This window comes from Verrucomicrobiota bacterium (assembly GCA_019247695.1).
Taxonomy (GTDB): domain Bacteria; phylum Verrucomicrobiota; class Verrucomicrobiia; order Chthoniobacterales; family JAFAMB01; genus JAFBAP01.
In genome coordinates this window covers 1-115,343 of the sequence record JAFBAP010000159.1, presented here as the reverse complement: position 1 = coordinate 115,343, position 115,343 = coordinate 1, and the positions used below count along the sequence as shown (strand labels likewise).

The window sequence follows — 115,343 nt, the reverse complement described above, 5'->3', positions numbered from 1 at the left end:
GCGCAACAGCTCATCGAAGCATCGCAATTTCGCCATACAGAGCCGGGAAGCTTTGTTGTGAAGGTCTCGTGTCCAGTCCGCGCGCTTGACGTGCAGGCGGCGCTTTTTCCGGGAGAGGTGGACGCACCGTTCGTGCGTCGAACGATGCTCACAGTGAAGCGGGCATTGCACGAGTTGGTGACGGCCATTGAAGCCGACACGCTGTCGCAACTTATCGAAAATGTGCAGAAAATGGCCACTCCCGTCATTTCCTCTAATTTGTGCGAGGCGTTGACCCGCTTCGAGGATGATGCCTTGAAGAATTCGCTGGAGGTGGACATTTCCTGGGCCATCTCAACGCCCCTGCCGGCGGGTGAGGTAATGCCGGCACGGATCCGCATTCAGTGGGATTACTTCTCGCGCATCGAGGAGGTCCGCCGAGCGTTGCGTTCCCCCGAGCAGCACCAGGAAGATACTTTTATTGGTACGGTAGAGCGTCTCGACGGCGCAATGCAGCCGGACGGCCCGTCGGGCGGGCGAGGTGATTTTGGCACTGCTGCTCAGCGATGGGGAACCGGTGCAGGCGCGAACCAGCCTTACGGCGGATCAATACGCCGCTGCAGACGATGTCCATATGACTGAGGGGGCTTATGTAAAGGTAACGGGAAAAGTTCACCCGGGGCGACAGCCACGTTCGCTAATGGACGTGGTGCACTTTGAAAAAATCCTGCCGCATTAGCGAATGCAAGCGGGCGCCGAAGGGACAACCCAAGCCATCGCGCGATGCCAAACCAAGGAATCGAGTCGCAATTTGAGCAAACGACGATCGAGCGACTGCTTGCGCTCCCCTATCGCTATGAGTATGGCGACCAGATCGAGCGCGAACTCCGCGAGGTCGTGATGACAAGCTGGCTGCGCGCTTTCCTATAAAGAAAAGCGGGCGGCCTCCCGTAACGCGGATTCGGGGTTGAAGGCTGCACGAAGGTCAACCCCTAAACCTTCCAGGAAGCGTGACCGCAATCGCCCGGTCTCGCCCGATTCCACCCGTTCGAACGCGCCGTTGGCTCCCGCATGGATTTCGACGGTTTCGGCACGCGGGTCCACCAACCAGTACTCGCGCACGCCGCTGCGGGCGTAATCATCAAATTTGACGCCCCGGTCGTTGGCCTCCGTCGAGGGCGAGAGCACCTCCACAATGAGAGCCGGCACCGGAAAAAGTCTTTGGTCCGGGCTGAACTGCGCGGATTGCTCGGCGCTGAAGCAGGCGATGTCGGGTTCGTAGTCGTTTCGCTGGAAAGCGCAAAGCGCCTTCTCATCGAGCACGGTTCCAAGCCGCCGGGGAATAATCCAGCTTCTCAGAATAACCGTGAGGTTTTGGCGGCCGATGGTATGGCGCAGCGTCGCGGGGGAATGGAATACGGCCACGCCGTTGATGAACTCGGCTTTGTCCTCCGGTTGCAGGGACTCGCGGAAGCGTTGCCGCCGCTCGGACTCGGCGCGCAACATCCCGTTAAGTTCCTCGGCGATGCGTTCCAGGTCCGCGGAGGGCATGCCGGTAAAGTACCATCTGACCCTCGGACCCTCAATGCTGCTGAACCAGCTTAAAAACGAGTATCATCTGCCCGCCGTGGCCGGCGTAGAATAAATCCCGCAAGTGAAGAACTGCCGGGTAGGGTGCGGGCATTCTTTGAGCCCGCGCGGCGGATTATCATCTTATTGGTGGATCGCTGTACCTCCGGTATCGTTGATCCGGCGCAACATGATAAAAAGGAGTTGCGCTCTTTCCGGCAGGCTGGCGGCATAGATAAACTCTTCGGCGCTGTGCAGGTTACCGCCGCGCACACCCAGGTTGTCGAGGTTAGGAACGCCTGCGGCGGCCAGGCGGTTACCGTCACAAGTGCCTCCCGTCGGCTCCGCGCTGATCTCGATCCCGAGTTCATGGCCGGCCTGCCGGGCGAGCTCGATTAGGTTCAGGGTCTCGGGAGTCAAGGCTTTCGGCGGGGCGGTAAACCGTCCTTCAAGTTCTACCCGGTAATCGGACGCGTTGTGGATGGAGGCGATAAAAGCGTGAAGCGCGTCATGCACCCAGCGCTCATCGTCGGCCGATGACGTCCGCACATTGATGCGGCACGTTGCCAGATCGGGCACCATGTTGGTGGCGATTCCCCCGGTAACTTCCGCAGGGTTGAGAAAAATGGTGTCGCGTTTCGCGTTCAACTCTTCGCAGTGCAACACGAAACGGGCCAGCGGCACCAGGGCATTCCGGCCATCCCGCGGGTTGCGGCCGCTATGGGCGGCGCGCCCGCGGAACCGGAGAAGGAAGGTCCCCGAACCGCGGCGTTGAGAAGCCAGCGCGCCGGAGGCAAGCGCCGGTTCGAAGCCGAACGCGAAATGGTGGTTACGGGCGGCTTCCAGCAGTTCGCCGGAAGAAGCAGGTGAGCCGAGCTCTTCATCCGCGTTGATGGCTACCGTCCACCCGATCCGTTTCGGTTCGACGAAACGTTCATACGCCGCGAGGCCATGCAGCATGACGACCAGACCGCCTTTCATATCGCATAAACCCGGTCCCTGAATCCGGTCTTCCCCCAGCGGGGTAACCGTCTGAAACGGGTGTTCCGGCCCGAAGACCGTGTCGAGGTGGCCGAACAGGAAGACCTGCCGGGGTGCTTCCGGGCGTTTTTGCAGGACGAGCATCGGCGTGCGGGTTTCGCCGGTTGCCGCCAGCCACCGTTTCCCGGAGAAAGCGGGTTTGAGTAATTCGGCAAAGGCGTCCAGGATCATCTCACTGAGAACGGTCAAACCCGCCAGGTTCCGGCTGCCCGAGTTCTGACTTGACCATCGGCAGGCGCATTCAATCATCCGTTCACGCTGGCTCTGGAGGTAAGCGAGTGCGGTCATGCCCATTCCCCCGTTTGTTGAAACGGGTAAATCGACCCTAATTGGAGGATCTGCGTAAGTTCGTCCAGGGCCGTCTCAATTTCGCCCGGGAATTGCGGGTCGCGCAGGTCGTCCCAGGATAACGCGATCCGATAACGTTTTTTAATCCATGACGTTAGAGCCGCATCCAATCCCTGGTCGAACAAGACCCGCCCTGACAGGCCGGCCCGTTCAACGTCGGACAGCACCACACGATTCCGCAGGCAAGCGGGCCCACCGCCGTTTCGCATACTCTCTCGCAAGTTAACGAATTGCACCTGGTTGATCGGGCATTCCGGGTCGGCGATCAACGCCCCGATGACCTCTGCGACCGGCGGAACGGCCCGGCACTCTTCCGGCGCCAGCAGCAGCATCGCGCCATCAGGCAGGGTCAGGAGCTGGGAGTTGAAGAAATAGGAACGCACGGCGTCACCCAGGCTGAACCCGGTGATCTCGCGCAGGCAGAAGGCGTCCTCGCTCACGCCGGCATAAGCCTGGGCAAGCCGTTTACTTACCTGGGACGGATCTGCGAAAGCGAGCTGGTGGTAAAGAAAAACGCGTTCATTGCCCGTGGCGATCACGTCATTGTGGAAGGCGCCGGCCTCGATGGCAGCCGGATTTTGCCGGGCATGGACGACGCGTTCCAGGGAGAGGGCGTGCATGCGCGCGACGACTTCACCCGCTTCCAGCGTCTGGCGCCGGGGGAAATGCCCCTCGGTCAGCGGCGCGAACCCTGTGCGTCCATGCACGAACAGGTGGATCCCGGGCAGCCCGTGCCGTGACGCCAGCCGGGTGTGATTGGCGGCTCCCTCATCGCTCAGGACCAGGTTGGCCGGGAGCGGGGGATGATGCGTAAAATGCTCCGGGTTAGCAAAGATGGCTTGCCAGAGCGCGGCGGTCTCGGCGGCCTCGAGTGAGCGATGGAAGTTGGTTACGAGGTTGGCGGGCGTAAAGTGAACCCGGCCGTCTTCAGCGTCGAGGCTCGGTGTGGTCGTGGCCGCATTGGCGCTCCACATGCTCGAGGCCGAGTAACAAGCGATCAGTAATTCAGGGGCAACGCGGCAGGCTTTTTCGATCACCTGAGCTCGTGTGCCGGTAAAGCCCAAACGGCGCAAGGTTCCGAGCGCCGGCCGCGCCAGTGGCGGCAGAACGGCCTGGCAAACGCCGAATCCCGCCACGACGCGCATTTTCGCCAGTCCCTGCAGGGCCGCCGCCTGGGGGTTGGAAACCGCGGCACGGCTGCGCATCGATGCGTAGTTGCCGAAGGAGAGCCCGGCATAATTGTGGGTGGGCCCGACGAGGCCGTCAAAGTTGGTTTCCTGATACACTTGCTAATGCTCCGACGGGTTAGAAGAGGCGGCGGCGGGTACTTCCGTTTGTTCCCGTTGACCGGATTTATGGAGTTGCAGGTAAATGAGGCGGCTGCCGGGCTGCGCGCGCAGGCGGGCGGCGGTCTCGGCCGTGATGGCCAGCGTTCCGTCGTCCATCAGTTCCACCGCGCCGAGGCAGGCACGAAACGAGAGTGACACGTGGGCGATCAGGTGCGGTTCGGCCGACGGTAGCCGGCGGATTTCTGAAACGATCGCGACGTGCGCATTCCTGACGGCTTTAATGTCCGGACGCTCGGCCCGCAGCAGCGGCCCCGCATCGAAGATATCCACCTCGTGCGAAAGCTGGAACCCCTGATTCAGCAGGATGCGCAGGGCCGGTTCCGCATCCCGATGCACGCGCCCGATCACGGCTTGAGCATCCGGGGGCAGCATGGCCTTATAGATCGGGTACCTGGGAATGAGGTCGCGAATGAATTCTTTCTGGCCGATGCCGCTTAAAAAATCCGCTTCCGCGAACGTTTGATGAAAGAAATGGCGTCCGAGTGCCTCCCAAAAGGGGGATAATCCCGCCTCGTTGGTAAAGCCGCGCAGTTCGGCAATGACCCGCTCATCGAATCTCTGCGGGAAAGACGCCATAAAAAGAAAACGGCTTAAGGAAAGTAGCTGGCCGAGGCCGGCTTTGCGGTATTCGGGCCGGAGGCACAAGCTGCATACCTCGGAGGGACCCTTGTGGTCCAGCTTCAAGTGGAGCACTTCCATTTCCTTATCGATCTTGAGAGGGGAATGGATAAATCGTTCCCGTCGCACTTCGTAGGTGTAGAAAGGGTCAAAGCCACCCACGCGCGCGATGATGCCGGCCGTACCTACAATCTCGCCGTTCCGCCGGTCTTCGAGCACAAACAGGTAATGGTCACCGCCTGCGGTCCTGATGCGGTGATCGAAAGAGCGTTGCGACTGATAAATCCGTTCCTCCAGCGCATCGGCCTGCGGCGGCAGCGAAGTCATCCCGCCCTTGATCGACTCCGCCAGCCGCTTCAGGCTGGGCAGGTCCGATTCCTCAATGGGACGCAAAATGAAGTCTGGAAACATAAAACGGCCAGGATCATGAAGTAAAACGCCATAGGAGGCAAAAGCTTCAGGGGTTTTAAAGGTTTTAGCGAGATTGCCCTCCGGAATCACGAATATAGATCCGGTACTTCACCGCCTCCAGGTATAAGCCATCCGGCGGCGCGCAGTGGTTAGTTTTTCGGCCGGACGGCGCCGTCAACAACCATTGCAACCACGGCAAATCTTTGCGACCGGCTGCCACCTGCAGCAGGCTGCCGGTTAACAGGCGGACCATGCGATAGAGAAAACCGTTTCCCTCAAAGTGGAGGGTGAGCAGCGAACCCGCGCGCCGGACCCGCACGCGGTAGAGGGTTCGGACGGTGCTGCTTTCGGGTTGGCCGCGGTTCGCGGCGAACGCGGCAAAATCGTGGGTGCCGGCCAGTTTTTCAGCGCCGGCCATGAGCGTCGCCAGCGTGATGGGCCAGGGAAAAAGCCAGGCGCGCCCGATTTCGAGCGGGTGCAGCGTGTCTCCCGACCAGACCCGGTAGAAGTAGCTTTTGCGTTTCACCGCATGCTGCGCATGAAAGGTGGCCGGAACAAGCCGGCAGCCCAAAATGCGGATAGTCGCCGGTAGATGGGCATTGAGCGCGCGCCGCCAGGTCTCAGGGGGATATCGTCCGGGTGGGACATCGACGTGCGCCACCTGTCCGAGGGCATGGACCCCGGCGTCCGTGCGCCCCGAACCGACCACGGTCAGGTCGAGGCTGGAAACGGCTCGCAAGGCCGCCTTCAAGTGGTCCTGCACGCCGTTGCCATTGGGCTGGCTTTGCCAACCGCTGAAAGGCCGGCCGTCGTACGCGAGCACGAGCTTGAGTCGCTGCGGTGGCGGATTCACAAGGCGCGGCGATCCGGGCCAAAGGAGAGCCGTTTACATTTGCACCTAGAGATTCCCGGACAGGGTCTGCGCATCCAGGTAATTCTGCAGCAGGATCTGCGCCGCCACCTGGTCGATTACCTTCCGGCTCCGTTTGGTGTTCCGGCCTGCGGCGTGCAGTACCCGTTGCGCCTCCATCGTGGTCAGCCGTTCGTCCCAGAGCACGACCTGCAAGGCCGGAAGCTTTGCCCGCAACCGGTCCGCAAACGCGGTGGCTTTCGCGGCAGCCGGGCCGAGGCTGCCGTCCATGTTCTTGGGCAACCCCAGCACGACGCCGCCCACGCCCTCGGCCGTCACCACTGCACAAATCTCATCAAGCACCTGTGGCGAATTCGTCAGCGTCCGTAACGGATGAGCCATCGCGCCAAGTTGATCGGAAATCGCCAACCCGATCCGGGCCTCACCCAAGTCAATGCCGAGCCAGCGTTTCACTATTGAAGTTCTTTCGGAAGGTTAGCGACCAGATGTTTTATGCCTTCAGCTTCGTGACGATTGCAGATCAGCAACGCATCACGCGTCTGGACCACCACCAGATCGTTCACCCCAAGCAGGGCAACGTGCACTCCGTCGTTGGAAAAGACAATGTTGTGAGACGAATTTTCTACTGACAACGGGCAGTTCGCGGCGTTGTGGTGGCGGAGCTGGTTGAGGTATTTGCCGAGGGCGGTCCAGCTGCCGACGTCGTCCCAGTCGAAGGTCGCCGCCTTCACGAGCACCCGGTTGGTTTTTTCCAGAATGGCGTAATCGATCGACAACTTACGCAGGGTAGGGAACCGTTCGCTGATCTCCTTTCGCAGGTCCGGCGTGTTGCGAACCACCGAGACAAACTCGCCCAGGTCGGGGGCGTGCCGGTTGAACTCCGACAGGATGCTCCGCACGGTCCACACAAAAATTCCGGCGTTCCAAAAGAAGTTGCCGCTGCGGAAGAAACTTTCGGCAAGATCGGGGTTGGGTTTTTCACGGAATCTCACCACCTCGTAAGTGTCGGGAACTTTGCCTGCGAACCGTTCACCGCGTTCGATGTAACCGAACCCCGGGCAGGCCCAGGTCGGGGTGACGCCGATTGTGACCAACTGCCCGCTTTGCTCGGCAGCGTCGGCGGCTGCCTGTAAGTCTGACTGAAAGGCCGTCCGGTCGCCGATCCTGGCGTCGGCCGGTAAAACCACCATCGTGGCATCCGGATTCCGCGCGGCAACGAGCCCTACCCCCAGGGCGATGGCTGCGGCGGTATCCCGCTTCTCCGGCTCGCTGAAAATGTTTTCGGCGGGATGGCCCGGAAGTGCCGCCCGGACCGAGGCGACCTGTTCATCATTGGTCAGAACCAGGATGTTTTCCGCCGGGATCAATCCCTCGAGACGCCTGACGGTTTCCTCCAGAAGCGTTTGTCCGCCGAAGAGACGCAGCAGCTGTTTTGGGGTGGCGCGACGGCTTAAGGGCCAAAAACGCATTCCGCTGCCGCCGGCGAGCACGAGAGCATGCAAGGTGTTCGACATGTTCTGAATCCGAGTTAAACGAATGGATCGAATAGAGCAGGTTTCGGTTTACTATCGCGTACTCGGTCGACAAGTCACGGGGCATTGCGCAAAACGCCTCGCGATCCTCGCCGGTCACAAACGCGACAAATCAAGCGCACTCTCACCAAGGATTGACGGACTGAAGGAGGGCTGAGACAATATTCCGGGGCTGCTACAATCAATTATGACGTCTGACTCTCAAAAACCGGTCGCGCTGTCGATCACTTCGGCTGCGCTGCTGACGGTGTCACAAGGAGCCGTCGGCTGCGGGCTCGGACTGCTGTTGGCCGGAAAAATCAATGAACGCAAGCGCAACGTCGCTGCGATCGGCCTGTTATCCCTGGCCTTGGGGGCGACGATCACGGCAGGTGCAGGCCTGTTGACGAACCTGGTGAGCGGGCCCCGGTCGCGCCTGGGCGTACGCCGCCGGCTGCGTTCGATCCGCGAAGGGGCCGGGTGGCACGTCGACGATGAAGTCTTTTAAGGGGGGCAGCCCGCTTCAGATCTCGTAATCGAAGTATCCCGGCGAGGTGCTCCCGTTCGGTCCTGAGCCCCTTTCGGGGCGTGACGGACGGTTCTTTTTTGACACGATTTTTACCTGGGACCGCTCGTTGGTCACCAGGGAATCCGGCGGGACGCTTTCCATCAGGAACACGTTGCCGCCGATCGTTGAGCGGGCGCCGATTACGGTTTCTCCGCCGAGAATGGTGGAGTTCGGGTAAATGGTCACCCAATCTTCCACGTCGGGGTGCCGCTTGCCGCCCTTCTTGATCTTCCCATGTTCATCCTTTTGGAAGCTGCGCGCGCCCAGGGTAACGCCGTGGTAAAGCTTGACGTGGCTGCCGATCCGGCAAGTTTCGCCGATGACCACGCCGGTGCCGTGGTCAATAAAGAAATAGGCGCCCACCTCAGCGCCGGGATGGATGTCGATTCCAGTCCGGCTATGCGCCCATTCGGTCATGATGCGCGGCAGCAACGGAACTTCCTGGCGGTACAAAGTATGGGCGAGCCGCTGGATGGAGACGGCTTCGACGGACGGGTAACTGACGATAATTTCCTCGAAACTCGTGCTGGCCGGGTCGCCTTCGTACGCCGCCTCGACGTCGGTGCGCAGTAATGCCCGGATGCGCGGCACATCTTCCATAAAAGTCTGCGTGATCAAACCGGCCAGCTGCGCCGGGCAGGTTGGCTTCCTCGTCCGCAGGCTCTTGAAAATTTCTTCGCGCAGCCGCTCAGAGACCTCCGCCAGCCGCGTAGAGGTTAACTCGCTCACATGCGCCTTGGCGATCGGTCCCTCGTCGTGGAAGCCGGGAAACAGTACTTCCAGCAGATCCTCGCAGATTTCGGCCACCGCTCGCTTTGAGGGGAGGTTCGAACCATCAATGTTATTGATCCCGCCGTCGTCACGGTAGGATTCGAGGACAGCCATCACGGACGGAATCAAGTTTCTCTCCATAACCAGGACCGGCGACAATAAAGCAAGACGCCGCGGCGTTCCAGCAAGATGATCGATCGCCCGCCGTCCACGCGGGAGCGCGCCTGATGCGCCCGCATGCCGCGAGACCCCGGGGGCGCGCCGGAGAAAAGTCCTGAATCCTACTGATGATGGTGTGATCGACGCGCTGATGATCAGCGGCCGCCCCGCTCACCATGGGAGGGGTCGCCGGATGTTGCCGGAGGGCCGGCAATTCGGCGCGGGTACCCGGCCCGGCATCCGGCAGGAAACGGCGTCTCGGGGAAGGCTGACTGACGAGAAAGGTTAGTTGGACTGCGAATGTTGCAAAGTCGAGAAAGTTTACCTTTCTCCGGCGGTGCCGCAGGCGGGCGCCGCCGCAGGTGCGACGAAGCGGCCCCGCGATCGCCCAAATTTGTTAGCCTTATCATGATCATGATAAGCCCGGCGGGTAAGTCTCAGCAGAGGCAGAACCACCTGGCGGGTGAGGGCGTCTTCTTGTCTTCTTCGGAAAGGCCCGGTGCAAAAAGTGTTTCAGGTTCGCCTGGAGACGTCGTGTGAGGAACGGATATCCACCTGACGGAAACGCAGGTCTTGCAAGAGCCTCCGCACCGGTGAGCCGGCACGGCAGCCGCCTGACGGACCCAGGGCCCGGGGGCGAGTGCAACTAACCTATAACTAATCACCTTGAAATGTGCAAATCCAGGCATAGTTTGCGCTCGTGAAACTATCTTCTTCCGTATTAAGGAAAGCCGCTGAGGTTCAGGAACAGATCGAGCAACTCGAGTCGGAACTGCACGGCCTGTTAGAAACGGGTAATTCCACGGACTCGGGTTCGCCGGCAGGATCTGCGGCGCAAGACCGGGGTTCGAAGGAAGGCGAGCAGTCGGGCGCGCGGAGCCGCCGTGCGGGCCGTCCTGCACCTGTCGCCGCCGCTGGGACCGCTTCGGCCAACGGGCGTAGTCGCGGCCGGCGTTCCACTTCTCCCAGCGGTCCCCTCGCTCCCGCGGTGGTTAAGGTTTTGAGGGCCAAAAGCAACCCGATGAGCGTGGCCGAAATCCTCGATGGTTTGAACGCGAGCGGTTATAAATTCACGTCTCCCGAACCGAAAAAGAATCTTTTTGCCCGGATTTATCGTCTGAAAGGCGTCCGTCAGGTCGGTCCTGGCAGATTCACCGCCGAATAGAAATCTGATCCAGGGGGCTGGAACGGTTTTACCGCGCCTGTAACCGCCTGACGGGGTTTTCTCAGAAGTGAGGGGCTAACCCGGCCAGTCGTCGGGCGTGTTGGACGGTGTCGATTTCGCGGATGGTCTTATCAGTCCGGATCGCCTTGATCCGTGGAAACCTCAATGCCAGCCCGCTGGTGTGCCGCTCGCTTGGCTGGATGGCATCGAAGGCGACCTCCAGAACGACCTCAGGAATCACTTCGCGCATTCGCCCGTGAGCTTTTATTGTGGTCTTGAGAAAATGCTCGGTTAGCTCCTCAATTTCGCCGTCCGTGAGGCCGGAATAGGCTTTGCCGATGGTAAGCAAACGTTCGGACTCTTCGTCACGGACGGCGAAGGTGTAATCACTCAATACATGGTTTCGCTTACCATGCCCTTGTTCGGCGGCCACCACCACGACATCCAGGGTAGCGAACTCCTTTTTGAGCTTGATCCAACTGCCGCCGCGCCGTCCCGGGGTGTAAAAGCTCTCCGGATCTTTCAGGATCAGGCCTTCGTGGTTTGCACGCCGGGCCGCAAGGAAGGCCTCCTCTATTTCCGGTCCGGTTCTGATCAGGCGAAGCGGCGAGACCTGCACGCCCTCAGGGAAGGCCAGGCTCTCGAGGATCCGTCGACGTTCCGTCAGCGGCACCTTCAGCAGGCTCCGGCCGTCCAGCCACAGCAGATCAAACGCCATGAGCATGACCGGTACATCCTCGCTCGTAAACAGGTCATCCGTGCGTTTGCGCCCGAGGCGCTTTTGCAGGTCGAAAAAGGTTAGCCGCCGGTCTTCAGCGTGGGCCAGGATTTCGCCATCCAGGATCAGGGGAGCGGTAAACTGAAGGCGTTGAAGTTCCGGGAACTCAGGGGTGATGGGGCGCAAGTCACGACTGTAAAGGGCTACCTTGCCACCGGCAAAATGGAGTTGGACCCGGATTCCATCGTACTTTTGTTCAGCCAGGGCATACTGCGAGGGAAAGGTGCGTCTGATCCGGTCCGCCACGGAGTCGCCGTCCGGTTCGGAAATGGCCAGCATCGATTTCACCGGCCGGAACACGGTGATGCTCGCGCGTTCAAGTTGTCCCTGCCTGGCCAGCACGGCGGTCTGGCCGGGGTCGCCGGTAAGCATGTGCGCTTCCCTAACTGCGTCGACGTCCATCCCAAATGCTGCCGCGATGGCTTCCTCGACCAACCCTTCCCGCAGCCCGATCCGCAGGTCGCCCGTCAGAATCCTGACCACGTAACTGCCCGTTTGCGCCGAGCAGTTGCTTAGCCATCCGGCCAGCGCCTCCGCTTTAGCGATGGGCCCCGCCGCGTTCTGTACGCGCACAAAATTTTCGCGGATCTGCCCGATGGAGAACCCCTGCGGCGACGTGCGACCGATTAACGCCTGGTAAGCGGCGCGCCCCGCGTCCCCGAAGTTGCCTGCCGCCCGCCGGAAATCAGCTTCCTGCAAATGCGTTGCCTGCATCAGCGCGCGCTTGATCACCGCCCAACCGACCTGCAGGGCCTGACCTTCCGGCCGGGAGAACGCGTGCCCGGTCAGGTAAACGGCGATTTCGGGCAGATCTTCCAGCGGGAGAGTGGATAGATAGTCGGACAGCAGGTCGACTTTCTTCAGCTTACCGGTAGTCCGGCCGATTTCTTCACACACGGAAGTGAACCGTCCGAAGGATGATTCAGCATCTTCATTGCCGCCGGCTGGAACCGCCTCCTCCACAATGACCGTTTCCGGGATGAGCAGTTCGAGTTGGTTGTCTTCGCCCAGCGCCCATGCTTCCACACCCCGCCGCCGCAAGTCGGCGGCAAACTCGCGGGCAAACCCGTGGACGGTAAGGACGCGTTTGGGTTGCACCAGTTCCACGTAACGCAGCAACTCCGGGTAGTCGGCGTGGTCGGAGAGCGGGAAAGCAGCATCGCATTGGTAGCGATGAACGGCTCCGGGATTCAGTGCCCACCCAGTCAGTACCGCCGTACGGCGATTCCTGATTTTCTGAACCAGGCGGGTTCGGTTTGCGCCGGGTGGGCAGATAACGACCCCGGGCTGCGAATCGCTTTCCGAGTACAAAACGAATTCCGGCAGACGATGGTTTAGTTCTTCATACAGCGCGGTCATCCGGTAAACCGCCGGGTGTAGCTTTACCCGTAAACCGGAGCCATGCAGAGATGCGAGAATCTCTTGCGCTTTACCGAGAGAATAACCAAAGAGGACCGGGACCATGTCATCCTCCAGGCTTTCCAGGCAGAAGCGCAGCAACTCCTCAATAACCTGTGCCGTCGGCGGAAATACGTACTGCGGCAAGCCGTACGTGGTTTCCATAATGAGCGATTCGGCCGGCGTCCATTCGATTCCTTCAGCGGACCGGCCGGGCCTGAGCTTGAAATCGCCGGTGTACAACAGGGAGGAACTGTCCAATTGCACGTGCAACTGGGCCGAACCAAGAATGTGACCGGCCGGATAGAGGGTAAGTTGCGCGTTGCGGAACCTGAACGGAACGCGGAAAGGTTGACGATGCTCGCGGCGGCTGCCAGGCAGGCGCGCAGCCATGAGCCGGGCGGTGGTTTCGGAAAGGATAACTTGCCGGTGATTCCCCACGTGATCGCTATGGGCATGGGAGACAAACGCGGTTTCACGTTGATCCCAAGGATCTAACCAGAGGTCAAGCTGCGGCAGGTAAATCCCTCGTTCGTAGTGAACCTGTAGCATCGTCAGTTTATCCGTTTGGCGAAAAGTGGGTTCCGAAATAGAGGGTTGTACTCCCCGGGGTAAGCCCCGCCGATTTCGGAACGCACGTTTGGAACGTGCATCATAAATAGTACGGCATAGAACGGCACCCGGCCGCATCTAGCCAGGCGCGTTAAGGGTCTGGGGCCGGTCGTTCCGGCAACTCCCCGACGCAACGCGCCGGCAGGGGCATCCCTTTTTTAACATCCTGCCTGGCCACGCCGTGCAGGCGCCTGCGTTGCGGGAGCCGGCCGCTGTTTTTGACATTCTTTCAGCAGGCTGTGCTCGGAAGGCGTCGGATCCCGCAAATGCCGGGTCCGGGAGGCTTGGCCGCCGGCGCCGCAGCCTCCGGGCCGGGTGCACACCCGGCCCCTTTGATCGCGTCAGATTAGCCTATGGATAGCAGGCCCACCCGGCCCCGGCTGAGTCGCGTGCGCGCGTCCGGCCTCACGCGACGTGCTAAAGGAAACGCACGCACGCCCGGACCGCGCAGACGAGCTCGGCCGCCCGTTTGCGCGCAGCGAGCAATCGGATTGACATAGTCGGCTGCCGCCTTTTTCATGCGCCCATGAAGCGTTTGATGTGCGGGTTGGCCGTCCTTCTGGCGGTTGGCGCCACCGTGTGGATCGTCCGGGCCGATGATCCTTTGCCCATCCCGAAAGCAAATGTGCTGCCGCTGGCGCTCAGCGACGACTTCCAGTTTCGCAAGTTTACGATCTTCCGCAACGCCCTGGTCAAGCCGGGGGCCACGCCGCTCCCCACGCGTGAACTGATGATCACGATGGAGAGAAACCGGCACGTCTGGGGCGCCACCACTTACGCTGACGTGCAGGCGCGCACCGGCCAGTATTTTACCTTTTTCTGGCGCGCCAAGCGGCCCGCGGATCTGACCTTGCGGCTCGAATATCGCCAGGCCAACCTCAAAAACTACGTCGAAGCGCGCGAAATTTACTATCCCCGCGCCCGGGGTAGTTACACCTCGGAGTTCGCCGTGGTCGGTTCGGAATATTCCATGGACGGACCGATCACGATGTGGCGTGCGATCCTAATCGAGAACCAACGGATTGTTGCCTTGCTTCAGTCGCGTACCTGGGAGTAAGTTAGGGTGTCGGCTTGAAGGCTGGCTTTATTTGACACCCAAAAGGCCGACACGATATTGCTACGTTTAGAGTGAGTTCACCAGCATCCATACTGGTCGGGGTCGCCGGGAAAACCGTCCACGTCAAGGTTCAGGGAAAGGGTTCTTTTCAGAATAGCCCGGCTCTGAAGGAGTTCTCTCGGCAGATGCTGGATCGGGGTTACCGGGTGTTCATCATTGATCTGGCGGATTGTCCGGTGATGGATTCGACTTTTATGGGGACCCTGGCCGGGATCGCCTTGCGCCTGCGCGAAGCCGAAGGAGGGTTGTTGCGGGTCCGGAACGTAAATGAGCGCAACCACGATCTGCTCCGGAACCTTGGCCTCGACAACCTGTTCCAGATCGAGGCGAATGAGGACCGGGAGACCGTTTCGGCGCCGGCCATGCTTCCAAACCGGCCGGCCCTGTCGAAGAGCGAACATGCTGAATGCATGATTGAAGCGCACGAAGCCTTGGTGGATGCGGATCCGGAAAATCTCGCCCGTTTCAAAGACGTCCTTGAGTACCTGCGGCACGATCTTCGCACTGGAGCTACGAAATAGCCGTCCTCGATGCGGTCCTTTTTCTTCTTAGGACTACTCGTTGCTGCAACTTTAGTCTTTTTGTTCCTCTTGAGGCGGCAACGTCGCAGCATCGAGAACCTCAAGAGGTCCCGCGAAGAACTTCAGGTCGAAGAGAACCGGGTATTCGACTTCCTGCACGGCTTGGGGGAAGCGTTCTCCGGAGACCTGCGCTCGTCGGACCTTCACCGGTTGATCGTGGAAGGGGCGATGCGCATCCTGGACGCGCACGGGGGCGCGCTCTACCTGGCTGATCGCGGGGGCAAGCTCCTCATGCCGAGCTACTTGTCGAAGAACTGCCCGCCGCTGGTGGAGATTCCGCGCCACCTCCTGCAGCAAAGCCAGGCCTCCATCGCGGCACTGGACAGCTTTCTGCACCTGCACACCGTGAAGAGCGGCGAGGGCCTCCTCGGCAAGGTCTGGGAGAAGCGTGAACCCCTTTTCCTGTCAAGCCGGGATTCCGATCCGCACCTGGAGAGCTTGAAGGAAGCGGTGCTGCACCTGGATTCGGTCATGATCGCGCCTTTGATTTACCGCGCACAGCCCCTGGGGGTGCTGGCGGTCGCCAACGGGCCGATGAGCACGCCGTTTTCGCCGTCGGATTTCGTGGTGTTCCAGTCAATCGTCGAACAATCGGCCTTTGCCCTGTACAGCGCCAGCGTCTATTCGGAGGCCAGCGAGAAGCGGCGCATTGATCGCGACCTGGACGTGGCACGGGACATCCAACGCATCCTGCTGCCGAACGGTTCGCCCGCGATCGAAGGTTACGAGATTGCCGGGATCAACATCCCGGCCAGCCACGTAAGCGGGGACTACTACGATTACGTTACGGTTGACGACCGGCGTCTCGGCATCGTGATCGCCGACGTTTCCGGCAAGGGGGTGCCGGCCTCTCTGATCATGGCCATGTGCCGCAGCGTCTTGCGGTCGCTGGCCCAAAATTGCGATTCCGCCGCAGCCGTGTTGCGCAAGGTCAACCGCCAGCTCTACCCGGATATCAGGGAGGACATGTTTATCAGTATGGCTTACCTGATCGTCGAGCAGGGCACCGATGAGGTCGTTCTGGCTCGGGCCGGTCACGATGCGCCCTTGCTGTGCCGGGCAGCGGATCAGTCCATTTCAAGGATCAACCCGCCGGGTATGGCCCTGGGAATTGACAGTGGAAGCGTTTTCGATAGGGTGACGGGCGATCTCCGCATCCGCCTGGAGAAAGGCGATTGCTTCGTCTTTTACACTGATGGCGTGACGGAAGCGTTGGATGTTAACGGCATAGAGTTTGGGATTAAACGATTAATGGACGTGGTGCAGGCCAGTGCTGCGGCCGGTGCGTCGGCCGTGGTTGATCGGGTGACTGCAGCGGTCAAAGAATTTGTGGGCACGTTTCCGCAGACCGACGACATCACGCTGATCGCCCTACGGAAATTATGAGTACTTCAGAAGAGGATTCTATCAAGGCAAGCCAAACCGAGCATGCGGCCACGGCTTCGGAATTTGCCAGCCAGCCCGCGTCCGCCAGTGACGAGGACGCGCCGCCGGTGATGGAACCGGGCTTCGAAAACAACCATTTTGACCCTGCAACGGCTGAGGTCGAAGGGGAAGCCGAAGCGGAGCGAGCCCAATTGCGCAAGCTGGTGGAAGATCTCCGGACCGAGCTTGATAAATACAAGGATATGGCGCTCCGGGCGGTTGCCGACCTGGATAACTACCGCAAACGCGTGGCCCGGGAAAAGGAGGATGCCATCCGCTATGCCAATGCAGGGTTCCTGGAGCGGCTGATTCCCGTGCTCGACAACTTCGAGCTTGGGTTACAGGCGGCCAAAGCAGGCGGCGGCGGCTCGGCGGTGCTTGAAGGCATGAGCATGGTCCACAAACAGTTGCAGGATTTTCTGGCCGGTTGCGGGGTGGAAACCATCGAGGCGAAAGGGCAGAAATTCGATCCGAACCTGCATGAAGCCATCGCTCAAGAGGAAACCCCGGAAGCAGAGGAAGGCACCGTGTTGCGCCAGGTTCGCAGAGGCTTCCGTCTGCGGGATCGACTCCTGCGTCCGGCTAACGTCGTGGTTGCCAAAGCCGTTTCCGCTGCGCCGGTCTCCGAAGCAAGAGCGGGTACGGAGCAGAGCTAGGCATGGCCACGAAGCGAGATTATTACGAGGTGCTGGGCGTCGAGCGCGGCGCCTCAACGGATGATATCAAAAAGGCCTATCGTAAGCTGGCCGTGAGGTATCATCCGGACAAAAACCCGGGGGACGCTGTTGCCGAGGAGAAATTCAAGGAACTGGGCGAAGCGTACGAGGTCCTTATCGATGAACAAAAGCGGGCGGCCTACGACCGGTACGGGCACGCGGCGTTCGCGGCCGGGGCGGGTGCACCCGGCGGCCGGGGGCCGGGTGATTTTGGCGGCGGATTTCACGATCCGTTCGACATTTTCCGCGAAGTGTTCGGCGCCGCCACGGAAGGTGGCGGAGGCGGCATTTTTGATCAGATTTTCGGAACGGGTGCGGGGACGCGTGACCGCAGCGGCCGGCAACGGGGTGCCGATTTGCGCTACGACCTGCAGATCACCCTTGAAGAAGCGGCTTTTGGTTCCGAAAAGGAGATTGAGCTTCTCAAGCACGATGTCTGCAACCGCTGCCACGGCTCAGGGGCCGAGGCCGGATCGCGTGCAACGACTTGCCCGACGTGCCACGGCCGGGGGCAGGTGATCTCATCCCGTGGATTTTTCCAGGTCTCTCAGACGTGCCCGCGCTGTCGTGGCACCGGGCAGGTGATCGAACGTCCCTGCCGCGATTGCAACGGCGAGGGCCGGATCGAAAAGCGTTCTCGGATCAAGATCAAGATTCCCGCCGGGATTGACGATGGCTCACGTCTGCGTTCCTCGCGGAACGGCGAAGCCGGTTTGCGGGGGGGGCCTCCGGGTGACCTTTACGTGGTGATCCACGTCCGCGAGCACGAAGTTTTTGCGCGCGAGGACGACGATCTCTACTGCGAAGTGCCGATTTCTTTCGCGACGGCGGCGCTGGGGGGCGAGGTTAAAGTGCCGACCCTCCAGGGTCAGGCGGTCCTGAAAGTTCCGGCCGGCACCCAAAGCGGAACGCAATTTCGTTTGCGGGGCCACGGGATCGCCAACATCGAAACGAAAGCGCGGGGCGACCTGCGGGTTCGCGTGATGGTGGAGGTGCCCACGCGGCTGAACTCCGAGCAACGTCGCAAGCTGGAGGAGTTCGCCGAATCGTGCGGCGAGGAGAATAGTCCCCTTCACCGGAGCTTTTTCGACAAGGCAAAAGATTTTTTCCGTTAAGCGGATGTGAGTAATCACCGCTTTTACATTCCACCGGCCGCCTGGTCGACCACGGACCCTGTCCTGGAAGGAGGCGAAGCCCACCATTGCAGCGACGTGCTGCGGCTCAGGCCCGGCTCCCGAGTAACGGTCTTCAACGGCCAGGGATCCGAGATGACCTGCGAAATTGCCGGCGGGGCTAAGGACCAGGTGCGGCTCAAACCGCTCCTTTTCGGATCCAGCCCCCAACTGCGTTGCGCGATCACGCTGGCGCAAGCCATCCCGAAAGGGAAGAACATGGATCTGATCATTCAGAAGGCAACGGAGTTGGGGGTGGCGAAAATCGTGCCTTTGCTCTCCGAACGCACCGTGGTGAACCTCGAAGGCGGCGACACCCAGAAGCGCACCGAGAGATGGCGTACGGTCATCATCGAGGCCGCCAAACAATGCGGCCAGAACTGGCTGCCTGAAATTGCGGTCCCGGTTACGCCTAAACAGTTTTTTTCGGAATTCGACCGGTACGAGGCCCCGCTGATCGCCTCGCTGCAACGCGATGCGCGCGGCTTCAAACAAGTGCTGCGCGAGTTCCGTGACCAGCATGGCCGCCGGCCGGAAACGGCCCTCATGCTCATCGGGCCGGAAGGGGATTTCACTCCGGCGGAGGCGGCTGCGGCGAAAAGCGCCGGTTGCGCCCCGGTGACGCTCGGCCCGATCGTGTTACGTACGGAAACGGCTGCGCTCTACAGCCTGAGCGTGCTGGCCTACGAACTGCAGGGCGAAGACGGCCGATAGGTAGCTGCAGGGGCCGTTGAATCTGCTTGCTTCTTCCATGTGCCCGGCGCAACCTGTGCGCACTTTATTTATGCGAGGGTGGTCGGCAATTCTCGCCGCGGTTTTTCTGGCGGCTTCGCACGTCGGCGCCTTCGACTGGACGGTGATAAAATTCGAGGGGCGCGATTATGTGCCGTTGCAGGACGTTGCCCGTTTTTACAATTTTATCCAGGCCGACTACTCGTATGACCACCTGCAACTGTCGAACACCGTGTTGCGGATGCAGGGAAGCGTCAACTCTCGCGAGCTTTACCTGAACGGGCTCAAGTTCATCCTGAGCTTTCCCATTATCGGTATAGATAATCGGCCGGCCATTTCGCGGATCGACCTGAGTAAGCTGGTCGAACCGGTGCTGAGGCCCGCCCGGATCCAGACCGCTCCGGCTCGAACCATCGTCCTGGATGCCGGCCATGGCGGGTTCGATCAGGGCGCACGCAGCGTTCGCGGCAACGAGAAGGATTTCACCCTGGATGTAGTGCTGCGTGCCCGCGACCTGTTGCAAGCCGCCGGGTACAACGTGCGCCTCACCCGGTCGGCTGACGTTTTCATCCCGCTCGAACTGCGGGCCGCATTCGCCAGTTACCAGAGCAACGCATTGTTCATCAGCGTGCATTTCAATTCCGGAATGCGCGCGGACGCTGAAGGAATTGAAACCTACTGCCTGGCGCCGCGCGGGGTGCCGTCGTCCAATGACATCACCCTGACCTTTTCGGACTTTCGGCCTTGTCTCGGCAACGTGCGCGATCCGGAAAACATCGCCCTGGCGACCGCCATCCATACCGCCCTGATCACGCGGCTGGGCGTTGGCGACCGCGGCATAAAGCGCGCGCGGTTCGTCGTGCTTCGCGATAATACGGTGCCGGGAGTTCTGATCGAAGGCGGGTTCCTTACCAATGCCGTCGACGATATGCGCGTCGCGAATCCCGCTTTCCGGCAGAACATGGCTCAGGCCATCGTTCAGGGAATCGAGGCTTACAACCGTGCCGTCGAACGCGGCACCGCCGGTTCGGCCGGCGCCATCGCCAAGGGCAACACTGCCCCCCCGCTGAGCAGCAGCATCAACACCAACAGCGCCGCCGCCGCCACGCCCGGCAGTATTTGGACGCCGTTTTCCAACGACGTTTATGCACTTCCCGAAGCCGCAAAATAGTGATCCGGCCAGTCAGCCGATCGGGGTCTTTGATTCCGGCATCGGCGGCCTCACGGTGGTTCGCGCCCTTCGCGAACTGCTGCCGGAGGAAGATATTTTCTACCTCGGCGACACCGCCCGGTTGCCGTATGGGGGCAAAGACCGGGCCACGATCGAGCGTTACAGCCTGGAAATTGCCGGGCTGCTCCTGGCCGAAAATGCCAAGATGATCGTGGTGGCGTGCAACACCGCCTCCGCCCTGGCTTTACCGCGCCTGCAGCAGACCCTGCGCACCCCGGTCTCGGGGGTGATCGTCCCAGGCGCCCGCGCCGCCGTCCAGCAGACCCGGAACGGCAAAATCGGCGTTTTGGCGACCCGCGCCACCGTGGCGAGCGCGGCTTACGACCAGGCGATCGATGCCGCTGCCGCAGGGGTCGAGGTCATAAGCCAGGCTTGCCCTTTGCTGGTACCATTGATCGAAGAAGCCTGGCTTGAAGACCCCGTGACGCGGGAAGTGCTGGAACGTTATTTGAACCCGTTGCTCGCAGCCGGTGTCGATACGCTGGTCCTCGGTTGTACCCACTACCCCTTATTGGAACCGTTAATTGCGGAGGTCGCCGGCCCGGACGTTGCCCTGATCGATTCGGCGTTCAACTGCGCTGCCGCGGTGCGCCAGGTGCTCGAAGAGAAAGGGTTGCGCAACACCCGTGCTACCCCCGGCAATCTTCAGGTCGCCCTGACCGACAGCTTCAACCCCTTTTTGAAGACCGTCGAGGCCGTGCTGCGCCTCCGGATCGATCAACTCGAGCGCCGGGTGGTTCAGGGCGTCACGATTCTGCCACCGCTATCGGTCACGGTATAATACCGTGTAGACAATTATCCGGGTGGAATTCCGGCGGAGAGGACGCTGCCGGACTGCCATTTAGTTAAGGATACAAGGCCGGGTACTGCTTTGGTCCCGGAGGGACGGCTGAGGTTAGGCAGGTAGCTTTAGTGCCTGTGCTGTGCGGGCGTTCCCCAGGGGTTGCGTCCCGTCGGGACGCCTGAAGGCGTGCGCCAAGCCAAGCGGGCGTCAACGGTTGGGGGGACGTCCGGGTTTTTGGCGCCGAGGGCCGCGCCGGGTTTGGCCGGCCGCTTGGGAGCCGGCACCCTGCGGGGCAGCGTTTCAGGCGTCCCGACGGGACGCGCTCCCGCTTAAATGCCCCGTCCAGGGACTGAAGTCCCTGGCTAACCTCAGCCGTCCCTCCGGGACGAAAGCATCCCCCTCGCCCTTAACGAAATGGCAGTGGGGTGGAACCCTGGGCTAAGGTCTCCCGGCCCGTTGGGCCTGGACCGTTTATACGGTCTGATAGGTGTAGAGCCGATATTCTACCGTCTACCGGAATAACTGTTTGAATCGTCTCAGTGACCCGCGAGCGTGCTCGCCAGCGCCTGGTTCTTGCGACAGTTCGAAGTGCGGATCGCCACGAGCATTTCAGACGTCGCCTGCTCGGCTTCAGCCGGCGACGGCTTTCTCGAAAAACGCCGGCCGGCCAGGTATCCGGAGATCCGCTTCCAAGGCTCCGGCGGCTCGATCGCCTCGATCACAGGAAGAGCGTCCCCGAAATCGATGCGCTTCCAGGGCCAGACTGCCCAGCCGATGCCGTTGGCCTTAAGCAGGCTGACGACTTGAGCCTGCCAAGCGAAGGAGCTTTCCCCAAACTCGCCCAGCCATACCGGCTTTCCCGTCGCTTCACGCAGCTGGAGCAGTTGTGCCAGCGAGGCAACAGTCGGCGAGCGCCATTGGGGATTGAACATCCGGTACTCGTGGAACTCGTACATGACGTTCGGATCGGCGACGGATCGGATCATCGAGAAATCGCGCGCGTATTTGTCGCCTTCGAGCACGATCATGTGGTCGCGATCGACCGACCTTATGGCCTCGATAACTGCGTTGTAGAGTGCCGCCAGCTCGGCCGGAGCCACGCCGGGCGGCAGGGCCGGCTCGTTGAGCAGATCGTAGCCGCCTACAGAGCGCGCCCCGGCATAGCGCGATGCGAGCGCGCGCCAGAGTGCAATCGTCTTCCTCCGGTTTTCCGCCGCAGTCGGCCCTTGCCACAGCCGGGGCGTATGATCGAACGAGGGCACGTCGGACACGGTTGAGAACGGTCCCTGACCGCCAGGGGCATCATGCAGGTCGAGGATGACGTAAACGCCGGTTTCGGCACCCCAGGAGACAGCCTGATCGACCGGCGCAATCCCCGCTGCGTCGAAGACAACGCCGCCGGGCTCGATCCGGCTCGTGATGAACCTCGCGTTCAAGGGAAGGCGGACGCAGTTGAACCCGTCAGCGCGCAGGTTCCGGAAGTCGTTTGCGTCAACGAATGCGGCCGTCCAATCCCGCCAGAACGCCGCCGCCTTTTCCGGGCCGACGACATCCACGAGCCGTTGCCTGATCTCGGACGGAGACGTCGCGAGGGCGGCAAAGCTGCCTTGCGCCATCAAATACCCCTCCGGCACGAGCCAGGGACTGAGGTTGACGGAGCGCAGCAGCACCGGCTGGCCGGTTTGATCGAGCACTGCGCCACCGGCCGCATGCAGCATCGCCGGAGACGTGACTGGAGCCGTTGCGGCGCGTGACGAGCCGAGCAACGGCAACGCCGCAAGCAGCAGGCCTATTTTCCGGGCCAGATCGATTACCGCCGCGCCATCGAATAACGAACTCTGCATTTTACCCGCCACCCGCCACCCGTTACCCGTTACCCGTTACCCGTTACCCGTTACCCGTTACCCGTTATGCCATTCTCCGGTGGCGCGTGAACCGGACGAGGTTGGTCACGCCGGCTTGGTTCAAAACCTTTTCAAGCCGGTTGAAGCCCGCGGCCAGTTGAGCCGGCGCGTGCGCGTCGGAGGCGGTGGTGACCGGCAGATTGCGGTCGCGCGCCAGTTCGAGAATGGCGGTGTGCGGGTATTGTTCGCCCACCGTTTTGCGCCAACCGGCCGTACTCGCTTCGATGGCCAATCCGGCCGCCTGGATCATTTCAAGGACCGGCCTGAACCAGGTGCCCGGTTCGTAGCCGTCCGGGTAAAGGTGATGGATCTTAATCAGGTCAAGGTGCGCAAGACAGTCAACGAACCCGCGCCGCACGATTTTCTCCAGTTCCGCACGATATAGATCAAAAGCCTTTTCCAGCCCGTACCGGTCCGTTAACTGCCCGCTCTGGTCGGCACGATCGAACATCTCCGTCGCGCCGGGGAGGTAATGGACCGATCCGAGCACGAAGTCGAGTTCGTCCCAGTGTTGTTCCACCCAACGCGTACCGCGCTCGGAGGTTACCGGGTCATTGTCGAGTTCGATTCCGATCAGGATCTCTACGTCCGGGTGCTGCTCCCTGAGGCGATCGACGACGTCGAAATCGACTCCTTCATGGTAGCGGTCGTGGTCGGTAAACGCCAGGCTCCGGATGCCGGTTTGGCGTGCCCGGGAAATCCAGGGTAGAAGCAAATCGAGGGTGTATGGCTGCAGCAGATGAGCTTGCGGATGGTTGTGGTAATCGCACGGCAACGGCATGGCGACGGAAGATAGCAAATGCAGGCAGACCCATCACCGTTTGTTTACCTCTGCCAGCAGTTGTGGCCGAAAGCCCCGAGGCGCATCCGTGATACCAGTGCTGGTGTGATTGACCGGCGACAAGGCTGGACAACCTCGCCGCGTTGGGGCATTACTGTGCGGTCTTTCGCGCACGGCTGCGGCTCCCAGTTCGATGCCATGAACGATGTCCTGCATAAATGCACGGTTCTGGTTCTGAATCGGAACTGGCAGGCGATCAACGTAAGGTCGCCGGCACAAGCCTTTTGCATGATGGCTAACGGCAACGCGACCGCCCTCGACATTCAGGAGGCCGGGGATATGCGACCGGTAAAATGGTCCGAATGGCTGGAATTACCGGTTCGTGGAGAGGACAACGCGGTCAGCACGATCCGCGGTCTGGTTCGGGTCCCCACGGTTTTGGTTCTGACCCGTTATGGCCGCGTTCCGAGGCGCCGGCCGAAGTTGTCGCCCAAAGGGATTTGGGAACGGGACGGGGGACTCTGCCAATACACCGGGCGCAAGCTGGCGCCGCACGAAGGCAACATCGACCACGTCGTGCCGCGTTCCCGCGGGGGACAAACCACCTGGGAAAATTGTGTGCTGGCCGACCGTCGCGTGAACAGCCTGAAGGGCAGCCGCCTGCCTGAAGAAGTTGGTTTAGAGCTGCGCAAGAGGCCGGAAGCACCCCGGGAATTGCCCACCACGTGTTTCATCCGCAACGCTCACAACATCACCGATTGGAAACATTTTCTGGTGCCGCTTGACTTGAGCAGCCAAGGTTGAGGCAATCGCAACCGACGCCGAGATCACTGCCTGAATGGTCTTACCCGCCGCAGGCCGGCCGTTCAAGCGGGTTGGCCCGGCGGCTGAGAAAATCATAGACGTGAGTAACGGCGCCAAACGCAATACGCCGTTCAAACCCCGGGCGTTGAGACGGCGTAAAAAACCGGGTTACGGCGGGCAGTTTGCATGGGTCGCAGGAGCGGTTGGTGTTCCAGCCCAGCATCAGCAAGCCCCCCGGCTTCAGCACGCGGGCAAGTCCCTCAACCGCTTCATTTTGTCCCTCAACGGAGTTAACGCCCCAGCCGAACACCCCGTTAACCAGAGCGACGTCGAACTGTTCCGGCAGGTACAGGGCTGCAACCTTTTGCAAATCTCCCACCGTGTGCCTCTTGGGGTGGCCCCAGCGTCGGGCGGCCGGGTCGATCTCAAGGGTGTAACAAAGGGCACCCCGCCTTTCAATCATGCCCGGATAGCGGCGAGTGTAAGGCCGGCAGCCCACCCAGAGCATGGTAACCCCCGGCTCAGCGAGTCCGGGCAGGATCTTATTAACCAGCACCACACGGTCCGGAAACAGTGAGACAGGCCAATCCTGAAAGTCCGGCAGAAGAAAGTTCACCATTCGCCCCAGCAAGCTCTAAAGCAATTTTCACGTTTGCGAAGCGAATTTTTCAAGAAATTCCATGGAACATCCGCAGAACACGCAGACAACGCAGAAACGGATCCCGAAACCCCGGGCTTGACACCGGCAGCCGGCACCCATGATGCCGCCCCGAACCCCGAACCCCGAACCCCGAACCCCTTCCCCCTCTTCCCGCCGTGGTCCGCCGTGTTCGCCGTGTGAACTCTGACGCCGTGCCCGCCAGACCCGCCGTGCCCGCCGTGTAACGAAAAGCGCTCCGGAGATCTTCCGGAGCGCTTTGCGCGATGGCCAACGCCAGTTAAAGGCAGGAAAAGTCCTTAATGCTTTTCGACGGTCACCGGGCCAACCTTGATGAACTCATGATGGTGGTGATGACTCCGCCAATACCCCCGCTCACCGTGCCAGTAGCCGTAGTGGCTATGATGCCAGTACGGGTCGTTCCAATCACGATCCCGGCGATCTTCGTCGGCCCTTGCAATCAGCGAGGTACTGAAAACGGAACTGAGGACTAAGAGAGTAAGAAGTGCGTTCTTCACGCCAGCTCAGACGCGCAACCAACCTGAATTATTCGGCCCCCGCTTTCGGTTTTACGGTCAACGTGAGACCGTGCACGGCCGTAACCTCGGCGAGCCGGCCCGTTTCGATCGGTGCATCGCTCACGGCCCGCCAATACTCGCCCTCAATAAAAACCTGGCCGCCCTCTGCGTCGATCGGGGTCAAGGCAGTCGCCGTTTTGCCCACCATCGTTCCGACCCCGGTCTTCGGCGGCAACCGCTGGGCACGCAAACCCTTGCCGACGACAAACATAAAGAACGCCGCCGTCACCAGGGTTGCCGCGATGATATAGCTGAGGGACAAGCGAAACAGCGGATCGGAACGATTGAAGAGCATGAGCGAGCCGAGCACAAAGGAGATGATGCCGCCGGCCGTCAGCACACCGTGGGTGGGCGCGAAGGCGTCGATGGCAAATAATCCCACCGCCAGGATGACCAGCGCGAAGCCGGTGACGTTGACGGGTAAAACGGCCGCCAGGTAGAGCGCCAGAATCAACGCGATTGCGCCGGCGACGCCCGGAAGGATCGCACCGGGTGCGGTTAGCTCACCGATGATTCCATAGACGGCGATCAGCATCAGGATGAACATTACCTCGGGCCGGAAAATCACCTGGGAAACGCGTTCGCCGACCGACATCTTGATCTTTGCCACGGTCGCGCCGGCGGTTTTGAGCGTTCTGCCGTCGATTTCGCGTCCGTTCAGCTGGTTCAACAAGTCCGCCAGATCGGCGGCGATCAGGTCGATGACCTTCAGTTCGAGCGCCTTTTCCGAGGTGACCGACGCACTGTCCCGCACGGCGGATTTGGCCCACTCGGCATTATGGTGACGCCGGCCGGCGATGGCTTCGATGTAGCTGACCGAGAAGTTCTCGAGCTTTTGCTTCATCGTCGGGTCAAGTTGCTGTTCCCCGCCACCAGGTGCGCCTCCCAGGACGACGGGATGCGCCGCACCGATGGTCGTGGCCGGAGCCATGGCGGCGACGTTTGCCGCCATGGTGATGAAGCAGCCCGCGCTGGTGGCAGTTGCCCCCAGGGGCGCCACGTAAACCACCACAGGCACCGGTGACGCCAGAAATGTTTGCACGATCTTCTGGGTGGAATCCAGCAAACCGCCCGGGGTGTTAAGCTGAATGACCAGGCATTGCGCGCGGCGGGCCCGCGCGGCGTCAATGCTTCGCGAAACGTAACCCGCCGTGGCCGGGCCAATCACGCCGTTCACATGGATCAAACAAACCGTTTCAGCCGGTACGGCGACCGGGACGAGTGCTGCCCAGCAAGCCATGCATGCCAGGACGCGCCTCATGCCGACGAAAGGGCTCCTTCCCGGCTTGCACTTTGTTTACCGGCGAGATGAATGATCAGGTCCGTCTTCGAAATGCTGCCGATGAGCCGCTGCGAGAGGAGATTATCGACTACCGGTAAGCGCTCGGCGTGTGTGGCTGAAAACTTCTCCAGGGCCTCGCCGATTCCCTCCGGCTGCGAGATGCGCGGGAAATTGTCGTCTATGATATCGGTCGCAACGATCACGGTCTCGAGTTCAGGCTGGTTGAGGAATTCTTTGATGGTGTGGAGTGAAATCGCGCCGAGGAACCGGTCATCCTTATCGACCACGTAGATATGCTGGAACTGGTTGTTCACGAACGCGCGCGCGATCTCCGCCAGGGTTGCGTTCTTGGGGAGCGTCAGGGGGTTGCGCCGGATCAGGTCGCCCAGGTTTGCCTCGGCCAGTTGCTGGTTGAAGAAGGCGGCGCCTTTGCGCTCGAGGGATTCCCCGTACATGAATCGCCGCTCGAAGAGGCTGCTGCAGTAGTAGGCGACGACGCAATTCACCATGAGCAGCGGTGCAATCTGGTAATCCAGGGTGAGCTCGAATCCCAGTAGAATGGACATCAACGGCGCCCCGGTCGCTGCGGAAATGAAGGAGCCCATGCCGACGATGCCGTACGCCAACGGGTCCGGTTGCAAAAACGGCGCGAGGTGAAGAACGGCCCGGCCGTACACCATGCCGATCGACGCGCCGATGAACAGCGTCGGCGTAAAAACACCGCCCACGGCCCCTGAACCGAAGATGGCGGCGGTCGCGATCAGCTTAAGCAAAAGGATGGCGAGAATCTCGTCCCAGAACCAATTCTGGTGAAAGAGGGAAACCAGCAGCCCCTGGCCGTTCCCGCACACTTCGGGACTGAGAATTGACAGGGCGCCCACGATCAGACCGCCGAGCGCAACTTTCGCCGGTACCGGGACGTGAACCTTGGAGAACATCCGCTCGGTAATTCGCAAAAACTTCAGGTAAGCCGGCGCCAGGAAGCCCGAGACGACGCCGACGACCGACAACGGGATGAGTTCCCACTGGCTGTGCAGGGTCAGGCCCGGCGACTTGTAGATGGGTCCGCCGCCGTGCAGGAGCTGAGAAGTGAAAGTCGAGACCACCGCCGCCAGGATCAACGGTCCCAGCGCCTCGACCACCACCGTCCCCAGAATAATCTCAGCGACAAAAAACGAAGCGGCGATCGGCGCGTTGTAAGCGCTGGCCAGGCCGGCGGCCGCGCCGCACGCGACCAGTTGGCGCCGCTGCGGCACCGGAAAATTCCGGGCCTGGCCGATTAATGAAGCGACCAGGGAGGAGATCTGCACCAGCGGTCCTTCCCGGCCGATGGATGCCCCGGTGCTGATGGAAAACAACGCCGACAACGTCTTTACGAAGCTGGCCGGAAGCGAAAGTATACCGTTTCCGACCACGATCGCCTCCAGGTAATCAGTCGTCGATTTTTGGCGGACGCCCGCGAGAAGACGGTTCCCGAGCCAGAGGGTGGACCCCGCCAGCAGTCCACCGATCGTGGGTACGGCGAGTCTTTGCCACCACGACAGCCGGGAAAAAGACGAAATGATTTCCAGATTGCTGTCGGTCGCCAGGAAATGCACGAAGTCGCTGACCCTCCGAAAACTCTCGTCGGCGGTGCAGCCCAGAACGCCGATCACCACAGCCCAGATGAGCATCGCCTGCCGCTCCCGGATCCGCAGGTGTTCGACCAGCCAAACCTTCAGCTTCAGCAGTGAAAGCGTCGACGCGGAGACGCGCCTTGGGTCGCTCTGTTCTCGGCTGGTGTCCATACGCTTGCTCAGGGGAACGAACGCGTCGGCAAGACTCGACAGATCGGGGCCCGACGAGCCAATCTGTTATCCTGACCGCTTCTCAGGTTCCGGGCCAGATCTTTTCGAAGGAATCGCTGTGGAATGGTTCGCGCACCGCGGGAAAATTGTACCCGGACCAGACCTAAAACCACGTTCCATGACCGCGCGTATGATAAAATCTAAAATCGTTTTCCGGCTCGCCTGTGCGGTGAGCTTGCTCATCCCGTTCTCAGGCGTTGCGCAGGTCAGGCCGAGGATCGTCGCCGTCACCCACGGCCAGGCAGCCGATTCGTTCTGGCTCGTCGTAAGAAACGGCTTGGAAGCCGCCGCCAAGGAGACCGGCAGCGACCTCGATTATCGTGCACCCGAGACGTTCGACATGGCGGCAATGGCGCAGATGATCGATGCGGCCGTGGCGTCCAAGCCGGACGGTCTGATCGTGGCGATTCCGGACGCCGCCGCCTTGGCTAAATCGATCCGGGCAGCAGCGGCGGCAAAAATTCCGGTGATCGCGATCAACTCGGGTTGGGACTCGTACAAAAAGGTCGGGTGCCTCATGTACATCGGGCAACAAGAGGAGAACGCCGGGAAAAAAGCCGGGGAACGCATGAAGGACATGGGGATGAAGAAGGTCCTCATCCTTAACCAGGAAGCGGGCAACGCAGCTTTGGAACAGCGGATCAAAGGCTTCAAAGACGGTTTCGAAGGCCCATTCCACCACGTGAGCATGCTCGCGGTGCCGCTGGATTACATGGAATGCGAGGAAGCGGTCACCGCCTACCTGCACGACCACGATGAGGTCGACGGGATTCTGGCCCTCGGACCGGTGGCGGCCGAACCCGCGATGCAGTCACTCGATGAAGTCGGCAGAACCGGCAAGATCAAGCTTTGCACCTTCGACATCTCACCTACCGTCGTCGATGCGCTTGTGAGCAAACGGATCGATTTCGCCGTCGACCAGCAACAATGGCTCCAAGGGTATCTCCCGGTTGTGTTCCTGGCAAATTACGTGAAGTACGGCTTGCTGGTGCAGGACGACCTGGTTCTGACCGGGCCGATTTTCGTGACGCAGGAAGACGCCGGGCGGGTGGTGGACCTGACCACGCTGGGAATTCGGTAACGGCGGAAAATGCCCCGAGGCGGAGAATGCCACAAATGGAAGAGGGTGGCGGGTAACGGGTAACGGGTGACGGGTGCCGGTCACACAGCGGGCACAGCGGGTCTGGCGGGCACAACGACAGAGTTCACACGGCGAACACGGCGGGCCACGGCGACCACGGCGACCACGGCGGGGAAAGGGTTCGGAGTTCGGGGTTCGGGGTTCGGAGCGGCAGAGAATGCCACAAATGATACCGGGTGCCGGGTGTGATCGTGGGGAGAGTTCGCGAATGTCAAGCTTCGGAGTTTGCAATTGATCTTCTCGCCGCATTTGCCCGTTATGGAACCTCGATGGCGAGCGTATCGGCTGCGAACGGCGAGCTGCACTCGACACCCGACACTCGACGCTCGCCACTCGGCACCTTGTCCGCAAGTAGGCCCGCCCAGGTGCGCAGGTACGCCACCACGTCATCCCGCTGGTTGCGCTGCAGGTAACGCCGGCCGCCCGGCAACCGGGCCAGGATTTCCGGGTCCGTCAGATCCTCCAGATGCCGCAGGTCGGTGTTGGTCAGCCCCAGTTCAAACAAGGCATCGATCACCCGATCAATCAGGACGCCGGTCTGCGGACAGAAATCGTCGGGAATTTCGCTCCACTCGCTCAGTTTGCGGTGCGCGGTGCGGTGGATGTCCCGGGCGGAAATGCGGGTTGCGGTTTGGGCGAGGTGCCCGCAATTGCATTTGCCGAAGTGGCTCCATTGGTACTCGGCACCGCCGGCCAGGCGGTTCGCGGTCTCGCGCAAGATCTGAACGAGGGCAAAGCTGGGAGTCGCCATTCCACATTCTAATGGCAGCTGCAGCAGGATCAATGACGGACATCGGCCGTGGGCTCGCGACCGGTGACCGGCCGGCGTTCGGTGCGGCGCAAATCGGGCCGGGTGCCGGCGCGGCGACGCCCGGGACCCGTAAGTTTCCCTAGGCGGCCGTTCAAGCCTGCGGTATGGTGATCGACTCCGGTTTCAGTACCTTCGATGTCCCAGCACCTTGAAAAGATCCTCGCCCACGCCGAGCGGCAATTGGTTTCCCAAGGCAAAGGTCAACTTCGTGACCGGCTGGATCTGTACAAGAAGTTCCTGAAGATCGAGGAACACCGCCTGCGCCTGAAGCACTACTCCGGCGGCGGCGGCCTGGAGATTGCGCGGGACCGGGCCGGCCTGCTCGACGTGGTTCTCCGTCATTTGTTCGAGGGCGCCGTGCAAGGGTCCCAGTATGCGGGTGCGACGCCGCCTTTTACCCTGCTGGCGATCGGCGGGTACGGCCGGGGTGAACTGAACCCGTACAGCGACGTCGATATCCTGTTTGTGCACGATTCCGGCCGGGTCAGCCCGGAAGGGGCGTCGATCGTCGAACAGATTCTCTACATGCTTTGGGATGTCGGATTCAAGGTCGGCCACGCCACGCGGTCCATCGGTGAAGCGATCCGCCTGGCCAACGCCGATACCCTGACCAAGACTTCGTTACTGGAATCGCGCTACCTGGCCGGAGACCGGCGGCTGCACTCCAAGTTCCGGCGCGATTTTTTCGAACATTGCGTGCGCGGTCAGGTCGACACCTACCTCAAATGGCGCCTGGAAAACCAGGAGGAACGCCACCGCAAGTACGGCGGCTCGGTGTTCATGCAGGAGCCCAACATCAAGAACGGGTGCGGGGGCCTGCGTGACTACCAGAACATGCAGTGGATCTGCTATTTCCGCGACGGGGTGATGAGCACCGCCAAGCTCGTCGAACGCAAATACATCAACGAGAGCGATCGCCGTACCATCGACCGGGCCTACGACTTTCTCCTCCGGGTCCGGACCGAACTGCATTACCTTTCAAAGCGGCCGGCCGACGTTCTGACCCTGTTTTTCCAGGGCCAGATCGCCAACAAGTTTAATTACCCGCAAAAGAACATCTTGCGGCGCAGCGAAGCGTTTATGCGGGATTATTACCAGCACGCCCGCGCGATTTATCTCACCGCCAAAGGTGTGACCGAACGTTTTCTGCTTCCGCTCACCGTCGAAAAGGAAGAGCGGCCCATCTTCGGTTTTCTGGCGAAAAGGAAACTCAAGACCGAGCATTTTGACGGCTTTTACAGCCATGGCGGCCTGATTTACGCTGAAACCCGGGAAGTGTTTCACGAGGATCCGTTTCGCCTGATGCGCGTCTTTTTACACGCGCAGCATCGGGAGCTCGAACTCAGCCCGGAATTGCAGCAGCTGATCCGGCGCCGGACGCGGCTGGTGAACCGCACGTTCCAATACGCGCGCGCCGCCCGTGAAACCTTTCAGGCCATCCTTTCGCGAAAAGGGCAGGTGGGGCGCATCCTGCGGATGATGCACGAGGTGGACTTTCTCGGGCGCTACATGCCCGAGTTCGGTGAACTGACGTGTCTGGTGCAACACGAGTTCTTTCACCAGTACACGGCCGACGAACACACCCTGGTTTGCATCGAAAAGCTGGATGAGACCGTCGGCACGAAGAATCCGAAGCTGCAGGAATACCAGGAACTCTTTCTCAAATTCGAAGACGCGTACGTGCTCTACCTGGCCCTGCTGCTGCACGACACCGGCAAGGCCTCCGGGGCCAGGCACCATGCGGAGGCGAGCGCCCTCAACGCCCAGAAGGTCGCGGCCCGCCTCCAGTTGTCTCCCGAGCGCCGCCGGCGGTTGATCATGCTGGTCGACCATCACCTGAGCCTGTCGGAAATCGCGCAGCGCCGTAACGTGGAGGATCCGACGACGGTGGCGGAGTTTGCGGAGATTGTCCGGACCCAGGAAAACCTCGACGCGCTCATGTTGCTGACGCTGGCCGACGGGCAGGGGACCAGCGGGCACAATTGGTCCGATTGGAAAGAGTCACTGGTCTGGCAGCTTTACCGCGGCGCGCAGAGCTATCTGCAGGATGCGGAACAATTTTTCAGGCAGCGCCGCATCGAGCGCGAGGATTTGCGGCAGTCGATTGCCAAGCGCATGGCGCGCGATTTCGGAGAGGAGATCGAGGTGCATTTCAACTCGATGCCCGACCGCTATTTCCAGAGCCATAACGTGAACGAGATCATCGGGCACCTGCGGCTCTTCCGGTCCTTTCTGGAAACGAGGTTCCGGGAGCCGGACCAGGCGCTGAGCGCGGTGATCCGCTGGCACAGCAAACCTGACCAGGGCCATAGCGAGGTCTGGATTTGTACCTGGGACCGGGCCGCCTTGATGGCCAAGATCGCGGGCTCGTTTGCCACTGCGTGGATTAACATTTTGAGCGCTGACGCCTACACCCGGGTCGATAGTCTGATGCTCGGCATTTTCCGGGTGTGCGATACCAACTTCCAATCCGTGACCGAGCCGCGCGAACAGCAGCAGGTGGAATCGGTGCTGAGGGCGGCGCTGCAGGTCCAGGATTTTGATTTCACCCCGTTGCTGGAACGGGTCCGCCGCCGGTTCGGGTTTCATGCTCCGCCGGAATTGGAATTTCCGACCAAGCTCATCATCTCAAACCAGATCCATCCGAGCTACACCGTCATCGACCTGCAAACGCCGGACCGGCTCGGTTTGCTTTACGATGTGCTCAAATGCCTGTCCGAACCGGGAGTTAACATCGTCCATTCCCGGATCGCGACGGAGAAGGGGGCGGCCTTTGACACGTTTTACGCGACCGACCTTGAGGGCCGGAAGTTAAGCGAGGATCTGATCGGTTCACACCTGCAAGGTGCGCTGCTGTCGGCTGCAACCGGAGACAGCTCTCGGAAGTATTACGATTGAGAAGGCGTGTGGGAAGGAGGTGTGTGAGGGCAGGAACGATCCCGTGGAACCACCGGCATCCTCACACACCTCCTTCCCACACGCCTTCCAGTGAGATTATTTTACCAGCACGTCATCCGGTATGCGCTGCAGCATAAATTGCTCGCGGCCGTGAACATCCTCAGCGTGGCGTTGGGCGCCGCGGTCTTTCTGGCGGTGCAGATTGTCAATCATAGCGCGACCCGGGCGTTCGAGGCCGGCATTGACGTGGTGGCAGGACGCGCCCATCTGGAGGCTCGCGGCGCGATCCCCGTTCAGCTCTGGCCCCGGTTAAGGAATGTTCCCGGTTGCACGGCGGCAACCCCGCTCGTGGAAGGTATGCTGGCCTTACCGGATTATGATCGCGAATACCTGCACCTGCTGGGCGTGGATCCGCTGACTAATGGTCCGTTTCAGGCTTTCAAGCTGCAACGCGCCCCGGATAAGGGCTTTGACGCTGACGCCTGGTTCGGTGATCCCGCGGCGGTGGCGATCAGCCGGCAGTTTGCTGACCGGCACCATCTTCGGTTAGGCGATCCGCTGCGCGTCCAGGCCGGCGAGCGCGAGGTTACTTTGCGGGTTTCATTTTATCTCGAGACCGGGGACGCCGACCCCCGTTTTGCCGTCATGGACATCGGCTGGGCTCAGGAGTTGCTCGCCCGGCCTGGCCACCTTACCGCTGTGCTTTTCCGCCTCCAGACGCCTCAACACCCTGAAAGCGTCGTCGCGACGCTCCGCCGCCTTTTGCCGAAAGATGTGGTGATACGTTCGCCGGAAGAGCGCAGCGCTCAGGTGGCTTACCTGCTGGCCGGGTTTCAACTTAACCTGACGGCCTTAAGCCTGGTCTCGCTGCTGGTCGGCGTTTTCCTGATCTACAACACCATCACCGCATCCGCCGTGCGCCGGCGTGCCGAGATCGGAATCCTGCGGTCCGTGGGAGGTTCCCGGTCCCTTGTCCGCTGGCTTTTTCTGGGAGAAGCGGCCCTGTATGGAACCGCCGGGTCTGCTCTGGGATGTTTTCTCGGCGTGCTCCTGGCCCGGGGCCTCGTGCGTACGGTCGCCCAGACCATCTCGAACCTGTACGTGCTGACCTCGATCGAGCGCCTTTATCTTCCTGTTTGGGAGATCCCGCTGGTGCTGAGCCTGGGAATCGGTTCGGCCCTGGTGGGAGCGTGGGTGCCGGCGCGGGCCGCCGCGGGGTTGCCCCCGCTCAAGGCCCTTAACCTGCAGGTCGTGGCTGACGACCAACCGCGCCCGCGCCTCGCATGGCTTGCGGTCAGCGCGCTGTTATTCAGCCTGGGGATCCTGAGCAGCTGGCTGGCGTTTGCCTATAACCATCTCGCCGGCTTTGGCGCCGCCTTTTTTACCCTGGCCGGTTTTTGCGCGCTCTCGCCTCTGGTGACTTACACCAGCGGCCGCCGGCTGAGCCGGTGGCTGCGTTCATCCCACGTCTGGCGGCTGGCAGCCCAAAACCTCGTACGCTCCGTTCACCACCACGCGGTTACCGTCGCCGCCCTGGCTTCCGCAGTGGCCATGCTCGCGAGCGTCTCAGTCATGATTTTCTCGTTCCGCGTAACGGTTAATCGGTGGGTTCAGCGGCGGCTGGTTGCCGATCTTTTCGTCACGCCGGCCCAGAACGAGATCACCAGGTTCCAGACCAACGTCGCGCCGGATTTCCTCGAACGTCTGCGGCGTCTGCCGGAGGTGGCGTCGATCGACACTTACCGCGATGAGACCGTGACGGCGGCAGGGAAGCGCGTGTCGCTCGGAGTCGTGATCGGGTCAGCCCGCAGCGTGCCGGAGTTTGTCGGGGGACATGACCGGGAGAAGTTCGCCGATTTCCTCGGCCGCGACACCGTGATCATTTCCGAGCCGCTCGCCCGCCGGTTGCACTTGCGGGACGGCGACCCGTTGGGCATCGTGTCTCCCGATGGTGAACGCCCCTTCCGCGTCGCCGGCATTTATTATGATTACACCAAAGATGCCGGCGTGATTCTTATGCAGCGGGATAATTTTTTGCGCTACTGGCACCGGGAAGGCGTTCATTCGGTCGCGCTTTATCTGCAGCCGGGCGCCACCGCCCCAGCGGTGATAGACCGGGTCCGGCAAGGAGATCCCAGCGCCCGCTTTTATTCCCTGCGGTCGAACGCGAGCCTGCGGCAGTTGGTGAACAAGATTTTCGAGCAGACGTTTGCCGTTACTTACGCTCTGCGGCTGGTCGCGGTGCTGGTGGCCGTTATCGGCATCGTGTTGAACCTGACGGTCCTGGTGAAGGAACGCGGCCGTGAACTGGCCGTCATCCGGTCGCTGGGGGCGCGGCGCCGGCAAGTCCTGGGCATGGTGCTGGCAGAAGCCGCCCTGCTCGGCCTGGTTGCGGTCATGCTCGGCCTCGGAACAGGGTGCGCGCTGGCGGTGGTCCTGACCGAGGTAATCAACAAAGCTTTTTTCGGCTGGACCATCCCCCTGCAACTCCCCTGGGATCAATTGGCGCTGATCCCCATATCGCTTGTACCCGTGTCGGCGCTGGGCGGGCTCTGGCCCGCGTGGCGCGCCGCCAACGCCCCGATCATCAGCGCCATACGCGGATAGAGGTGGAGTTCGGTCACACGGTCACACGGCGGGCATAGCGGGAGAAAGCGGGCACAACGACAGAGTTCACACGGCGAACACGGCGACCACGGCGGGAAGACAAAATTACCCGGCACCCGATGCTCGACCCTTGATTCCCTGGCAAGGATTACGCCGTCTTTGGCCCGGGGGCGGCGGCGGGATTAGTGGTCACTAAAGTCCCCGGTTACCGCCAACCGCCGCCCCGGGGCCAAAGACGGCATAGGTTCCCGGCGTGCCTAACCAGCGGCCCTCATTTGTGGCATTTGCCTTCCCGCCGTGGTCGCCGTGTGAACTCTTACGTTGTGCCCGCCACACCCGCTGCGGCCGCCATGTTCCGCCGAAAGAATGGACCCGGTTACAGGACGGCTCCGAACCCCGAACCCCGAACTCCGAACTCTTACCGTTGTCCGATGGCCATGAAAATTGCTAGAGGTCCCTATGCTCCAACGGTACTTCACCCTTTCTGAACACGGCACGACGGTTTCCCGCGAGGTTGTTGCCGGCCTGACAACGTTCGCGGCGATGGCGTACATCCTTGCGGTTAATCCGCTGATTCTCTCGACGACCGGCATGGATAAAGGGGCATTAATCACGGCGACAGGAATCGCGTCGGCCGTGATGACCATCATCATGGCGCTGGCAACCAATTACCCGATCGCACTCGCGCCCGGCATGGGCTTGAACGCGTTTTTCGCCTTCACCATCTGCGGGGCCAAGCACGTGCCCTGGCAGGCTGCCCTCGGCCTGGTGTTTTACGGCGGCTTGATATTTTTGTTGCTGTCCCTCAGCGGTTTGCGCCGTCGGATCGTCGCCGCCATCCCGTTCGAGCTGAAGCTGGCCATCAGCGCCGGGATCGGTTTCTTCATCGCGTTTATCGGGTTAAAGAACGGCGGGGTCATCGTCGCGAACCCGGCCACGTTCGTTTCTCTCGGGGACCTGTCCCGTCCCGGCCCGGTACTGGTCATTCTCGGGATCATCCTGACGGCGGTTCTTGTCATCCGGCGGGTGCCGGGCGCAATCGTGCTGGTGGTGCTGCTCCTGACGGTGCTCGGCCTTTTTATACCGAGCGGGACTGCCGACTCGATGATCACCGCCCGGCCGAACGGCATTGTCAGTTTACCCGCTTCACTCTCCCCGACGCTGTTGAAATTGGATCTGGGATACTTCTGGCGCAACCTCGACCTCGCGTTTCCGTTGGTGCTGGCACTGTTGTTCGTCGACCTTTTCGACAACATGGGCACCCTTATCGGTGTCGCCAAACGTGCCGGCCTGCTCGATGCCCATGGGCATCTTCCCAAGGTAGGCCAGGCCTTCATGGCCGACGCGTGCGCCGCGATGTTCGGTTCCGTGCTCGGAACCTCTACGGTCACCAGCTACATTGAGAGCGCTGCCGGGGTGGAAGCCGGTGGCCGTACCGGGCTGAGCGTAATTGTCACGGCCCTCTGTTTCGTCGCGGCACTGCTGCTGGCCCCCGTTATTCTCATCATTCCCCCGGTGGCGACGGCCCCGGCGCTGGTGATTGTCGGTGCCTTCATGATGCAGGGTCTCGCCGAACTTGATCTCCGGAATTTTGAGACCACCGTGCCGGCCTTTATTACCGTGCTCGTGATGCCGCTCGCGTTCAGCATCAGCGAAGGCTTGGCGATGGGTATTCTAACCTACGTGATTATCAAGCTGGGGACCGGCCAGGCAAGGCAGATTGGCGTGGTCACCTACGTGCTGGCCGGCCTGTTTCTGTTGCATTTCCTGTTTGGACGGTGATCCGAGACGGCAAAGGGGGGGTGGCGGGCGCAGCGACAGGGTTCACACGGCACCGGTACCGTCCCTTGGTATCCCGGCGGCGCTTGGGTGCGTATATTCAAGGTGATGTGGCCGTGGTTTTTCGGAAGTGCCCGTTGGATGTTTATCGCCATCGGTGTTTTTCTCCTGGCGGGAGAACTCAAGGGGCAAAGCGTAAATGCGGATGGATGGCAAATCGCCGAGCCGGGCTATGTTTTTCATTTTCCGGCTGACCACGGCCCTCACCCGGGTTTCCGCACGGAATGGTGGTATTTTACCGGTAACCTGGCGGCCGGGGACGGACGTGAGTTCGGGTTCGAACTAACCTTTTTCCGTCATGGCTACCGGCCGCCGGACCCCGTTCACCCTCCGCAGTCCCCGTTTGCGACCGGGGAAGTGAAATTCGCGCACTTCACGGTCACCGACGTCGCGGACCACCATTTCCATGCCTATGAAAAAATCAGCCGCGGCGCCTTGGGTGATGCTGGTTACGGCCGCGACGGGACGCTTGTCTGGATTGAGGATTGGCAGGTCGATTACGACGGGAATTTCCGTCTGCGGGCGGCGGCCGGCCAATGCGCCATCGACCTTAAACTCGAACCGCAGATGGCTCCGGTATTGCAGGGCGTCGACGGCTTCAGCCGGAAAGCCGGCGGACCGGGGCGAGCCTCGTATTATTATTCTATTCCGATCCTGAAAACCCAGGGGACCGTTCGTCTCGGCGCAAACGCCTGGACCGTTGCCGGGAGTTCGTGGTTCGATCGTGAATGGGCCACCAACCAGCTCGAACCGCAGCAGGCCGGTTGGAACTGGTTTGCAATCCAGCTAAATGACGGTTCCAGCCTCATGCTCTACCAGATGCGCCTGAAGGATGGCGGGATCGATCCTTATTCCAGCGGAAAATACGTGAGTCGTGAGGGTCAGGTCACCCCGCTTGCCCGGGATGACTTCCAGCTCATTCCCAACCGGTTCTGGCAGCGTGACCGGTCGGCACCCCGCTATCCGATCGGATGGCAGGCAAGCATCCCGAAATTAGGTTTGGAGTTGGCGATCGTGACTCCGGTTGACGATCAGGAACTCAGGCTTTCCTCACGCTACTGGGAGGGATGTATCCGGCTTTCAGGCGCCAAGGCCGGCCAGCCGGTCCAGGGAAACGGTTACATGGAATTAACGGGTTATGGCGGCGCCGTATCCGGGCTGACCTCTCCCTGAAAATGCCACAAATGAAGAGGGTGGCGGGCACGACGAAAGAGTTCACACGGTCACACGGCGGGCGCAACGTAAGAGTTCACACGGCGAACACGGCGGACCACGGCGACCACGGCGGAAAGACAGAATCAACCGCAGAACACGCAGAGAACGCAGAAAAAAGATTACCAGACCCGGCGCCTCTTCATTTGTGGCATTCTCTGCCGCTCCGAACCCCGAGCCCCGAACTCCGAACTCTTTCCCCCTCTTCCCGCCGTGGTCGCCGTGTTCCGCCGTGGCGCCGTGTGATTCTTCTCCGCTGTGTCCGCCGTGCGACCGTGTGACCGTAATCTGTGTCAATCTGTGTAATCTGTGGATGTTTCCTCTTTTCTCAGTCCAATTCCACGACGGCCTGCTGCGGGGTGCTGTCCTGCGTGTAGAAGCGCCAGGTTGCCGTGCCGGCGCCGGTGTCGAGAAGAATCACGTTGGGCGCCGGGGGGCGGATACCGGCCGTTGGGTATTGGCGGCAGTTGAAGCAATGCGCCTTGCCGATACGCTCATGGAAAGCGTTATGGCCCGATTCGCTGAAATGGGCGTGGCCGCTTAAAACGTATTTCGGCGGTGTTTTTCGGACGAATTCGGCCAGGGCCTGGTTGCCCGTATTCGGTCCTGCCAGGGTCGTGCCCCCGGGCGGTTCATGGTGCAGCAGGAGCCAGGGGGGCGGGAAATGTTCACGGAACAAAAACTGGCCGTCGGCGCGGTAAGGCGCGCAGCTTACCATGAGGCTCTCCCCGGAATTGGTGCGAATGATGCGATGGTCCTGGTCGACGGTGATCTGGTGATCGCGGCGCAAGGCCTGCAACCAATGTTCATGCTTCGCAAACCCCTCGAGGAGCGCGACGCGTTCTTTATCGATACCCTGGTGCGGCACGACCATCGGCGCGGTCGAAGGCAGGTCGTGGTTACCGGAGCAGACCGCCAGAACCGCCCCTCGCTTGAGCATCGTCCGTACCCAACCGTGAAGGTAAATAAGCTGCGGCACCACCCCTCCGGGGTAATGCATTTCCATCAAATCTCCGGCGATGGCCACGAGGTCGTACTGGGGCCCGTGATCTAAAAGCCAGTCGTACCATGGCCGGTGAAAGTGAAAATCTGAGGTCAAAAGGAGTTTCACATCGCAAGCCCCAGGTGCGTGAGCATAAGCTTCGGAGTCCGGAGGGCAAGCTTTGACGCATCAAAACGCGGAACTCCGGCGGCCCCGGTGCCCGGGGTCGCAATGCAACCGGCTGCATTTACGAGGTGAGCCCTTTAGGTTCTTACAAAAATGCCAGCAACGGGAATTCCCGGCCAAGCACCTTTTGGGCAGGCGCCTGCATCCATCGTTCAAGGATCGTGGCGTAAACCGAACGAAAATCGACGTTGAAAATTAGGTCGCCCGCATCCAGTTGCTCGAGGCTGGGCTGGCGCCCGTAGAGCCCGGGCCGGATTGCACCGCCCATTACAAAAAGCGGGGCGGCGGTCCCGTGGTCAGTCCCTTTGCTGGCGTTCTCGGCGACGCGTCGCCCGAACTCGCTGAACGTCATCAGCGTCACGCGGTCGAGCAACCCCTTGCTACGCAGGTCATGGCAGAAAGCATCGGTGGCACCGGCGAGTTCACCCAGGAGCCTTTGATGAGCCTCGCCTTGATTGTTGTGCGTATCAAAACCGCCGTGGCTGAGATAATACACCCGCGTGGTGAGGCCGCCCGCAATCAATCGAGCAATCGAGCTCAACGAACGCCCGAGCTGCGTGTTCGGATAGTTTGCTTCGTCTCTGGTCCGCTTCAGGATCGCGCTGATCCGGTCGGCGCCCACCTGCGCATCGAGCGCAACCCGTTGAAGGTAATCCAGGGGCGAGAGGTTGGAATGCAGGGAGCCATTCAAGCCGGCGATGGAACCTCCGGCATTGCCGGCATCGAGTTCGTGGTCCAGGCCGTTGAGTTGTTCGAAGGCAGCCCTTTCGAAGGCGTCACCCACTTTCGGCAGGCCGAGGTGATCCGGCCGTTCAATCGCCATACCGACCGGTTGCTGCGCATTGAATGCCTGCGGCAGTTGTTGGCCCAAGCTGACGCCGACGGTCGGGTCCCCGCCCGAGCAACAATTGTCGAAGTACCGTCCGATCCAGCCTTTGGTTGAAACCCGGTTTGCATCGGAAGCCGTCTGCCAGATTTCGGTGGACCGAAAATGCGACCGGTTAGGGTTGGGGTAACCGACCCCTTGCAGGATTGCCAGCGCTCCTTCGTGGTAAAGATCCGCCAGCGGGGCCAGCGCCGGGTGCAGGCCGATGCGGTCGCTCAGGGGCAAAACCCGGGTTTTGGGAATGCCCAGCGTGGGCCGGGCGCGGTAATAAGCGTCGTCCTCGTACGGGATCAGGGTGTTCAGCCCATCGTTCCCGCCCGCCAATTGCAGGACGACGAGGATGGGATGATCTCGTCCCGTGGGCACTTGCAGGGAGGACGCAGACTCGGCCGCGGCGGCATTCAGGGTCGAGAAAGTGCGTTCAATGAACAGCGGAACCGTCCAGCTGAGCGCCGCGCCCAGCACGGACGTGCGCAGAAAACGACGCCGGGTAAGAACTTCGGGCTGATGTGGCATAAGGAAGGAGGAAGGGTCAACAGAGTTGGAAATTCGGGGTGGCAACCATCAGCGCGACGAGTTCACGGATGGCTTGATCATTTAAAGGCAGGCGCTTGCCGGCAATCAGACCCAGGCATTGTTCCTCAAGGGACGCCGGCAGCCGGCCCGGGCAGAGCCGGTGGCATAGATCTTTGACCAACGCGACGGGTTCATCGCGCTCCCGGCCGGTTACGAGCATTGCCACGTCCAGCGGTGCGATCGGCCTCGCGCCCGGTGGTCTCGGCTGGTTGGGAGCGACGGCCTCCACGGCCGGCTGCCCACCCTGGTTGCTGACCATCGGCGGCGGCTGCATCGTGAACTCGGGCGGCTTTGGTGCGGGCCGGCCCAGGATCAGCTGGCGGCCGATGGCGTAGCGAAACGCCAGGGTCGCCGTGTTGATCCAGGCTGTGCCGCCTTCCCAGCCCTTCACATTGGGAGGGTAGAAGGGAAGCTGGCCCAATTGACGGAGGACATTCGATAACACCTCAGCGCTCGGCACTTCGACCGGCAGCGTCCGGCAGGTCTGCGCAATCCATTGCACCGGGCCTTTGATCTGGCCGTTTCTGCAGGCGTCCGCGTAGAACTCCGTGCTGCGGAAAATGACCCGCAGGAGGGGGTGCAGCTCGAAATTGTTGCGGCGCAATTCGCCGGCCAGATGGTCGACCAGCTCCGGGGCGGCGTTATCGTTGACGAAAAAACGCCAGAGTTTGGTCACCAGAAAGCGTGCGCACGCCGGCTGGCTCAGGATAATGTCGATCACTTGATCGCCGTCCCAAGGTCCCGTCCGGCCTAGAAAGGTTTTTGGCGTTCCGTCGAACTGGCCGGGCATGAACCGGAAAGACTGGTCGACCGGATTGATGCGGTAGCCGGTAAAGGCGCGGGCGGCCTCTTTGACGTCCTGTTCGGAGTAATGCCCTTCGCCGAGGGTGAAAAGCTCCATGAGTTCGCGGGCAAAGTTCTCATTCGGCTTTTCTTTCCGCGATCCGTTCAGATCCAGCCAGACCAGCATGGCGGGGTCGCGCGAGACGGCCTTGGTCAGGTCCCGGAAGCTGCCCAGGGCATAACGCCGGAACGTCCGGTTCTGACTCCACATTTTATAAGGCGACTGCACCTTTTCCATGCTGGTGGCGAAGTGCCCATGCCAGAAGAAGGCCATTTTCTCCACCAGGGGCGAAGGGGTTTGGACCATGCGCTCGATCCACCAGCGGGTGAGTTCCTGCATCTGGCGGTGTGCCTCCTGCCGTTTTTGCTTCTGCAGTTCCCGCTTCTCGAGCAGGTCGGTGGAGTTTCGGATTTGGGCCTCCAGAGCCGAGAAGTGGTCCGGAGTAAGGTCGGGCGACGGGGGTGGCGGGTCCTGGTCCGCCGCCGCAACGGACAAAAACGTTTCCACGGCGCGTTCGGGGCCGAGGCTGGCCAGCTTCTCGAGTTCTTCGACCGATTTCGGTCCGAAACCGGCACGCAGGGCGAGGTGGGCGGCGGCATCCTGGTCCCAGGCTGAAGCAGCGAGTGGAGTCAACATGTTCCTTGAGTTAAACCGATTTTCTGGGACTTTGTTGCGTAGCTGCAAAGCATTGAGGACGTTGAGGAAAGCTTGGCTTAGCCAATCTGACGAGCGGTCAAGGTTGGTCCCGATTCTTCAGACCTGAAGACGCGAAGGGGCGCAAAAGGTTTCAGCGATACTGGTGTCTGGCGGTAGAACATGCGTTTCACAAATCTGACCAAAGAGATCGAGATCGGGGCTAACTCCTATCACATCCAATTGGACGGCGCCGAACTGGTGCTCGATGCGGGCCTGCATCCCCGAAATGAGGGCGAGGCGGCGCTTCCCAATTACCGGTTCATTCCGGACCACGAGCTGGATGCGATCCTGATCACGCATGCCCATCAGGATCACATCGGGTCCCTGCCGGTACTGATGCGGCGCCAACCTCAGGCGCCGGTGTACATGACGGGGCCGACGGCCGCCCTCAGCGAGGCGATGCTGCACAACTCGGTCAACGTCATGTCACGCCAGCGAGAGGAGCTCGGCCTGGGCGTTTACCCTTTATTTACCCACCGTGAGACCGATCTATTCGCCCAGGCCTGGCAGAGCGTAGGGTTGCGCCAGCGCTGGAACCTGCAGGGCGAAAGGGTAACGGGCGACAATGGCGAGCTGACCTTCGAAATGTACCATGCCGGGCACATCCTCGGTTCTGCGGGCGTCATGCTCCGGTCGCAGGGCCGAAAGATCTTTTACACGGGCGACGTGAATTTTGCCGATCAAACGCTGATGCGAAAGGCGGAGTTTCCCGAGGAGCCGCTGGACGTTTTGATCGTCGAAACCACGCGCGGCGACCGCGCTCTGCCGCCGGCGTTCAATCGTCCGGCTGAGGAGGAACGGTTTCTGCAGGCGATCCTTGAGGCTTTTGAGCGCGGCGGGTCGGTGCTGGTGCCGGTCTTCGCTTTAGGTAAAACCCAGGAAGTGCTCACGATGCTGTTCGAGTTCCGGAATCGCGGGCTCCTTAAGCGCACACCGATCTACATCGGCGGGTTGAGCACGAAAATCACCGTCATCCACGACCAGTTGGCCAGCGTTGCCACCCGCCAGCACGTCGGCGTGCAACTGCTCGACACCCTCGCGCCTTACGTCCTGAGCGGACGGGAAGTCGGGACCACGCAGCTCGAACGCCAGCACATTTACGCGCTCTCCAGCGGGATGATGTCCGAAAAAACGCTTTCCAACCAGCTCGCCGCCAGGATTCTGTCCGACCCGAAGCAGTCCATCTTCTTCGTCGGCTACGCGGACCCGGAGTCACCCGGCGGCCGGTTGAAGGCGGGACAGCCGGAAGAACCGATCCGGCTCGACAACGAATTACCGGAACAACCGTTGATCTGTCGCGTGGAGGAATTTGATTTCAGCGCCCACTCTCCGCGGGAACAAATCCTGAATTATATCTGCCAGACCCGCCCGCAAACGGTGGTCCTGGTGCACGGCGGACCGGCGTCAATGTCATGGTTTGAAGCAGCGATCGCCGAAGCCTTACCCGGTACCCGCGTCGTGATCCCCGTCCCGGGGGAAACGTACGAGCTTTGAGGAAAATGGAAGAGAGGGGCGGGTAACGGGTAACGCGTAACGAATAGCGGGTGGAAGACCGCAAGCCGACGTTGTACCCGGTGGAGAGCGCCGCGCGTCAGCCCAGGAAGAACTGCTTCACCGCCGGTATGGAATCAACGCCATGCGCACGAGCCGTCGAAGTCACCCCTGAGCGGCATTTACTCGACCCGCCACCCGTTACCCGTTACTCGTTACGCGTTACCGCTTCTAGGAGGGGATGCTGACCTTGGCGTGTTTGGCGATGGCTTTCTTCGCAAACCGGGGTAAGACCACGATGACCGCCACGGTGGCGGCCACGCTGAGTCCCAGCAGCACGATCTGGCCCGCGTGATGGCCGGACTGACCGGAGGCAACCGCCTCGAGCCCGGCCTTGCTGGCGGCGCCGAGGTGGCAGAAAAGCAGGGTCGAAGGCAGGCCGCCGGCCAGCGTGGTTAACAGGTAAGCCTGGTACGGGATCCCCGTCAGCCCGTAAAGGTAATTGGCTAATCCGAAAGGGATCGGGCAGAGCCGGAGGAGGATAATGATCTTCCACCCTTCGCGCTCAATCGCGAGGTCGATGCTTTCGAACGTGGGGTGTTTTCGGAGTTGAGCGGCAACATCTTTTCTCAACAACCAGCGCGACAGAAAAAAACCGAGCGACGCCCCGAGCGCAATCCCGGACAGCCCGGCCGTTAGCCCGAGTCCGAACCCAAACACGGCCGAAGCGGCGATGATGAAAGGGCTGGCTGGAAGCATGCAGACGGAACCGACGGCAAGGAGCAAGGCAAAGCAGACAACCCCGGCCGCCCCCATTCGGCCCACGTGGTCACAAAAACCTTTCAGGACCGGGATAACTGGAAAATGGGCAGCCGCAACCACTAGTCCGGCTGCGACAATCGCGGCGATGGCGATCTTGACGCGGAAACTAGGCACAACCTGCAACCCTTGACCGAAAACAACGCCAGGTAAACTGCTTTTTACAGCTGCCGCGGCTGCTCCGAATACAAAGGAGGGCCGCTATTTCACCAGGTGCCCGTTCACCAGGCGAGTGAGCTCAAACATGTCCACCTGCTTTTTACCATTAAATACCGCTTCCAGCGCGGCATCAGCTTTGATGGTCTTTTTATCCTGAAGATTATTTTTCTTAATGTACTCCCAAAGTTTTTTGGTGAGTTCAGTTCGAGGCAAAGGATCTGATCCGACGATTTTGGCCAAAGCAGCGTCCGGCTGGACCGGTTTCATGAACGCGCTGTTCGCTTTACTTTCGTTAGGCATAGGCGCATTTAAGGTGCCCCGCGCGGGTAAAATCAACCCTAAATTCAGGCGACGCGCTCCCGGAAGGTTTCCCGCAATTGGGCCACGGTCTTGTGCAGGTCGAAATGCTGCTCAGCCAGACGGCGCGAATTTGTGCCGAAGGAAACTCTCCGGGCGGGATCTTCCGCCAGCAGCTGAATCGCCTGGGCCAGCCGGCTCGGGTTACGTTCCTCGACGAGCAGGCCGTTCCGGTCCGGCACCACCATTTCCGGGATGCCGGCCACCCAGGTGCTGACGACGGGCAAGCCGCTGGCCATCGCCTCGGCGATCACGGTCGGCAGGTTGTCGGAATCACGGTCGCGGTCGTGGACGGCCGGAAAGACGAAAATGCTGGCTTCGGCGAGCAGATCGGCGATTTCTCCTTGCGTCCGGGCGCCAACCAGTTGGACTCGCGGGCTAAGGCGTTCCCGTTCGATGTATTGGGCGAGGTGGTCGTGTTCGGGCCCTTCGCCGACGATCCGGCAGGAGAACGGTAAACCCGCCCGGTTGAGATCGCGGCAGGCTTGCAGCAGATAAATGAATCCCTTTTTTTCAATGAGCCGCCCGATGGCCAGTAGCCGGATGGGCGTCGCCTCCGGCCGGGCCGCGCGGAACCGCGACAGGTCCAGCCCGTTATAGATCCGCAGGATGCGGCCGGCGGCCTCCGGGACGCGGGCACGGAGGTAATCCGCCCCATAATTGCTGACGCTGACCACGAAGGCGGCGTCACGGATCAGAACCTCCATGGGCACGCGCTGGTCCGGTTTGGGCCGGAAAATGTCTTTCGCATGGGCGGTAAGGCTGTAAGGGATGCCGTGCAGCCGTTTGATCCACCAGGCGGTACGCGCGGCCAGGCTGGCAAAATGGACGTGGAGGTGGCCGATGCCGTGCCGGCGGAGGCGGCGGCCCAGGTAGAGGGCTTCGCGGTACCGGTTTTTGTCACGGGTGTCCCCCTCGGCATCCCAGTGCTGATGGTATTGGGGCGACAGAAGCCTGGCCTCGAGTTTGAACCTGAGCCGGTTGGTATCGGGCAGGTAACGCACGTCAAGATCCTGGAGCGGTAAATCACTGGGCGGCGGTTCCACCGGCCGCCGGATCGAATAAATCGGCACGGCCAACCCCTGGCGGGACAGTTCGAGCACTTCGCGGGCGCAAAATGTCTGCGTAAACGCTGGGAAACGTTCAAAAAGGTAGGCCAGAGACGGATTGCGTCCCGGCGCAGGGTCCGCGCCGGGCTGAACTTTCAGGTGAGGGCTGCGGGTAGGCATAAACGTCGAACGGCGTACCGGATCAAGGTGCCCGGGCCGGTACATACATAATATTATAAATAGGCATCAGGCCAGGGAAGCCGGTCTTGCCGTCCTTGAACGGGATAGGGCCTCCGGGAAGGGTGCGTTTGATTCCGACGCCGGCCGAGGCGCCGCAAAGTTTCGGCAGGCTTTCCACTTGCGTTGGAAAAACCTTGGAAAAAAATCGCAAAACGACTTGCCAGTAAGGTAGTCGATTGCTTTTATTCCCGAGTTCACCCTCTGGTCCGCCCTGCGCTAATTAAGCCCCAGGTGTCGTGTCGATACGTCTGGAGGGCAACTAAACTATGGGGATGGGAATATACTTTCTTGCGGAGCAGATCTCGGTAAACGCGACGCCGTTTTTTCCCAATCACGTCTGGTTTACCAATTCTTTGCTGGTCACGGTGATCGTCGCCGGGCTGCTGTTGGTCTGGGCACGATCCGCCACCGCCAGGATGGAATTGGTGCCGAGCGGCCATCAGAACGTTTTTGAAACCGTGGTCGAAGCGCTCTACACCACCTTCGAGGGGATCGTCGGGCGCCACATGATCGCGAAAACCTTTCCGCTGATCGCGACCCTGTTCGTTTTCATTCTCGCCGCGAACTGGTTCGGGCTGGTGCCCGGGGTCGGCACGATCGGTTTCGGTCCGCCTGCGCACGGGCCGCTTGCCCTGGAGGAGGTGCAGCGCCCCCTGTTGCGGCCCTCCAATGCGGACCTGAACATGACGCTGGGGATGGCGCTCTTCTTCATGATCTGGTGGGTCATTTGGACTATCAGCGAAGTGGGCGTGGTCGGTTTCCTGAAGGAGAACTTTGCCCCGAAGGGCGGCATGAAAGGCGCCATGTGGTTCGTGCTGCTGCCGCTCTTTATCTTCACGGGGATTATCGAGATCATCTCCATCATTTTCCGGCCGGTCTCGCTTTCCCTCCGGCTTTTCGGCAACATCTATGCGGGGGAGACGCTGCTTCATACGATGTCGGAGCTGGGCTCGGGCCTGCCCATCCCGTTGAACTGGATCACCAGCGTGCTTTTTCCGTTGCCTTTCTACTTTCTTGAGCTTCTGGTCGGAATTCTGCAGGCATTCGTTTTTGCGCTGCTCTGCGCGGTGTACATCCGGCTCTCCACCACCCATCCGGAGGGAGAAGGAGAAGGCGCGGGCGCGCACGGCCACTGAAAATTTCTCGCCGGGACCATCCGATGAGCGTGGGCGGCGAGAAGCAAAAAGAGACATCCTATGGTAGACATCCTCCATCCTATCTTGGCGGCTGCTGCAGATGCGGCTGCCGCCGGAGCCGGTGCGGCTCCTGGCCTTACGGGTAACCTTGGGGCAACCTTCCCGCTGGCCTTTGCCGGGGCCGGGGCCGGTATCGGCGTCGGTTTGGTCGGCCAGGGGGCGGCGCAGGCCGTCGGACGCAACCCGGGTGCCTTTAACAGCATCCTGGTGATCGCGATTATCGGTATGGCGCTCTCAGAGGCGATCGCGATTTACGCACTGATTATTGCGTTTACGAAGTAATGAACGAACGTTCAGTCTGGCTGCGGGGATCTGACCCCGCAGCCGGGCCTCGTTCATCGGTCGTCTGAGAGACAAGGGGAGAGCAGCAGAAGATGAATCCCGCTGAGAACATTGCCCAGATCTTTGGGATTTACTGGCCCAACCTCATTGCGCAGGTGGTTCTGTTTATACTCGTCTACCTCATCCTGCGCAGGTACGCCTTCAAGCCGATCGTGGATATGTTTGAAGAGCGCCGGCGACGCATTGAAGAGGGCCAGTTGAACGCTGAAAAGATCAAGCAGCAGCTGGCGGCGGCGCAGCAGCGCTATGAAGAAATTCTGGCCAAAGCCAGCGCAGAAGCGCAACGGTTGCTGGAGGATGTCCGCGTGAGCAGTGAACGGTTGGCCGAGCAAAAGCGCCAGGAAGCGATTGCCGAAGCGGAGCGGATCAACCAGAAGGCGCAGGAATCCATTCAATTGGAACGTGAACGGGTCATGGCGGAGGTCAGGCATGAGATCGGCCGTCTGGTCGTGGAAACAACCGAGAAAGTGACGGGCAAGGTGCTTACCCCGTCCGACCAGCAACGTTTAAACGAGGAAACCGCGCGCCAGTTGGCGGCCGTTTAAAGGCATGAGAGGCACCCGAGAGGCCCGCCGGCTTTCCCGGCACTTGCTTCGGCAAAGTTTTTCCGACGGAAAATTAGATAAGCAGAAAGTAACGCAAATGGTGCAAACCGTTATTAACGAGAAGCCACGCCAATACCTTGAAGTCCTCAAGGACTACCAGCGCCTGATTCGGCTGGAGGTCGAGAAACGCCACGCCGTGATCGAGAGCGCGACTCCGTTAAACCGTTCCCTGGGTGACCAGATCGTCAACACCTTACGTGCTCGTTACGGCGACGACGTAACCACGGAGTTCCGGACAAATCCTGAGTTGCTGGGCGGACTCCGCATCAAGATCGGAAACAACGTTTTGGATGGTTCGGTTCGTAACCGGCTCAACCGTTTGCAAGAGAAGTTCTAACCTTAAAGGCTTAAAGGAAAGAGACCAGATCATGAGCGCGTTTCTGGAGGAGTTGGAATCCACGATTGCGGGGCTGCAGACGGAGACGACCCGGACGAACGTCGGGACCGTGCGTGAGGTAGGGGATGGGGTCGCCAAAATCGAGGGGCTGAGCGATGTCATGCTCAACGAGATGCTTGAGTTCCCGGGCGGCCTGTACGGTCTCGCGTTGAACCTGGAAGAGACTGAGGTCGGCGCCATCCTGCTGGGCGAATACACCGAGATCACGGAGGGCATGGAGGTACGGACCACGGGCCGGCTGTTGTCGGTGCCGGTCGGCAAAGGTCTTCTGGGCCGGGTGGTCAACGCGCTGGGGCAGCCGATCGACGGCAAGGGACCGATCCGGGCAGAAGAGACTTACCCGGTCGAAAAGATTGCGCCCGGCATCATCAAACGCCAGAGCGTCACGGTCCCGGTACAGACGGGGATCATGGCCGTCGACGCGATGATTCCGATCGGTCGCGGCCAGCGTGAATTGATCATCGGCGACCGCGCCACGGGCAAGTCAACGGTGGCGCTCGACACGATCATCAGCCAGGCCAAGCTGAACCGCGAAGCCGAAGAAGGGCGCAACAAGAACCATAAGCCGCTCTACTGCATCTACGTGGCGGTCGGCCAGAAAAACATGTCGGTTGCCCGGACCATCGACACCCTCGATAAAGCGGGCGCATTGCCGTATACGATCATCGTTTCCGCTCCCGCGGCCGAGAGCGCGACGAACCAGTACCTCGCCCCTTACGCCGGGACGGCCATGGGCGAGTGGTTCATGAACAACGGCATGGACGCGCTCATTATTTATGACGACCTGACGAAGCACGCGGCCGCTTACCGCCAGGTCTCCCTGGTGCTGAGACGCCCGTCCGGCCGTGAGGCGTATCCGGGTGACGTGTTTTACCTGCACTCGCGCTTGCTGGAGCGCAGCGCGCGTCTGAGCGAGAAAGAAGGCGGCGGTTCCCTGACCGCGCTCCCCTTCATTGAGACCCAGGCGGGCGACGTGTCGGCTTACATTCCTACAAACGTCATCTCCATCACCGACGGCCAGATCTACCTGGAAACGGACCTGTTCTACCAAGGGGTGCGCCCGGCAATTTCGGTTGGTATCTCCGTGAGCCGGGTGGGATCGGCGGCGCAGATCAAAGCCATCAAACAGGTTGCCGGCACGACCAAGCTCGACCTGGCGCAATTCCGGGATCTCCAGGCGTTTGCCCAGTTCGGTTCGGATGTCGATCCGGGCACGCGCAAAAAGCTCGATCGGGGCCAGCGCATCGTCGAACTCTTCAAGCAAGGACAGCACGACCCGTTGCCCGTAGAGGTACAAGTGGTTCTGCTGTTTGCGATGCAGAAGGGCTATTTTGACGACGTCGCGGTGGACAAGGTGCGGGATTGCAAAACCAAGCTGCGGGACTTCTTCCAGACACGCCAGGAAGGCATCCTGAAGCAGATCGTCGACAAACGGGCGATCGACAAGGAGCTTGAAGGCGCCCTGCATGCCGCGATCAAGGATTTCAAAACCTTTTACCGGCCTTAGGCGAGGCTGAGTTCATGCCTAGTACCCTCGATATTCGCCGCCGGATCCGTTCGGTCAAAAACACGGCGCAGATCACCAAAGCCATGCAGATGGTGGCGGCGGCCAAGATGCGCCGTGCCCAGGCAGCGGCCGTGGCGGGCCATCCCTACAACGACGTGCTTACACGTGTCCTCGCCTCCGTGCGCCAGAGGGTGGATCCGAGGAGCCATGCCTTGCTGGAGATCCGTCCGGTGCGCAGGGAATTGATCGTTGTTTTCAGCACGGACAAGGGTCTGTGCGGTGCCCTGAACACCAACCTGTTCCGGGAACTGATCAACGTCGACCCGCAGAGCTCGATCTACGCAACCGCAGGCCGGAAGGGGTCACAATTCCTCGCACGGACCCGGCGCCAGTTAATCGCCGAATTCCAGCTCGGCGAGCAGCCGCAATTCGCCAAAGTTCGGGCCGTCGGCCGGTTTTGCATGGACAAGTTCACGGGGCATGAAGTCGACCAGGTCCGGGTCCTCTACCCGCGCTTCGTCAACACGCTCACCCAGCAACCGGTGCTCCGGACGTTGCTGCCGATCCCGATGGAGACACCGGGCCAGGGCGGGGCAAACACCGCGCCGGCAGACCAGGTGGTCGAGTTCGAACCGAGCGAAGCCGAGGTTTTGTCCTTCGTTTTACCTCACTACGTCAACTTCCAGCTGTTTCAGATCGCCTTGGACCTGAGGGCTTCTGAGCATAGCGCGCGGATGGTGGCGATGAAGAACGCAACCGATAACGCCAAACAGCTCGTCAAGGATCTTACGTTGGAGTACAACAAAGCACGGCAGGCAAGCATCACGACGGAACTCCTTGAGATCACGACGGCGCAGCTTGCCCTCCAGTAGGAAAGTTTTCTTTTATGAATCAAGGAACCATCGTCCGGGTGGTCGGTCCCGTTGTAGACGCAGATTTCAGCGGCGCTCCCGAATTGCCCAAGATTTTTGATGCCCTGACGGTTGAATACCCGTTGGATGGCCAGACCAACAAACTGGTCCTCGAGGTCCAGCAGAACGTCGGCGACCATTGGGTCCGCGCCATCGCGATGTCGTCAACGGAAGGGTTGAAACGCGGCATGCCCATCTACGATACGGGTGCGCCCATTTCGGTACCGGTTGGTGAGGGAGTGCTGGGCCGGGTCCTGAACGTCATTGGGGAGCCGGTCGACGAGCGGGGCCCCATCCAGTTCGAACAGCGTTTCCCGATCCATCGGCCTGCGCCCTCGTTACTTGACCAGGACACCAGCGCCAGCATCCTCGAGACCGGGATCAAGGTCATCGACCTGATTTGCCCGTTCACCAAGGGCGGCAAGGTCGGCGCCTTCGGAGGCGCCGGCGTCGGCAAGACGGTCGTGATCATGGAGTTGATCAACAACATCGCCAAGGGGCACGGCGGCTACTCGGTCTTTGCCGGCGTGGGTGAACGCACCCGGGAAGGCAACGACCTCTACCACGAAATGTCCGAATCGGGCGTCATCAACCAGAAAGATCTGTCCCAGTCCAAGGTTGCGCTGGTTTACGGTCAGATGAATGAGCCGCCCGGGGCGCGGCTCCGGGTGGCGTTGACCGGCCTGGCGGTTGCGGAGTACTTCCGTGACGAAAAGGGCCAGGACGTGCTGCTCTTCATTGACAACATCTTCCGCTTTTCTCAGGCCGGTTCCGAGGTCTCGGCACTGCTCGGCCGGACGCCTTCGGCGGTCGGTTATCAGCCCACGCTGGCCTCAGAGATGGGCGAATTGCAGGAGCGGATTACGTCAACGAAAAAGGGCTCCATTACGTCCTTTCAGGCCGTGTACGTGCCGGCTGACGACCTTACCGATCCCGCCCCGGCTAATACGTTTGCGCACCTGGATTCCACGATCGTGCTGGAACGATCGATCGCCGAACTGGGCATCTATCCCGCTGTGGATCCGCTGGCGTCCACCTCGAAGGCGCTCGCCCCGGAAATCGTGGGCGAAGAGCATTACCAGATTGCCCGCGGCGTTCAGCGCGTATTGCAACGTTATAAGGATCTCCAGGACATCATCGCGATTCTGGGCATGGATGAACTGAACCCGGACGACAAGCTGACCGTGTACCGCGCGCGCAAGATCCAGCGGTTCCTGAGCCAGCCGTTCCACGTGGCGGAGGTGTTTACCGGTAAGCCCGGAAAATACGTCAGCGTCGCGGAGACCATCCGAGGATTCAAGGAAATCCTGGACGGGAAGCACGACGATGTGCCCGAGCAGAATTTCTACATGAAGGGTGGCATCGACGAAATCCACGCGGCCGAAGAGTAAGCTTTTATGGCTACCGTGCGACTCGAAGTGGTTACTCCGGAGGAGCGCATCTACTCCGACGATGTGGACATGGTGGTGATCCCGGCAGCAGAAGGTGAGATGGGCGTGCTGGCGGGTCACGTGCCGACCGTGGCAGGGTTGCTGCCCGGAGCGTTACGCATCACCAAGGCGGGACGCACTTCCGAGCTGCTGGTGGGAAACGGCTTCGTCGAGGTGACGCACACGACGGTTTCCGTACTGACCGACATGGCGCTGGAGGAAGGGGGGATTGACGAACAGGCGGCAGAGGAAGCGGTCCGGCGCGCCGAGGCCGCCCTGAAGGAGCGGCCCGCGGACGCCGATACCCGGGAAGATGAGGAAGCCCTGCTGCGGCGCTCGCTGGCCCAGTTGCAATTCAAACGTCGTCGCCGCGGCCAGAGCCCTGCCGCGTCCACCGCTCTCGGCGGTGGCGAGCACACCGGCGGTGGTTAACCGGCCGTAACGGGTACCTCGTAACGGGTAACGGGTAACGGTTAACCGGCGATTCGCCGGGACCGGTTACCTGGTTGCTACCCGTTACCGGTATCCCCCAGATTGCGCTCGATGGAACCGCCTTCATTCATCCGTTTCAGCACCAGGATAAACCGCCGCTGGAGGCGGGGACTCGGATGCAACGGATTCCAGCCCCGGGGAAAAGGCAGCAGCGCTGCCAGCATTGCCCCCTGAGCGCGGGTCAACCGATCCGCATTTACCCCATAATACCGTTCCGCGGCCGCCTGGATCCCATAAATTCCGTCGCCGAGTTCGATCACGTTTACGTACAGTTCGAGGATCCTTTCCTTCGTCAGAAGGCGTTCCATCAGGAACGTGTAGTACGCTTCGATTCCCTTGCGCAGCCATGAGCGGCTTTGCCACAGAAAGAGGGATCGAGCGCATTGCATGCTGATCGTCGAGACGCCTCGTACCGGCTGATTTTTTGCCTTGGCCTGGGCCATGGCCTGCTCCATCTCGATCCAATCAAAGCCGTCGTGCTTGAAAAAGCGGCTGTCCTCCATTTGCCAGACCCCTTTGAGGAAGTTGTCTGAAACCGAGTGCAGCGGCACCCAGCGGTAGTCGATGCCGGCCCGGTACGGAGACCCAAGCCAGCGTTCGACTTGGCGTTGGATCATCACCGTCGTGACCGGGGGATCCCAAAATCGCACGACCGCCACCTCGGCCATGGGCACCGTCAGGAGCAATGCCGTCACCGTCACGAGCCAGATGAAGACCCGGCGTCCCCAGTTTGGCGCTTTGACCGGTCTTGCCGTCATAACCTGACCGGGAAACTAGGTCTCGAAGCGGATAGTCACCGACCGGCCGTGGGCGTCCAATTGCTCGACCTCGCTGAACCGGCGCAACGTCTCAGCCGATCTTTCCAGCGCTGCGCGGTCATAGCACACCAGACTCGTCCGGCGCTGGAACTGGTCGACCGTAAGCCCGCCGAATGATTTGGCGGCCCCGCCCGTCGGCAGCGTATGGCTCGGTCCCGCCATGAAGTCGCCTGCGACCACCGGGGAAAAATGGCCGAGGAAAATAGCGCCTGCCGTAACGATTCGTGCCGCGAGTTCACTCGCATTTTCCATCACCAGGGACAGGTGTTCCGGCGCAAACGCGTTTGCGACCTGGATGGCTTGGATCGGGTCGCGGGCGATCACGACCGACGCATTCTCTTTTAAAACCTGCTGTAGATACGTCTGCCGCTGCAATCGGCCAAGCTGACGCTCGATGACCCCCGGCAATTTCGCCGCCAGGGCAGTGTCCGTGGTGACCAGACAAATCACGCTTCCAGGACCATGTTCGGCCTGGGCGAGCAGATCCGCAGCCACAAATTCGACGTTAGCCGTATGGTCCGCGAGCACCAGAATCTCACTCGGTCCGGGTAGAAGGTCGACGCTTACATACCCGAACACCTGCCGTTTCGCCTCCGTCACATAGGCGTTCCCCGGGCCGAATACTTTCAGGACGCGCCGGATGCTTTGCGTTCCGAACGCCAGTGCGGCGATCGCCTGAGCCCCACCCACCTTGTAGATTTCCGTCGCCCCGGACAGGCTGATGGCGGACAGCAGGTTGCCGTCGATCATTCCCTCGCGGTTCGGCGGCGATGTGACCACGATTTCCGGCACCTCCATCGCAGTGGCCAGGCACACGTTCATGATCGCTGAAGAAACCAGGGGCGCCGTCCCTGCAGGGATGTAAATGCCCACCCGCTGAAACGGATCGAAACGCTCACCCACCGTAGCGCCCTGAAGATTCTCCGCCAGCCAGTCGGTCCGCCGGCTCCGAAGCGCGAATTCGCGTACGTTCGTGCCGGCCGCCTCAAACGCCTCCTTCACCTGCGGATCCAGGTGCCCCATGGCAGATCGGATTTCTGCTTCCGTCACCCGCAGGCCCGTGGCCGCGAGGTCCACGTGATCGAACTGCTGCGAAAACCGCTGCAACGCGGCATCGCCGTCGCGGCGAACTTCCGCCAGGATCCCGGCCACGCTGGACGCGAGTGCCGGTGAGGGCGTGTAGCGACGATCAAATTGGTCTTCCCGGCAGCCAGCGGGGTCATTGCGTAAATCGATAACCTTCATGTGGGCGCCCCACTCTGCGCCAGGCGCGTTCCACCCGCAAGGCGCCTCAAAAGGGGATGTAAACGCGGCCGTTTCCATTGCGCCATCCCCAGACTTGTTTATCGTGCTGACTTGGACAGCAGACCTGACAGCGTTTACCGGTTTCCTACGGGCCTGTTGACCCGTATCGGAGCGGCCGTTGACGTGATCCGGATCAATTCTCTGGCCGTGAGGAGCCACGCTGCCCGGCGGTATTGGGTTAAGGAGCGCAACCTGGGAAGCCGGTGGGTGATCAATGGTGCAAACGCCTTCTTTCGGCTCGTGCGCAACCCTGTATTCGTTTTCTCAAACGTGGCGGCCTGGCAGAATTGGGAAGTGCACTGCTTCAGCCTCCTGAACGGGGATCGTTTCGCCGCTTTTCCAGTCGGCAATGCGGTCTGGTTGGACGCCCTTCCGGGCGAAGACCTTGCGTTGTTGGCCAAGCAGTCGCGTCTGCAACCCGTCCACCTGGCGGCGGCCGGGGCGGAATTCCGTCGCATGCACGAACTCTGGTCACCAGAGTTCAACGCAAAATGGTCGCATGGGGATCCGCACCTTGGGAACGTTATCTTCGACTGCGACACCGGCCGTGGGCGGATCATCGATTTTGAGACGACGCACTTCCGTGACGTGTCACCTGAGCAAAGGCACGCAGATGACTTGAAGGTGTTCTTACTTGACCTCCTCGGACGCAGCGCCGACGGCGAATGGCCGGACAACGCCTCTGGTTTTTTGAACGCTTATGGCCGGACCTGCGTGCTGGACCATTTACGGCGCATTTTTGTCATGCCTTCCGGGGCGGAACGGCTATGGTGGGCGATTCGGACGAGTTACCTGCCCGGAGTCTTACTGCGGCGCCGTGTGACCGAGTTGCAATCAGTGATCCCGTGAAGGTCAACCTTTCCCCGACTCCGGCGCCGGTACCGCGTCCGTGCCCAGATGAAGAAAACCATTACCCGAACTTTTCAGGCCATCTTCACGATCGGCATTCTCGTCTGGGTTTTTCATGATCCGACCAAGCGCGCACAAATGGCGGCTGCCTTTACCAAGGCCGACCCGTCGTGGATGCTGATCGGTCTGCCCATCGCCTTCGCCGGCGAGATTGCCAACATCATGCGGTGGCGGATCCTCCTGCGGGTACAAGGCATGTACTTGAGCTGGGGCCGTTCCTTCCTGCTCTTTTTCGTCGGACTGTTCTTTAACCTTTTCATGCCCGGTTACACCGGCGGCGACTTTGCACGGTTGTACTACCTGATGCGCGAGTTTCCCGACCGGAAAAAACAAGCGGTGCTGACCATCGTCATGGACCGTCTGATCGGGATCGTAGCCCTGGTTCTGACGGCCGCCGCGACCACCTTTCTCCGCTGGGACTGGCTCCGGCAAACGCCTAAATCTTCCGTCCTGCTCTGGACCCTGGTCGTGATGCTGATCGGGTTCACCGTCATGCTGGTCGGCTCGTTTACCCTGAGCGGGTTGAAGGTCGCCGAGCGATTGCCCCACCATTTTCCATTCCGCGAGCGAATCGTGGAAACGTCCGAGGCTTACCACGAGTTTGCCCGGGCCAAGCTTTCGACCTCGTACGCGCTCCTGCTTTCGTTTCCGGTTCTCTTCTCCTTCTACGGAGCCTTCTATTGTTCCGCACAGGCGGTTCACGCCAGCGTCTCGCCGCTTGATATGTTCAGCATCATGCCGATCGTGACGATCATCATCTCGCTGCCTATCACCCCGAGCGGCGTCGGCTTCCGTGAATCCCTTATCGAAATTCTGCTCCGGGATCTCTGCGGTGTTCCGACACAGCTGGGCGTACTGGTTTCGCTGCTCGGCTTCGCCTTTTTCGTGCTGTTCGGCCTGGTCGGCGGCATCGCTTACCTGTTCTATTCACCCAAAACGCGCCCCGGCTGGCGCGAGATGGAAACCGAGGTCGAACGCGCGCACGAGTTCACAGACTCATAGAAAATGCCACAAATGACGGAACGGTGTCGGGTGCCGAGTGCCGGGTGTCGGGTGTCGGTCACACGGCGGGTTTGGCGGGCACGACGCAAGAGTTCACACGGCGACCACGGCGGGCCACGGCGACCACGGCGGGAAGAAGGGGGGGAAAGAGTTCGGAGTTCGGAGTTCGGAGTTCGGGGTTCGGAGCGGAAGAGAATGCCACAAATGCCACAAGCGGAAAAATGCCACAAATGAAGAGGCGCCGGGCGGCATGGCTTCCCACCGTGGTCGCCGTGTTCCGTCGTGGCGCCGTGTGAACTCGTACGTTGCGGCTGCCGTGTGCCCTTAATCCGTGTCAATCTGTGTAATCTGTGGATGTTTTCTCTTTTCTGCGTTGTCTGCGTGTTCTGCGGATGATTCTGTTTTCTCTCCGTGGCCACTGTGTGACTTTAATCTGTGGATGCCTTCCGTAATATGAATTTTCTCCTTGGCCATTCTCCTGACCCCGACGACGCGTTCATGTTCTACGCGTTGGCTCAGCACAAGATCGACGCTCGCGGGCACCAGTTCGAACACATCCTGCAGGACATCGAAACGCTGAATCAGCGGGCGCTCAGAGGAGAGCTTCACATCTCAGCGGTCTCCATTCACGCGTACGCTTACCTGGCCGACAAGTACGCCCTTTTGCCATGCGGGGCGAGCATGGGCGATGGGTACGGCCCGATGCTGGTCACCCTGCAGGATCGGCCACCGGGCGACGACGAAGCGGTTTGCGGTTGGGTCCGGCAACGCACCATCGCGGTGCCCGGCCTTAAGACCAGCGCCTATCTGGCGCTGCGGCTGTTTGCCGGGGAGGTCAGGACCGTGGTCGTTCCGTTTGATCAGATTTTCGCGTACGTGCAGGCGGGCAAGGCCGATGCGGGCCTCATCATCCATGAAGGGCAGCTCACCTATGCCGACGAAGGATTCGCGCTGGTGCGCGACCTGGGCGCCTGGTGGAAAGAGCGCACCGGCATGCCTTTGCCGCTAGGGGGAAATGTCATCCGCAAGGATATTCCCCCGGATGTGTGCAGGGAGGTATCCGGCATTCTCAAGGAGAGCATCAGGTACGGTCTCGAGCATCGCCGGGCCGGTGTGGAACACTCGATGCCTCTGGCGCGAGGGTTGGATCTGGCCAAGGCGGACCGGTTTATCGGCATGTACGTCAACGATTTTACCATCGACTATGGCGATACCGGACGCGCTGCCATTCGTGAGTTTCTCGGCCAGGCCGTTGCCCGGAAGCTCATCCCGCACGTCGTCGAGCCGGAATTTGTCGAGTAGCGCTTTTTACCGGCGGGACTGCAAACGTTTGAGGGACTGCCAACAAAAAAGGCCGGCTTGCGCCGGCCTTTTTTGAATCAAATCACGTGGTGCCGATCCCTGCGATCAGCGGCGGAACAGCACGTTCGGAACCGCGTGTTGTTCCGGAGGACATGGCGCGTTCAGCGGCACGTCCGTCGGCCTTGAATCGCTCTGGATGAGCCCCTGGGTCACCAGGTATTCCTCCACCTCTTCACCGCTGATGTCGGGCAGCATGATGCCGTTGATCTCGACGCAGGGCGAAAGGGGCTGACCGCTCTTCTGTTCCATTTCCCAACGAAAAGCGGGATTCTTAATGATGTCTTTTTCTTCGTAGGGCAGGTCGTACTTTTTCAGGACTGCGCGGACGCCATTGCTCCATCCGCAAACGGTCTTGAGGTACGCAACGATGTGCGGTTTTTCCATAAAAAAATTCTATCGGGATTCGCCGTCTTGTTTGTCTGGTTATTTCTTACGATCGCCCGGCCGGTACTCTTCTTCAGCCGCCTGGAACGCCTGCTCCAAGCCGACCATGTCCTCACCAGGGCGCAAGCTGTCGAAAGCTTCCGTTTCCCGACGGAGTTCATCGTCGGAGTAATGGGCTGCCTTGATCGAGAGACCGATGCGACGCTCGTTTTTATCAACCTTGATCACGCGGGCTTCCACTTCCTGGCCCACCTTGAGCACATCCTTGACCTTCGCGACGTGTTCCTCGCTCAGTTGCGAGATGTGCACCAGACCATCGATATCATCCTGCAGCTGCACGAAGGCGCCGAAGCTGGCCAGCTTGGTTACCTTGCCGTGCACGAGGTCACCGATCTTGTACTTCTGATCGATTTCCTTCCACGGATCAGACTCGAGTTGCTTGATGCCAAGGCTGATGCGCTGATTGACCTTGTCGATGTCCAGGACCACCGCTTCAACCTCATCGTTCTTCTTCAGAACTTCACTGGGATGATTGATTTTGCGGGTCCAACTCAGGTCGGACACGTGGATCATGCCATCGATGCCCTCTTCAAGTTCCACAAAGGCGCCGTACGCAGTCATGTTGCGGATCTTGCCGCGTACGCGGGAGCCGATGACGTACTTGTGCTCAATCTCATCCCACGGGTTGGGCTCGAGTTGGCGGACGCCGAGCGAGATTTTTTGTTCTTCCTTGTTGACCCCGAGCACCACCGCCTCGATTTCCTGTCCCTGAGTCAGGACATCCGACGGACGCGTGACCCGTTTCGTCCAGGAAAGTTCAGACACGTGGATCAGACCTTCCACGCCCTCCTCAATTTCGACAAACGCGCCGTAAGGGACGAGGTTGGTGACCCGGCCACGGACTTTGGCTCCGACGGGGAACCGTTCCTCGATCTTATCCCAAGGATTGCGCTGAGTCTGCTTAAGGCCGAGCGAGACGCGCTCTTTTTCCCGATTGATGTCAAGCACCACCACCTCGACTTCCTGACCGATCTTGAGCAACTCGCTCGGGTGGGTCAGGCGACCCCAGGTCATGTCGGTGATGTGCAACAGGCCGTCCATACCGTCCAGGTCAATGAACGCACCGAAATCCGTCAGGTTCTTGACCGTACCCCGGACGGTGTCGCCGACTTTTACGGTCTCAAGGAACCGGGCACGTTTCTCGGCGCGCTCCTGTTCGATGATTTCGCGCCGGCTCAGCACGACGTTCTTTCGTTCGTCGTTGATCTTAACGATTTTGAAATCGTACGTGTTACCGACAAACTGCTGTAAATCTTTGGGCGGAACGATGTCAATCTGAGAACCGGGGAGAAAGGCTTCAACACCGATGTTGACCGTAAGGCCGCCTTTGACAACCGCACGGACCTTGCCCTTGATCAGGCCATCGCCCTCAAAAACCTTGACAATCTTGTCCCAGTTCTGCTTGTGGGCGGCCTTCTCTTTGGAAAGAACAACCATCCCATCTTCGTTTTCGAGCTTCTCGAGCAGCACTTCGACCTCATCACCGACCTCGACCTCGTTGATATCATCAAATTCCGACGCGGGTATCACACCCTCGGACTTATAGCCGATGTCGACGAGGACCTCGCGAGGCCGCACTTCCAGTACGCGCCCCTTTACAATGCTGCCTTCCTTGTAATCGCGCAGGGACTTCGCGATTAGCTCCTGCATTTCTGTCATAAAAATATTAAAACGACCAACAAACCACGGTTGCCAAATTAGCCCGAGCCCGGGTCGCCATCTCGTGGCGGCCTTTACGGAACCAGGGGACCAGAAATTTAGTCATAAATAACCTCGGAGCAAGCGGTTTAGGGATTTTTCACTTGACGTAAAAACGTAATAAATCCCACAAGCGGAACACGGATTAAAGGAAAGGCGGGTGTGGCGGCCACGACGACTGTGGTTCACACGGTCACACGGCGGGCACAACGACTGAGTTCACACGGCGAACACGGCGAGCCACGGCGAACACGGCGGGAAGACAAAGTTACCCGGCAGCCGACGTGCGGCCCCGAATTCGGCTCCCGGCAAAGACGGCGTAGATTCTCGGCGTGCCTGACCAGCCCGCCCTCCCTGCTGGCTTTCCTCTTCCCGCCGTGGCTCGCCGTGTTCGCCGTGTGAACTCTTACGTCGTGCCCGCCAAACCCGCTGTGCCCGCCGTGTGACGAAAGAAAAGGCGGCCTTGTGAGGCCGCCTCGCAGTAAACCGGATGGCATTATCTTTATTTCATCAAAAGGACCGAACGCGCCCGCTTGATTTCGCGGGTGATCTTCCGGTGCAGGTGAGCCGGCATGCCGGTAACCCGGCGGGGCAGGATTTTGCCGCTCTCGGTGACGAATTTCCGCAACAGATCGGGATTTTTGTAATCGATGGCTTCAACCGAGATGTCGATCCGCCGGCGCGGCATGGCGCGATTGGCACGGCGGAAGTTCGAGCGGCGCTTGGCGTTTTTAGGCTCCATGATGGATGGCTACTTACTTTATCTCTCGATGCAGGGTATGCCGGCGCAAGAAAGGGTTATACTTCCTTTTCTCCAACCGCCCCGGGGTGTTCGGGCTCTTCTTGTTACGGGTCGTCACGTAACGGGAGGCCGGCTTCCCCTCCGCCTTGGCCTCGGTGCATTCCAAGATAATGATATCTCTGGGCATAACGTCTAGTCCTTGGTCTCCGTAATGGTGTCCTCTTCCTCACCTTCGCCGACTTCCTCTTCAGTTAAGCCGAAAAGTGACGTCACCGGTTGCCGGACCCGGGTTGCCTTGCGCTGCTTCTCAATCTGGGCCTGGCATTCCACGGTAAACCGGGCAAACGGAATCGCTTCCAGACGAGCTTCCGGGATCTGTTTACCGGACATCTCGCAGGTGCCGTAAGTTCCCGCGTCGATGCGCTTCAGGGCTTCTTCAATTTCGTACAACGCGTCCTGCTCTTGCGACAGCAGGCTGAGCGCAAAATCGCGGTCATAAGCGTCGCTGCCGGCATCGGCCTGGTGCATCCCGAAAGCCGAGGCCTCACTTCCTTCGGCCCGCGCGCGCAGGATATCGCCTGACACTCCCGCCATCGAATCCAGCAGGCTGTCACGGAGTTGCAGGAGACGCGCCTTTTGCTGGCGCAGAAAAGGGGAGACGTTTTCATCGCCGTTTGGGGCGGGGGTTACAGCTTCTGGGGCAACGTCCACCCTCTCCGCCTCATGGCCATTTAAGGGCGTGGTGGTATCTTTTTTATTCGCTTTCGATTTCGCCATACTATAACTACCAAAGGCTGCTAATAGGTTTCTCCCCCCGGAAGAGGGCGAACATATAATCGTAATCAATCATGGGTGCAAGGGGAAACGTGGGGGTAGGGGTAACCTTTTCGGGTGACGCTGAGATAGGCATGCATTTCCTGGTTTTCGGAGGGAACGGACTGAAATTAAATGCTTAAGCCGGCCCGCTGCCGGTAACTCAAACATCGTCTATCCATGGACGGCAGGATGCATGGCCGTTTCACGAACTGGCACTTGAGTAACGCCGCAGGGCGACGGTCCAAAGAACCCGGGACAGCATCACCATCAAGGCCGAGGCCACGACCAGGTGCAGGGCGAGCGGCCACGGTGTGGAGGTAGCGTTCATCAGCAAGCGGGCAGGCACGTTGGTCACCACGATGACCGGCAAGACCCAACTGAAAATGAATTTAACGGCGCCTTTGAAGACCGCGTCCGGGTAGCGCGCGAGGCTGATCATATTATAATAGCCGTAAATCAGGCCCTGGGTTCTCGTGATCCAGAAACTCATCGTCGCCAGGCCGAACATGACCGCGTAATGGACGCTGACGCCGAGGCAAAGCGTGACTACATACAGCAGCACCTGGCCCGGACCGGGTACCAGATGAAGCCGGGCCAGCGAATAGACCACGACGGCCACGCCGGCCCCGGCATTTACAAGGCTGTCCAACCCGAATTGGCGGGCCGAGACCAGAAACTGGCCGTCTGCAGGCTGGAGTAAGACAAAATCAAGCTTGCCCGTACGCACCAGTTCCGGCAGGTTCACGAGGTTAGGATAGAAAAACGCCTGAAAAATCTGGCTCACGATCTGGTGGGTTCCGACCAGAAGCACCATTTGCCATTTCGTCCAGTCGCCAAGAGCGCTGACCTGGCCGTAGATGACCTCGATGAAGGCCAGTTGGCCGACAAACCATAACGCCTCCACGGCCAGCCACAGGACAAAGTTCAGCTTGAAACTCATCTCGCGGATGAGCGAGTTCCGCAGCATGACCCCGTAGATCTGGAGGTATTCGTAAACGCGCTGCATGGGGGAAGCGCAGGCTGCGGCTCGATCCGGCGGGCGCAGGCGTCTCCGGGCCGGGGGCCATCGGAAATGCCTGCTCATGACGCCGATTCCGGGCGCGGTGTGCCGCCGCCGGGCCCGCCGGCCACGCGCCGCGTGAGCCTCACAGCCTCACAAGGTCCGGCAAAATTCTTCGAAGCGGTCCAGGCCCTTTTTGATGATGTCCAGGCTGGTCGCGTAACTCAGGCGCACGGTGCGATCGTCGCCGAACGCGATTCCCGGTACCACGGCGACGCTGGCTTTGCTCAGCAGCCGGTCCGCAAAGTTCTGGGAATTCAATCCGAGTTTCTGGATGTTGACCAGAATGTAAAACGCACCGGAAGGCCGGACGAAGCTCACGTTGGGGATTTTGCTTAACCGTTCAATCATGTACTCACGGCGCAGGTTAAATTCGTCGCGCATGTCGACGACCGGTTGCTGGTCCCCCTTCAGAGCCGCCAACCCGCCCTTTTGGGCAAAAGAACACGGGTTGGAAGTGACGTGGCTCTGGATCGAGTCGACCGCCTTCGCGATCGGTTCCGGCGCAGCCAGGTAACCCAAACGCCATCCGGTCATCGCATACGATTTGCTGAAGCCGTTCACCGTGATGGTGAGATTATAAAATTCCGTGCCCAGCGACCCGATACTGTGATGCTGCGCGTCGTCGTACACGAGTTTCTCATAGATCTCGTCGGACAGGATAAGGATCTCCTCTTCAACCGCGACGGACCCAAGCGCTTCCAGTTCATCGCGGGAATAGACCACCCCCGTCGGGTTGCCGGGGCTGTTGAGAATGATCATTTTTGTCCGCGGCGTCATTGCGTTCTCGAACTCTTCGGCGGTGATCTTCCAGCCATTTTCCTCACTGGTGGAGACAAACACGGGTTCGGCGCCGGCGAGGCGCACCATTTCCGGGTAGCTGAGCCAGTACGGGGCAGGGATGATGACCTCGTCGCCCGGCTGGCAGGTGGCCAGGACGGCATTGTAGCACGAGTGTTTGGCCCCGCAGCTCAGGATGACCTGTGACGGTTTGTAATCCAGGTGATTATCGGTCAAGAGTTTGTCCGCGACGGCCTGACGAAGTTCGGGAATGCCTGAACTAGGGGTGTACTTGGTAAAGCCGGCTTCCAGCGAGGCAATAGCCGCTGCCTTGATGTGTTCGGGCGTGTCAAAATCCGGTTCTCCCGCACCAAAGCTGCACACATCGATGCCCTCCGCTTTCATCGCTTTTGCTTTGCTGTCGACCGAAAGCGTAAGCGAGGGCGTAAGACTTGTGGCTCGTGAAGAGAGTTGCATAAAATGGACTTACGAGTATATGTGCCAACCTTGGTTTTCAACCAAGGAAATGCCCCAAGACGGAGAATGCCACGAATGAAGGCCCGCCCTTTAATCGTACATTCTTGAGCGCGTCACGCATCGGCAGTCAGAGACTTGGTGCCGGCAGCGGGTCCCCGGCGGCAAGCGTTCGGTTGTTTTGGCGTTCTTGATTTTTACCACGTTCCGCCCTTCGACGTGTGGCGTTGAGTTAGGGCCGAAACGACGCTGAGGGAAGCCAGGCATCTGTGGCATCCTCTGTTCACCGAAATTCCAGCGTTCCCCATTTGCCGCGGAGCCGTGCGGACCGGGATGTGGCGCCGAGGCGGCCGAAGGCGGCCTGCACATCGCCGATCTGCGCGCGCAGGATGCCTGAAACGATCAGGATGCCGCCCGGCTTCACCGCGGCCCAGACCTTGCGGGCTGCCTGCACCAGAACTTCGGAGTAGACGTTGGCGGCGACCACGTCATACGGCTCCGGCGACGTGAACTCGAAGAGGTCCGCCCTGAAAAAGCGCGCTTTCAGGGGCCGGTTTAAGCTCGCGTTTTCGCGAGCGATGCGAACGGCCGCAGCGTCGAGGTCAAAGCCCGCTGCCTGGCGGGCGCCGAGTTTGGCCGCCGCGAGCGCCAGGATGCCCGTGCCGCAGCCGATGTCCAGGAAGGACCAGCCGGCCGGCAGAGAACCGGCCCGGTCGCACAGCAAGCGCAGGCACGTGGCAGTCGTGGCGTGGTCGCCGGTGCCAAACGCCATTCCGGCCGGAATGTACAAGGCTTTTTCATTCCCGGCCCTGGCTTCGGGCGGCGGCTCGGTATTATACACCAGGAGCCGCCCCCGGATTGAGATCGGCCGGTGCTGCACCACGGAACGAGCCCAGTCCGCATTCGACGCGGCCAGATCCCGGATTTCTCCGCCGAACTGCCCGCACAACGCGGTCGCTTCGGCCTCGGTCAGCGCGAAGATTTCCAGCCGGGCGCTGCGGCCAGTTTCGGTGATGACCAGGCGTTCCGAGCCGAAAGCGTCGCCGAGGCGTTGCGCCCAGCCTTCCACGCGGCTCGGGCTTGTTATTTTCCGCCAGGCGCGCATTGGATATTCCTTGCCTAGGAGGTCTCGAGTTTCTAGAAGAAGACGCCGCAATGATCCATCATCTCGTTTTGTACAAACTGAAGCCGGAGGTTACGCCTCAACAGCTTGAGGAGATGATGATGCACACCCGCATTCAGCTGTTGAAAATTCCGGTTGCCTTGAACGTCCGGTGCGGCCGGCGGATCGACCCGAAGAACGAATGGCCATTCTTCGTGGCCGTGGAGTTCGACTCAAAAGAGAAGATGTCGATCTTCAAAGAAGATCCCATTTACATCAAGTTCATCGAGGAGATCGTCAAGCGGAACACCTCCGAATTACTGGTGCTCGATTACGAGACGGATCCGAAACGCAAATACGCCTGAAGACGTTCGCAGACGAAATCGATCTCCGGCTGCGCGATGCTGAAGGGCGGGGTAAAGCTCAAGACATTGCGGGCGGGGCCGCCTCCCAGCAGCAGCACGCCATCGCGCAGGGCCCGCATCACGATCCGGCCGGTCAGCGAAGGGTCAGGGGAACCGTCGTTTTGAATGAGTTCCAATCCCAGCATCAGGCCCAGGCCCCGCGCATGCCCGATGGCAGGACTCTCCAACCGGCGTAACCGCTCCAGAAAATAACGTCCCAGTTCCCGTACCCGGCGGGGGAGTTCCGGCACGAGGTGCAGGGCGACCGAGGCCAGCGCCATCGCGCAACCGACCGGGTTGCCCAGGAAAGTGCTGGTATGCAGGGCTTCACCCGCCGATTTTGGCCACGCCTCCATGATTTCGGCGCGCCCGATGCAGGCCGATAACGGGAACCCGGACGTTAAACCTTTGCCGATGCAGATCAGGTCAGGGTAGGTCTGGAACCGGTCGGCGGCAAACAATGCGCCGGTACGATTGAACCCGGTGTAGATCTCATCGAAAACGAGCAGGATCTTGTAAGTATCGCAAAGGTGCCGGAGCAAGCGCAGGAAATCCAGCGGCGGGATGACTTCTCCGCCGCGTCCCTGGCACGGTTCGACCACGATGCAGCCGACGGGACGTTGCCGGATGATCTTGACGAGCTGTTCCTCGATTTGCTGCAGGCAGGAGGTGGCGCAATTCGGGAACTGGCTTCCCTCAAGGCGATGACCTTCGGCCCGGCCGAACGGGCAACGAAAACAATTCGGGTAGGGGACGCGGGCGGTGAACTCGCGCAGGTGTTCCCTGAACGGGTCACGAAACCAAGCGATCCCGATGGCATCCAAGGCCCCGTAACCCAGCCCGTGGTAAGCGCCGGTAAAGGCGATGACGCCCGGCTTTCGGCTGTGCAGGAGCGAGGTTTTGAGCGCCACCTCGACCGCTTCGAAGCCGGAGTTGGTCAGGGTGACTTTTCCGAAGCCCAAACCCCAGCGTTCAAAGGTGATCCGGCTCAGATTCCGGCAGAGGTCCGCCTTAAGCGCGGCAGGGTGGACGTCGCCCATGGCGTGGTAGAGCCGTTGCGCCTGGTCATGGGCGGCTTGAACGATCTCCGGACAGGCGTGGCCGTGGCCCGCAACGGCGAACCCGGCCGTCAGGTCAAGGTAACGGTTCCCATCCGCATCCCAGACGTTAACGCCCCTCCCGCGTTCCCAAAAAACCGGGAACTCGTCGCTGAGGAAGGTGACGTTCCGGTTTTCGTAACGCGCCAGCGTTTCCGCCAGGCGCTTCGATTCGGGACCGGGAGGAGGGACGATAACGTGGGGGAGCATGATTGGGGAATTCGGGCAGTGCCGGCACCAAGTAGACGCTAGGCCGGCACGGCCTGCCGGTGCCGCACCAGTTCCGCGTAGAGCGTTCCGTAGTCGGTCGCGGTTTGCGGCCAGGAAAAGTCGCGGTGAGCGGCCCGGTTCACCAGTTCATGCCAGACCTGGGTGTCTTGCCGGAGCCATCGCGCGCGGCGCAGCGCATCGAAGACGCCCTCCGGCCGGCTATGGTGATAGACGAAGCTGACGCCGGTCTGGCCGGCCGGCTGGACGTCGGTGACCAGTTGAACCAGGCCACGCCGGAAACGGATAACCGGGAGGGTGCCGTACCGCAGCGAAGCAATCACGGGCTGGGCCCGGTAGCCGAGCGACGAAGGAACGAGGATCAGGTCGGCCGCCGCCAGGGCCAAGGCGTAGCCGTCCGTTCCCGGCGATTCCTGCACCGTCGTAAATTTTCCGGGGTACCGCCGGGAAGCGGTGATCGCCTTGGCGCGTGCGCCAGCCGGGACCTCGCCGGTCAGAACCAGCCGGAAGCCGCTGGTCAGAATGAGATCGGTAATCGGGACGATGGAGGCGAGCACCTGTTGATCGCCCGGATTCAGGGGCACCGCCGTCAGCACGTCATCGGGGGCCAGCGAGAGGCCGAGACGCGAGGCGAGCGCTTGGCGGTAGGCGGCCTTGGCGGCAACCACGCCGGACGGCACACCACCCCTGACCAAGCCGTCAAGCGGCGGGTTGGTGGTCGTGTAATCATTCCCGAGCAAAATCCCGTGGACGCGCGCGGAGTTCTCCTGCAGCACCGCGTCGAGCCCGCAACCGCCTTCCTGGGTGAACGCCTCGAACATGGCGGGTTCTCCGGGCAGAACGATCGCATCCGCGAACAGAATGCCGCCTTTAAGGAAATTCAACCGGCCGTAGAACTCAACGCCGCGAGCGCTGAAATAGTGGCCGGGCAGGTTGGTCAACCCGAAATCAAAACTCCAGAAGGAGCCTTGGTGCTTCAGGTCGTAAATGGACAGGACGGTCTGAAACGGGAGCTGGCGTTCCTTGGCAAAGACCGGGATCAGGGCCGTCGGCCACTCGTGACCATGGACCACGTCCGGCGTGGGCGTCAAACGGCGTGACAGTTCCAGGACCGCCTTGGCAAAGAAGATGAATCGTTCGGCGTTGTCCTCGTAGGCCCGGTTGTCCCCGTAAATCGAGGAACGGTCGAAGTACTCGTCGCGGCGGACCAGGAAGATCTGAACCCCGTCTTCGCTCCGGGTCTCCAGAATATCCGCCGATGCCCGTTTGCCGCCCAGGTTAACCTGGAATTCCACGTCGGTCGGACTAACCTTATGCCCGCCCTCCGCGATCGACCGGTAGTAAGGCAATACCACACTGACGTCGTGACCTGCCTTCTTTAGTTCAACAGCCAGCGTACGTACATTCCTGCCAAGCTCTCCCGTATAAGCAAACGGAACGAGCTCACTGGAAGCCATAATGATTTTCATGATATAGTCCTGGGTTTGCGGCCTTGCTCCTTGCTTTGTACTACGTAAATCGTTGGCCCTTGCAATTTGATAGCCTGTGAGAAAGGTTCCGATCTTTCAATTGAAACCTTCTTGTCAAAGATCTCGCGCCTGTTAAGGTGCGGAATCTCCGTCTGCGAGCTATGACTTTAGGCTCCCTACTTTCTGTAGACCAAATCATTCCGGAAATGCGCGCCACCGAGAGGTGGGCGGCGATTGTTGAGCTGATTGATCTGCTCGTTGCCAAGGGGCGCGTGGAGCCAAAAAATCGTGACTCGATCCTGGCTGCCCTGCGGCAGCGCGAGGAAACCATGAGCACGGGCATCGGGTTCGGCATCGCCATCCCGCACGCGTCCTCTGTACACGTTTCTGAAGTGGTAGCGGCATTCGGACGGTCCACGACCGGCATCGAATTCGATTCGCTCGATAACTCGCCCGTGCGCTTTATCGTGTTGTTTATTGTACCGAAAGATCAGTTCCAGGTTCACCTCCGGACCCTTGCGGCCATCGCCAAATTCCTGAACGACAAATCGGTCCGCGAACAGTTAAGCCGGGCCGATTCGGCGGAGGAAATCCTCGCGATTTTCGATCACCGGGCCCCGCGGGCCCAGGCTTCCTGACATGTCGCCGGTAGTTTCGACGCTGCAGGAGCGTCTGCGCGACGCACTCGTGCGCATCGGGCTCGATCCCGACGAACGCCCCCAGGTTACGGTCGCGACGGACCCGCGTTTCGGCGACTACCAGACCAACGTCGCTATGACGTACGCCAAACGGGTCGGACAGAACCCGCGGGCGCTCGCCGGCCGGATCGTAGCCGCGCTCCAGGTCTCGGACCTGGGACCCGCGCCTGAAATCGCCGGCCCCGGGTTCATCAATTTCCGGCTCGGGGCCGATTTTCTGGCCGGCCAGGTGGCGGAAATGGCCCATGACGAACGGCTGGGTGTCCCCGTCGCATCGCCGGCAAAGACCATCATTATCGATTTCAGCTCGCCGAATATCGCCAAGCCGATGCACGTCGGGCACATTCGCTCGACCATCCTCGGAGACACGCTGGCCCGCGTCAGCCGGTTTCTGGGCCACCACGTCATCACCGATAATCACCTCGGGGATTGGGGTACCCAGTTCGGCAAGGTAATTTATGGGTGGAAGAATTTTCTGGACCAAAAGGCGCTTGAACTTCATCCGGTGGCCGAGTTAGTCCGCATCTACCGGCAGGCTGACGGTGCGGCCGCGGCCGATCCGGGCGTTCTCGACCGCTGCCGGGAGGAGTTGGTAAAATTGCAGCAGGGTGACCCCGAAAACCGGCGCATATGGCACGAGTGCGTCAGCCGTTCAATGCAGGAGTTCTCCCGCGTTTACCGGTTGCTGAACGTTCGTTTTGACGAGCAACTCGGCGAAAGCTTCTACCACGAGCGGCTGGCGGCGTTGGCCGCGTCCTTGCAGAAGGAGGGGATCCTGGAGGAAAGCGCCGGGGCCCTGGTCTACTGGGACCACTCCCTTTCCGATGACCCGTTCATCGTCCGCAAGTCCGACGGCGGATTCGGATACGCTGCGACCGACCTGGCCACCTTGCGCTACCGTCTGGAGCGCTGGCAGCCCGACGCGATCTGGTACGTCGTCGGCGCGCCGCAGCAGTTGCATTTCAAACAGCTGTTCAGCCTTGCACGCCGGTTGGGCGTCAAGATCGACCTGGAACACATCGCCTTCGGCAGCATCCTCGGCGAGGATCGCAAACTCATGCGAACCCGGTCCGGTGACTCGGTGCCCCTGGACGAATTGCTGCTGGAAGCCATCGACCGGGCCGGCGCGCTCGTCGCGGAGAAAAACCCGGACCTCTCTGAAGCCGAGCGCCGCCGCATCGCGGAGATCGTCGGCCTCGGCGCCGTCAAGTACGCTGAGTTATCACAGCACCGCATGACGGATTACGTGTTTTCCTGGGACAAACTGCTTTCACTGCACGGCAACACCGCTCCGTATCTGCAGAACGCCTATGTGCGAAGCCGGGCCATTTTCCGGAAGCTGCCGCGGACGTTTGCCCTTCCGGAGGCGCTGACGTTCACGGAGGCGGCGGAATTGAAGCTGGCCAGGGCGTTGGTGCAGTTTGCCGAGGTTGTCCCGGCCATTCTCGACGGGTTCCGTCCGAACGTGCTGGCCAACTATCTCTACGAGCTGGCCGCGGTGTTCCATGTTTTCTACGAGGCATGCCCCGTGCTTTCGGCCCCGGAACCGCAACGGGCGACCCGGCTGGCGCTGTGTGAGACCGTCGGCCGCGTGGTCCGGGCCGGCCTGGGACTGCTCGGCATCGAGGTACCGGAACGGATGTAAACAATTTTTGTGTTCCGTGCTAGGCATTGGTCGCGTTTTCTGTAAACATCATGTTTTTTATGAAAACGTGGCTTTGACGGAACGTGAAACCCGCCGGATGCCTCCCGGTGTCTGCCAGTCCACAAACGTTTCTTAATCCCAAATGGTCAAGGAGGAATAGACTATGGCCGATCGCGGTAAGCACATCCAAGGCGCCTTTGATGCGGCACTCAACGCGTTGAAAAACGATGCCCTCATGATGTCAAGCCTGACGGAGCGCCTGTTCGATAGCGCGATGGAAGGTTTGCTCACGCGGAACAGCGACCTTTCCAACCAGTCGGTGGCCGACGACGAGGAGATCGACGTGCTGGAAAAACAGATTGACCGCGTCGGCGTGGACCTCTTGATCCGCTTTCACCCGGTTGCGTCGGATATGCGGCAGGTCATTTCCACGATGAAACTGAGCACCAACCTCGAGAGGGTGGCCGATCAGGCGGTTTCCATCGCCCGGCGGGCCAGAAAACTTAACGTGGAACCGGCCATTCCGGAGGTTGCCTTGCTCGAACCGTTGTTCCGCGAGGCGAAAAGCATGCTGCGTGACAGCCTGCATGCGTTTGTCGAAGGCGACGCCGACCTGGCGCGGAAGTTGAAGCCCCGTGACCGTTACCTTGACCAGCTTAATACGGCTTTGAGCGAGGAGTTGACGATCAGGATGGCGGCAAAGCCCGAAGCAATTCCCAGTTACCTCAGCCTTATCTTCGTGGCACGTGCCCTTGAGCGCATCGGCGACCACGCCACCAACATCGCCGAAGACACCATTTGGGTGGAGCAGGCGGAAGACATTCGCCATACGTATGGGACGAAGCCCGCGGTCGGCTGATGAACTCAGTCACCGGTAACCGGTAACGCGTAACGGGTAGCGGGTAGCGGGTTCGATCACGCGGCGGATCCGCAGAAAGGCAGAAATCAGCCGCAGAACACGCAGAAAAGAAGAATCATCCACAGATTGCACCGCCGGACACAGCTTAAGGGTAGACGGCGAACGGCGAACCGCACCCATTATCCGTTACGCATTACCCGTTACCCGTTACCCATTACCCGTTACCCGTTACCCGTTACTGAGTCTGTGGCGTTTACCTTTATACCATGTTTGAAACGCAATCATCGAAAAAAACCGCGGTCGTAACCGGGGGCGCCGGGTTCCTGGGGTCTCACCTTTCTGACCGCTTGCTGATGGAAGGTTTCCGGGTCATCGCGATCGATAACCTGATCACGGGCAATCCGGACAACATCGCTCACCTGGCCGGCAACCCGGATTTTAAATTTATCCGGCACAACGTTTCGGAATTTATCTTTGTGCCGGGCCCGGTGCATTTCGTGTTCCACTTCGCTTCGCCGGCCAGCCCGGTGGATTACCTGGAGCACCCCATTCCGACGCTCAAGGTTGGGGCGCTCGGCACGCATAACACCCTTGGGTTGGCGAAGGACAAAGGCGCGACGTTCCTGTTGGCGTCGACTTCGGAATGCTATGGCGATCCACTGGTTCACCCGCAGAATGAGGATTACTGGGGCAACGTGAACCCGATCGGTCCGCGGGGCGTTTACGACGAGGCCAAGCGTTTCGCCGAGGCCATGACGATGGCGTACCATCGCTTCCATGGGGTGGACACCAAAATTGTCCGCATCTTCAATACGTACGGGCCGCGTATGCGCCTGAGGGACGGACGGGTGGTACCGGCCTTCATCAGCCAGGCTTTGAACGGCGAGCCGCTGACCGTGTTCGGCGACGGCGGGCAAACCCGGAGCTTTTGCTACGCATCGGACCTCATCGACGGCATCTTCCGGCTCGCGATGAGCGACTATCACAGCCCGGTAAACATCGGAAACCCCCAGGAGATGACCATTCAGCAATTCGCCGAAAAAATCCGGGAGATCACCGGAACAAAATCCCGGATCGAGTACAAACCGTTGCCGGTCGACGATCCGAAAGTGCGCCAACCCGACATCACTCGCGCCCGCAAGCTCTTGGGTTGGGAGCCCCGGGTTGAGTTCGACGCCGGCATCCGGCAGACCATCGAGTATTTCCGCGAAAGGCTTGCTTCGTAAAGGTAAGTAAACGCACGCTAAACGCACGCTAAACGCACGCGCCGGGTGCCTGACCCGGAACCACATGGCTGCGATCGGAATCACGGGCGGTATCGCTACCGGCAAAAGTACCGTCAGCCAAATCCTCCTTGAGCGCCTTCGCGAGCGGTTGCCGGTGACGGCTTTTAGCGCCGATGTTGAAGCTCGGAGATTGACGGAAGCCGATTTCGTTGTACAAGAGGAGATTAGGTCGGCTTTTGGAGAGACCGTTTTTGACTCCAATCGCAAGCTGGTGCGCGAAAAATTGCGTGCGCTTGTATTCGGAGACGTTGCGGCCCGAAAGAGCTTGGAGGGAATTCTGCACCCCCGAATACGCGAGGCTTGGTTAAATCGCTTGTGCGGGCAGGATTTGCTGTTGGCGGAAATCCCGCTGCTTTACGAGACCAAAGCCGAAAAACATTTTGATTCTATCATCGTAACCGCGTGCAGCCGGGCGTCTCAAATTCAACGGCTAACCACAGGACGTAGCCTGCCTCTGGAGATGGCCGCGCGAATAATCAACGCGCAAATGCCTTTGGAAGAAAAGATGCGCCGGGCGGACTGGGTCGTTTGGACTGACTGTCCGCCGCCGATTACTGCATTGCAGATTGATTCAATAGCCAGTGAACTCAACAAACGTTATGGAGGAGCAGCAGCAAGTTGAGCCGGGCGTGATGCCGGGCGCGCAGTTCCTTACCGGCAACGGCTCGATATTGGAGCTGGACCAACTGCACCGGCTGAATCACCCCGCGTTGGTGGATTTGGCGCGGGAACTCGGCCTGAGGGCATCGCACGAACGCACCCGCCACCAGCTGATCTTTGACCTGCTCCGTGCTTACGGCAGCCGCGGCATCACCCTGATGGCCGAGGGTATGCTCGAGCTGTCGAATGAAACGCACGGTTTTCTGAGGTGGGAGCGTTACAGCTTTACGCCTTGCCCGGAAGACGTTTACGTTGCGCCCAACCTTCTCAAAAAGCACGCGATCCGGGCCGGTCACAAGGTGCGCGGCACCCTGCGCCCCCCGCGGGAGAAGGAGAAATTTATGGCCCTCGACCAGGTCATCAGCATTGAGGGGATCCCGGTCGAGACGTGGCAGGAACCCAAACACTTTGACCAGCTGACCGCCCTTTTCCCGGACCGGCGGATCCTGCTGGAAAACCAGAAGACCAAGAGCGTGAGCGCGCGCGCGGTCGACCTTATCGCCCCCCTGGGTCGCGGGCAGCGCGGATTGATCGTCGCGGCGCCTCGGACCGGCAAGACGATCCTGCTCAAAGAGATCGCCATGGCCATCCGGGCGAACGCTCCGGAGATCCACTTGATCGTCCTGCTTGTCGATGAGCGGCCCGAAGAGGTGACCGATCTCAAGCAGTGCCTGGATTGCGAAATTTTCAGCTCCACCTTCGATGAGCCGCCGACCCGGCACGTTCAGGTCGCCGAGCTGGTCAGTGAACGCGCCAGACGGCTGGTCGAACTGAAGAAGGACGTGGTTATTCTGCTCGACAGCATCACCCGTTTGGCCCGGGGTTATAACGCGCTCCAGCCGGGCAAAGGCCGGATCATGTCGGGCGGGGTGGAGGCTAAGGCCCTGCTCAAACCCAAAAAGTTTTTCGGCGCGGCCCGCAACGTCGAAGAGGGAGGCAGCCTCACCATCCTGGCAACCGCCCTGGTTGAGACGGAAAGCCGCATGGATGAGGTGATTTTCGAGGAGTTCAAGGGCACCGGTAACATGGAGCTCCACCTCGATCGTACCCTGGTCGAAAAACGGGTTTACCCGGCGATCCACATCCTTAAATCGGGAACCCGTCGGGATGACCTGTTGTACCATCCGGATGAATTTCAACGGGTCAGCATGCTTCGTAAGAGGCTGGCGCAACTACCCGCCATCGAGGCGATGGAAGTATTTCTGCAAACCTTGAAGGCGACCAGGTCCAACGCGGAGCTGCTGCTGACCGCATTGCGCTGAGGATGACCGATTTCGACGGCGCCATCATCTCTGACCACGCGGCACTGGACGCGTGGGTGAAGGCGTGCTCCCAAAGCAATCCGGTCGCGGTCGACACCGAGGGCGACAGTTTGCATTGTTACCGGGAAAAGCTGTGCCTCATCCAGATGAGCACGGTGGACGCGACCCTGCTGATCGACCCGCTTGTCCGGATGGATTTCAGCGCGTTCAACGCCATGCTGGGCGCGCGAACCGTCGTGCTGCACGGGTGTGACTACGATTTGCGGATGTTGCGTCGAGGGATCCAGTTTACTCCGGGCAGCGTGTTTGACACTTACCTGGGCGCCCGGCTGCTCGGGCTGAAGGAGGTCGGGCTGGCCTCGCTGGTCCAGCGGTACTTCGGCGTCGATCTGCCCAAAACTTCGCAAAAGGCGAACTGGGCGCGCCGTCCGCTCACCGCCACCATGGTGTCATACGCCATGAACGATACGCGCTACCTGCTTCCGATGGCCGAACGCATCAGCGCGCAATTAGGTGAATTGGGACGCTGGTCCTGGTTTGAAGAGAGTTGTGCCCGAGCCGTCGCCGCGGCCAGCGAAGATCGGGAACGTGATCCGGAGAAAGCATGGAAGGTGAGCGGCAGTTCCGTGTTGCGAGGGCGTGCTCTGGCGGTATTGCGCGCGCTCTGGTTCTGGCGCGAGGAAGAAGCCGAGCAGGCCGACCGCCCGACGTTCCAGATTCTCCGGAATGAAGAAATGGTGGAAGTCTCCCAGGGCGCCACTCAAGGGCGGGTGAACCTTCCGCATCACCTTCCTGCCGGCCGCCGCAAACGACTTTATGCGACGCTGCACAAGGCCCTGGAGCTGCCTGAGGACGCCTGGCCGCAGCGCGAACCGGTGATCCGGACGCGGCCGACCCCTGAGCAGGAGAAGCGGTTCGAGGATCTGCGCCAGCACCGCGACCGGATCGCGAGCAAACTGGAACTTGACCCGGGCGTGCTGGCGCCCCGGCAGGCGCTCGAGCGTTTGATCCGTGAACCGGAAAGCATTGATGCCGTCCTGATGGGCTGGCAACGCCGCTTGCTGGGCCTGTAGCGTGCCGGGTGGCGTTGTCCGGCGTTGCGGGTCGATCACGCGAACGAATCCGGATTTCAGGTCAGAATTCCGTTGGCAACTGAAAACGATTCGGCTAAAGGTGTATCCATCGTCATGAACCGTCGTTACCAAGTTGGCACTTCGCAGCCTTTTGGTTACGCCGGTTATTTTTTCTTTTATTGGCGCTTTAACTAAGCGTTCAACCCCCGCTTCTTTTTCGAGCACTTTTCAGGTTGAACGCTGGACTCCCCGGCTATGCACCCTTTTTCACGGTCTACTCCCACCATTCTCGACGCACCGGCAGCAGGTGCCCGCCGGGCGCTTCCCGTCAATCGAACGTCTTCCACCACCTCCCATCCAACCCTCCACCCAACCGCTTCTGCCATGATTATCATCACACGTCCGGACGCAACCGAGGCACAGATCGAACATATCGTCGATTCCGTCCGTCGGTGGGGCCTCAAAACCGAAGTCAGCCGGGGTGTGCTCCGGGTGGTTATCGGGGTGATCGGCCCGGAAGACAAAATCCGTGAGAAACCGCTCGGCGCCTTTCCTGGTGTCGAATCGGTGATGCCGGTGCTGAAACCCTACAAACTGGTCTCCTACGAATTCCGGGGTACGCCCTCCCACGTCAAAGTAGGGCCGGTGACGATTGGGACACCGGAGGTGGTAATAATGGCCGGGCCGTGTTCGGTGGAAAGCTACGAGCAGATTACCTTGATCGCTCGAAGCGTGGCGAAAGCCGGGGCGAAGGTCCTGCGCGGCGGCGCTTTCAAACCCAGAACCTCGCCGTACAGTTTTCAAGGGCTCGGCAAGGTCGGTCTGCAGTTCCTGCACGAGGCGCGTGAACTCACCGGCATGCCGATCATCACCGAGGTGATGGACACCAAAGATCTGGAGTTGGTGGCCGCTTACGCCGACTGCCTCCAGATCGGTGCGCGCAACATGCAGAACTTTTCCCTGCTGCGCGAGGTCGGCCGTACGAATCTCCCCGTGATGTTGAAGCGCGGAATGGCTGCGAGCATCAAGGATCTCCTGATGAGCGCGGAGTACATTCTGAGCGAAGGCAATTTCAACGTTCTGCTCTGCGAACGCGGGATCCGCACTTTTGAAACGATGACCCGCAACACCCTCGACCTGAACGCCGTGCCGGTGCTGAAGGCCGAGACGCACCTGCCGGTGGTGGTCGATCCCACGCACGGCGTTGGCGTACGCGAATTTGTCCCGGCCATGGCGCTGGCCGCGGTGGCAGCCGGTGCGGACGCCCTGATGCTTGAGGTGCATCATGAACCCGAACGCGCCAAGAGTGACGGCGAACAATCGCTGCGGCCGCATGAATTCGAGGACCTGCTGACCCGGATCCGGCGCGTCGCCGAGGCGGTAGGCCGTTCCCTCTGAAGAAGAATGCCACAAATGCCACAAGCGGAAAAATGCCACAAATGAAGAAGGGCTACGCCGCGTGCCATCCCATAAAGGACGGCCGGAAATGAATTCGAGGCATCGGTTCCTTCATTCCGCACTTCACAGGCACCGGTTTACCCGGTACCCGGCACTCTTCTTTTGCTTGCTGTTGATGGGGTTGGGCGCGGCCCGGGCCGCTGACTCGAGCAACGCGAAGTTTAACCTGGCGGTCGATCAGGCCTATAAGGCCATCCAGGCGGGCAAGTTCGCCGAAGCGGAAAAGCAGATCGAGGCCGCCGGAAGATTGCAGCCGAACGCGGCGGAGATCCCGAACCTGCGCGGCGTCTTGCTGACGCGTGAACAGCGTTACGACGAAGCCGCCGAGAAGTATCATCAGGCTATCGCGATCGATCCCAACTTTTACCCGGCCAAATTCAACCTGGCGGAGCTGGCGTGGCTGCACGGTGACGTGCCGGAAGCCCTGCAGCGTTACCAGGAGCTCCAGAGCGTGGATCACTCATCGGAAGTCCTGCAGTTCAAAATCGCGATTTGCTACCTCCTCCTGGGTGATGAGGCGAACGCAAAAACTGTGACGGACATCATCCCGATTCCGGGCAAGACACCGGCTTATTACTACGCCCGGGCCGCGGATTGGTTTCGAAAGGGAAATTGGCCCCAGGTCGAACACTACGTGGCGACCGCCCACAAATATTACCCGGACGGCCGGTGCCTGTACTTTGAAGCTGCCCTGCGCCAAGTCGGCCTCGACCTGGCAAAACGGAATGCTGCCTGGACCACGCCCGTATCGACGCCGTCCCCCTCCCCGCCGCCTCCGGCCTCCACACCCGGTTCATCTCCGGCGCCAATGCCGGCTTCCACACCCGGTTCCTGATCAGCTGCCTGGGCGCCGGTGCGCAACCAGCGGCGGGCGAACCCCGTCAGGTGCGTGGAAGGGTCTCAAAAGGCGCTATACCTTAAATTTATTGTAACTAAAGATCATAAGCCATGGAGATCAAATCATCGATAATATCTATATCCACTAGATTGCATTTGCATCGTAAGTCGAGGTATGTGCCGCCGCTCAGGCGCTTTCCCGCCCCCCAGCGTGAGGCAAGCCGGGCGTACCGGCCTTTTTGAAATGGGCACTCTCAGATTCGCCAAAAACAGTATAATTTAACGCAAGAATTTAAAACACTTACAAAGCGCAAGTCAGGAGATTTTAACGCCATCTTTCCATCATTGTAATATTTTCTAAGATGCTCGCTACTTTCTGCTATATTCGCCTCACGGGAATGCACGATAAGAGGGGGAATGAAAAAGACCATTCTCATTCTTATCGTTGCGGTTTCCGCCATCCACCCCAGCTTGGCGCCATTCACGGCATCCTCCAAACCGGGAGCTGAGGCAGGAGCATGGCACCCGCGCGTAGAGTCAACCACGCTGGCCTGGGCGGTGCCATTGCCGCGAAAGGCGACCGCCACGCTGGCCTGGGCGGTGCCATTGCCGCGGAAGGCGACCGCCACGCTGGCCTGGGCGGTGCCATTGCCGCGAAAGGCGACCGCCACCCTGGCCTGAGCACGGGCCGACGATGCTCGCTTCGGCTGCGTCCTCTGTATGAGTTCAATGGCGCAACGGTTGGTTGCGCCTAAGGGACTTCCAAGGTGCTGGTGTGGGTTTCGATTACGCGCCAGCCCTCGGGAAACTTGCGCCAAGTCGAAGTGCTGAATCCGTGAACCTTCGCCGCTGGAAAATAGACCGTCCACCACTCAATCGTGGTTGCCGTTTCAGGCGAGACGATGTTTGTTTGAAGGCGTTCCAGGACGGCGTGCCCCATATTGTTCTTTTCCGGATACTGGCGCTCGACGGTCGCTTTCACCTGGTCCCAACCTGTCCAGACCGACCCTTCGGTGACGTAGACCAGGAGCGGCGAACGCCAAAACACCTGCATATAACCATCGATGTCTTTGGCATTCCAGGCGGCAAACTGCCCGGCGAGCAAAGAAGCGATTTGCAGTGCATCCGATTGTTGTGCCTCTTGCGCGTGGGTGATATTCAGCGCCGGGGGCTCTGACGGAGACGGCGGCGGCGAATCCGTGTTGAGCGACATGGCTAGAAAGAATAACCCGAACAGCATGTACGACCCGTGTGATACCGGTCAAAAAGAGAATTGGCTAGGCTTTTCGGCGGAAATCTGCGGAAATTATCAAAGGTATCGCAGGTTAATTGCGGCGCAATACCCCTGGGCTTGAGTCTCTCTTTCGAGAATTCCATTTGCCGTGATTAAAGTCGAGCCCGGTTCGAACGTTCGAGCTGCTTTTTCTGACTCGTGATGCAAAACGCTCCGGGAACGGCCCTGGCGCGTCGTCAAATTCCATCCGGCTCGCCCTGCGCCGTGCTAAACGATTCGGCCGCGCCGCGGGCGAGCGTGGCCTTGGCGCTCCCCCGCGGCCCGAGCAGCAGCACCCCACCGATCCGCGGGTCGATCGCGTGATAGATCAGCGATCCAGCCCTCGGTCAACCGGCAAAAACCGAGCCGGCCTAGGCCCCGGCGAACAGGGCGGCCACATCAATTTCGACGTCAGGGAAGGTCTGCGGCGATACCTTGCCTTCCCTTACGATCCTCGTTTTGTAGCGGTCGCCGGCTAACGTAAACACATGCAAGTGATTGTGCTCGAGGGCGACGACCCAATATTCCGGGATTTTGGCACGCTGGTAGAGGTTGGCTTTGAAACCAAGGTCATGATCAAGGCTGGTCTGGGAGACCTCCACCACTAGGAACACGTCGGCCGGACGCACGTGATGCTGCGGATCGGCAGCGCCAGGCCGGTAGAGCAAGAGGTCAGGCTCCGGCTCGTCGTGGTCTGGGACGGGCAAGGGCCTGCCTTTGTCCGTCTCAAAACGCCCATGTTGCTGCGGTTCGAGAGCACGGCGCAGTTGCCTCACCAGCCATTCGTGTCTGGGTCCTATCGGAGACATGGGAATGATTTGGCCGTCCAGCAGCTCAACGCGCGCGTCCTCCTCAAGGATGCCGGCCTCGACCAACCGATAATATTCCTCGATGGTGAACCGGCGCACGGCATTGAAGTGGACCGGGGGCGGTTGAGTAAGGGTGCTCATAGGGTAGGCGGTCACCTCTGCAGCAGTACTGAATAATACCTGGTCCTGTTAGAGGGCGCATCCTCTAAACTCGACGGCGCATGGCCTCAGGCCGCAGCCGCTTGGTGGACGATGCGGGTGTCGGTTTCCGCGATGCGCTTGTCCAGGTAGTCGCGGCTCACCGGCGCGATGGTGTCGGTGTACTCGGCCACCGCCTGCACAATGGCATCGGCGGCCTTGGGCTCCAGGCCGCCGCGTCTTCGGGTGGTCGCGTCTCCTCATCTGGGATCACCGCCGACCCGAGGGATCGCATCGGCAGCGGACCTTCCGGCCGGAGATTAACTGTCTAAATGGTATCAGCGCGGGTTGCGACACGCGCCGTTTTCCCCGATTCGAAACGGCCAGGTTCTCGCGATACCCAGAGCCGCCAATCCTCCTTGCGCCGTCGTGATCGAGCGTTCAGAAGTCGCATCGTTGCGAAAAATCAGTCCTGCGAGGCAGCCGGTATGCGCGACCTGAATCCCGGCGGCACCCACGCTGCGGGCGAGCGCCTGCAATTCAGAGAGTTGTGGGACGGGAAAGTAGCTATGGTTGAGTTCGGCGCTGCGCTCTGCGACCCGCCCCAGCAGCTCGACCGACTGGCCTTCGAGGCCGCGGCGCAGATCCCCTCTGAGCCGCGCGAATTCACGGCGTTCGGCCGGGGCGTAAGCGGGGCGCCGGACCGCGGCGGTGTCTACGCCTTTGCCGTCGGTACTGGTGCAGAACCCAAGGAGAAACATCTCGGGCCACCCGCGACGGAAGGATTCCAGGATCCGCCCGTGACATTGTGAAAAGAGGACCGGCCGGCTTGCGTCGAACATGGTGCTGTCGGACGCGCCCTCTGCGGCGATGGCCAGCCGTGCTTCGGTTTCGGCCGGTAGAATCCGGCCAAACGCGGACGCGACGGCGCGAATCGCGCTTAAACAATCCGCCGTTGAAGACCCGAATCCAAACCCGGCGGGCGCACGATTTCTGATGGCGAGCTCTCCACCCAGGTGCGGCCGTTGCAGCCATTGCAAGGTCAGCCGCGCCGCCCTCAGGGCCTTCACGTGCGTCCCGGGCCGGACCGTGATGGTGGCGGAGAGCGGGGTAAGGGTGAAGATTGCCCGGGACCGAAAAAGCGGGCAGGGGACCGTTACAAGGCCGGGAATGAGAAGAGGCCCGTCCTGGAACTCGCCCTGCAACCATTCGCCGTGGTGGCAGGGCGCCGCGCCGAACCCGGTTCCCCGGTCGCGATTAGCCGGCCGGCGCCTCCTCGCCGGCCGGACGTTAGCCCCCGAGTCACCGGATTTCATAAGGCTGCACGTCGCATCCGGCCGTGAGACGCGGCAACCAGGTTGCCGCGCTGCGTTTAGGCACGGGATGCAGCCATGCCGTTTTACGTTTTGCGGTCAGGGATACCAGCATAGTGCGGAAGCGTTGCACGGCCCGACCCGGGTTTTCCCCCGGCCGCGGGCTGAGAAAACCGTCGGAGAGGATAATCAACGGATCGTATCCGGCGTCGCGCCGCCGGTGCTGCGTTCGCCGCAGCGCGTTCAACGCCTCGGTCAGGCGACTTTTACCGGCGGCCTGGCCCAAGGTAAGCAGCCGGCTTTGGGTGCGTGTCGCGGACCCGTCTCGGACGAGCCACCGCGTGGCGCCGTCATGCAGCAGCAGGACGTGAAATCGAACCCCGAGGCCGGCCTTTGATTTTACCACGGGAACAAGCCGTCCGCAGGCGCGCTGGAGGAAATGCCCGACCCCGGTTGAGCGGCTGGCGTCCAGAAAGATCCAGACACCGGTCCGGCGTCCGGCAGTTCGGGTCCGCAACACCCAACGGCGCGGCTTTTTCTGCGAACCGGCCCGGATTCGCGTGGCGAGAAGTGAGGCGATCCAGTTGATCGATCCCCGCGTGGTCCCTTCGGCCGGACCGGGACACCGGGCACGGCGCATGCGACGGCTAAAGGCGACCGCCGTGGTGAACCAGTCCTGCAAACCGGCATGGCCGTCCGGCCTCGGTGGCGGTAAGGTGATCGGCTCAGGGCGGGCTTCAGCCGGCAAGATCGAGGTTGCGGGGCCGGTTTGCCGGAAACTGCTCTTTTCGGAATGCGAGGGCGGCCGCGGGGGGGGCGCCGTGCCGGGACGGTCCGGATGCTCCCGGTGCCCCAGACAGAGTTCCCACGCTTCCTCGAGATCGCCGGGGGACAGTTCCCGCCGGCCCTGGAAAGCGGCCGCGGAGCGCGCGGTTCGCAGCACGGCCAGTTCGGCGCGGAGACCCTCGAGCCGCAATTGGCCGGCGCGTTGGGCAACCGATCGCCTTTGGGCGTCGGTGATCGTTACGGAACGAACGGCTTTACGCGCCTCGCGAATACGGGCGCTGAGCGCCCGGGCCGGTTCAGCAAAACGCTCCAGGAACGGCCCCGGCGCGTCGTCAAATTCCATCCGGCGCGCCACGATCTCGACGCGTTCCGGTTCCGTCCATTGCGTTTGAATGCGCACCCCGTGCGCAAACCGGTCCGCGAGTTGCGGCCGTAAATCGCCCTCATCCGGGTTCATGGTTCCGACCAGGACGTAACGGCTCTCGACGGTGCGGCTGAATCCCTCGCGCTCAACGCGGTGGAACCCGGTTGCGGCGGAGTCCAGCAGGAGGTCGGACAAGGGATCGGGCAGCAGGTTGATTTCGTCGATGTAGAGCAACCCCTGGTTGGCCTGTTCCAGCAGCCCGGGCCGGTGCGACCAGCGGCCCGCTTCGACCAGGGCTTCGGCGTCCACGGAACCGAGCAGGCGATCCTCCGTCGTTCCGAGCGGGACCTCGACAAATGGTGCCGGCTCGCCCTGCGCCGTGCTAAACAATTCGGCCGCGCCGCGGGCGAGCGTGGTCTTGGCGCTCCCCCGCGGCCCGAGCAGCAGCACCCCACCGATCCGCGGGTCGATCGCGTGATAGATCAGCGATCTTTTTGCCAGGTCCATTCCGACGATGGCCACAAATGGGAAACGGAGCGTAGCATCCATGAGGGTGATTTTCTTTGGGCGCCGGTCGCGTCGCGGAACGTTTTGCGTTCAGGTCCTTACTCCAATTGCCCTCCGATCTCCAGCACCGTGGCTTCAAGTTCGGCGACGGTGTCTGGAGAGGGCGAGCGCCAGACGCCGCGTTCCTTCGCTTCGAGAAGGCGCTCCGCCGCCTCCTTCAGGGCTTCCGGGTTATGCCGGGAAAAGAACTCCTTCTGGGCCGGCGCCAGCAGCAGGGTACGCGCGACCTCTTCATAGTGATGATCCGAGACCAGGCCCGTGGTGGCGCCGTACCCGAATAAATAATCGACCGTCGCGGCGAACTCGAAGGCGCCTTTGTAGCCGTGCCGCCGCATGGCTTCGATCCAGCGGGGGTTCAGGACGCGGGCACGGATCACCCGGACGAGTTCCTCCCGGAGCGCGCGCACCTTGGGCCGTTCGGGCCTGCTCGAATCACCGTGATAAGTTGCCGGTGCTTTGCCGCGAACGGCCTCAACCGCCGCCCGCAGCCCGCCCTGGAATTGGAAATAGTCATCCGAATCGAGCACATCGTGCTCGGCATTGTCCTGGTTCTGGTGGACGACTTCGATCTCGCGCAGCCGCCATTCGAGCAACGAGCGCTGATCCTCGGCCTGCCCGGCACTGTCGTACGCATGGCCGCCCCAGCGGCAGAAAACGTTTGCGATGTCTTCACGGGTTTCCCAGTTGCCGCCGTCCAGGAGGGGCAGCAAACCCGCCCCATAACAGCCGGGTCCGGAACTGAAAACGCGCAGGCAGGCGCGGCGCCCGGCTTCTCGCGGTGCGACGCCCTGCCCGACGAGCAAGGCACGGTCGCGCAGCCAAGCCTCCCGGACCGGGTTAACCTCGGCCGGTTCGTCGAGTTCGGCGAGGCGTTTCGGCACCGTGGCCAGGAGGCGCATCGCGTCCCCAAAGGCGTCACGGAACAGCCCGGACACGCGCAACAGCAGGTCCACGCGCGGCCGGCCGAGCAAGCTCGCCGGGAGAATCCGAAAATCGACGACGCGGCCCGACGCTTCCTCCCAAACGGGTTCGCAACCCCACAGCCAGAGCGCCTGTGCGATGTCGTCGCCTCCGGTCCGCATGTTTGAAGTGCCCCACAACACCAGGGCGACCTTCCGCGGGTATTCGCCGTGCATTTGCCGGTGCCGTTCCAACAGCAGATCGCCCAGCGTCCGCCCGCAACGCCAAGCGGTCGGTGTCGGGATGATCCGGGGATCGAGCGAGAAAAAATTCCGCCCGGTCGGCAGCACGTCGAGCCGTCCCCGGGTCGGCGCACCCGCCGGTCCCGGGGCTATGAACCTGCCGCTGAGGGCCCTGAGCACGTTTGAGATTTCCTGGCCGCACTGCGCCAGGCGCGGCCGGAGCCGTTGCCGGACCATCCGCCGCAGGTTACGAAGGCCGTCGGTTTCATCACTCTCGGCAGGCGTCTCGGGTGGTTGCTTGCACGCGCTGCGCACCCATTCATGCGCCCGGCTTTCCAGGGCATCGCGTTCCGCCGCGGACAGCGTGAGCGGGTCCAAGGGCTCCGTCGCGCCGTGCAAAAGTTCGAGCAGACCGAGCGCTTTCGCATCGGGCGCACCCGGAACGGGCAGCGGCGTCCGCAGCAGGCTCAGCAGGAAATCGATTTCTTTTTCGCCCGTGGGCGCTTCGCCGAGGATGTGCAGCCCGGACCGGATCTGGCTTTCCTTGAGTTCGCACAGAAAATTGCCGATCGCCTCGAGGCGCGAACCGGCCGCGGGCAGCTCATCCCTCCACGCCACCGAAGCAAGCAGGCCCTCGATCCGGCGCCGGATCTCCGCCGCACGCGGCGGATACAAGGTCATGCTGTGAGCGTACTCCTCGAGCAAACGCTCCATTTTTTCCAACTCGGCATAGAGACCCGCCCGAACGATCGGGGGCGTCAGGTGATCGATGATCACGGCTGCGGACCGGCGTTTGGCCTGGGCGCCTTCACCGGGATTGTTTACGATGAACGGATAGATCAACGGCAACGGCCCGAGACAGATCCTGGGGTAATCATCCGGGCCAAGGCCCACGCTGCGACCCGGCAGCCATTCGAGGTTGCCATGTTTGCCGAGGTGCACCACCGCATCGGCGCGGAACTCTTCCCGGATCCAGAGGTAAAATGCCAGATACTGCGGGGGCGGGGGGAGATCGGGGCTGTGATAAACCGCCTGCGTTTGCAGACCGAATCCACGCGGCGGTTGAATCCCGATGAAGACATTGCCAAGCTGCACGCCGGCCACCGGCGCGTCCTCTCCGCCTATCTCCTCGGGCCAATGTTTGCGCAATTCCGCCGCCCGGGCCGGCGGCAGACCTTCCAGCGCAGCCCGGAGCTTCCCCGCTGGGAAAGCCAGGGCTGCAGTTTTGCCGTACGACTGCTCCGGGTCGTTGGTCGGACCTGCGCGCAGCCATTGCATCAGTTCGTCCGGGGATTCGGGCAATGGTCCAACCGCGTAGCCGTCTTCGCGAAGCGCTTGCAGCAGCTTCAAGGCGCTGGCGGGGGTATCAAGCCCCACGCCGTTACCGATTCGCCCGTCGCGGTTCGGGTAGTTGGAGAGGATCAGGGCGACCTTCTTTTCCGCATTAACTTTACGCCGCAGCCGCGCCCACCGGCAGGCTTGTTCAACCGCAAAATTCAGCTGCTCGAGGTCCGGCTCCAGGCGCTTCAGGGTAAATTCCAGCGCGGCAATGGTGCGATCGTTCTCCTTGAATCCGGTCAGGCAACCGAACACCCGTCCATCAATCTCCGGCAATGCGACGTTCATCGCGACCTCCGCGGGCGGCAGGCCGGCCGGTCGGACGAGCCACGTCTCGCGTCCATTTGCGCTGACGGGCGCCTGCAAGACCGGGCAGCCGATCTGCTCGAGGAACGACAACCGTTCGTCTGCGTCGGGGCAGATGGAGAAGCTTTGCATCGTCAGGATGATGTCCGGGGCGGAGCCGGTCGCCAGGTCCAGCAATTGCCGTTGGGCGCGAGGCGAACGCAGAGAAAACGTGAAAAACGAAGTCACCGCGAAGCCTTTCTCCTCGAGGGCGGTCTGGAGCGCATCGACCACCGCGAGATCCCCGGTCTGATGCCAGGCCCGGTAAAAGCAAACCCACGCGCGCATGGGGTTCGCCAGGCCTGAACGGCAATAAATCCCGCTTTCCGGCATGGGCACGGCCTCGGGCAAGGAGATACCTCCGCCTGCGAGCAGCGCGTCCAGTGCCTCTGCGGCCCGGGCGAGGTTTTCCCGGCCCCCATGTTTAAAAAACTCAAACATGCGGTCGCAAATCGCGGGGGGAAAATCGCTGAGGGCCGTCAGGGTTTCATCCGGGGTGTCGGTTCCGGAGAGCAGGATCAGCTTCGGACGGACGGTTTCGTCGCGCAAACCGGCGAGCGCTTGCAGGAGATGAGGGAAATAGCCTTCGCCGCCGAGCAGCCGCGCCACGACCACCCGGGCATGGCGGAGTACTTTTTCGACGTAATCGTCGGCCGCCACCGGTTGGCGCAGCGGTGCCGCCTGCGCGATCCGCAACCGGGCGCCAAACCGCTGGTACCAAGTGCCGGCGACGCAGGCGAGGTCGGTATCGGCAGCGCTGAGAAAGACGATTTCCCCTGGCGTCTGGTCGATGAGGATGAGCTCGCGTTCGGCGTCGAGGCCGCCCCCCTGGCTATTAGTCCAATGCATGCCGGCAGACAGACGGGCTGAAATCTCGTGCCGGTCAGTGCCAGTCCGAGCCGGTCAATTCGCGCATCAGACGGATTGCGCGCTCGCGGCTGGGGTGGTAGCCGATAAAGACCACGCTGGACTCCGCGTCAGCAGCATGCTCTTTGCCGAAATAGGCCTGCACGCGGTTGCGCACCGCCTGGAGCACGAGCCGGTGGGGTTTGCCTTCCACGCGGGCAAAACCTTTCGCACGCAGGATCGGTTCCCGAGCCGTAACCTCGCGGACGGCGTCCCTCAGCCGTTCCGGCTGCTGCGCCTGGTGCGAATGGAGGACGAAGGATTGCCAGCCGGGATCGTGCGCGTGGAAGTGTTCGTGGGTGCCTTCACCATGGGTGTGTGCGCTCAGCCCGCTGTGCGTGTGGCCGTCGAACTGGTGCTGGTCGGCCAGCGGCGCGTCGCCTTCCACCGGAGTCACCTGCACGGGGCCGTGATGATCGTCATGGCCGTGGCCGTGATCATGATGGTGTGAGGGAGGATGCCCGTTCGCGGGCCCTTCTTCCTCGTGGAGGTTCAGCCCCATGCAGAGCCGGGTGTCGAGTTCCGCCTGATACGCCAGTTCGATGAATCGAAGCCGGCCGGCTTTCCGGCGAACCATTTCCTCCGCCTGGATCAGGTGATCCTCTGAAAGGTCATCGATTTTGTTAAGAATGGCGACGTCCGCGTTTTCGAGTTGCTGGTTGAGGATCGCGTCCGTTGAGGCGAGGTGAACCGGTGCCTCGGACGCTTCAGCGCCGGGGATCGGCGTGCCGTTTTCGAAACGGCCGGCCAGGAGCTGCGGGGTGTCCACCACGGCCAGCACTGCATCCAATTGAAAATCGTTTCGTATTTCCGGCCAGGATAACGCCCGCATGACCGGCGCCGGCAGCGCCAGGCCGGATGTTTCGATCAGAACGTGGTCGACCTCGTGCTTGCGTTCCTGCAGCGCCTGCATGATCGGCAGGAAATCATCCCTCACCGTGCAGCAGATGCAGCCGTTCGGCAGATCATGCACTTCAATCCGGCAGCCGTCCCCCGCGCTGCGCAGGAGTGCGCCGTCGACCGACACCTCGCCGAACTCGTTCACAAGCACGGCCAGGCGGCGATCCGGCGTCTGTTTCAAGAGGTTGCAAATCAGGGTCGTTTTCCCCGAGCCGAGGAAACCGGTGATGATGGTCACAGGGATTCTTGTCATGATGACGGGAGTGAAGGTGGAAGGGGATGAAGGCGGGCCGGGGCTTGAGGCGGTGCACTGAGGCCTGCCGCTTGGTCCGAGGCGAGGTCGTCCAGCCTTTTGAGGATACCGGTAAAATCGTGCGCGACGAACGGGTACCGCAGCGTGGGCCGCTCGACGACCACCAGCGGGATCTTCAGCACGGCGGCGGCTTCGGCTTTGGCGTTGAAGCCGCCGGCCTCGCCGGAATCTTTGGTAACCACGCAATCGATCTGCCAGCCGGCCCAGAGCGCCTCGTTGAATGCGCGGGAGAAGGGGCCCTGCATGGCGCAGATCCGCGCCCGCGGCACGCCGAGGCTGACCGCCCGATCGATCGAAGCAGCGTCCGGCGTGACGCGCACGAACCAGTCCCGATCGCTCCGGGCTTCCACGAAAGCAGCCAACTCTTTAACGCCGACCGCAAGGAAGACCCGCTGTCCCAGGCGAGCCGCCACTCGGGCGGCCTCGTCCATTGACCGGCAATAATGCGCAGTTGCCGGTCTCGGCGCGGGTGGCCGCTCGTACCGCAGGTACGGAATTCCGGTGTCTTCGCACAGCGCCATAAGTTGTTGCGAAATCCGGACCGCAAACGGGTGGGTGGCGTCCACTACCGACCCCGCCGCCGACTCGACCAACTCGCGCCGGCGCACTTCCGGCCCCACCGGCCCGGATCGCACCACAGCTCCGGGCACCGCGCCGGCTGCGGTTTCGCGCCCGTAGCCGGATGCCACCGACACGACCACGCGGTAGCCGGCCCGGACCAGGGCGTTTGCAAGCTGGTTGCCGTCGCTTGTGCCCGAGAAAACCCAGACGCTTCCTCGAGGGAACGCGGCAGGGGGTTCGGCTGTGGTTTCGGACCACGCCTGGTAACCGCGCGGCGTGTACAGGAACTGCCGTTTGCGCCGGGTGAAACGGTTGCCGACGATGATCGTGGTCAGCATGTCGAACGCGCGTCCGGCGAGTTCTTCCAGCGTGCAGATCGAAATTTGTTGATCTTCGCGGTAAGCGTTGCGAACCACGCCGCACCAGGTGCCGGGCGCCTTGTGCTCCCTGAACAGCCGCAGTACCCGGTAAATGCCGTCGCGGCGCTGGCGGCTCTGCACATTGTAAAGCGCGACGACCAGGTCCGCCCGCGCGAGTTGCCGGGCGCGCTGCTCGATCCATTCCCAAGGACACAGCAGGTCTGAAAGGGAGAGCGTGGCGTAATCGTGCGACAGCGGCGACCCGAGCAGGGATGCGCAACTGTTCGCCGCGGAGATGCCGGGCACAACCGCGACCTCGAAAACGTCGGATTCCTCCATTAACTCGAGGGCCAGCGCCGCCATGCCGTAGATTCCGACGTCGCCGCTCGACACAAGGCTGACGCAACGGCCGGCTCGCGCCATTTCGATGGCACGCGCGGCACGTTCCTTTTCTTTCGTGAGCGGCAGGGTATGGACTTCTTTGCCTGCCGTCCAGTCGCCGATCCAGCGCAGGTACAAGTCGTACCCGACGATGGCGTCACTGCTCCGCAAGGCCGCTTCGGCCAGCGGCGGAATCAACTCGCGAAAACCGGGACCGACGGAAACGAGATAAAGTTTGCCGTGGGCGCCGTCGGGATTTCCGGAGTGAAGCCCGGAATTCGAGTGATTTTCCGCACTCATCGGGCGCCCGCCTTCCTGGCTTGGGCCTCAACAATACTTTTATGCTGGATATTAGCCCCAAAGGGGCGTGGGAACTTAGCCCAGGGTAAACCCCACTGCCATTTAGTTAAGGATACAAGGCCGGCGGATGGGGGCGCTTTCGTCCCGCAGGGACCCTTGATCGTAGCCAGGGACTTCAGTCCCTGGAGGGGGCATTTAAGAGGGATCGCGTCCCGTCGGGACGCCTGAAACGCTGCCCGGGAGGATTCCGACTCCCAAGCGGCCGGCCAAACCCGGCGCGACCCTCGGCGCCAAAAACCCGAAGGTCTCCCCACCTTTGATGCCCGCCTGGCCCGGCGCGCCGCTTCAGGCGTCCCGAGGGGACGCAACCGCTGGGGAACGCCCGCACAGGTACAGGCACTAAAGTACCTGCCTAACCTCAGCCGTCCCTCCGGGACGAAGGCCACGCCCGGCCTGCCGCCCTTAACTAAATTGCAGGGGGGGTTACCCTGGAAAAGGATCCTCCACGCCGTTGAGCCCTGAAAGGGCGGTAGAAAGGTAGCAAACGCCTTCTGCCGGCCCTTCAGGCCTCGACCGGGATGAGGGGCGGTTCCCAGGGTGGAACCCTGGGCTAGGTTCTGCCGGCCCGTTGGGTCTAAGACCGATTCACCAGGGTGCGGAGCATCATCCGACGCCGGCGCCCCCTGAGCCGATATGTTGCCGAAATAACGGTTTAAATGGCATAAGACGGTCTCCGAACCACGCGCGCGGGTAGCGTCAACTCCTGAACTGAGGGATTGCGGGGCGGGATTTACCTTCATGCGGTTAGACTCCGGGATCCGGCAGTGCAGTTGGGTGAAGGGGTAAGACCGGCATCAGGGACCCGGCCTCAAAGCCGTCATCGACGATCGCGACGGCAACGCCGTTAAATGCGGTTTTCGGCAGAATGAGCCGGCCACGAACCGCCGCCACCAGGGCGCACGGTTCGCATACGCCGTCCACGCCGGCGTTGGCCTGTACCCAGGCGGATGGCTTGTTCACCCACGGGCGTGCCTGGATGGAGCTCTTGCCGATTATCCGCATGGGGACGTCGAAGCGCCGGCACCAATCGCACAGCGCGGGTTCGTCCGCTTTCAGATCGAGCGTGGCCAGTTCACGCACCTCGGCCAGGGATCGATGCGCCCGGGCCAGACCGGCGTTAACGGCCTCATCGATCTGCTCAACGGAAACGCCGCGCCGGCACCCCAGGCCGACGATCAGCGGCTTCAAGGCTTCCGTCGCAGTGGTGATCACCGGGATCGCGCCGGTAAGATTGGCGACGGCATACGCCAGCCGGTTTGCGCCTCCCTCGTGTCCGGAGAGGAGCGGAACCGCAAATCGCGCGGCCTCATCGAGCACCACCACGGCGGGGTCGGTGCGCTTGTCGCAGGCGAGTCCTTGCAGGTAGCGCACGGCAATGCCGCTGGCCATCACCAATACCCATTGACGGCACGTTCGGAACTCCCCCGCAAACCGCAGCCGGTTCGAGACGCCTGCATCCGGCTGGGGCCGGTAAAGCCGCGCGCCGAGCGCAGCGGCCAGGCGGCTGCCGAGCGCCTCGGCTTCAGCTCTGACTATCCAGATACCGGTCGAACTCATTTTGGTTGCCGTGGTTTCTTCCCGCGGAAACGGTGCGCGTAATCGGCCGAGTAAAGGCGCGATTCCTGCATGGCCTCGTGCGAAAGGACCTCGCCCACGATCATCAAGGTCGAGAGCTGCCACTCCTGTTCGTCGATTGACTCCAGGACGGTACCGAGTTTTCCCTCGTAAACGCGCTGTTGCGGCCAGGTCGCCTTCTGCACCAGGGCAACCGGCGTGTCCGGCGGGTAATTGCCCTCCAGTTCGCGCACTACGGCGGGCAGTTTTGCCCCGGATAGAAAAATGCAGAGCGTCGCCCCGTGAGCGGCGAGCAGGTTGAGCAGCTCGCGTTCCGGTACGGGGGACGCCCGACCCGCCGTGCGGGTGAGGATCACGGTTTGAGAGACGTGCGGCTTGGTCAGTTCCGCCTTCAGGACGGCCGCGGCGGCGGTGAACGAAGAGACGCCGGGAACAACTTCGTACTCGATCCCGAGCCGGTCCAGGCGCCGCATTTGTTCCGCCGTCGCACCATAAATCGACGGATCACCCGAATGCAGCCGGGCGACCTCCAGGCCTTGGGCGGACGCACGCACGTAGTGCGCCTCCTGTTCGTCGAGCGTCAGGCGCGACGTGTCGATGATTTCCGCGTCCGGCCGGCAATGCACCAGGAGGTCGCGGCTGACGAGCGAACCCGCATAGAGCACGAGCGGAACCCGCCGCAGGATTTCCGCGCCGCGGATCGTGATCAGATCCGCCGCGCCGGGACCGGCGCCGATGAAATAGACTTTCGGATCAGGACGAACCTTTGGTTCAAGCATGGCGATTTACCGGCGGCGTTTTGCGGATCAGCATCGTGGCAAGGTAACCGTGGTTCTCGGAAACGGCCTCGAGTTCGTGCGCCTGCCGGGCGATGAATTCCTTTTGCATGCCGACATGCCGGCCGAAGGCGCAGTGCTCGGCGATGCCCAGTTGGCGTAAGAGCTCCAGGACCGACGGCAGGCGCCCGCCGATCTTCATGAGCACGACGATGTCATTTTCCTCAATGGCATGGCGCAGCTCGATCATCGATTCGGGACACGGCAGGATCAGCACCCGTTCCTTGCCTTCGCCCAGGGGCCAGTCGGTCGCGGCGGCGAGCGCGCAATAACTGGTGATGCCGGGAAATGTCCGGTGCCGGAGTTGCGGCAGGCAGCCGCGAAGGGCTGCGAGCGTGTAACCGTAGGTCGAGTAGGTGAGCGGGTCGCCGAGCGTCAGGTACCCGGCGTTGCGTCCGGCGCGCAGTTCGGCCGCGATCTGCCCCGCCAGGAGCGTATAAAATTCGCGCAAGACTTCGCGATCCGGGTCCATGCGGAACTCGATTTCGCGGAACCGTTTGTCCGGGATCGCGTGCGGCGGAAGGCAGTTTCGAGCGGCGGACGCAGAGGCGGATTGCGCGCGCGGAGTGAAGATCACGTCGCACCGTTGCAACGCTTCCCACGCCGCCAGCGTGATGAGCCCGGGTTCGCCCGGCCCGACGCCGATTCCATAAAATGTGCCCAGGTGTTCCATGGTCAGCCTCCGAGTTCCTTCCCGTCCAGGGTAAAAATCCGCACGCAGACGCGGTCCACCGTGGACAGCTTCGGGCCTATGGCGGCGGCGATCCGGGTCTCAACCTCGCGCCAGAAAGCGGGCGCCCGCTCGTCACCGGCCAGGGATTCGATGATTCCCTCCACCGTTCTTGAGGCCTGAAAACGCGCGCACTCTTCGGCGGTGAACCCGCACGCCCCCGCGATCCGGCGAACCGGCCTTACCGCGCTCTCGCTCCGCTGCGAGTGCGTATCCCAAACACCGTCAAGAACCTTCGCGAGCTTGCCCGGGTGCCCGACGATCCACAGACGGGGGAGCCGTTGCCCGTTTTCCAGGAGCGTGCGCTCGACGCAGTCCAGGGCGAACCCGACGAAGTTCGACATCTGCACGACCCGCTTAAGCGGCGCATCAAGCGTGGCGCGGGCGAAGCGTTGTCCGATGTTTCCGGGCGCAAGCACGATTTCGGGCGGGTTATCCCCGAGCGCCACGCGGATATAGGTCTCGATCGACGCTTTGAAGGCCGCCATTGATTTCGGCTCGACGACCCCGGTGGTGCCGAGGATCGAGATGCCGCCCTCGATCCCGAGACGCGGGTTAAACGTGCGGCGGGCGATTTCGGCTCCATTTTCACAACCGATCTCAACGTCGTAACCTGACGGGCCAATGCTATCGCCTTCGGCCAGCACTTCCTGGACCGCCCGCAAAATCATCTTCCGGGGGGCCGGATTGATAGCCGGTTCGCCTACCGGCACCGCCAGGCCCGGCTGGGTCACGATCCCAACGCCTTCGCCACGCCGAAAGATGACCCGGCCGCTGGAATTGGATCGAACACGGGCAAAAATCCTGGCCCGATGGGTCTGGTCCGGATCGTCGCCTGCGTCCTTGATCACGGTTGCCCGCACCCAGCCGTCCGGTTCGTCGTACACGCTTTCAATCGGAATCGTCAGATAAAATTCGCCGTCCGGCAAAGTGACGTTTACCCGCCCGGTAAGCTCACCGCAGAGTAATTTCAACAGCGCCGCTTTCACCGCCGCCGTCGCGCAGGACCCGGTGGTGAACCCGCGGCGTAACCCGTTTTCGGCAAGGATGGACAGATCGAGCGCGTTCATCACCTTCATCGGTTTACCGCTCGATTCTCCGCTCCGTTCCTGGTGGCGGCCAACCGGATCAGCAAGGCGTTCACCACGGCGGCAGCCCAGGGTGATCCGCCGCGGGTGCCGCGGTTCGTGATCCGGGGGATATGCACGCAGCGACGGAGTTGGTCTTTGCACTCGCGGGTGCCGACGAACCCGACCGGCAGCCCGATCACGAGTTGCGGACGCCAACGGTGTTCCCGGACCAGGCGCACGGTTTCCTCCACGGCCGTGGGCGCGTCACCGATCGCCAGCACGGTCTCATTCCCGAACCTTTCCCAGGCGCGGCGGATACCCGCGGCTGAACGGGTGCAGCCTGTCGCCGCAGCAAGCAGCCGGGTTTCCTCGTCGTGGACTGCGCAAAATGTCTCGATGCCAAACCGCTCGAGCAGGGTCCGGCGCAGCCCGCTTTGTACCATCGTGACGTCCGTGGCGATCGGGCAGCGCCTCGCCAGGGCGCGAAGACCCGCCTCAAGTGCGCCGGCAGAAATAAACACGTCTTCCACGATGCCGGTATCGCCGGTGGTGTGCACGAGGCGTTTCAGCACGTCGCGTTCAGCTTCAGGAAAGGTTGACCAGTCACGTGCCGCCGCGATGATTTCGAAGCTCTTCCGTTCAATCGGGTGCAGCTCAAATTGCGGGCCCGCTTTTTCGGGCCGCTCGTCGGCGGCACCGGCGCGCACGTGAAAATGGTGCCCGCGCTGGGGCGTTCCGACTTCCTGTTCGTACCCGATGATCTGCACCCGGTATTTGCAAAGGCTGCAATTCATGGCCGCCATGCCTTCAACGCTTTCCGCCGCCCGCTCCAGGAACGCGTCGGCCAGGTGACTATCGGCCCCCAGCGGATCGCATTTGAGCACCTCGTGGCCCCGGGACCGCTGCGCCAATTCGTCCGCCGCCGCGTGGACCCGCTTCAACAACACCCCGGTAAACAGCAGGAACGGGGCTACCACGATCCTCGGAAGGCCGAGTCGAGCCGCCAGCCGAAGTCCTTCGGCGACCGACGGGCGCGCCGTTCCGGCATAGCAGACGAACGACGCACCGAGACCGAGCCCTTCCTCGAGCATGCGGGCCAGCTTTGACACGTCTGAATTTGCGTCCGGATCGGTGGTGCCGCGGCCAACCACCACCAGACACGTTTCGGCGCGTTTAACGACCGAGGAGCTTTGCGCTTCGGCCTGGATGATCCGTTCCCGAAAGAGCCGCAGGACCAGCGGGTGCAGGTGCAGGGGTGCGCCATAATGAATCCCGACTTCCGGGAATTCACGCCGGAGGGCGAGTACTTCGCTGGGCAGATCATTCTTGGCGTGAGTCGCCGCCAGGAGCACCGCCGGCACGATGCTCAGCTTGCGTGAACCGGCGGCGATGTTGGCCCGGACTGCTTCCGCGATCGTCGGCCGGGCAAACTCGAGGTACCCATGGGTAACGTGCTGTTGCCCGGGCACGCGTCGTTTGATCAGGCGGACGAGCCCCTCGAAATCGAGCACGCCTTCGGGATCGCGGCTGCCGTGGCCGGCGATCACGATACCGTAATCGGCTTTTGCGGTCGTCGTCATACGGGCTGGACCTGGCTGGGCATGGGGCAAAGGGTGCGGATGAGCATGATGCTCATGTCGCTGAAGTCGCGGGTGCAATCTTTGAGTTCACCGCGCCAGCCGGCTTCAGCCTGCGTGAGCCGTTCCCAGACTTCCACCGGGTGCTCGCCCGCAATCCCGCCGGCAAGCAGAAATGCGGCGATCTCTTTGGGCATGAAATCCCAGGGACGCGGAATGACGATCGCGTTACGGTCATCCTTGAGGGCATGGACCAGGTGGCGTTGGAACGGGACGATGTCGCCCCGGCGATGAAAGGTTAGAAAGGTGGTTTCGTCGAAGCAGACCCGGGCGCGCGAGGCAAGCACCTGGGCGGAACTGATGCCCGGCACCGTCTCGACCGGATGCCCGCACGCGCGTTCGATCCGTTCAAGGAACTGGAAGCCGGAAAAGTGGATGTCTCCCATGAACACGGCCACGCAGCGTTTCCCGGCGTGGTGCCGTTCGGCGACTTCCGCGAGTTTGATGACCTGATCCTTGTAGCCCATCGTGATCACCTCGGTTTGAGAGCAGACCAATGGCCTGACCAGTTCCACCACGCTCGCAAATCCGGCGACGACCTCGGCCGATTCGATGAGTTCGCGCCCGCGCTGGGTAAGGAAGGAGAGATTGCCGGGACCGGCACCGATACAGGTGATCATGAGTTAGAAGGGGCGGCGGGTGGAGTTCGGGGTTCGGTCACACGGCGGGCACAACGACTGAGTTCACACGGCGAACACGGCGGGCCACGGCGAACACGGCGGGAAGAGGGGGAGAGAGTTCGGGGTTCGGAGTTCGGAGTTCGGGGTTCGGAGGCGTCGTAGAACCGGGTCCGATCTCCCCCGAGGCGCACGCTCACCCGGCGGGAAAACGAAATGATCCGCAGAACACGCAGAAGAACGCAGAAAAAATCCACGAAACCGGAGCTTGACACCGGCAACCGGCCCCCATGCTGCCGCTCCGAACGCCGAGCCCCGAACTCCGAACTCCGAACTCTTTCCTCTTCCCGCCGTGTTCGCCGTGGCCCGCCGTGTTCGCCGTGTGAACTCTTACGTTGTGCCCGCTGTGCGACCGAACCCCGAACTCGGAACGCCACCCGCCACCCGTCCCTCATACCCCCTCCCTTCCGAAAGGGAACAGGCGCTCCAGAACCGGTTCGCTTCCCGGGAAATAAAGGTGAACGTAAGAGGCGTGCAGGCGGCCGGAAGAAAATCCTTCCCATCGGCATTGTGCGTTGCGCTTTCGGGTAACCTCCCAAAGGTTCGCGCGTTCGGATTCCGCACGCCAACGGGAATGATGGAATTCGTGCCCATGGAAGGCAACCTTACGTACGCCGGCGAGATTTGAGGTGCGACAGTACCCGAAATGTTGCAACCGGTCCGTCATCTCGACCTGACCCGGGAGTGCTCCGACCATCGGAAAGCGTTGCCCGTCGGATGCGATGAGGTTTTCCGACAGAAACATCAGCCCGCCGCACTCGGCGTAGCAGGCCAGCCCTGCGCTTAACGCCTCACGCAGTTCCGTCCGGAGTGCCGCGTTCGCCGAAAGCCGATCCGCAAAGCATTCGGGAAAACCGCCGCCGAGCATGACTGCGTCAATCTGCCCGGGTAAGGTTTGATCATGCAACGGTGAGAAACTGACTAGTTCCGCGCCTCGTTGTCGCAGGTAGTCGAGATTGGATTCATAATAAAAGTGGAACGCCTCATCGCGTGCCACGGCCAGGCGCCAGTGCCGGAAAGATACCCCTGGGACGGTGTCGCCTTCCCGGACGCGGCCGGCGGGCGCGAGCATCTGCATCAAGGCCGGGAGATCGAGGAACCGCTCCGCCATCCCGGCGAGTTCGTCCGATCCGGGCAACGCCAGTTCCTGGTTTGCCTGCAGCCCAAGGTGGCGCTCCGGCCATTGCAAGGTGGCGTCGCGCGGCACTACCCCGAGGACGGGAAGCCGTAACGGCGCAATTGCTTCCCGCAAGTACTCCGCGTGCGATTCACCGCTGACTTGATTGAGGATGACCCCGCAAATCCAGCCGGCTCCGGCTTCAGCGGCAAAGCCGCGCAACGCAGCCGCGAGGGATCGCCCGGCTTTGGCGCAGGGTACGATGAGGACAACCGGCCAGCCCAGCAGGCGCGCGATTTCCATCGTGCTGCCTGCGTCTGAAGTTGCCTCGCTGCCGTCGAAGAGGCCCATCACGCCTTCAACGATTCCCACCCGCCCGGATACGTGCGTGGCTGCCTCCTGCTTGAGGCGCTCGGGCCCCATCAGCCAGGCATCAAGGTTGCGCGAAGGCCGGCCGGCATAACGGGCGTGGTAAGCCGGGTCGATGAAATCCGGCCCGGCTTTGAACGGTTGAACCGGTACGCCGCGCCGTACCAAGGCCGCCAGCAGCATGCACATGACCGCAGTCTTGCCGTTGCCGCTTTGCAAACCGGCGAGAATCAAGCCTGGACGGGGCGCTGCAGTCTCCATCGTCTGTATAAAGCTCAAGGCAATTCAGAACTCGATTCCGCGCCGGGCCCTCACGCCCTGGTCGAAGTGATGTTTCACCTTGCGCATCTCGGTAACGACGCTGGCGCGGGCAATCAATTCTTCCGGTGCGTACCGGCCGGTGAAAACCAATTCGACGTGAGGCGGCCGTTTTTCGACGAGATCGATCGCGCGCTCAAGGGGAATCAGGTTGCGGTGGAGGCAATAATTAATCTCATCGAGGATGACCAGGTCGTACTCGCCCGAGACCAGCGTCGCCTCGGTCGCGTCCATCTCGCGCGCGAGCGCCGCCGTCATGGCCGCGACGTGTTCCGGGATATGTTTGCTCTTCGAGAGCAGCCAGTCCTGTTCGACGTTTCGATACGTCAGGTTCGGGTGCAGCCCCGGACAAATGGCAAGTTCACCGGTCTTCCAGCGCGGCTTCATCATTCGGAGGTAATAAACCCGGAAGCCGCAGCCGAGCGCGCGCAGCATCAGGCCCATTGATGCCGTGCTCTTGCCTTTACCTTCTCCCGTATAAATCTGGAAAGCACCCTGCGCGAGCCGCGGCCGTGCCGGATTCCTGACGGCAGCGGCGGCGGTGGCATTGGCGGCGGCAGAACCAACGTCGGGGGTTACCGGGGCGGAAAGGGGATCATCGATCATAAAAAGGGGCGGAACGGTTAATAAGGAGGCACCGGCACACGGCGACTCCCAGGAAGGCGCCGGATGCCACGACGGCAACGTCCCGGAACCAGTCCAGGCTCGGCGCCAGGGTGTCCGGAGTGGGGACGCAGCCTTCGGGATTGAAAACGGGTCCGGGCAGCGGAATACCGTCATAGAAATTCGTGCCGCCCAACCGTACATCCAGGGCGGAAGCGGCGGCCGCTTCGCTCCACCCGGCGTTAGGGCTGGCATGGGCAGCCGCTTCGCGGCAGATTCTTCTCCAGTTGCGGAAGCCGCATGACGATTCGGAAATGAGGGCGCAAAGCCGGGCGGGCACCCAGTTCAGCACATCATCGGCGCGCGCGGAGATCTTGCCGAATCCTTCGTAGCGCTCATTGCGGTGCCCGACGATGGAATCAAGCGTGTTCACCGTGCGGTACCAGAGGGCGCCGGGAGCACCTGCCGCCACGGCCCAGAACAGCGGGGCGACAAACGCGTCATTGCTGCTTTCCGCCAGGCTCTCCATGGCGGCGCGGCTGACTTCGCTTTGATCAAGGTGCTCCGTGTCGCGGCCCACGATCATCGCCAGTTTGGTGCGCGCCCCGGGCAGATCGCCGGCCTTCAGCGGACGCAGGACGGCCCGCACGTGCCGCTGCAGATCGGCCCCGGCGAGCGTCTGGTATACCACAATCACCTCGAACACCCAGGCCGCCGCCGGATGAACGCGTTTCAGCGTTGTGCGAATGGCGGCAAAGGCGGCAAGGATCGCGCCGTTCACACCGAGCCAAAAGATCAGGCCGGCAAACACGCTGCGTCCCAGGCAACGGGCCAGCGGGGGCTCCAGGAGAGCGGCCAGGCGGCCGGCAGCGCGCGCCGGGTGCGGCCAACCGGGTGGATCACCCAACGCCGCGTCGAGCCCGATCGCACACCCGATCTGCAGCGGGTCAAGCCTCCACATACCGCCGGATGCCCTCCAGGTTGAGGTGCTCTTCAAGCAGATCCGCCATTCCGTCGTAAATGCGGAGCAGGTGCGTCCGCCAGGGCATCTCGGCTGCGCGATGGTTCGTAATCCCGGCCAGAGCGGCAAACTCGCGCCGGACAACCGGCGATTCGAAAACGCCGTGCAGGTACGTTCCCCAGACGTTTTCACACCGGATCCCCTCCTCGCGCCAACCGGCGCCGTTGCGCACCCGCAAAAGCGCTTCCGTTCCGGCCGGCACATCGGTCCGGCCCATATGGATCTCGTACGCAGCCCAGCTAAAATCCTTCCACACGGCCTCGACCTGCCGGACCTCTTTCTCCGGGCAAAAACGCGTTTGGACCGGCAGCAGACCCAGACCCGGTGCGTCGCCCGCATCGCCGGCCGCACCTTCGGGATCGGCGAGTTGCCGGCCAAGCATCTGGTAACCGCCGCAAATCCCGGCAACCGGCACCCCTCGTCGCGCGGCGGCCGTGACGGCTTCCGCAAGGCCGTTCTCGCGCAGCCAGCGCAGGTCGGCAATGGTGTTCTTTGAGCCCGGAAGCACGATGGCCGCAGCCTGGGCGAGCTCATCCGGCTTCGTCACCCAGCGGATACGCACCCCTTGATCCAGGGACCAGGCGTTGCAATCCTGGGAGTTGGAGGAATGAGGAAAACGCACCCAGGCGATCGTTTCTCCCGTCCCGTGTTCCTCAGCGGCGCCGCACAGGCTGTCTTCGCTTTCCGGCTGCAGGTCCGCCCGGTAAGGCAGCACGCCGAGGTACGGCGCCTCGATGTGCGGCGCGAGGTACTTGCCGGCGTCGGCGAAGAGGGAAAGATCGCCCCGGAATTTGTTTACGATTACGCCGAGCGCACCCGCCCGGTCGGCAGGCGAGAGCAGTTTCCAGGATCCCACGATTTGCGCAAACACGCCGCCCCGCTCGATGTCGGATACGAGCAGCCATCGTCCGTCAAGATGCCGGATCGGGCGGAGGTTGACGATGTCGCGAGTGGCCAGGTTGAGTTCCACCGGGCTGCCGGCGCCTTCGAGCACGAGCACATCGCACGTGCGCCGCCAATGCTCGAGGGCGTCGCTGACTATCGTCCACAGCTGATCGGTGATCGCGTAGTAATCGCCGGCTTTGACGTGACCCCGAGCACGGCCGAGCACGACGAGTTGTGAACCGAGCTGCCCGGATGGTTTGAGCAGAATGGGATTCATCCGCACCGAAGGCAGCAGCCGGCACGCTTCCGCCTGGGCCGCCTGTGCCCGGCCGATTTCGCCACCGTCGAGCGTCACGTACGAATTGTTCGACATGTTCTGCGCCTTGAACGGCGCAACCTTGACCCCGTGCCGCCACAGCCAGGCGCACAACGCAGTGGCGACCCAGCTCTTGCCGCTGTTCGATGAAGTGCCGAGCACGCCAAGCGCCTTCATCTCCTTCGCCCGGCGGGGGCCGACGGGGCGAACGGACGCCGGAGCTGCCGCCGGCGTGGCCGTCAGGGCCGGACCGCCCCCGGCCGGCGCGTCTTCGAGCACAGTCACCAGCGCCCGGACGAGGCGCCGATTTTCTTCGGGCCGGCGCACCGCCACACGGATATACCGGTCCGCATTGAGCCCGTAAAAGCCTTCACCGGTACGGACCAGCAGGCCTTCACGTCCCAGCGCCCGGTAAATCTCGGAGGCATGCCGACGAGTTCGGGCGACATCGACCAGCAGAAAATTGGCCGTACCGGGGTGCACCCGAAGACCCGGCAGCCGTCCGAGTTCCGCCGCCAGCTCCGCCCGGAGCACGGGCAGGGGCCGCAGGCTCTCCAGCATTTCGCGCCAGCCCGCCGGAGTAAGCTGGTGCCTGGCCCATGCCTGGGCGACGGCGTTGATGCTCCAGGGCGGCTGCATCTTCTCGAGCCGGGCAAGCCACCCGCCGTTTGCGGTCGCGACGAACCCGAGTCGCAGACCGGGAATCGCCCAGCTTTTCGTGAGCGAACGGACCGCGATCACGGACGGAAAACGCTCGAGGAGGGGCAGGAGAGATTCGCGCTCATGGTCCGGCACGAACTCAATGAACGCTTCATCGATGATCCACGTCTTCGCCTGTGCCCACGGGGCCCCGGCAGCACGCACCAGGGCGTCACGTCCTTGCAGGGTTCCGGTCGGATTGTTGGGCCGCCCGAGGACGATGACCTCGTACGGCTCAAGCATTTTCCCCCAGGCCGGGATCGGCGTCTCCCAACGCTCAGGCGAAAGTAACACCCGCGACGGTTCGCAACCGGCGGCTTCGAAAGCGCGCGCGTAATCGGCGAAGGCCGGTTCCACGATGCCCACGCGCCGGTCCGTGAACAACCGGGCGACCAGGTAAAGCCCTTCAATGGCTCCGGCCGTCGGGAGCAGGCGCCCCGGCCCGACCCCGTAAATCGTTCCCAAACGTTCCCGGATCAGGGATGCGTCCGGTTCGGGGTAACGCGAGATGCCGTCCAGCCAGTTGCTCCATTCCGTGGCGTCCGCCGGGCGCCAGAACGGGTTGACGTTGGCGCTGAAATCCAGGAAATCGGTTCGTCCGAATTCCTGCGCGGCTGCCTCAATCCGGCCACCGTGAACGGCATGGCTCATGGCTGGCCGGTGCCTCCTTTAAGCACAAGCGGCAGCCCGGCAACCATGAACTCGACCCGTTGCGCGTAAGCTGCCGCCACCTGGTTGGCGCGTCCGCAGAGGTCGCGGAACCCGCGGCTGCGGGCGTCGGCCGGAACGAGCCCCATGCCGAGTTCATTGCTCACCAGGATCAGCGCCCCGTCGCGTACCGCGGCGATTTGCAAGGCCCGCTCCAGTTCGGCCAGGATGCACGCCTCGTCCGGGTGCGTGATCCAGCCGTGCGAAAGCCAGAGCGTGAGGCAATCGATCAACAGCAGCGTCCGGTTGTTTTCCGCGATCAGCTCCGGGAGGTCGAACCGGTTCTCAATCGTGCACCAATGGGCCGGGCGATGCCGCCGGTGTTGCTGCACCCGGCAGCGCATCTCGTCGTCCATGAGTGCGGTTGCGCAGGTGGCCACATAGGTCACGGGCGCCATGGCTTCCCGGCCGGCAAGCGATTCGGCCCGGCGACTCTTCCCGCTGCGGCTGCCCCCCAGGATTAGCGTGATCGATCCACTCATAAGGGAGTGCCGGGTGCCGAGTGTCGGGTGCCGGGTGTCGAGTGGAGTTCGGAGTTCGGAGTTCGGAGTTCGGAGTTCGGGGTTCGGGGTTCGGAGTTTGGAGGTACCGAGGCCGTGGTTCTTGGGGTTGTCTTTGCCCACAGCTCGGAGCACGTTTTCCTAAGCGACCTGCATTGCCGCCTCGAAAGGACACCGGGCGACGGGACCGAGTTTTCAGCCCCGAAGGGGCGGTAGACCTTAGCCCAGGGTTTAACCGACTGCCGTATAGTTAAGGGCGGCAGGCCGGGTGTGGCCCTCGTCCCGCAGGGACGGCTGAGGTTAGGCAGGTACTTCAGTGCCTGTGCTGTGCTGAAACGCTCGGTGCGAATCAAAATGACACGCGGCACTGGCCTGGGAAGCGCCTTGCGGCCCGAAGGGCCAGGAGAACCTAGCCCAGGGTTTACCCTGGAAAACCGTAAAATGGCGATGAAGTTAGCCATCATGGGACCCTCACACACCTTCTGCCAAGCGGATAACGACAACAACAACGGCATAGCAGGCGAGTTCCACCAGTTGGTTGGTCGCGCCCAGGCAATCGCCGGTGACCCCTCCGATCCTGTTCCGAAACCATCGACCGGCGCAGACGGCGACCAGCATGGCGGCAAGCAGGCAAGGCAGGCCGCAACGTGCCGGCAGCACGACGGCCACCGCTACCGGCAACACCAACGCAAACGCGATCTGCCGCGGGGTGAGACGTTCGGCGAACCCCCTGGATTTCGACTCAGCGCCGCTGACGTACGGGAGGGCTTGGAGCAGCAGCACCGTCGCGCCCCTTCCGAGCGTATGCGCCGAGGCCAGCATACCCACAAACCATACCCCGCCCGCGCGGCGCAACAGTTCCTGGAGCAGGAGAAACCTGGCCGTGAGCGTAAACCAGAGCGCCACGGCCCCGTAGCTGCCGATCCGGCTGTCCTTCATGATCTCGAGGCGCCGCGCCGGTGTGTGGCCGCCGAATAAGCCGTCCGCGGCGTCAGCCAGGCCGTCCTCATGAAAACCGCCCGTGATGACCACGGTCGCCAGCATGCAGATCAGCACCGCCAGCGGAACCGGAAAAATCAAGCTTGCAGCCCACCCGGCCAGCCCGCCCGCAACGCCCACCAACAGTCCGACCAGCGGGAAATAGACGACGGAATGAGCCAGCATTTTATCAGGTTCATGCCGGTAAAAGCGCCCGACCGGCGCCCGTGTGAGCAGCATCACGGCGCCGAGAAAATGGTTGAACGGCGCGTTCATTTATTCATTCCGCAGGAGCTCTGCAGGACCGGAGACGCCCGCCGATTCAAACGTCGCCATCTCGCCTATGACCTTGGCCGCAGCCTCGATGAGGTGCATGGCCAGGGCTGCCCCGGTGCCTTCACCGAGCCGCAGGCCGAGGTCGAGGAGCGGATCGGCACCGAGCGCGGCCAGCACCGCTCCGTGCGCGCGTTCATCGGATCGATGGGCAAAAAAGCAAAAATCACGGCAGGCCGGCTCGATCGAGAAGGCGGCGGCCGCCGACGCCGTCGCGATAAAACCGTCTATGACCGTGGGCAGCCGGTGCGCCGCCGCTTCGAGGATCGTTCCGGCCATCGCGGCGATTTCATAGCCGCCGACCGCTTCCAGCCAGTCACGGGGAACAACCGCATCAGGGGCATGCTTCCGCAGCGCGCAGGTGACGGCCTCAGCTTTCCGCTCGACGCCGGCCGCGGAAACGCCTGTCCCGCGGCCCACGACCTCCCGTGCGTCCAGTCCCAGCAGGGCGGCGAACAGAGCCGACGCGGCGGTGGTATTGCCGATGCCCATGTCGCCGATGCCGAGCAGTTGAATCCCGTCGGCCACCGCCAGCCGCGCTTGCTCCCGGCCCGCCTGCAGCGCACCCTCGCATTCGGCCGGGGTCATGGCCCGGCCTTCAAGGAAGTTGCGGGTGCCGCGACGGGACCTTCGGACAAAAAAATCGGGCCGGGCCAGAACCGTTTCGGGCCAATCGGCATCAACGCCCGTATCCACCACATGCACTTCAATGCCGCCGTGACGCGCCAGAACGTTGATGGCCGCCCCGCCTGCCAGAAAATTCAGGACCATTTGCCCGGTCACCTCCGGCGGGTAAGCGCTCACGCCGGCTGCGGCGATCCCATGGCTCGCGGCGAATACGCAGACGCGCTTACGCCGTACCTGCGGCATCAGATCTTGTTGAATCCAGGCCAGCCGGACGGCGATCGTTTCCAGTTTCCCGAGCGACCCGCGCGGTTTGGTTTTCGCATCGATCCGCTGCCGGGCCGCTTCAAAAAACGGACCTGTTTCCGATGCCGCCGGGGAACCGTTCGGCTCGAGTGCAACGCTTGCGGTGTTCATGTCTGATCTCTGGATGTACAGCCGAGAGATCAGCGGAAAACGCGCTTACGCCCCGTTTCCTTACCGATCCCTCATTCTCCTTTTTTGCGAAGAAGTTTTGTCGCCCCGCCGCTTTAGCGGCGACACGAATGAGAGCGGGATGAGCAAGTGTTCTGGCTCCTGGTTCTTGGCGTCCTCGGGTCGCCAGCCTCATCCTCGCCTTCACCCGCCCCTGGCGGCGGATTGGCCTTGAGGATTCGTCCCCAGTTACAGCAGCGCAACTGCTCCCGATTCACACGGGATTCCTTGCATCATTCGCTAAAGTTCCAGTTCGCAAAGAACTGGCCGGAACCTAAGAAAATGCCACGAATGCCACAAGCGGAAAAATGCCCAAATGGAGAAGCGTTCGGCGTGTGAACTCTGTCGCTGTGCCGGCCAAATCGCCGTGCCGCGGTGTGACGTCAGCGCCAGTCGCCTTCCACGATAAACGGCGCCCAATAGTACGGGTGGCCCCACCGGTCTTCTTTCATGACCGAGAGTTGCGCTGCGCGCAGAGCCGCTGCAGGGTGCAGGTGATCGCTTCCAAGCAATCCTTTGTAGAAGCGGATCATCAGTTGCGCCGTGGCGTCATCATCCACTTCCCAAAGGCTCACGGTCAGGCTCGCCGCGCCAGCGTACATAAAGCCGCGGGTAAGCCCCACCAGGCCCTCGCCCTTCACCAGTTTACCCTGGCCGGTCTGGCATGCGCTTAGCACCACCAACTGCACGGGCAGTCTCAAATTGAAGATTTCATTCAAGCGCAGGAAGCCATCGACGGGTTGCCGATTTTCGTCGTAAAATGAAAGTGCCAGGTAGGACAGCCCTGGGTGGACTGAATCAAGAAAGCTGTGAGTTGCAAAATGAACCACTCGGTAATTCGCCAGGTCCGGATCCTGAACGGCTGCCTTGCTCGCCTTTAAGTCCATCAGCGCCATTGACCGTTCCGGGGTGGTGAGCCCAAGAATCCCATTCGCTTCGTCGCGCGTGTGTTTCAGGGACGGAAGACTCTCCCCAAATACTGGATCGGCGATTACCGCGATGTCCTTGGGAGGAATTTTGCGGTCCATCGTCTCGTGGCGCAGGATTGCCACCGCCGACGCAGACGGCTCAATCACTATCTCATGGTCAGCGATGAGGGGTCTGGAACCGGATGGCGTCGGCAGAGCTGCGAACGGAACGGCAGCGAGTTCCCCATCACTGACAATCACCAGCCGTTTCCCCTTCAATTCCGCAGCCACACGCCCAAGGAGGGCATCACTCAGGCTGGCTTCCTTTTCATCCAGGTCTGCACGGTTCAGGCTGTTCTGCGCGAGAAGATAGAAGTAGTCGCTTGCATCCGCCTTGATCTGTGAGCGCTTCGGCAACTCGTAGGACCAAAGCGAGGTCGGCGTGACTGCCCACAGGTAGCTGCGATCTTCACCCAGTGAATATTCAAGCAATAATGTATCCGCATCGAGCACTTCCTGCTGAATCGTTCCGAGCGTCAGCGGCCGGGGTTGCGTCAGTGCGGCGTACGCTGGGCTTTTGAGGCGGATCTGGGCCTCCGTACTCTCGTGCTTGGCGGTGAGGTCCTCAATCTCCCGCTCGAGCGTTCTGCCGTCCTCAGAAGACGGGTCAAGCTTTCGGAGTTCGGATGCTTTGGCATTAAGCGAGCGTTCGATGGAGCGTTCCTGTTCCAGGACTTCCGGATCCACGCCCTGACGGATGGCGGTTCGTGACTCAGCCAACAGTTCCAACAGGCTGCGCGCCCGGGCGCGTTCACTGGTCTCGAGCGCCTGCGCATCGTACCCGCGGCCGGGTTGCTCGCGGTGCAATTGCATGAGAAGCCCGATTTTCGTTTCGTAAGGATTGCCTGCCGTGGCCAGATAGGACGCCCGCCACTCCTGGCTCGCCAGCTTGCTGCGGAGAGATTCATTAAGGCGAATGGCTTCATTGACGTGGTCAAGAGCAAGCTTGAGTTTGCCTTGTTCACGCTCGGTTTTGGCCATCAGGGATAACACCCTTGCCGCGGCGATTTCGTCCCGGATTTGGCGCCAGAGATCCAAAGCCTGCCGGTAATAGGCGAGGGCTTGGTCCGGATTGCCGAGCCGGCTGTAGACGAATCCCAGGTTGTGAAGCGCCAGCGCCTCGCTATCCACGTCGCCCGTTTCGCGTGCAATCTGCAACGAGCGGTCGAGTTTCTCCCTTGCCTCCGGCAACTCGGCCGCATCAGTCAACACCAGTGCCATATTTGTCAGCAGACGAGCCTGCGCAATGCGGTTTCCAAGCTTCTCGGCGCGCAGCAATGACTCCTCAAACGGTGCAAGGGCTTCGCGCCCCTCTGCTTGAGTAAGGGCTTCATTCGGCCCTCTCTGGTACTGCGCAAGCACTCCAAGACTGTTGAGGGTGACCGCCTCGCCTCCCTCGTCCCCAAGCTGTTTCCGTGTTTCGAGGGCCTGCTCGAAACAACTTTTCGCCCGCTCGTACAAACCGAGGGATTGATAAATCGATCCGAGCGTCTGCTGTCCGTGCGCAATTTCCGGCGTGTCGCCCAGTTCGCGGAAAATGGACTGAGCCGAGTTCGCCGCCTCGAGCGCTTTCTGCGTTTCCCCCGTGTCACTGTACACGATGGCGAAGCTGTTCAGCGTCACCGCTTCCCCATGCCGGTCCCCGATACTGCGCCGTTTGGCGAGCGCCTCATTGAGCGTGTCGATCGCTTTCTGCTCTTCACCTAATGAATGATACAACATACCCAGGCCGGTAAGCGTCGCCGCCTCCTGCTCCCCGTTCCCATCCTGGCGGGCCAGAGCCAGCGACTCGTCGTAGTATCGCTTGGCTTCTTTGTCGTCACCGAAATCCTGGTGCAGTCGCGCCAGGTTACTTAGGGCAGCAGACTGCTGCTGGATGTCTGTTCTCGCCTTTGCATCCTTCAGAACGTCCTGGAACGCGTTGCGAGCCTTCGTTCTCTCGCCCATGGCTGAATAAGTGAGGCCGAGGTCATTCTGCACCTTGGCTTCGGCGGCCGGGTTTCTGAGCGAGCGCTCGATATCCAGTGCCTCGTTCTGCACCTGGAGGGCCTTCTTCTGATCGCCCATTCCATAATAGACTTCGCCCAGCTCCATCAGCACCCACGCTTTGGCCGCGGGATTCTGCTCGTTTAACGTGCGAGCCTGATCCAGATACTCGAGGGCTTTTCTGCTTTCATGGAGCGCGATATAACCGTCGGCGACGGCCATCAGCGCGTTGGCTTTAAAACGGTCATTGCCGTTTTGAAGCAGGGCCAACTCCCGTTGGGAGCACTCGAGTTGCTTTTTGTACTCGCCCAGACGCCGGTAAACTGAAGCCATCCCTGCCAACGCTAACGCCTGGCTCTGCCGGTCACCGATAGCTTCAAAGAGCTTCCCTGCTTCGCCGTAGGCCGTGAAAGCCTCGTTCAAGGCATGAGCATTGAATTGCAGCAACCCGATGCGTAGATGCGTCGTGCCCTCGGCCGATTTGTCGCCCGTGGCGTGCGCAACGGTTACGGCTGCTTGGTAGGCTTCGAGCGCCTTTGCATTTTGTCCCAGGGCCTCGCGAGCCGTCCCTAAGCCGATCTCTCCTTTGTACTGGTCCGATGCGTCATTGGCTGAGGCCAGCAAGGGCAAGGCCTGCTCGTAATGTTTGATCGCATTCTCCACCTGCTGCAGCTTGTTTTCATCACTGGCCAGCGACAGCAAGATTTGGCCTTCCGCCTCAGAATTCTTCAAATCGGGCAGCAGAGGCAAGGCCTTCAGGTAGGCGTCGCGCGCCTGGTCGATCCGGCCCAGGCGCTCGTTCACCGTCCCCAGCCCCCACCAGGCGTTCGCCTCATTCAGCCGGTCCGCATTTGCCTGAAGCAGCGGCACCACTTGCACGAACAGCTCTGCGGCTTTCTCCCAAGCCTCCTGCCGGCCTTTTTCTGGAGTGTCCTGTTGGGGCAGAATTTCGTGCACCTGGGCGAGGCGCAGGAGCATCAAGGCTTCAGCCTTCCGGTTGCTGGTCTCCCGAGACAGCGCCAAGCCGCGTTCGTAGGCCTCGATTGCGGCCGGGTAATCCTTTGCCGCCTCCAACCAGAAACCCTGCGAGCCGGTAGCCTGCAGCTCGGCGTTCTTATCGCCGAGTTCCTGACAAATCCGTCGGACCTGCGCCAGTTCATCAATCGCCTGCCGCTGGTCTCCAAGGTTGTGGTGGAGCAGCGCGAGGCTTGCGAGAACCGTTCCTTCCCCGACCCGGTTGCCGGTCGCTCGCGCCAAGTCCAGAGCCTGATTCAGGACCGCCGATGCTTCCCCGGTCTCGTGAAGGTTGAAGTGAACGGTGGCAAGGCTGACGAGGGCCTCCAACCGCTTCGGATCATCTCCGAGCTTACGCCACAAGTCCGCCGCTTCCTGATAATCAAGGGCGGCCGCCTGAAGCGTTTCAGGCGTCCCCCGGCCGAAGAGTTTCAACCCCGCGGCCATCAGGTCTGCCGCGCGGTGCCGGTCGTCGGCTGCCGGCGTGGTCTGAGCGCTGGCGGCCAGAGCGGCGAGCAGCACGCTAATTACCAGCAAACGTCCGGTCGGAAACATGCCTTTAAGGATCCATGACGGGTTTAATGTATTGGAACACAGCCCTCTGAACGTCCGGCAGTCCTTTCGCGAAGATGGCGATCACGGTGCGTAGTCTCAGCGCCACTCTACTCACCGTTTCCTTGTCCCAGGATCGTTCTTGCGCGGTCTGACTTTTGAATTGCTGTACCCAGAACTCCACTACCTCCGGAGGTGCGCTCGACAGGTCTTCAAACAGGTATGGCTTGGTAAGGCTGTCAGGTCCCTGGAGCGGATGGTACGATGAAATGATGAACGGGCCGTCTCCATGAATTCCAGGGACAGCCGCGAGCAGGAACCTGGCCCGTGCATAATCGAAGTGGTCCAGAACCCAATCGCTGGTGAAGGTCTCCGGCGGCTCCTTGTCCACCGGCAGATAAGTCACGTTCAGTTGCGAAGGAAGAAAGTAGCTTTGCAGTTCCTCGAATTTGATAAGCCTGTCTAAATAGGCCTGAACAAATTTCTTGTATCGCTCATGATTTGAGTCGTTCGGGGGAGCGCCGAGAAGCATGTAACTGTAGAGACCGAAGCCTTTGCTCTCTGGACGATCTTTCAGAAGCAGCGCTCTGCGAATTTCGCGTCCGAACTCCGCACCAGCCCGATGGGGTGCCGACCTTACTTCCCGGCCGACCACCACCACCAAAGAACAGGAGCCGCACGAATCCTTCCCATGCGTCACCGTAACCGTCAGGGTGTACGATCCGGAAGCAATCCCGTCCGGGTTCCACTCGATGGTGGAACCGCTGGCTTCTCTCGAAAGTTCAGATCCCGGCAAGACGAAACCACCGGCATCAGCATGCCACCTGTACTCCAGCGATATTGGCTCCGGCGCATTCACCAGCACCGTCGCTTTTACCGGTTCGTGCGGACCGACAACGGGCTGGTCCAAACTACAGACCAAGTCCGGAATTCCTGGAGAGGCCGCATCTCCGGCTCGCGCCGGAGCCGGTGCTGGCACCGCCAGTCCGGCCCACAAGCCAACAGCGAAAGCCAGAGTACGAGCACGGCTCATTTCGCCGCTCCTTTTTGGCGTGCCCGCGCCAGCAACCATCGGCCCACCATCACCAGGAGAATGATCGCCAGCGCCACGACAGTCGTGGAACCTGGGTCAAGCGCCATATCCTCCAGGTAAAAGAAGACCCACACTGCGCCGGTCAGCACTAGAATCAGCATCACAGCACCCCACGGGAGCTTCAGGCCTCCAACGGTGTAAACTGGCCGGTGATGCTTGAGGTGTTTCATTTGTTCGGGTCGGCGCCGTCATGGTGGCGAACCAACCGGCGCCGGTCGGGGGGGGAATCGAACGACAAAAGTCAAGCATTTTGAGCCGGAAAGGACAAGGCGAAAGCGGCCAGGAACCTCCCGGTGCCGGGTGCGATCTCGGGGACGGCTTGCGAATGTCAAGTCCAGACTTCCTCTTCCCGCCGCGGCCGCCGTGTGACCGCATCTACCCGATACTCCGCACTCGACGCGCGACACCCGGCACCCCACGGTGTAATCTGTGGACCTCCTCTTTAAGGGTAAACCGAACCGACTGCATGCCTTCTCCGACCAGGATTATCAAAGAACGAGCGACAGCGATTCTCCGGAAATTGCGGGCGACTTACCCTGACGCCCACTGTGAGTTGAACTTTTCCAACCCGCTGGAACTGCTCGTCGCCACGATTTTATCGGCCCAATGCACTGATAAGCGGGTGAATCTGGTAACGGCGACCGTGTTCAAAAAATACCGGTCGGCTCAGGACTATGCCTCGGTTCCTCAAGAGGTCTTGGAACAGGAGATCAAATCGACCGGCTTTTTCCGGGCAAAGGCCCGTAACATCCGGTTGATGGCCCAGGATCTCGTCGCCGAACATAACGGCGAAGTTCCGGCCACGATCGAGGCACTCACGAGTCTGGCGGGGGTGGGACGCAAAACCGCCAACGTGGTGCTCGGCAACGCGTTCAACATCACGGAAGGCATTGTGGTCGACACGCACGTGACCCGGTTGGCGCGTCGCTTTCAATTTACCAGGCAGAGTGATCCCGGAAAGATTGAGCAAGACCTGTTGCGCCTGGTGCCGCGGGAGGATTGGATCATGGTGAGCCACTGGTTGATCTGGCACGGGCGCCGGCGTTGTTTCGCACGCAACCCGGATTGCGCAGGTTGCGAATTGGCCGGCCTCTGTCCTTCCTTCAGCGAACCGGCGCTCAAGAGCCCGTCCAAACGTCCGGGAAAACGGGCCGGACTCCCACCGGCCTGAGGCGCCGGCCCTTCGCGGGCCCGGGAATTCGCCAACGGGCGGGTGCTTCAGGGATTGAGATCGCCGGCCCGCCCGGCCAAAGGGCAGGAAAACTTCTAGCCCGACGCGTCTTCCTGCCTATTACTTACCGCTATGACGCAGCAGATTCTTGCCGGTAAAACCGGCCTGGTTTTTGGGGTTGCGAACAAACGCAGCATTGCTTGGGCTATCGCCCAGGCGTGGGCGGCGGCGGGCGCCAAACTGATCTTTAACTACCAGGGTGAACGGTTGAAAGAAAACGTGCAGGAGCTGGCTTCGGCGTTTGGCCCCGACATTCCCTTGTTTCCTTGCGACGTCGCGAATGACGAAGAGATCAGCCGGTTTTTCGGCCACGTGCGCCAGGTAACCGATCGGGTTGATCTGATGCTGCACGCCGTCGCCTACGCGCCGCGGGAAGCGCTTGAAGGCGCGTTTCTGGACACCACCCGCGATGCTTTCCGGATTGCGCACGATATCGGCGCTTACTCCCTGGTAGCGCTGGCCCGCGAAGCGGCGCCGTTGATGACCGAAGGCGGAAGCATCATCTCGATGACCTACTACGGAGCGGAAAAGGTTTTCCCGCACTACAACGTCATGGGGGTGGCAAAAGCCAGCCTGGAGGCAACCACCCGTTACCTGGCCTACGATCTCGGTTCCCGCAAAATCCGCGTGAACTGCATCAGCGCCGGCCCGGTGCAAACGCTGGCCGCACGCGGGATCTCAGGATTCTCGACCATCCTGAAGCATTACCAGGAACACGCCCCCTTGAAGCGCAGCTGCGATCCGGCCGAGCTCGGCCAGACGGGCGTCTTCCTCGCCAGTGACGGCGCGGCGGCGATCACCGGTCAGGTCATCTACGTCGACGGCGGCTACCAGATCATGGGGATGTAGGAACGGGTAACGGGTTGGGAGTTCGGAGTTCGGAGTTCGGAGTTCGGTCACACGGCGGGCACAGCGGGTTTGGCGGGCACAACGTAAGAGTTCACACGGCGAACACGGCGGGCCACGGCGACCACGGCGGGAAGAGGAAAGGGCTCGGAGTTCGGAGCGGCATCATGGGGGGTGGGTGCGAGTGTCAACCTTTGAGTTGCCGCCAGGTCCCCTTAATCTGTGTCAATCTGTGTAATCTGTGGATGTTTTCTCTTTTCTGCGTCCTTCTGCGTGTTCTGCGGATGATTCCGCCTTCCCGCCGGGTACGCCTGACCCTCGGGGGAGATCGGACCTGGTTCTACGACGCCTCCGAACTCCGAACCCCAAACTCCGAACTCCTTCCGCTACCAGCCCTCGAAGAGACG

At 61.5% G+C, this 115,343-nt stretch carries 100 protein-coding genes and 1 riboswitch (1 of these 101 running past the window's edge); of the genes, 43 read left to right on the top strand and 57 right to left on the bottom strand.

The window, feature by feature from the left end; genetic code table 11:
* Both JO015_19380 and JO015_19375 read left to right on the top strand, forming a co-directional pair.
* Positions 1 to 621, top strand: the 3' portion of a protein-coding gene (locus tag JO015_19380; GenBank protein ID MBW0001262.1) for a hypothetical protein. Its footprint begins 423 nt before the window's first position; the window shows 621 of its 1,044 coding nt (coding positions 424-1,044); its start codon lies off the left edge, out of view; the stop codon is at positions 619 to 621.
* 141 nt (positions 622 to 762) lie between these two features.
* Positions 763 to 909: a hypothetical protein gene (locus tag JO015_19375; protein ID MBW0001261.1), complete on the top strand. Its 147-nt coding sequence runs from the start codon at positions 763 to 765 to the stop codon at positions 907 to 909.
* On the opposite strand, the gene JO015_19370 is transcribed toward JO015_19375, so the two are convergent.
* From JO015_19370 to JO015_19340, 7 genes are all read right to left on the bottom strand, one after another.
* Positions 904 to 1,530, bottom strand: coding sequence for a Uma2 family endonuclease (locus JO015_19370; protein MBW0001260.1), 627 nt, complete (start codon positions 1,528 to 1,530; stop codon positions 904 to 906). The two genes, JO015_19375 and JO015_19370, sit on opposite strands and share 6 nt — an antisense overlap.
* A 162-nt stretch (positions 1,531 to 1,692) precedes the next feature.
* A complete protein-coding gene (locus tag JO015_19365) occupies positions 1,693 to 2,877 on the bottom strand; it encodes a hydrolase (protein MBW0001259.1) in 1,185 nt (394 codons plus the stop codon).
* Positions 2,874 to 4,223, bottom strand: coding sequence for an N-succinylarginine dihydrolase (gene astB / locus JO015_19360; GenBank protein MBW0001258.1), 1,350 nt, complete (start codon positions 4,221 to 4,223; stop codon positions 2,874 to 2,876). The genes JO015_19365 and astB overlap by 4 nt, the downstream gene beginning before the upstream one ends.
* 3 nt (positions 4,224 to 4,226) lie before the next feature.
* Positions 4,227 to 5,315: an arginine N-succinyltransferase gene (locus tag JO015_19355; GenBank protein MBW0001257.1), complete on the bottom strand. Its 1,089-nt coding sequence runs from the start codon at positions 5,313 to 5,315 to the stop codon at positions 4,227 to 4,229.
* A gap of 64 nt (positions 5,316 to 5,379) precedes the next feature.
* A complete protein-coding gene (truA, locus tag JO015_19350) occupies positions 5,380 to 6,168 on the bottom strand; it encodes a tRNA pseudouridine(38-40) synthase TruA (protein MBW0001256.1) in 789 nt (262 codons plus the stop codon).
* A gap of 45 nt (positions 6,169 to 6,213) precedes the next feature.
* A complete protein-coding gene (gene ruvX, locus JO015_19345) occupies positions 6,214 to 6,639 on the bottom strand; it encodes a Holliday junction resolvase RuvX (protein ID MBW0001255.1) in 426 nt (141 codons plus the stop codon).
* A complete protein-coding gene (locus JO015_19340; protein ID MBW0001254.1) occupies positions 6,639 to 7,700 on the bottom strand; it encodes an NTP transferase domain-containing protein in 1,062 nt (353 codons plus the stop codon). Before JO015_19340 ends, ruvX begins: the two co-directional genes overlap by 1 nt.
* A gap of 205 nt (positions 7,701 to 7,905) precedes the next feature.
* Between JO015_19340 and JO015_19335 the strand changes: the two genes are divergently transcribed.
* Entirely contained in the window at positions 7,906 to 8,205 is a 300-nt protein-coding gene (locus tag JO015_19335) for a hypothetical protein (GenBank protein MBW0001253.1), read from the top strand.
* Positions 8,206 to 8,220: 15 nt separating this feature from the next.
* Here the strand turns inward: JO015_19335 and JO015_19330 are convergent, their stop codons facing one another.
* Positions 8,221 to 9,177 carry a serine acetyltransferase gene (locus JO015_19330; protein ID MBW0001252.1) on the bottom strand — a complete coding sequence of 319 codons (957 nt, stop codon included), beginning with the start codon at positions 9,175 to 9,177 and terminating at the stop codon, positions 8,221 to 8,223.
* A gap of 718 nt (positions 9,178 to 9,895) precedes the next feature.
* Between JO015_19330 and JO015_19325 the strand changes: the two genes are divergently transcribed.
* A complete protein-coding gene (locus tag JO015_19325) occupies positions 9,896 to 10,360 on the top strand; it encodes a hypothetical protein (protein MBW0001251.1) in 465 nt (154 codons plus the stop codon).
* Between the two features lie 61 nt (positions 10,361 to 10,421).
* On the opposite strand, the gene JO015_19320 is transcribed toward JO015_19325, so the two are convergent.
* Positions 10,422 to 13,088: an ATP-dependent DNA ligase gene (locus tag JO015_19320; protein MBW0001250.1), complete on the bottom strand. Its 2,667-nt coding sequence runs from the start codon at positions 13,086 to 13,088 to the stop codon at positions 10,422 to 10,424.
* 586 nt (positions 13,089 to 13,674) lie between these two features.
* Between JO015_19320 and JO015_19315 the strand changes: the two genes are divergently transcribed.
* The 8 genes from JO015_19315 to JO015_19280 all read left to right on the top strand — a co-directional run bounded on the left by JO015_19315 (position 13,675) and on the right by JO015_19280 (position 20,903).
* A complete protein-coding gene (locus JO015_19315) occupies positions 13,675 to 14,205 on the top strand; it encodes a hypothetical protein (protein MBW0001249.1) in 531 nt (176 codons plus the stop codon).
* 71 nt (positions 14,206 to 14,276) lie between these two features.
* The gene (locus JO015_19310) at positions 14,277 to 14,786 is read left to right on the top strand and encodes an STAS domain-containing protein (GenBank protein ID MBW0001248.1); all 510 of its coding nucleotides are present in this window, start codon (positions 14,277 to 14,279) and stop codon (positions 14,784 to 14,786) included.
* Between the two features lie 69 nt (positions 14,787 to 14,855).
* Positions 14,856 to 16,232, top strand: coding sequence for a SpoIIE family protein phosphatase (locus JO015_19305; protein MBW0001247.1), 1,377 nt, complete (start codon positions 14,856 to 14,858; stop codon positions 16,230 to 16,232).
* The gene (gene grpE / locus JO015_19300) at positions 16,229 to 16,927 is read left to right on the top strand and encodes a nucleotide exchange factor GrpE (GenBank protein MBW0001246.1); all 699 of its coding nucleotides are present in this window, start codon (positions 16,229 to 16,231) and stop codon (positions 16,925 to 16,927) included. The genes JO015_19305 and grpE overlap by 4 nt, the downstream gene beginning before the upstream one ends.
* Before the next feature lie 2 nt (positions 16,928 to 16,929).
* Positions 16,930 to 18,102: a molecular chaperone DnaJ gene (dnaJ, locus tag JO015_19295; protein MBW0001245.1), complete on the top strand. Its 1,173-nt coding sequence runs from the start codon at positions 16,930 to 16,932 to the stop codon at positions 18,100 to 18,102.
* Positions 18,103 to 18,108: 6 nt separating this feature from the next.
* A complete protein-coding gene (locus JO015_19290) occupies positions 18,109 to 18,873 on the top strand; it encodes a 16S rRNA (uracil(1498)-N(3))-methyltransferase (protein ID MBW0001244.1) in 765 nt (254 codons plus the stop codon).
* 70 nt (positions 18,874 to 18,943) lie between these two features.
* Complete coding sequence (locus tag JO015_19285; protein ID MBW0001243.1) at positions 18,944 to 20,062, top strand: N-acetylmuramoyl-L-alanine amidase; 1,119 nt, start codon at positions 18,944 to 18,946, stop codon at positions 20,060 to 20,062.
* Positions 20,037 to 20,903, top strand: coding sequence for a glutamate racemase (locus JO015_19280; protein ID MBW0001242.1), 867 nt, complete (start codon positions 20,037 to 20,039; stop codon positions 20,901 to 20,903). Before JO015_19285 ends, JO015_19280 begins: the two co-directional genes overlap by 26 nt.
* A gap of 539 nt (positions 20,904 to 21,442) precedes the next feature.
* On the opposite strand, the gene JO015_19275 is transcribed toward JO015_19280, so the two are convergent.
* Together JO015_19275 and JO015_19270 are read right to left on the bottom strand one after the other, a co-directional pair.
* Positions 21,443 to 22,750: a cellulase family glycosylhydrolase gene (locus JO015_19275; GenBank protein MBW0001241.1), complete on the bottom strand. Its 1,308-nt coding sequence runs from the start codon at positions 22,748 to 22,750 to the stop codon at positions 21,443 to 21,445.
* Between the two features lie 64 nt (positions 22,751 to 22,814).
* Positions 22,815 to 23,591 carry a histidinol-phosphatase gene (locus JO015_19270; protein MBW0001240.1) on the bottom strand — a complete coding sequence of 259 codons (777 nt, stop codon included), beginning with the start codon at positions 23,589 to 23,591 and terminating at the stop codon, positions 22,815 to 22,817.
* A 198-nt stretch (positions 23,592 to 23,789) separates the two neighbouring features.
* Here JO015_19270 and JO015_19265 point away from each other — a divergent pair, with 198 nt between their 5' ends.
* Positions 23,790 to 24,395, top strand: a complete 606-nt coding sequence (locus tag JO015_19265; GenBank protein MBW0001239.1) for an HNH endonuclease — start codon at positions 23,790 to 23,792, stop codon at positions 24,393 to 24,395.
* A 40-nt stretch (positions 24,396 to 24,435) separates the two neighbouring features.
* On the opposite strand, the gene JO015_19260 is transcribed toward JO015_19265, so the two are convergent.
* The 4 genes from JO015_19260 to JO015_19245 all read right to left on the bottom strand — a co-directional run bounded on the left by JO015_19260 (position 24,436) and on the right by JO015_19245 (position 28,700).
* Complete coding sequence (locus tag JO015_19260) at positions 24,436 to 25,014, bottom strand: methyltransferase domain-containing protein (GenBank protein MBW0001238.1); 579 nt, start codon at positions 25,012 to 25,014, stop codon at positions 24,436 to 24,438.
* A gap of 338 nt (positions 25,015 to 25,352) precedes the next feature.
* Positions 25,353 to 25,571, bottom strand: coding sequence for a hypothetical protein (locus tag JO015_19255; protein ID MBW0001237.1), 219 nt, complete (start codon positions 25,569 to 25,571; stop codon positions 25,353 to 25,355).
* A 28-nt stretch (positions 25,572 to 25,599) separates the two neighbouring features.
* A complete protein-coding gene (locus JO015_19250; protein ID MBW0001236.1) occupies positions 25,600 to 26,871 on the bottom strand; it encodes a nodulation protein NfeD in 1,272 nt (423 codons plus the stop codon).
* Between the two features lie 17 nt (positions 26,872 to 26,888).
* The gene (locus JO015_19245; protein MBW0001235.1) at positions 26,889 to 28,700 is read right to left on the bottom strand and encodes a ClcB-like voltage-gated chloride channel protein; all 1,812 of its coding nucleotides are present in this window, start codon (positions 28,698 to 28,700) and stop codon (positions 26,889 to 26,891) included.
* 190 nt (positions 28,701 to 28,890) lie between these two features.
* On the opposite strand from JO015_19245, the gene JO015_19240 reads away from it, so the two are divergent.
* Positions 28,891 to 29,841, top strand: a complete 951-nt coding sequence (locus JO015_19240; GenBank protein MBW0001234.1) for a sugar ABC transporter substrate-binding protein — start codon at positions 28,891 to 28,893, stop codon at positions 29,839 to 29,841.
* A gap of 316 nt (positions 29,842 to 30,157) precedes the next feature.
* On the opposite strand, the gene JO015_19235 is transcribed toward JO015_19240, so the two are convergent.
* On the bottom strand, positions 30,158 to 30,652 hold the full coding sequence (locus JO015_19235) for a hypothetical protein (protein ID MBW0001233.1): 495 nt from the start codon (positions 30,650 to 30,652) through the stop codon (positions 30,158 to 30,160).
* 195 nt (positions 30,653 to 30,847) lie between these two features.
* On the opposite strand from JO015_19235, the gene glnD reads away from it, so the two are divergent.
* The 4 genes from glnD (at position 30,848) to JO015_19215 (ending at position 39,229) form a co-directional block, all read left to right on the top strand.
* On the top strand, positions 30,848 to 33,610 hold the full coding sequence (glnD, locus tag JO015_19230; GenBank protein ID MBW0001232.1) for a [protein-PII] uridylyltransferase: 2,763 nt from the start codon (positions 30,848 to 30,850) through the stop codon (positions 33,608 to 33,610).
* Between the two features lie 90 nt (positions 33,611 to 33,700).
* Entirely contained in the window at positions 33,701 to 36,217 is a 2,517-nt protein-coding gene (locus JO015_19225; GenBank protein ID MBW0001231.1) for an ABC transporter permease, read from the top strand.
* Between the two features lie 459 nt (positions 36,218 to 36,676).
* Positions 36,677 to 37,999, top strand: a complete 1,323-nt coding sequence (locus JO015_19220; protein ID MBW0001230.1) for an NCS2 family permease — start codon at positions 36,677 to 36,679, stop codon at positions 37,997 to 37,999.
* 105 nt (positions 38,000 to 38,104) lie between these two features.
* Complete coding sequence (locus JO015_19215) at positions 38,105 to 39,229, top strand: carotenoid 1,2-hydratase (GenBank protein MBW0001229.1); 1,125 nt, start codon at positions 38,105 to 38,107, stop codon at positions 39,227 to 39,229.
* A gap of 367 nt (positions 39,230 to 39,596) precedes the next feature.
* Here the strand turns inward: JO015_19215 and JO015_19210 are convergent, their stop codons facing one another.
* The 3 genes from JO015_19210 to JO015_19200 all read right to left on the bottom strand — a co-directional run bounded on the left by JO015_19210 (position 39,597) and on the right by JO015_19200 (position 43,378).
* A complete protein-coding gene (locus JO015_19210; protein ID MBW0001228.1) occupies positions 39,597 to 40,379 on the bottom strand; it encodes a metallophosphoesterase in 783 nt (260 codons plus the stop codon).
* Between the two features lie 142 nt (positions 40,380 to 40,521).
* Positions 40,522 to 41,838, bottom strand: a complete 1,317-nt coding sequence (locus JO015_19205) for a DUF1501 domain-containing protein (GenBank protein ID MBW0001227.1) — start codon at positions 41,836 to 41,838, stop codon at positions 40,522 to 40,524.
* A 16-nt stretch (positions 41,839 to 41,854) separates the two neighbouring features.
* Entirely contained in the window at positions 41,855 to 43,378 is a 1,524-nt protein-coding gene (locus JO015_19200; protein MBW0001226.1) for a DUF1800 domain-containing protein, read from the bottom strand.
* 180 nt (positions 43,379 to 43,558) lie between these two features.
* Between JO015_19200 and JO015_19195 the strand changes: the two genes are divergently transcribed.
* Positions 43,559 to 44,932: an MBL fold metallo-hydrolase gene (locus JO015_19195; GenBank protein MBW0001225.1), complete on the top strand. Its 1,374-nt coding sequence runs from the start codon at positions 43,559 to 43,561 to the stop codon at positions 44,930 to 44,932.
* Between the two features lie 228 nt (positions 44,933 to 45,160).
* On the opposite strand, the gene JO015_19190 is transcribed toward JO015_19195, so the two are convergent.
* The 3 genes from JO015_19190 to JO015_19180 form a co-directional block, all read right to left on the bottom strand.
* Positions 45,161 to 45,865 (bottom strand): VTT domain-containing protein, encoded by a 705-nt coding sequence (locus tag JO015_19190; protein ID MBW0001224.1) that lies wholly within the window; start codon positions 45,863 to 45,865, stop codon positions 45,161 to 45,163.
* A gap of 84 nt (positions 45,866 to 45,949) precedes the next feature.
* Entirely contained in the window at positions 45,950 to 46,174 is a 225-nt protein-coding gene (locus tag JO015_19185; GenBank protein ID MBW0001223.1) for an SWIB/MDM2 domain-containing protein, read from the bottom strand.
* Between the two features lie 77 nt (positions 46,175 to 46,251).
* Positions 46,252 to 47,493 carry a glycosyltransferase family 4 protein gene (locus JO015_19180; protein ID MBW0001222.1) on the bottom strand — a complete coding sequence of 414 codons (1,242 nt, stop codon included), beginning with the start codon at positions 47,491 to 47,493 and terminating at the stop codon, positions 46,252 to 46,254.
* A gap of 332 nt (positions 47,494 to 47,825) precedes the next feature.
* Here JO015_19180 and atpB point away from each other — a divergent pair, with 332 nt between their 5' ends.
* The 8 genes from atpB to atpC all read left to right on the top strand — a co-directional run bounded on the left by atpB (position 47,826) and on the right by atpC (position 54,373).
* Complete coding sequence (gene atpB, locus JO015_19175) at positions 47,826 to 48,689, top strand: F0F1 ATP synthase subunit A (protein MBW0001221.1); 864 nt, start codon at positions 47,826 to 47,828, stop codon at positions 48,687 to 48,689.
* Positions 48,690 to 48,749: 60 nt separating this feature from the next.
* Complete coding sequence (locus JO015_19170; GenBank protein ID MBW0001220.1) at positions 48,750 to 49,031, top strand: hypothetical protein; 282 nt, start codon at positions 48,750 to 48,752, stop codon at positions 49,029 to 49,031.
* Positions 49,032 to 49,123: 92 nt separating this feature from the next.
* Complete coding sequence (atpF, locus tag JO015_19165; protein MBW0001219.1) at positions 49,124 to 49,636, top strand: F0F1 ATP synthase subunit B; 513 nt, start codon at positions 49,124 to 49,126, stop codon at positions 49,634 to 49,636.
* Positions 49,637 to 49,640: 4 nt separating this feature from the next.
* Complete coding sequence (locus tag JO015_19160) at positions 49,641 to 50,033, top strand: F0F1 ATP synthase subunit delta (GenBank protein ID MBW0001218.1); 393 nt, start codon at positions 49,641 to 49,643, stop codon at positions 50,031 to 50,033.
* A 31-nt stretch (positions 50,034 to 50,064) separates the two neighbouring features.
* Positions 50,065 to 51,600 carry a F0F1 ATP synthase subunit alpha gene (locus JO015_19155; protein ID MBW0001217.1) on the top strand — a complete coding sequence of 512 codons (1,536 nt, stop codon included), beginning with the start codon at positions 50,065 to 50,067 and terminating at the stop codon, positions 51,598 to 51,600.
* 14 nt (positions 51,601 to 51,614) lie between these two features.
* Complete coding sequence (gene atpG / locus JO015_19150) at positions 51,615 to 52,472, top strand: ATP synthase F1 subunit gamma (protein ID MBW0001216.1); 858 nt, start codon at positions 51,615 to 51,617, stop codon at positions 52,470 to 52,472.
* A 14-nt stretch (positions 52,473 to 52,486) separates the two neighbouring features.
* Positions 52,487 to 53,902: a F0F1 ATP synthase subunit beta gene (gene atpD / locus JO015_19145; GenBank protein MBW0001215.1), complete on the top strand. Its 1,416-nt coding sequence runs from the start codon at positions 52,487 to 52,489 to the stop codon at positions 53,900 to 53,902.
* A gap of 6 nt (positions 53,903 to 53,908) precedes the next feature.
* Positions 53,909 to 54,373, top strand: coding sequence for an ATP synthase F1 subunit epsilon (atpC, locus tag JO015_19140; protein MBW0001214.1), 465 nt, complete (start codon positions 53,909 to 53,911; stop codon positions 54,371 to 54,373).
* 77 nt (positions 54,374 to 54,450) lie between these two features.
* Here the strand turns inward: atpC and mtgA are convergent, their stop codons facing one another.
* Together mtgA and hisD are read right to left on the bottom strand one after the other, a co-directional pair.
* On the bottom strand, positions 54,451 to 55,191 hold the full coding sequence (mtgA, locus tag JO015_19135; GenBank protein MBW0001213.1) for a monofunctional biosynthetic peptidoglycan transglycosylase: 741 nt from the start codon (positions 55,189 to 55,191) through the stop codon (positions 54,451 to 54,453).
* 15 nt (positions 55,192 to 55,206) lie between these two features.
* Positions 55,207 to 56,496, bottom strand: a complete 1,290-nt coding sequence (hisD, locus tag JO015_19130) for a histidinol dehydrogenase (protein ID MBW0001212.1) — start codon at positions 56,494 to 56,496, stop codon at positions 55,207 to 55,209.
* A 111-nt stretch (positions 56,497 to 56,607) separates the two neighbouring features.
* Here hisD and JO015_19125 point away from each other — a divergent pair, with 111 nt between their 5' ends.
* From JO015_19125 to JO015_19115, 3 genes are all read left to right on the top strand, one after another.
* Positions 56,608 to 57,405 carry a phosphotransferase gene (locus tag JO015_19125; protein ID MBW0001211.1) on the top strand — a complete coding sequence of 266 codons (798 nt, stop codon included), beginning with the start codon at positions 56,608 to 56,610 and terminating at the stop codon, positions 57,403 to 57,405.
* 48 nt (positions 57,406 to 57,453) lie between these two features.
* Positions 57,454 to 58,467 (top strand): flippase-like domain-containing protein, encoded by a 1,014-nt coding sequence (locus JO015_19120; GenBank protein ID MBW0001210.1) that lies wholly within the window; start codon positions 57,454 to 57,456, stop codon positions 58,465 to 58,467.
* 453 nt (positions 58,468 to 58,920) lie between these two features.
* Positions 58,921 to 59,769, top strand: a complete 849-nt coding sequence (locus JO015_19115; protein ID MBW0001209.1) for an ABC transporter substrate-binding protein — start codon at positions 58,921 to 58,923, stop codon at positions 59,767 to 59,769.
* Positions 59,770 to 59,874: 105 nt separating this feature from the next.
* On the opposite strand, the gene JO015_19110 is transcribed toward JO015_19115, so the two are convergent.
* The 8 genes from JO015_19110 to JO015_19075 all read right to left on the bottom strand — a co-directional run bounded on the left by JO015_19110 (position 59,875) and on the right by JO015_19075 (position 66,948).
* On the bottom strand, positions 59,875 to 60,213 hold the full coding sequence (locus JO015_19110; GenBank protein ID MBW0001208.1) for a glutaredoxin: 339 nt from the start codon (positions 60,211 to 60,213) through the stop codon (positions 59,875 to 59,877).
* 39 nt (positions 60,214 to 60,252) lie between these two features.
* Positions 60,253 to 61,923, bottom strand: coding sequence for a 30S ribosomal protein S1 (locus tag JO015_19105; GenBank protein ID MBW0001207.1), 1,671 nt, complete (start codon positions 61,921 to 61,923; stop codon positions 60,253 to 60,255).
* A 550-nt stretch (positions 61,924 to 62,473) separates the two neighbouring features.
* Positions 62,474 to 62,713, bottom strand: coding sequence for a 30S ribosomal protein S18 (gene rpsR, locus JO015_19100; GenBank protein ID MBW0001206.1), 240 nt, complete (start codon positions 62,711 to 62,713; stop codon positions 62,474 to 62,476).
* A gap of 13 nt (positions 62,714 to 62,726) precedes the next feature.
* The gene (gene rpmG / locus JO015_19095) at positions 62,727 to 62,900 is read right to left on the bottom strand and encodes a 50S ribosomal protein L33 (protein MBW0001205.1); all 174 of its coding nucleotides are present in this window, start codon (positions 62,898 to 62,900) and stop codon (positions 62,727 to 62,729) included.
* A gap of 5 nt (positions 62,901 to 62,905) precedes the next feature.
* Positions 62,906 to 63,490 (bottom strand): TraR/DksA C4-type zinc finger protein, encoded by a 585-nt coding sequence (locus tag JO015_19090; GenBank protein MBW0001204.1) that lies wholly within the window; start codon positions 63,488 to 63,490, stop codon positions 62,906 to 62,908.
* Positions 63,491 to 63,731: 241 nt separating this feature from the next.
* Positions 63,732 to 64,535 carry an ABC-2 family transporter protein gene (locus tag JO015_19085; protein MBW0001203.1) on the bottom strand — a complete coding sequence of 268 codons (804 nt, stop codon included), beginning with the start codon at positions 64,533 to 64,535 and terminating at the stop codon, positions 63,732 to 63,734.
* A gap of 147 nt (positions 64,536 to 64,682) precedes the next feature.
* A complete protein-coding gene (locus JO015_19080) occupies positions 64,683 to 65,846 on the bottom strand; it encodes a pyridoxal phosphate-dependent aminotransferase (GenBank protein ID MBW0001202.1) in 1,164 nt (387 codons plus the stop codon).
* A 280-nt stretch (positions 65,847 to 66,126) separates the two neighbouring features.
* A complete protein-coding gene (locus tag JO015_19075) occupies positions 66,127 to 66,948 on the bottom strand; it encodes a 50S ribosomal protein L11 methyltransferase (GenBank protein MBW0001201.1) in 822 nt (273 codons plus the stop codon).
* A 50-nt stretch (positions 66,949 to 66,998) separates the two neighbouring features.
* On the opposite strand from JO015_19075, the gene JO015_19070 reads away from it, so the two are divergent.
* A complete protein-coding gene (locus JO015_19070) occupies positions 66,999 to 67,310 on the top strand; it encodes a Dabb family protein (protein ID MBW0001200.1) in 312 nt (103 codons plus the stop codon).
* Here the strand turns inward: JO015_19070 and JO015_19065 are convergent.
* Together JO015_19065 and JO015_19060 are read right to left on the bottom strand one after the other, a co-directional pair.
* Positions 67,277 to 68,656, bottom strand: coding sequence for an aspartate aminotransferase family protein (locus JO015_19065; protein ID MBW0001199.1), 1,380 nt, complete (start codon positions 68,654 to 68,656; stop codon positions 67,277 to 67,279). The two genes, JO015_19070 and JO015_19065, sit on opposite strands and share 34 nt — an antisense overlap.
* A gap of 38 nt (positions 68,657 to 68,694) precedes the next feature.
* Positions 68,695 to 70,131 carry a glycogen/starch synthase gene (locus JO015_19060; GenBank protein MBW0001198.1) on the bottom strand — a complete coding sequence of 479 codons (1,437 nt, stop codon included), beginning with the start codon at positions 70,129 to 70,131 and terminating at the stop codon, positions 68,695 to 68,697.
* Positions 70,132 to 70,304: 173 nt separating this feature from the next.
* Here JO015_19060 and JO015_19055 point away from each other — a divergent pair, with 173 nt between their 5' ends.
* From JO015_19055 to JO015_19010, 10 genes are all read left to right on the top strand, one after another.
* Positions 70,305 to 70,781, top strand: a complete 477-nt coding sequence (locus tag JO015_19055) for a PTS sugar transporter subunit IIA (protein ID MBW0001197.1) — start codon at positions 70,305 to 70,307, stop codon at positions 70,779 to 70,781.
* Position 70,782: 1 nt separating this feature from the next.
* On the top strand, positions 70,783 to 72,486 hold the full coding sequence (gene argS, locus JO015_19050) for an arginine--tRNA ligase (protein ID MBW0001196.1): 1,704 nt from the start codon (positions 70,783 to 70,785) through the stop codon (positions 72,484 to 72,486).
* 163 nt (positions 72,487 to 72,649) lie between these two features.
* Entirely contained in the window at positions 72,650 to 73,345 is a 696-nt protein-coding gene (phoU, locus tag JO015_19045) for a phosphate signaling complex protein PhoU (protein ID MBW0001195.1), read from the top strand.
* Positions 73,346 to 73,611: 266 nt separating this feature from the next.
* Positions 73,612 to 74,571: an SDR family oxidoreductase gene (locus JO015_19040; GenBank protein MBW0001194.1), complete on the top strand. Its 960-nt coding sequence runs from the start codon at positions 73,612 to 73,614 to the stop codon at positions 74,569 to 74,571.
* 64 nt (positions 74,572 to 74,635) lie between these two features.
* Positions 74,636 to 75,253, top strand: a complete 618-nt coding sequence (locus tag JO015_19035; GenBank protein MBW0001193.1) for a dephospho-CoA kinase — start codon at positions 74,636 to 74,638, stop codon at positions 75,251 to 75,253.
* Between the two features lie 10 nt (positions 75,254 to 75,263).
* Complete coding sequence (rho, locus tag JO015_19030) at positions 75,264 to 76,553, top strand: transcription termination factor Rho (protein MBW0001192.1); 1,290 nt, start codon at positions 75,264 to 75,266, stop codon at positions 76,551 to 76,553.
* 2 nt (positions 76,554 to 76,555) lie between these two features.
* Positions 76,556 to 77,626 (top strand): ribonuclease D, encoded by a 1,071-nt coding sequence (locus JO015_19025; GenBank protein ID MBW0001191.1) that lies wholly within the window; start codon positions 76,556 to 76,558, stop codon positions 77,624 to 77,626.
* A gap of 384 nt (positions 77,627 to 78,010) precedes the next feature.
* Positions 78,011 to 79,024: a 3-deoxy-7-phosphoheptulonate synthase gene (aroF, locus tag JO015_19020; GenBank protein ID MBW0001190.1), complete on the top strand. Its 1,014-nt coding sequence runs from the start codon at positions 78,011 to 78,013 to the stop codon at positions 79,022 to 79,024.
* An 88-nt stretch (positions 79,025 to 79,112) separates the two neighbouring features.
* Positions 79,113 to 79,919: a tetratricopeptide repeat protein gene (locus JO015_19015; protein ID MBW0001189.1), complete on the top strand. Its 807-nt coding sequence runs from the start codon at positions 79,113 to 79,115 to the stop codon at positions 79,917 to 79,919.
* Between the two features lie 419 nt (positions 79,920 to 80,338).
* The gene (locus JO015_19010; GenBank protein ID MBW0001188.1) at positions 80,339 to 80,602 is read left to right on the top strand and encodes a hypothetical protein; all 264 of its coding nucleotides are present in this window, start codon (positions 80,339 to 80,341) and stop codon (positions 80,600 to 80,602) included.
* 70 nt (positions 80,603 to 80,672) lie between these two features.
* Here the strand turns inward: JO015_19010 and JO015_19005 are convergent, their stop codons facing one another.
* The 23 genes from JO015_19005 to JO015_18895 all read right to left on the bottom strand — a co-directional run bounded on the left by JO015_19005 (position 80,673) and on the right by JO015_18895 (position 112,963).
* On the bottom strand, positions 80,673 to 81,134 hold the full coding sequence (locus JO015_19005) for an SgcJ/EcaC family oxidoreductase (GenBank protein ID MBW0001187.1): 462 nt from the start codon (positions 81,132 to 81,134) through the stop codon (positions 80,673 to 80,675).
* A 431-nt stretch (positions 81,135 to 81,565) separates the two neighbouring features.
* Positions 81,566 to 82,144 carry a Uma2 family endonuclease gene (locus tag JO015_19000; protein MBW0001186.1) on the bottom strand — a complete coding sequence of 193 codons (579 nt, stop codon included), beginning with the start codon at positions 82,142 to 82,144 and terminating at the stop codon, positions 81,566 to 81,568.
* 335 nt (positions 82,145 to 82,479) lie between these two features.
* Positions 82,480 to 83,457: a hypothetical protein gene (locus tag JO015_18995; GenBank protein ID MBW0001185.1), complete on the bottom strand. Its 978-nt coding sequence runs from the start codon at positions 83,455 to 83,457 to the stop codon at positions 82,480 to 82,482.
* Positions 83,444 to 85,153 (bottom strand): AAA family ATPase, encoded by a 1,710-nt coding sequence (locus JO015_18990; protein ID MBW0001184.1) that lies wholly within the window; start codon positions 85,151 to 85,153, stop codon positions 83,444 to 83,446. Before JO015_18990 ends, JO015_18995 begins: the two co-directional genes overlap by 14 nt.
* A gap of 56 nt (positions 85,154 to 85,209) precedes the next feature.
* On the bottom strand, positions 85,210 to 88,845 hold the full coding sequence (cobN, locus tag JO015_18985; GenBank protein ID MBW0001183.1) for a cobaltochelatase subunit CobN: 3,636 nt from the start codon (positions 88,843 to 88,845) through the stop codon (positions 85,210 to 85,212).
* 34 nt (positions 88,846 to 88,879) lie between these two features.
* A complete protein-coding gene (locus JO015_18980; protein ID MBW0001182.1) occupies positions 88,880 to 90,058 on the bottom strand; it encodes a GTP-binding protein in 1,179 nt (392 codons plus the stop codon).
* A complete protein-coding gene (cobJ, locus tag JO015_18975; GenBank protein MBW0001181.1) occupies positions 90,052 to 91,716 on the bottom strand; it encodes a precorrin-3B C(17)-methyltransferase in 1,665 nt (554 codons plus the stop codon). The genes JO015_18980 and cobJ overlap by 7 nt, the downstream gene beginning before the upstream one ends.
* An 804-nt stretch (positions 91,717 to 92,520) precedes the next feature.
* On the bottom strand, positions 92,521 to 93,333 hold the full coding sequence (locus tag JO015_18970; protein ID MBW0001180.1) for a cobalamin biosynthesis protein: 813 nt from the start codon (positions 93,331 to 93,333) through the stop codon (positions 92,521 to 92,523).
* Complete coding sequence (gene cobM / locus JO015_18965; GenBank protein MBW0001179.1) at positions 93,330 to 94,130, bottom strand: precorrin-4 C(11)-methyltransferase; 801 nt, start codon at positions 94,128 to 94,130, stop codon at positions 93,330 to 93,332. The genes JO015_18970 and cobM overlap by 4 nt, the downstream gene beginning before the upstream one ends.
* Complete coding sequence (gene cobI / locus JO015_18960; GenBank protein MBW0001178.1) at positions 94,123 to 94,860, bottom strand: precorrin-2 C(20)-methyltransferase; 738 nt, start codon at positions 94,858 to 94,860, stop codon at positions 94,123 to 94,125. Before cobI ends, cobM begins: the two co-directional genes overlap by 8 nt.
* Positions 94,861 to 94,862: 2 nt before the next feature.
* A complete protein-coding gene (gene cbiD, locus JO015_18955; protein ID MBW0001177.1) occupies positions 94,863 to 95,996 on the bottom strand; it encodes a cobalamin biosynthesis protein CbiD in 1,134 nt (377 codons plus the stop codon).
* The gene (locus JO015_18950) at positions 95,993 to 97,567 is read right to left on the bottom strand and encodes a precorrin-8X methylmutase (GenBank protein ID MBW0001176.1); all 1,575 of its coding nucleotides are present in this window, start codon (positions 97,565 to 97,567) and stop codon (positions 95,993 to 95,995) included. Before JO015_18950 ends, cbiD begins: the two co-directional genes overlap by 4 nt.
* A complete protein-coding gene (locus JO015_18945; GenBank protein MBW0001175.1) occupies positions 97,564 to 98,244 on the bottom strand; it encodes a cobalt-precorrin-7 (C(5))-methyltransferase in 681 nt (226 codons plus the stop codon). The genes JO015_18950 and JO015_18945 overlap by 4 nt, the downstream gene beginning before the upstream one ends.
* Before the next feature lie 448 nt (positions 98,245 to 98,692).
* Positions 98,693 to 100,048, bottom strand: a complete 1,356-nt coding sequence (locus tag JO015_18940) for a cobyrinate a,c-diamide synthase (GenBank protein ID MBW0001174.1) — start codon at positions 100,046 to 100,048, stop codon at positions 98,693 to 98,695.
* A 24-nt stretch (positions 100,049 to 100,072) separates the two neighbouring features.
* Positions 100,073 to 100,711 carry a cob(I)yrinic acid a,c-diamide adenosyltransferase gene (locus tag JO015_18935; protein MBW0001173.1) on the bottom strand — a complete coding sequence of 213 codons (639 nt, stop codon included), beginning with the start codon at positions 100,709 to 100,711 and terminating at the stop codon, positions 100,073 to 100,075.
* Entirely contained in the window at positions 100,701 to 101,669 is a 969-nt protein-coding gene (gene cobD / locus JO015_18930) for a cobalamin biosynthesis protein CobD (protein MBW0001172.1), read from the bottom strand. The genes JO015_18935 and cobD overlap by 11 nt, the downstream gene beginning before the upstream one ends.
* Positions 101,656 to 104,280, bottom strand: a complete 2,625-nt coding sequence (locus JO015_18925; GenBank protein MBW0001171.1) for a cobyric acid synthase — start codon at positions 104,278 to 104,280, stop codon at positions 101,656 to 101,658. The genes cobD and JO015_18925 overlap by 14 nt, the downstream gene beginning before the upstream one ends.
* Entirely contained in the window at positions 104,277 to 104,819 is a 543-nt protein-coding gene (cobU, locus tag JO015_18920) for a bifunctional adenosylcobinamide kinase/adenosylcobinamide-phosphate guanylyltransferase (GenBank protein ID MBW0001170.1), read from the bottom strand. Before cobU ends, JO015_18925 begins: the two co-directional genes overlap by 4 nt.
* A 489-nt stretch (positions 104,820 to 105,308) precedes the next feature.
* Positions 105,309 to 106,091 carry an adenosylcobinamide-GDP ribazoletransferase gene (gene cobS, locus JO015_18915; protein MBW0001169.1) on the bottom strand — a complete coding sequence of 261 codons (783 nt, stop codon included), beginning with the start codon at positions 106,089 to 106,091 and terminating at the stop codon, positions 105,309 to 105,311.
* Complete coding sequence (gene cobT / locus JO015_18910; GenBank protein ID MBW0001168.1) at positions 106,092 to 107,189, bottom strand: nicotinate-nucleotide--dimethylbenzimidazole phosphoribosyltransferase; 1,098 nt, start codon at positions 107,187 to 107,189, stop codon at positions 106,092 to 106,094.
* Between the two features lie 124 nt (positions 107,190 to 107,313).
* Positions 107,314 to 107,529, bottom strand: a riboswitch (cobalamin riboswitch).
* Positions 107,530 to 107,629: 100 nt separating this feature from the next.
* Positions 107,630 to 111,769, bottom strand: a complete 4,140-nt coding sequence (locus tag JO015_18905) for a tetratricopeptide repeat protein (protein MBW0001167.1) — start codon at positions 111,767 to 111,769, stop codon at positions 107,630 to 107,632.
* Positions 111,770 to 111,773: 4 nt separating this feature from the next.
* On the bottom strand, positions 111,774 to 112,688 hold the full coding sequence (locus JO015_18900) for a hypothetical protein (protein ID MBW0001166.1): 915 nt from the start codon (positions 112,686 to 112,688) through the stop codon (positions 111,774 to 111,776).
* Between the two features lie 107 nt (positions 112,689 to 112,795).
* Entirely contained in the window at positions 112,796 to 112,963 is a 168-nt protein-coding gene (locus JO015_18895; protein ID MBW0001165.1) for a hypothetical protein, read from the bottom strand.
* Between the two features lie 362 nt (positions 112,964 to 113,325).
* Between JO015_18895 and nth the strand changes: the two genes are divergently transcribed.
* Together nth and JO015_18885 are read left to right on the top strand one after the other, a co-directional pair.
* On the top strand, positions 113,326 to 114,030 hold the full coding sequence (gene nth / locus JO015_18890) for an endonuclease III (protein MBW0001164.1): 705 nt from the start codon (positions 113,326 to 113,328) through the stop codon (positions 114,028 to 114,030).
* 132 nt (positions 114,031 to 114,162) lie between these two features.
* A complete protein-coding gene (locus JO015_18885) occupies positions 114,163 to 114,939 on the top strand; it encodes an enoyl-ACP reductase (GenBank protein MBW0001163.1) in 777 nt (258 codons plus the stop codon).
* The last annotated feature ends 404 nt before the right edge of the window (positions 114,940 to 115,343 follow it).

What these genes read in the sequence shown, in the direction of transcription:
- JO015_19120 (MBW0001210.1), top strand. Translation starts at nt 57,454, where the DNA reads ATGAAGAAAACCATTACCCGAACTTTTCAGGCCATCTTCACGATCGGC.
- mtgA (MBW0001213.1), bottom strand. Translation starts at nt 55,191, where the DNA reads ATGACGGCAAGACCGGTCAAAGCGCCAAACTGGGGACGCCGGGTCTTC.
- JO015_19270 (MBW0001240.1), bottom strand. Translation starts at nt 23,591, where the DNA reads ATGCCGTTGCCGTGCGATTACCACAACCATCCGCAAGCTCATCTGCTG.
- JO015_19015 (MBW0001189.1), top strand. Translation starts at nt 79,113, where the DNA reads ATGAATTCGAGGCATCGGTTCCTTCATTCCGCACTTCACAGGCACCGG.
- cobJ (MBW0001181.1), bottom strand. Translation starts at nt 91,716, where the DNA reads ATGAGTGCGGAAAATCACTCGAATTCCGGGCTTCACTCCGGAAATCCC.
- JO015_19370 (MBW0001260.1), bottom strand. Translation starts at nt 1,530, where the DNA reads ATGCCCTCCGCGGACCTGGAACGCATCGCCGAGGAACTTAACGGGATG.
- JO015_18995 (MBW0001185.1), bottom strand. Translation starts at nt 83,457, where the DNA reads ATGAAATCCGGTGACTCGGGGGCTAACGTCCGGCCGGCGAGGAGGCGC.
- JO015_19200 (MBW0001226.1), bottom strand. Translation starts at nt 43,378, where the DNA reads ATGTTGACTCCACTCGCTGCTTCAGCCTGGGACCAGGATGCCGCCGCC.
- JO015_19235 (MBW0001233.1), bottom strand. Translation starts at nt 30,652, where the DNA reads ATGGCGACTCCCAGCTTTGCCCTCGTTCAGATCTTGCGCGAGACCGCG.
- JO015_18970 (MBW0001180.1), bottom strand. Translation starts at nt 93,333, where the DNA reads ATGAGTTCGACCGGTATCTGGATAGTCAGAGCTGAAGCCGAGGCGCTC.
- atpC (MBW0001214.1), top strand. Translation starts at nt 53,909, where the DNA reads ATGGCTACCGTGCGACTCGAAGTGGTTACTCCGGAGGAGCGCATCTAC.
- JO015_19110 (MBW0001208.1), bottom strand. Translation starts at nt 60,213, where the DNA reads ATGGAAAAACCGCACATCGTTGCGTACCTCAAGACCGTTTGCGGATGG.
- JO015_19080 (MBW0001202.1), bottom strand. Translation starts at nt 65,846, where the DNA reads ATGCAACTCTCTTCACGAGCCACAAGTCTTACGCCCTCGCTTACGCTT.
- cobD (MBW0001172.1), bottom strand. Translation starts at nt 101,669, where the DNA reads ATGTGGAGGCTTGACCCGCTGCAGATCGGGTGTGCGATCGGGCTCGAC.
- aroF (MBW0001190.1), top strand. Translation starts at nt 78,011, where the DNA reads ATGATTATCATCACACGTCCGGACGCAACCGAGGCACAGATCGAACAT.
- JO015_18940 (MBW0001174.1), bottom strand. Translation starts at nt 100,048, where the DNA reads ATGGAGACTGCAGCGCCCCGTCCAGGCTTGATTCTCGCCGGTTTGCAA.
- JO015_19170 (MBW0001220.1), top strand. Translation starts at nt 48,750, where the DNA reads ATGGTAGACATCCTCCATCCTATCTTGGCGGCTGCTGCAGATGCGGCT.
- cobI (MBW0001178.1), bottom strand. Translation starts at nt 94,860, where the DNA reads ATGGAACACCTGGGCACATTTTATGGAATCGGCGTCGGGCCGGGCGAA.
- atpB (MBW0001221.1), top strand. Translation starts at nt 47,826, where the DNA reads ATGGGAATATACTTTCTTGCGGAGCAGATCTCGGTAAACGCGACGCCG.
- JO015_19285 (MBW0001243.1), top strand. Translation starts at nt 18,944, where the DNA reads ATGCGAGGGTGGTCGGCAATTCTCGCCGCGGTTTTTCTGGCGGCTTCG.
- JO015_19330 (MBW0001252.1), bottom strand. Translation starts at nt 9,177, where the DNA reads ATGGAGAGAAACTTGATTCCGTCCGTGATGGCTGTCCTCGAATCCTAC.
- atpD (MBW0001215.1), top strand. Translation starts at nt 52,487, where the DNA reads ATGAATCAAGGAACCATCGTCCGGGTGGTCGGTCCCGTTGTAGACGCA.
- argS (MBW0001196.1), top strand. Translation starts at nt 70,783, where the DNA reads ATGTCGCCGGTAGTTTCGACGCTGCAGGAGCGTCTGCGCGACGCACTC.
- hisD (MBW0001212.1), bottom strand. Translation starts at nt 56,496, where the DNA reads ATGAAGGTTATCGATTTACGCAATGACCCCGCTGGCTGCCGGGAAGAC.
- grpE (MBW0001246.1), top strand. Translation starts at nt 16,229, where the DNA reads ATGAGTACTTCAGAAGAGGATTCTATCAAGGCAAGCCAAACCGAGCAT.
- cobM (MBW0001179.1), bottom strand. Translation starts at nt 94,130, where the DNA reads ATGCTTGAACCAAAGGTTCGTCCTGATCCGAAAGTCTATTTCATCGGC.
- JO015_19365 (MBW0001259.1), bottom strand. Translation starts at nt 2,877, where the DNA reads ATGACCGCACTCGCTTACCTCCAGAGCCAGCGTGAACGGATGATTGAA.
- JO015_18885 (MBW0001163.1), top strand. Translation starts at nt 114,163, where the DNA reads ATGACGCAGCAGATTCTTGCCGGTAAAACCGGCCTGGTTTTTGGGGTT.
- JO015_19320 (MBW0001250.1), bottom strand. Translation starts at nt 13,088, where the DNA reads ATGCTACAGGTTCACTACGAACGAGGGATTTACCTGCCGCAGCTTGAC.
- JO015_19195 (MBW0001225.1), top strand. Translation starts at nt 43,559, where the DNA reads ATGCGTTTCACAAATCTGACCAAAGAGATCGAGATCGGGGCTAACTCC.
- JO015_19185 (MBW0001223.1), bottom strand. Translation starts at nt 46,174, where the DNA reads ATGAAACCGGTCCAGCCGGACGCTGCTTTGGCCAAAATCGTCGGATCA.
- rpmG (MBW0001205.1), bottom strand. Translation starts at nt 62,900, where the DNA reads ATGCCCAGAGATATCATTATCTTGGAATGCACCGAGGCCAAGGCGGAG.
- JO015_19000 (MBW0001186.1), bottom strand. Translation starts at nt 82,144, where the DNA reads ATGAGCACCCTTACTCAACCGCCCCCGGTCCACTTCAATGCCGTGCGC.
- rho (MBW0001192.1), top strand. Translation starts at nt 75,264, where the DNA reads ATGCCGGGCGCGCAGTTCCTTACCGGCAACGGCTCGATATTGGAGCTG.
- JO015_18935 (MBW0001173.1), bottom strand. Translation starts at nt 100,711, where the DNA reads ATGATCGATGATCCCCTTTCCGCCCCGGTAACCCCCGACGTTGGTTCT.
- JO015_19070 (MBW0001200.1), top strand. Translation starts at nt 66,999, where the DNA reads ATGATCCATCATCTCGTTTTGTACAAACTGAAGCCGGAGGTTACGCCT.
- JO015_19105 (MBW0001207.1), bottom strand. Translation starts at nt 61,923, where the DNA reads ATGCAGGAGCTAATCGCGAAGTCCCTGCGCGATTACAAGGAAGGCAGC.
- JO015_18905 (MBW0001167.1), bottom strand. Translation starts at nt 111,769, where the DNA reads ATGTTTCCGACCGGACGTTTGCTGGTAATTAGCGTGCTGCTCGCCGCT.
- atpG (MBW0001216.1), top strand. Translation starts at nt 51,615, where the DNA reads ATGCCTAGTACCCTCGATATTCGCCGCCGGATCCGTTCGGTCAAAAAC.
- JO015_18925 (MBW0001171.1), bottom strand. Translation starts at nt 104,280, where the DNA reads ATGAGCCATGCCGTTCACGGTGGCCGGATTGAGGCAGCCGCGCAGGAA.
- JO015_19205 (MBW0001227.1), bottom strand. Translation starts at nt 41,838, where the DNA reads ATGCCACATCAGCCCGAAGTTCTTACCCGGCGTCGTTTTCTGCGCACG.
- JO015_19085 (MBW0001203.1), bottom strand. Translation starts at nt 64,535, where the DNA reads ATGCAGCGCGTTTACGAATACCTCCAGATCTACGGGGTCATGCTGCGG.
- nth (MBW0001164.1), top strand. Translation starts at nt 113,326, where the DNA reads ATGCCTTCTCCGACCAGGATTATCAAAGAACGAGCGACAGCGATTCTC.
- JO015_19160 (MBW0001218.1), top strand. Translation starts at nt 49,641, where the DNA reads ATGAGAGGCACCCGAGAGGCCCGCCGGCTTTCCCGGCACTTGCTTCGG.
- JO015_19115 (MBW0001209.1), top strand. Translation starts at nt 58,921, where the DNA reads ATGAATTTTCTCCTTGGCCATTCTCCTGACCCCGACGACGCGTTCATG.
- JO015_19275 (MBW0001241.1), bottom strand. Translation starts at nt 22,750, where the DNA reads ATGCAGAGTTCGTTATTCGATGGCGCGGCGGTAATCGATCTGGCCCGG.
- JO015_19245 (MBW0001235.1), bottom strand. Translation starts at nt 28,700, where the DNA reads ATGGACACCAGCCGAGAACAGAGCGACCCAAGGCGCGTCTCCGCGTCG.
- JO015_19005 (MBW0001187.1), bottom strand. Translation starts at nt 81,134, where the DNA reads ATGTCGCTCAACACGGATTCGCCGCCGCCGTCTCCGTCAGAGCCCCCG.
- JO015_19220 (MBW0001230.1), top strand. Translation starts at nt 36,677, where the DNA reads ATGCTCCAACGGTACTTCACCCTTTCTGAACACGGCACGACGGTTTCC.
- JO015_19060 (MBW0001198.1), bottom strand. Translation starts at nt 70,131, where the DNA reads ATGGCTTCCAGTGAGCTCGTTCCGTTTGCTTATACGGGAGAGCTTGGC.
- JO015_18945 (MBW0001175.1), bottom strand. Translation starts at nt 98,244, where the DNA reads ATGATCACCTGTATCGGTGCCGGTCCCGGCAATCTCTCCTTCCTTACC.
- JO015_19025 (MBW0001191.1), top strand. Translation starts at nt 76,556, where the DNA reads ATGACCGATTTCGACGGCGCCATCATCTCTGACCACGCGGCACTGGAC.
- cbiD (MBW0001177.1), bottom strand. Translation starts at nt 95,996, where the DNA reads ATGAAGGTGATGAACGCGCTCGATCTGTCCATCCTTGCCGAAAACGGG.
- JO015_19280 (MBW0001242.1), top strand. Translation starts at nt 20,037, where the DNA reads ATGCACTTCCCGAAGCCGCAAAATAGTGATCCGGCCAGTCAGCCGATC.
- cobU (MBW0001170.1), bottom strand. Translation starts at nt 104,819, where the DNA reads ATGAGTGGATCGATCACGCTAATCCTGGGGGGCAGCCGCAGCGGGAAG.
- glnD (MBW0001232.1), top strand. Translation starts at nt 30,848, where the DNA reads ATGTCCCAGCACCTTGAAAAGATCCTCGCCCACGCCGAGCGGCAATTG.
- JO015_19265 (MBW0001239.1), top strand. Translation starts at nt 23,790, where the DNA reads ATGAACGATGTCCTGCATAAATGCACGGTTCTGGTTCTGAATCGGAAC.
- JO015_19065 (MBW0001199.1), bottom strand. Translation starts at nt 68,656, where the DNA reads ATGCTCCCCCACGTTATCGTCCCTCCTCCCGGTCCCGAATCGAAGCGC.
- JO015_19340 (MBW0001254.1), bottom strand. Translation starts at nt 7,700, where the DNA reads ATGTCGAACACCTTGCATGCTCTCGTGCTCGCCGGCGGCAGCGGAATG.
- cobN (MBW0001183.1), bottom strand. Translation starts at nt 88,845, where the DNA reads ATGCATTGGACTAATAGCCAGGGGGGCGGCCTCGACGCCGAACGCGAG.
- JO015_19035 (MBW0001193.1), top strand. Translation starts at nt 74,636, where the DNA reads ATGGCTGCGATCGGAATCACGGGCGGTATCGCTACCGGCAAAAGTACC.
- JO015_19250 (MBW0001236.1), bottom strand. Translation starts at nt 26,871, where the DNA reads ATGGCTTGCTGGGCAGCACTCGTCCCGGTCGCCGTACCGGCTGAAACG.
- JO015_19240 (MBW0001234.1), top strand. Translation starts at nt 28,891, where the DNA reads ATGATAAAATCTAAAATCGTTTTCCGGCTCGCCTGTGCGGTGAGCTTG.
- JO015_19335 (MBW0001253.1), top strand. Translation starts at nt 7,906, where the DNA reads ATGACGTCTGACTCTCAAAAACCGGTCGCGCTGTCGATCACTTCGGCT.
- JO015_19260 (MBW0001238.1), bottom strand. Translation starts at nt 25,014, where the DNA reads ATGGTGAACTTTCTTCTGCCGGACTTTCAGGATTGGCCTGTCTCACTG.
- dnaJ (MBW0001245.1), top strand. Translation starts at nt 16,930, where the DNA reads ATGGCCACGAAGCGAGATTATTACGAGGTGCTGGGCGTCGAGCGCGGC.
- JO015_19090 (MBW0001204.1), bottom strand. Translation starts at nt 63,490, where the DNA reads ATGGCGAAATCGAAAGCGAATAAAAAAGATACCACCACGCCCTTAAAT.
- cobT (MBW0001168.1), bottom strand. Translation starts at nt 107,189, where the DNA reads ATGAACACCGCAAGCGTTGCACTCGAGCCGAACGGTTCCCCGGCGGCA.
- JO015_19155 (MBW0001217.1), top strand. Translation starts at nt 50,065, where the DNA reads ATGAGCGCGTTTCTGGAGGAGTTGGAATCCACGATTGCGGGGCTGCAG.
- JO015_19180 (MBW0001222.1), bottom strand. Translation starts at nt 47,493, where the DNA reads ATGCCTACCCGCAGCCCTCACCTGAAAGTTCAGCCCGGCGCGGACCCT.
- JO015_19010 (MBW0001188.1), top strand. Translation starts at nt 80,339, where the DNA reads ATGAAAAAGACCATTCTCATTCTTATCGTTGCGGTTTCCGCCATCCAC.
- JO015_18950 (MBW0001176.1), bottom strand. Translation starts at nt 97,567, where the DNA reads ATGACGACGACCGCAAAAGCCGATTACGGTATCGTGATCGCCGGCCAC.
- JO015_19315 (MBW0001249.1), top strand. Translation starts at nt 13,675, where the DNA reads ATGAAGCGTTTGATGTGCGGGTTGGCCGTCCTTCTGGCGGTTGGCGCC.
- atpF (MBW0001219.1), top strand. Translation starts at nt 49,124, where the DNA reads ATGAATCCCGCTGAGAACATTGCCCAGATCTTTGGGATTTACTGGCCC.
- JO015_19075 (MBW0001201.1), bottom strand. Translation starts at nt 66,948, where the DNA reads ATGCGCGCCTGGCGGAAAATAACAAGCCCGAGCCGCGTGGAAGGCTGG.
- JO015_19375 (MBW0001261.1), top strand. Translation starts at nt 763, where the DNA reads ATGCCAAACCAAGGAATCGAGTCGCAATTTGAGCAAACGACGATCGAG.
- JO015_19055 (MBW0001197.1), top strand. Translation starts at nt 70,305, where the DNA reads ATGACTTTAGGCTCCCTACTTTCTGTAGACCAAATCATTCCGGAAATG.
- JO015_18990 (MBW0001184.1), bottom strand. Translation starts at nt 85,153, where the DNA reads ATGGATGCTACGCTCCGTTTCCCATTTGTGGCCATCGTCGGAATGGAC.
- phoU (MBW0001195.1), top strand. Translation starts at nt 72,650, where the DNA reads ATGGCCGATCGCGGTAAGCACATCCAAGGCGCCTTTGATGCGGCACTC.
- JO015_19040 (MBW0001194.1), top strand. Translation starts at nt 73,612, where the DNA reads ATGTTTGAAACGCAATCATCGAAAAAAACCGCGGTCGTAACCGGGGGC.
- JO015_19355 (MBW0001257.1), bottom strand. Translation starts at nt 5,315, where the DNA reads ATGTTTCCAGACTTCATTTTGCGTCCCATTGAGGAATCGGACCTGCCC.
- rpsR (MBW0001206.1), bottom strand. Translation starts at nt 62,713, where the DNA reads ATGGAGCCTAAAAACGCCAAGCGCCGCTCGAACTTCCGCCGTGCCAAT.
- JO015_19215 (MBW0001229.1), top strand. Translation starts at nt 38,105, where the DNA reads ATGTGGCCGTGGTTTTTCGGAAGTGCCCGTTGGATGTTTATCGCCATC.
- cobS (MBW0001169.1), bottom strand. Translation starts at nt 106,091, where the DNA reads ATGAACGCGCCGTTCAACCATTTTCTCGGCGCCGTGATGCTGCTCACA.